Here is a 109862-nt window from a genome sequence, read left to right on the forward strand (position 1 = left end):
TTCCATCCTGAGACCGAATTCCTACGACGCTTTCTCCGCAGGAGACCGGAGGTTCGAAATACGACCAGTGCGCCTGGCCTGACCCGAGAGAGGCTTCGGGCAGCCGAGGACGACACCTACGGCCTGTTCGTCGACTTCCGTTGGCCCAAGAACGTCGGGAAGCCATATTGCCCTCGCTGTGGCTGCCTGGCGCCGTACGGCGTCGTCGTTCTGATGCTCGGAGCCGGAATGCCGCGCCGAATTTTCGGTTTTCGCCGACCGCAAGCTTTCATTCAAGAAGATCATCATGGCAATCTGGGAGGAATCACGGCCGCCAAGGGCATGGCGGCGCTCCATCTGAGCCGCAAGGTCAACGTCCAGTACAAGAGTATCCATCCGGCGAAGGCCGCGGCACTTATGATTTCGGCTCGTCTGCCATGATGCGTTCGAATCTTGTCGCGATCGCATTGCTCGTCGACAAGGAACTGCCGAACACCTCCTTCCCAGGTGCGGATATCGGCGAGGAACTCCTTCAAGCTTTCGATGCCCCGGTCGGTGAAGGTCGTGATGCCCTCTTCGCTGCCGTCATGGGCATGGATCATCTCACCATAGTCGATGTTGTCGGAGTTGCTGGCGACCTCCTGGATGAGTTCGAGGTTCTCGCCAATCAGCGTGGCGACGTAGTTGATCGTGTAGACATGCGTCGGGCGCGCCATCAGGCCGCCATCTGCCGGGCGCTTCCGGCGGGCCAGTTCCACGGCAGCAGTTCCGGCAGCCGTGATACGGGAATGCCAGGCATGCGGGCGAGCACGTCCGCCAACCAGGCCTGCGGATCGATATCGTTCGTCTTTGCCGTGACGATTAGGGAATACATGAAGGCAGCACGCTCGCCTCCGCGCTGGGAACCGGCGAATAGCCATGCCTTTCTTCCGAGAGCAATGCCCCGTTCATTCTGCCCATGTCGGCGATGAAGTCGAGGTTCACTATCGCTGGCATCCATATTTTGGCCAGAAGGTTTCCATTCGTCGCGTCGAAGAACGAGCGACAGGCCGGTTTTTGAAGGTTCTGGGGCCGACAGGTGTCGTCATCGCGATCTCAGGGTGGATGATCGATCCCGTGGTCTGCCGCGGCATGACCATGGGAACGCCACGCGTCGATCTTGCGACGCTAATCGAATTGAACAGGCTGGTCTCTGGCGGCAGCAAAGCGGCACCCTTCCGAAGTGGACGTAGAATCACTCAGGAGGACCATGATGAGATCCCGCAATACGCTGGTGCCGGCGTCGGGCCGGCAGCTCGACCTGATATTCGAGGAGCTCAACGATGACCATCACTGATTTGATTCCGACAGCGCTGCTCGCGCGCAAGGCCGTCGTTTATGTGCGGCAATCCACTCAGTCGCAGGTTATAACCAATCTGGAAAGCCAGCGACGGCAGTATGATCTTGTTGACATTGCGCGACACCACGGCTTCAGCCACGTCGAGGTGATCGACGACGACCTCGGGCGCTCTGCCAGCGGAACCGTCGCCCGTCCGGGCTTCGATCGTCTCGTCGCCCTACTGTGCGCCGGCAAAGTTGGTGCCGTTTTCTGCTTCGATGCTTCACGGCTTGCGCGCAACGGTCGGGACTGGCATCACCTGCTCGAACTGTGCGGCCTGGTCGAAGCCCGCGTCATTGACCATGACGGCGTCTACAATCCATGTCGACCCAACGATCGGCTGCTGCTGGGAATGAAGGGCAGTATCAGCGAGTTCGAACTGGGCGTGCTGAGAGCCCGGATGCTCGATGCCGCCAGGTCGAAGGCGCGCCGTGGCGAACTGCGACTTTCTGTTCCGTTCGGCTACATTTGGCATCGGGAGGCCGGGCTTGGGCTCGATCCTGATCTGCGTCTGCAAGAGGTAATTCGATCCATCTTCGCCCGCTTCCACGACCTTGGAAGCGCGCGTCAGGTGCTGCTGTCGATGACGAAAGATCACATTCACTTCCCTCGGCCGTCGGATGAAGGGCGCATGACCAACTTCGTATGGATGCCAGTACGTTATCGCAATGTGATCGGCATCCTCAAAAACCCCTTCTACGCCGGCGTTTACGTCTATGGGAAGAGCGAGAAGCGGACTGCCATCGTCGATGGATGGGCTCGGCGCAGTTACGGGCACGGCAAGCCCGTCGGTACCTGGGAGGTGATGATCCGGGACCATCACGAAGGTTACATTAGTTGGGGCGAATACGAGCGTAACCAACAGCAACTGGCCCTCAATAATTATGGCCGATCGGGTGGGACTAAATCGGGCCGCGGCGGCAAAGCATTATTATCAGGTCTCCTGACCTGCGGACGGTCTGGACGGCGACTGAGTGTTGCCTATACGGGAAATCCACAAAATCCTGTCTATCGCTGCTATAAACAGAACCTGATGATGGGCTTGCCCCGTTGCATGACGTTCGGCGGCTCGAAGGTCGATGCGGCGGTTGCGCGCGAGTTGTTGCGCGCGGTAGAACCATTAGCGATCGAGGCGACTTTTAAAGCAGAGCGGATGCACCGGGAGCGACAGGAAGACCAGCGCCACATTCACGATCTGGAGCTACAACAGGCCCGCTACGAGGCTAGCCTCGCCGAGCGCCGCTATGCGGCATGCGATCCCGACAACCGCCTGATAGCTGCACAGCTTGAGAAGAATTGGGAAACGGCGCTACGCCGCGTCCGTGATCTGGAAGTGCGCGGCCTACCGAAAGTCCTTCAACCATCGAAGTTGACCCAGGCACTTTCGCAAACCTCGCCGACAATCTGCAGGCGGCCTGGGAGTCGCCGGATGTCACCATGCGCGTGCGCCAGCAACTGCTACGTACATTGATCGCCGACATTGTTGTCGATGTCGTGATGAGGTGCGCGACGTGGTGCTGACCATCCATTGGAAAGGCGGTCAGCATTCGGAGCTCAAGGTTCGCAAGCCCCAGACGGTTGAACACGGGTGCGCCACAACGGAAGATGCTTTGGCAGTGATGCGGAGCATGGCAGGACGCTGGTCCGATGAACATATCGCCGCGTCGCTCAATCGAATGGGAATGCCCACGGGGCAAGGAAAAACCTGGACTGCACACCGGGTCGCTTCAGTAAGGCGGGTCCGGGCCATTCACGCGTACAAATCAGCCGATAAAGAGGGCGAATGGCTGACCATGACAGAGGCGGCGGCGGTTTTGGGCGTGACCAACCACCGAATACGCCACCTGATCAAGACGAACGTGTTGTCTGCCGAGCAGGTGGTTCCCGGCGCGCCGTATCAAATCCGGGCCAGCAATCTGACTTCGGCAACCGTCCAAGCCGCGATAGCCCGAAAGGGCCGCCCGTGTCGCATTGCTGACACCGAGACGCTTCCAATGTTTACAGATACTTAAAGAGGGAGTGCACAATGACTCAGGTCCGGCAACGCCGCGCAGGGCTCGTTCGGCGGCATTGTTCGTCAGACACAGTCTGCCGTCGTCGAGGAACCGGGCGAAGGCTTCCCAGCGACCCTCCTTCTCGAACATGTAGTTGATCGCCTTGGCGACGGGGTTGTGCTTCGACATTTGCCCGCGCTGGGCCATGAGCCAATCGTGCAGTTCTTCGACGAGCGGGCGAGCATGTTGCAGCCTCGCTGCGAGCCTATCCTCGGCAGGCATTCCGTTTATGCCGCGCTCGATGTCGAAGAGCGCGTCGATGCGGGCAACGGCCTCAAGCGCGACGGGCGATATCTCGTGGGCAGGTTTGCCCTTGCGCACGTTGCCGGCGATGTCAGCGAGTTCGAAGAATTTGCGCCGCGCGTGGCTCCAGCAAAGTGCGCTGATCACCAGCGCGGGGCGGCGGTCGGCACGATAGAGGTCGTTGTAGCCGCCATAGGCATCGGCTTGCAGGGTGCCGTGCCATCCGGCGAGATGCGTGTTGGGGTGGGTCTTCTCGCGATCGGGAGAGAAGTGGAAGAGTGCGGCGGGAGGCGCGCCGCCCGCGAAAGGGCGGTCATCGCGGACGTAAGTCCAGAGCCTCGCCTGCTTTGTTGCTCCCCTGGCCAGAAGCGGCACGGTGGTGTCGTCACCATGCAGCCGCTCGGCGGCCAGAACATGGGCACGGATCAGGTCATGGATCGGCTGCAGGGCCGTCGTGCAGGCTCCGACCTGATCGGCCAGTGTGGAGAGACTGAGAGCGACGCCTTCCCTGGCGTAGCGCTCAGCCTGGCGGTTCAATGGCTGATGTTGGCCGAACTTCTCGAACAGGATCGTCGCCAGCAGGTGCGGTCCTGCCCATCCCCGCATGTCGCATGGAAAGGGGCCGGTGGCTGGCTGATCTTCTCGCAGTCCCGGCAGGTGAACTTCTCGCGCACCGTCTGGATCACCTTCCACTGGCGCGGAATGATCTCCAGCGTCTCGGTGATGTCTTCGCCCATCTTCACGATGCGGTGCGAGCCGCAGCAGGTGCAGGTCGACGGGGCATCGATGACCAGGCGCTCGCGCGGCAGGTGCTCGGGAAACGGCTTGCGGGCCGGCCGGCGGCGTTCGAAAGCGGAGACATTTGTGATTCTCGTCGCCACGCGTTCCGCAGCGATCTCGTCTTCGGTGGCGTCGGCTTCAAGTTCTTCGAGCTGCAATTCCATTTGCTCGATCAGCCGGGCGCGGCGCTCCGAGCTCTGGCCGTACTGCTCGCGACGTATCTTGGCGATCTCGAGCTTGAGATGCCGGATCATCGCCTCAGACGTCGTCACGACCGCGCGCACCTGTGCGAGGTCGGCCTCGGCAGAGGCGGCACGCGCTTCCGATGCCGCAAGCGCGGCGCGCAGTCTGGCTATCTCCGAAGCAGCATCATCCATGGCCGAAAGCTACCATGCCGCATGCCGAAAGCCCAACAAAAACAGAGGAATGCAGGCGGTCAGCCTGCCTTCGAAGGCCGCTGCGTCCAGCGCGGGTTGCGCCAGTCGATCCCTTCCAGGAGATAGCCGAGCTGCGCCGACGATACAGGCACGGCGGAGCCATTCTGGCTGACCGGCCAGATGAACTTTCCAGCTTCCAGCCGCTTCAGGTAAAGCGACATGCCGACGCCGTCATGCCAGAGGACCTTGATCAGGACACCCTTGCGACCCCGGAAGCAGAAGACTTCGCCGCCATGAGGATCGCGGCCAAGACCTTGCTGAACCTTCAGCGCCAGGCTGTTCATGCCGCAACGCATGTCCGTCACCCCGCCCGCGATCCACACCTTTACCCCCGCGGGAAACGCGATCATGACCCATCCACGACGGGCAACAGGCGGGCAAGAATGGTCGGATCAAGCGAGGCTGGGATCGTCAGCCCTCGGCCATTCGGCAGGCCGATCTCGATCGTCATGTCGTCTTCAAATCGCGGCCGTGAGGCTACCTCGCAAGATGCCGCCGCCGGTGGCGAAATCGTAAGTGGCACGAAGCCCGTTGTAGCGGAACTGCTCAGAAGACCACTACGGTATTCCCGACGCCAACGGGTCAACAATGACCGTGACAATCCATATCGCCGCGCCGTCACCGAGCCTTTCCGAAAGCCTTGTAGACTTTCCTCGACGATCCGAACCTTCTCTTCGTCCGACCAATCCCGTCGGCGACCAAGATCGTCGACGGACAAGACCTCAATGGGGGAAATGATTGTAGCGCATGACATAAGGCATGGACTTAAAGCCAATCAGCAAGTCAGGACAGACGGCCTTCGCCGGATGGGTACGTACAAGACCGCCTACTTCCTGCTGCAGAAGCTCCGGGAGGCAGCCGACCTTCGCCGTGATGCGATCAAGCTGCACGGTACGGTGCAGATCGACGGCAAGTATGTGGGCGGCGTCCTCCGCAAGGTGACAAGAAGGAAGAGCGCAAGGACGGGCGCAAGAAGGAAAATCAGAACGGCAAGCGTATGTGAGTTCTGGCGCTGAGGGAGGCCAACCGCCATGCACCGAACAGAACGGTGACGCGGGTGATCCTGGACGAGAACGGCAAGGATGCATGGGCGGCCGTCGCCAAGCATGTGGAGCCGAAGGCGCTCCTGATCGCTGACGAACACAAGGCGCAACCAGGGCTTTGAAAGAAAGCGCTGTATAGATCCACCTGCTCCGCCCTTTTAGTCCGCTAGCAAAAGGCGGTAGGGGACCGACTTTTCGAAGCGGTTTCCTGCCGGCCGACAAGGGCTACGGCAGCGCTGAAATCCTCGCCAAGCCGGTCGAGTGTAAGGCTTCGGCAACATCGCGCCGAAGAACAACTGGAAGGCTCAGTCGTCTTCTCACGCTGGGTCTATCGGCAGCGTAACCTCGTGAAACGTCAAAAGCATCGGTTCGATCGTAATTGACGCAAAGCTGACAGTCGTGTGCGATCGCGCACATTGACAGGCTGGCATGATGCAAGCGCCGACGTGCATTGTGACCTCAACCCAAATCACTCCAATGCTGGGTTGGCCTTCGGACGGATCGCTCGCAAGGTTGACGCTGTTCAAATACTAGGCGGAGTGGCACAATCCGCGACTCCCGACACACGGTGAGCACCGGAAGACGCCTTCTGTCGCCATTGAAACATTCACTAACAATGATCTGGTGGCACACCAATTGCTTGTAGGAGCCCAGATCTCTGCCAGCAATGGTTCCGGTCCAAGCTCCAGTGGCTACTATCGACGATGACCAACACCTTTAGATGTAAGGCCCATCTTCGCCCATGTCGTACCGTACGAACGGAGCTCGTCAGCGATCATCACGCGCGGCGGCGTGCAGCCGATCCAAAGAGCTTTGTCACCAGCCACTGCTCAGCGCGGGAGCCTCTTCAGCTTTGGACCAAGACGTTGAGAGCGATGCCATTCTGGCCGACAGCGCCGCCGGAGCCAATGTTCTTCGCGCGCGATCGAAGTAACCGACGTTCAGATGTCAGGTCGCCACGAATGAGACTGCTTCAAGGGATTCCAGTGGGAGATCGCCTTGCCGAGTTAAGGCTCCCACTGGCACACGGTTTCATTGGTCACGCCGGTGCCGCATGTTGGCCGCCGCAATCCGCTAAACTTAACGGTGCCTTAGAACCTGAAGAGACACAGCGAAATCGGCCTTTTGTTTGGCACCGGTTGGACTAGGCCCGTTTTCGTTTTCGTCTCAAAAGTGGAGATGCGATATGATTTCGAATCACCAAGCCGACGTGGTTGGCGATAGCGACAAGCTCATCGAGCAAGCGCTGCGAGCTGCCATGGATACTGCTCTAAGTCCGGCTGCGCCGGCTCACCTGCGTGGAGCGCTGGACGCGGCAGTGTTTCCAGGGGGCTCCCGGATGCGCCCCAAGCTCTGCTTGAAAGTCTCCTATGTGTGCGGCGAAAAAGATCCTGAGCTGGCGACAAGAGCCGCGGCAGCAATTGAATTGCTGCACTGTGCCTCGTTGGTGCATGACGACTTGCCTTGCTTCGATAACGCGGCGCTACGCCGCGGCAGACCAACGGTGCACCGGCTTTTCGGAGAGCCTATCGCCGTTTTGACCGGCGATGCCTTGATTGTGATGGCTTTCAAATACCTCAGCTTGCAGGCTGCGCTAACACCTGAGTTGGGCGCGCGCATGATCGAGGTGGTTGCGGAGGCGGTCGGCCCCAGTCACGGACTGATCGCCGGACAGTCGATGGAGGCAATGACGCACGTCCCAATCGACCGCTATCACCATTACAAGACCGGCTCCCTCTTTGTCGCGGCGGCCACTTGCGGTGCCCTGGCAAGTGGTGCAGATCCGGCCCCATGGTCTAAGGTGGGGGAATTGCTCGGGCACGCGTATCAGATCGCCGACGACATCGCAGATACAGTCGGCCGCGCAGAAGTGCTTGGCAAATTGCCTGCCGTGGACACGCAGCTGAATCGACCTAGTATCGTTCGCGGCCAAGGATTGGACAGCGCAGCCGCCAGATTTTATGCGTATCTCGAACAGATAGGTGACACCATTCCTGCCAGCCCTCAAAAACGGTCCTTCGTTGACTGGCTTAATCATGCACTTTGCAAAGGCGTGGCTGGACCGGGAAAAGCCGGTCTGATTCAACAAACGGCGCTGGATTGCGCGCCTTTGTAAGCCCGAGTTACGGTACGCATAACCTAGCCGGCGGCATCATTACCGCTTCATCGTCAACAGCTGCTTCATGAACATTTCGTTCCCTGCATCGAACCGCTGGGCCAAGGTGGATTAGAGGTCTAGCTTTAGCGTTAGCGGTTTTTGCAACCAGCTTGGAGGGCCGGCCGACAGAGCGGGCGACGCCGGCATCATCCGACTGGCGGATGCGCGGAGGGCAACAAGTGCGCGGAGGGCAACAAGCGCGCCTGGCGCAACGTCGCCAGATCAGGTGAGCCGGTGCAAAAGCAGGCGACGGCCAACTGGCGGATGACGACCTCGAAATGCGCAACGACCGCTTCGGTCGATACCGTAGCCGCCGGCAGCACGCCGGCTGCCTGCCCGGCAATGTCCGCACCCAGGCGAATGGCCTTGGCCACGTCGACGCCGTCGCGGATCCCGCCGGACGCGATAAGCTTCACCGTTGGCAGTGCCCGACGGACCGCCTGCAAGCTGGCCGGTGTCGGGATCCCCCAATCGGCAAACGCCATCGCCACTGCACGGCCGGCGGCATCGCGGGCGCGCTCGCCCTCCACCGCGGCCCAACTGGTGCCGCCGGCTCCGGCGACATCAATCACCTCAACACCCGCCTCGACGAGCGCGCAGGCCACCGAGGCGGACAGGCCCCACCCGACTTCTTTGGCCACGATAGGCACGCCCACGCTACGCGCGGCGCGAGCCACCTGCGCCAGTACGCCGTGCCAGTCGCGGTCGCCATCCGGCTGTAGCACTTCCTGCAGCGGATTGAGATGGACGATCAGCCCATCAGCCTCCAGCGCATCGACAGCCCGGCGCGCCAGATCAAGGCCGTCGGCCTCGCGCAGTTGCGCAGCGCCGATATTGGCCAGCAAGGGAATGTCAGGCGCCAGGCGGCGTAGGGCGCGCGTCAGCCCCTGGGAATTGCGCGATTGGAGGCTCACGCGCTGCGAACCGACGCACATGGCGATCCCCAAGGCTTGCGCCGCCTCGCTCAGGTGCCGATTGATGGCCTTTGCGCGTGGCATTCCGCCGGTCATGGAACTGATCAGCAGCGGCGCACGTATGGGCTTGCCTAACAGCGATGTGCGCAGTTCGATCTGCGTCAGGTCCAGCTCGGGCAGTGCGCAGTGTTCGAACCGGATTTGCTCCCAGCCGGCAGCGACCGTGGCTGGCGCCGTTCGCCGATCCAGCACGAGGTCCAGATGGTCGTCCTTGCGCCGGGTCAGGGCGTCGTCGCACCCGCTCGCTCGATCCGCCGTATTGGGCGTTGGCGTTGCGTCGGATCGGACCGAGGGCGCCGCGCGCACGCCGCCGCCTCCCGCGCGTTCACGCCGGCGCACGCTGGCCTCCCCCGCCGCATCGTTGCCGTAGCGGCTGATCGAGGTCTGGTAGTACTTCGCGCGAATGACCGCCATGGCCTCGATTAACGGTCCCCATGGTGCAGGAAAGCGTTCTTTCACCATCACTCGGTGCAGCATGCGCGCATGGCCGACCAGCTCGTCGTTGAGGAAATCCTCCACAGGCATAGCCGGATAACGCTGCAGGAGCAGGATGGCAGCGTTGTCGGCTTCTCCCGCCGCCCTATCCTTGGCGCATCCATGCAGATCGTTCTGCAGGCGCCCTATCGTGGAGATGAGCCGCAGCACCTGGCGAAACGCCGGACGCGCGCGCAGGGTCGCCATGTCCAGCCCCCATAGCAACGACAGGCAACAGAACACGTTCGCGTAGGCGATCGAATCGATGGAATTGTGCAAGTATTCGGCGTACGACCAGCGTTCAGCCCCCGCCGCCTGCGCGGGTCCGGCGCGCAGCGCCGCGCAGTAGCACCGGGTATCGTTTAGAAGCTCAGTATAGTCGCGCCTATCGTAGGCGAGCGCGGCCAGGGAAGCGCGCAGCACAGCGCAGCCCTCGAAACCGGGGACCGCGCATGGCACGCCCTGCCCCAGCGCCTGCTCCACCGCGGCCAGCTGCTCCGGCGCGATCAGGCCAAGGTCGTTGCAATCGTCGAGCCAAAACAGTAGCGCCAACTCGCGATAAAACGCCACGATCAGCTTTTCGTCCTGCGGATCTCGGCCGGTGCGGGCGCTGATATCGTGCAAGCTCGGTTGGATACACTGCAGGATGTACTGTCCGCCCCTAACTGCTTCTACGGCATGCTCGTCGGCGAATCCGGTCAGGGAACGCCCCCACTCCAGTACTTGCTGCAGCGCGCTTTCCGTCGGGATCATTGCGCCATTCCTCCTGCTCCCTCGGTCGGGATGCGCCGCCCCCAACGAAGAGCCAGCCACAAGCCGGCGAGTTCGATCACGCGCACGACCCGGGTCGGGCAATACAATTCCTTGCCGATCCACAGCGGCGTCTGCGGCAATTCATGCGCCTCATGGCGAGCGAGCATCCACTCCAGCGCGTGCGCGACCGCCAGCGCGATGCGGGCGCGCCCTGTCGGCTCTTCGCGCCCATCCATCACGTGCAACGCGAACAGCGCATAGGCGGTTTCCTCAAATGTTGACGCGCGACCCGCGCCCCAGCCGCCGTCGTCGCGCTGCGCCTGCAACAGCGCCGCCAGCGCGCGCTCGTCGCGCCACTGGGGCGCGCCTTGCGCGAGCGCAGCGATTGCATGCGCGGTGGGATACAGCCACGAAACATGCCATTTGTCATTGTCCCATAGACCGTCCGCGTTGCGATTGGCCTCAAGGTAAGCGCTGGTACCGGCGGTGGGCTTTCCCAACAGTCTGAACGCATGCAGGGCGTGGATGTTGGTCGACACCGAGGCATTGCGCTCGCCGGGGAAGGTAACGAACAGCCCGCCGATTTCGAAGTGGCGCAACGCGTTGGCAGCCGGGTTGCGTCCTGCTAGGTGCAGGATGCACAACGCAACAGCAGTGTCGTCCGCATCGGCCGCGAAGTGCAAGGCCGGACCCAGACCGCGCACGCCCAGACAGGCATCGAGCTGCGCGACGATCACGCGCACCGCCTCGGCGAGCGCGGGATGCGAAAACAACCCGGCCAGATGCAGAGTGTACAGCGACCAGCATGGCTCGAACACGTTGATCGGCCAGACGCTGGGAACGACACCTTCGATGCCGCTGCGCGCCGCGCGCGATGCGGCCTGAAGATACCTGTCGGCACGCTCGACCTGTGGCGCGCTCGCCTGTGTGAGGGCGTGCGCACGCCACGCGGCGGTTGCCGCCGGGCTGATGCCGATGCTGCCGTCGTCGTCCAGGCATGCCGTGGTCGGCGACGTCCCCCAGGCTTCCCAGGAGTGCAACAACGGATGGCCGCTCGGCAGCGGTCCCACCGTCCCCAACTTAACCAGGCACGCTTGCCGCAACGGCAACAGCGCCGGGTAGCGCGGAAACACCACGTCGCCCACCAAGGATGTGGCCTCGCCGGAGATCTGCGGCAGGATCAGCTCCGCGCCTACCGGCGCGTCTTCCGGCACCGCATCCGCGTAGGGATCCGGCTGGCGCTCGAGGAACCGCGTTGCAGCCTGAACTGCGTCCGCAGCGCCGGGAAGAGGATCGGCACGCCGCAATGCAAGCAACGCCGCCCACGTGGGTACATGGCGGAACAGTGGGAAGTCAGCACTTCCCCACCCGCCATCGGCCTGTTGCTGCGCCATGAGCCACGCGTATCCGTTCTGCCGACCGGTGACGTTGCCGCTGAACTGCAAAACGCGCGCCGTGTCGTAAACGGACGGACTCACGCTGCCGCCATCGCGCGTCTCGTTCAGCAAGTGGCGCAATTCAGAAAGGATCTGTTCGGACAGCGCACTCATGCGGGATGTTCCCTCTGCAGGCAGTTGACGAGAAGCGCGGCGAAGCGCACCTATGCTGGCGGCGGTCCGCGGTGGGCAACCGCTCCGATCTGCGCCGTGGAATCGAACACAATGTAGCATCTAGCGGTGCCGCCGGCCGATCGCAGCGGTACGGCGGCGCCTCCGTGCGGACCGGCGCCAATGCGCACGGCGCGTGCTTGAACAGATACCCTTTTGGCCCGCTGCACGGCCTGCGCCAACCGCTCCGCACGCGGGCGCAGCGAGGTGATGGCTTCCTCGGCCTCTGGCCATAGGCCCGGCACTGACTGGGGCGCTGCATGCAGCTTCGTGATCGGCACGCCGGTTGCTTTCTTCTCCGCCGCATGCTTGCCGGGGGCTTGCCCAGCGTCGCGTCATCCGCTGGCGTGTCATCCTCGACCACCTACAATACAAGGCCGAAACAGGCGCGATAGCGATCCAGTGCGCGGTACAGAGTAAAGCGCGGCATCCTCCGCGACGGCGCATAGCGCGCCAATGCCTATGGACGCGCGCACCGGCAGTCCGCCGCACGCCTGCGCGCCCGATCCGCCGAACGGGGAAACGCCAGTTCGGTCGTCGTTTAGCGTGGAACCCTTCTGCATGTTGTTCATCTCCTTCTACCTGACAGAGAATGCCGCGGCGAGCGGCGAGCCGCCGCGGTGCTGCCGGCGTCGCACCGCGCGCGCGCGCCGAGTGCAGCAATGCCGCCCATCGTCGTCGCCGCTGCCTCTTGACACGGGGCAGAGGATCCCAGCTCACGAGAATCCGATGCGGACTGTCATGGACGGATGTGCGGTCGGGTAATAGCGCCGGCCTTTTTCGACGCCGCTCATCAATCGCGGCCGCACCCCGGCCTCCTGCATGGTCAATGCCAAGGCGATGCTGAACTGCACCAGCTCCAGCCATACAAGGTGATAGCCCATGCAGACGTGTGGGCCGGCACCGAACTGCAGCATGTCCACCGGCCGGATCGGCTCCGTGCGTTGCAGCCACCGCCCCAGACGGAACTGATCGGGCGCTTCGTGCAGCAGCGGCGAGGTCGAGAAATGCAGTAGTGGGATGCACAAATGAGTGCCCGAAGGAATGCGCCGCTGGCCGAGTTGTAATTCCTGCATCGCGCGACGCGGTACGAGCGAGGAAGCCGGATGCATTCGTAGCGTCTCCCGAAACAGCGCCTCTGCGACCGGACATTGCGCCAGGTCCTCGTGCCCGGTCGGCACCGCGCCCACGCGTTGCGCCTCTTCGACCAGGGCGTCCCACAGCTCTGGATGCTGCGCCAGCTCGATCACCATCCAGGCTATCGTCGAGGCGGAGGTCTCGTGGCCGGCAAGCAGCAGCAAGCGGATATTGGCGACCAGGACGTCATCGGAGAGCGCGCCATCGCTGCAATCGAAGGCGCTCACCATGTCGTTGATCAACCCGGTGCGCGCGGCGCGCGCGCGCGCGTCCCGGATGAACTGGCGCGACTGCGCGTCGATCCAATCGCGGGCGGCGCGGCCGCGTCGCAAGGGCATCCCCGGCAGGTCGATCGGGGGCGCGACCATCAATTGTAGCAGTTGCCGATACTTGCGATGCCACTCCGACAGGTCTTGGGCGGGGATGCCCATGAGACTGAAGGTGAGTTTGAGCATCAGGTTGCGGGTGTCTGGCAGGATAGCGACTTCACCGCGGTCGCGCCACGCCTTGACCTGAGCCCTAATAATTGGTTCGAACAGCTCGCCAATGCCGGCCTCGGTCAGACCCCTCGGCAGAAACGCCGCTTTTATCCCATCGCGCGCCTGCCGGTGCGCGCTACCGTCCAAAGTGACCAACGTTCCGCCAAGGATGTCGGGCGCCATCTCTTCGATCAGTGCCGAGGACACTTCCTTGTGCCGGAGCAATGCGAGCGCATCTGGATCCAGGCATGTCATCAGGTGTCCGGCCGGGCCGAAGTCCAGCCAGAAGTGGCTGCCTAGGGTCCTTTCCGCGCGCCGCAGCAGGCGCGGCAGATCGCAGACGATGGCGGGAAGATGCCCGACCAGGGAGAAAGCGCCAGGCATGACCGGGATGTCGTCCCGTAGCCGGCGCCAGCGGTTCAGCGGGTTGAGCAGCATGTCCATCACCAATGCGACGCTGCGGCTGCTTCGGCGGCGTCACCGGCCGGCCGAGCCGCGCTGTTGCCACCGTCGGCGTAGGTTGGAACATGCGCCAACATGCCGCCGTCGATACACACCACCTGGCCGGTGATGAACGCAGCCTCCTCCGAGAGCAGGAACGCGACCAGCGCGGCTACGTCCTCGGGGCGGCCGACGTGCGGCAGGAGCTGGTGCCGGTGTAGATGCCGTTGCATGCACTCGTCCAGCTTGGCGAAGAGACGTTCGGTCATGACAAGACCTGGCGCAACCGCGTTGCAGCGGATCTTCGCGTGTCCGTATTGGGTGGCAAGCGAGGCCGACAGCATGTTCATTGCGGCCTTCGACGCGGCGTATGACGTCAGTGCGGTGTCGCCGCTGAGCCCTTGGCACGATGACATGTTCACGATCGCGCCACCACCACGGCCGATCATTTGTGGGATGGCCTGCCGGCAGCAAAGGAGCGTGCCGCGCAAATTGGTCGCCATGGTCTGGTCCCAGACCGCCACGTCCAGGTCGAGGATCGCGCGGTCGTGCGGAGTCAAATGCATGGCGCTCGCATTGTTCACAAGCACGTCGACCCCACCGAAGCGCCGCTTCGCCGTTTTGAACAGCTCTGCCACCGCCTGCGCATCTGCGATGTCCATGGCCACGGCCAGCGCTTGGCCCGCTTCGGCTGCGATCTGTGCGGTGCAGGCGATGGCAGCGGGGCCATCAATGTCGGCCACCACCACTCTGCCGCCCTCGCGCGCGATGGCGAGGGCGCATGCCTTGCCGATCCCGGCGCCGGCGCCGGTCACCACGGCCACCTTGCCTTTAAATCGTTCCATCATGTTCTCCTGGATTGCGTAGGTCTTTCGCTGCATGTCGCTCAGCGTCTGCCGGAGAGGGCGTAGGGCCGGGGTTGGTGCAATGGTCATCGCCGGCTTCGCTTTCGATCACCCGAATGGCCGCGACCGGGCACTGGCTGGCTGCTAGGCGCACGGCGGCGTGCAGCGCCTGCGGGACCGTCGCCATGCACACTTCCGCCACGCCGTCCGGCTCGCGCTGACGAAAGGTGCCCGGCAGCGTCAACACGCACTGACCAGTGGTTCCGCACAGGTCCTGGTCGACCACGACGCGAACCTCAGCCGCCGCCTGCGCGTGCAGCCGCACCGGCAGCGCGCGGAACGTCCTAAGGAACGCTGAGGGCTCCCGGGTCGGCTGCTCGGCCAAGGCCAACGTGGGGAAGCGAGCCTGGATCTGCGGCAGGCTCTCGGCCAGTTGCACCCTGGCGAGTTGAGCACCTAGGCAGAAGTGGATGCCGTGGCCGAAGCTCAGCATAATCTTTCCGTCGCTCGACATGCCAGGCCTGGTGCCGTAGAACCGCACCGGATCGAAGCGGTCGGGATCAGCGAAAGCGTCCGGGTCGCGATTGCCGGCCGCGATCAGCACGCGCACGTCCGCGTCCTTCGGGATCACCACGCCATGCAGTTCGATGTCGCGCTGGGCGATACGCGGAATGGAGCTGAACATGGCGGGCGCCTCGCAGCGCAGTACTTCTTCTACAAATGCCTCCACCCCTGCGGCGTCTCCCTGCAGCCAGTGCCGCTCCTCGGGGTAGGCCAGCATCGCCAGCACCGCATGGTCGATAGTCGCAGCAGTGGTGGCGAAGCCGCCCAGCAACATGCCCCACAGCATGCTGATCAACTCCGCGTCCGAGAGCGTATCGGCGTCGTCGGTGTGTGCGCCGACCAGTGTCGACACGATGTCGCGGCGGGGATCGGCGCGCTTGCGCAGTATGAGGTCGCCGAAATAGGCCTTCACCCTGGCGCTGGCCACGTCCGCCGCGGCGAGCTGTGGATCGCTGGCGTGCGGGCTCAGGCCTTCTAGAATGGCGCTGACGATCGCTGAGAGCTCGAAAACGTCGTCTTGGGGCATGCCGAACAATTCAGCGAAGACAAGCATGGGCAAGGCCAGTGCGAATTCCCGATGCAGGTCCACCGCCTCTCCTCGCTCCAGTGCGGGCGCCATGCCATCCAGGCGAGCTGCGACGATGCGCGCGATGCTCGGCCGCAGGTTGTCGATCTGGCCCACGGTGAAATCGCGCGAAATCAGCCGGCGCAGACGCGTATGCGTCGGTGGTTCCTTCATGGCTAGCGTAGACGCCAGCAGATTGAGCGACAGGCTGCTCGCCGCACGCGGGAAATAGCGCGCCAGTTCGGATGGCGCCGGCCCCCGAAACGCATCGCCCGTAGCCTTGAACGCCCAGTAGATGTCGGCGTGGCGGCTCAACAGAAAGAGGCCCGACGCCGCGCGGTGCACCGGATCGTGCCCTCGCAACCACCGCATGAACGGGTACGGGTCTTGGATGCATGCTGGCGACGCCAGCTCGGCGAAGGCGTCGTGGCATGCTGCCGTGGTGTCTTGCACGTCCATCTTGATTACCTGTCGAGTGGCTGATCTGACCGGTGCGCGCCAGGCGCCGCCAAATGAGAAGATTGCGATGCCGGGGGGCGTCCGCACCAGAGCACCGGCATCTCCTCGAACCCGCCGGTGATGATCTCCTTGCGCAACTTCAGTTCTTCGGGCGCCACGGCCAGGCGCAACGCGGGAAAGCGCTGGAAGATCGAACCGAATATGGCCTTCAGTTCCAGCCTCGCCAGCGCCGCCCCGATGCAATTGTGCTGCCCGTAGGAGAACGCCAGGTGGGGATTTGCGTCGCGTCCGATGTCGAAGACTTCCGGGTCTTTGAAATGGCACGGATCAAACGAGGTCGCCGGCAGGCCGACCAGTACTTTGCTCTCCGCGGGTATATGCACGCCCGCGATGGTAACGTCGGTCCGGGGATAGCGCATGATGCCGTCCCACCCCGCGCCAGGCGAATACATGCGCAGTATTTCTTCCACCGCCTTGTCAACCAGGGAAGGATCGCGGACCAGGCGTTCGCGCTGTTGCGGATGGCGAAACATGGCCAGCAGGCCGAATTCGATCTGCGCGACGGTGCTCTCGTGCCCCGCCACCAGCACGCCCGCCGCGAGGCCGATCGCCTCTTCCTCGGTCGCTTTGCCCTGGTCGACCGCGGCTAGCAGATCCGTCAGCAGGTTATCGCCCGGATCCTGTCGCTTGCCCCGTATTTTGCCGTGGATGTAGGCGCGGAGCTCTTCCCAGGCCAGGCCGGACGCGCTGCGCGGGCCGCTTTCATGCTGGTGCGTCATCACCTCGTCGGAGAGCCCTGCGAAAAAGGCGTGTTCCTCGAAGGGCACGCCCATCAGCGCGCTGATTACCTTGGCCGGAAGCGGAAAGGAGAGATGGCGTCGCAAGTCTGCGGGCTGGGGCTGAACCGCCAGCGTATCGAACAACTGCACGGTGATCGCCTCGACCTGCTGCGTAAGCAGCTTCACCCTGCTGTTGCTGAAGGCCGGCGCCACGATCGTGCGTAACCGAGCATGCTCGTCCCCTTCGTGCGAGACCAGCCATCCCGGCGAACCGAGAATGACCGAATCGGGGGTGAAATCCGCCGGAGGCATTCCCGCGGGCAGGAATGCCGCGTCAGACAGCACCGCCTTGGCCTCGTCATAGCCTGTCACCCACCAGCATTCGTGCCCGGACGGAAGGCGCACGCGGTGGATCGGACCTTTGGCGCGTAGCGCTAACATCTCGGGCGAGGGCTCGATGTGATCGACCCGCCACATCGGCAGCGTCGGCAAGGATTGTTCGGACATGGTGACGCTTCACTCTTTAAGCCCGGAAGGGGCGGAAGATGATGGGCAGACTGCGGGCAGCAAATGAGTTAAGGCAACGTGTAGACCACGCCCTCTGCGGCGATTGCCAGCGCCAGATCCTCCGGCCGCACGAACGGCGGGGGGAAGACACTTCCCAATTCCAGGCGCGCCAGCGCAGCGCCCAGGCACAGATGCGGCCCCTGGCCGAGCGGCAGGTGCGGGTTTTGCAGCCGGTTGAAATCGAACATGTCGGTATCGCCATAGGTCGGCCGACCGTAGGAATTGGCGCAGCAGGTTCGACCGCACCCGCCCACCGACCCGTCCGCAAACAGAACTTCCAGTCCAGTCCCACACCCCCGGCTTCCCGCCTGGCTCAAGGTCTGCCGCTTTGGCTGTACCGCTCGCGACGTGGGCGATTGTTGTGGGTCGCAAACGAAGAACTCTAGATCGCATCTAACACTCCTCACATTTTCCCGGCACACACAACCGAGCCACTATCATTGCCCAGCAAACCATCGGAACTCACGAGACGCGAACAGCGATGCGCCGCCCGAAGACCATCGCGCTGCGATTGGCGACATACCGTGACCAGAGCAAATCGCGTGCCGAAGTGAATTCGTGGGTTCAGCAGGCATTTCGTAGCAGCGCGTAGTGTCAAGCTCCCGCCATTCAGTCTCAATGCCGACAACCGCGGAGTACATGTCTGACAAAAGACTGCTCTAAGCCGGTCTGCGTCCGATAGTCGGCGACCTGCATGGGATGCCCTCGCGGCGGGCTTTCGTGCAACAATCCGCGCCATCTTCGACGTCGAAGTTGCCCCGCCAGTTTTCGTCCGATGGGCGGGAACGTCGTCGACTGCGCCGAGGCCGCCGCGTTAAAAGCGCCGGCTCTGGGCAAATCAGACTGGACCCGCCTCGACCCTCCGGTAGTAAAGTTTGCGGAGCTTATTTCCGCCAAATGCAAGTTCTGAGCTTGTAGTCATCTCGTTGACGTTGTTCTTAATGTTTCCACCCCCGCGCTTACCGAGACGGTCGAGCTTCTCGATCGGCGTAGGTAGAAAAGGCAACGGGAAACGCTCAAACTTCGAAGCATGTTCTCTTCCGGAAACATGTCATCTAATCAGGAGCGGCGGTCGGCAACAGTCGCCTGAGTCGGAGGTGCTTTCTAAACCAGACGATGCCCAATCCAGAAGCCTCCTGCCGAAGATGAAGCAATCGGGAGACCAATGCAGCATCTCATGGACCGCCGCACCGTGGTGAAGAAAGCGGTCCTCGGTTGCTGGAGGTTGTTGAGTAGTTCCATGACATCGAATTGAGCTTTAGCCTGATGAATTGGGTCAATACCTACACCGCTAACTAAGGGGTGCGCCGTTTACGCCTTAGGTCAAGCTGGGGGACGTTGGACTGCTCTGACCTGCCCCTGCGAATTTCCTCCAGAATTGATTAGAGTCCGGCCCATCAAAGGACGGACGAATGAAGAAGCAGAGATTTACCGAAGAGCAGATAATTGCGGTGCTGAAGGAGCAGGAGGCTGGTGCGAAGGCGGCCGACCTTTGCCGCAAGCACGGATTTCAGAAGCGACGTTTTACAACTGGAAAGCCAAATACGGCGGCCTGGAAGTCTCCGAGGCCAAGCGGCTGAAGGCGCTTGAAGATGAGAATGCCAGGCTGAAGAAGCTGCTCGCCGAGCAGATGTTGGACGCAGCAGCACTCCGCGAGCTTCTTTCAAAAAAATGGTAGGGCCTGTCGCGAAGCGTGACGCCGTCACGCATCTGAAGACCGTCATGGGTCTTTCGGAACGGCGGGCCTGCCAGATCATATCCGCCGACCGCAAGACGATCCGCTATCAGTCGAACCGACCGCCGGAAACCGAGTTGCGAGCGAAGCTGCGCGACCTCGCCAATGAGCGGCGGCGTTTCGGCTACCGGCGACTGTTCGTCCTGCTTCGGCGGGAGGGAGAACCGTCCGGGGTCAATCGCATCTATCGCCTTTATCGGGAGGAGGGTCTCTCTGTCCGCAAGCGCAAAGCCAGACGCCGTGCTGTCCGCACGCGTGCTCCGATTTCTGGTCGAAGCTAAGGCCAATGCCCGATGGTCGCTAGACTTCGTGCACGACCAGTTCGCTTGCGGAAGGAGGTTTCGCGTGCTCAACATCGTCGATGACGTAACGCGCGAATGCCTGGCGGCGATCCCGGACACGTCGATCTCCGGCCGCCGTGTCGCCAGAGAACTGACGACGCTGATCGAACGACGCGGCAAGCCGGGGATGATCGTCTCCGACAACGGCACTGAACTCACCTCGAATGCGATCCTCGCGTGGTCGAAGGATCACAAAGTCGACTGGCACTACATCGCGCCGGGAAAGCCGATGCAGAACGGCTATGCCGAGAGCTTCATGTATAGACGGCCCCGCGGGCGCAAGAGGCTTTCTGCAAGTTTAGGTCATCATTCGGGTGCGTTCATGTATTCGGCCTTTGTCTGCGACCGAGACCATGGTCGCTGGCCCTGATGGAGTACGCGGATCGAGGCCTCATCAACGGGTCGCGCTTGAATGCGGCGCCTAAAGCTCTCCGGGTTTGCTCGATCCCCAGCTCCGCTGGATGACCATCTGTTGCTTCTGCACCTTACGCCGGTTCGCTGAGGTTTCCTGTCTATGCTGTCTTGACGCGTGCCTCCCTGAACATCTCTCCACTTGTCATCATCGCCCAGATGATCCGAGCAAGTTTGTTAGCCACGGCGACGGCCACAATCATAGGACGTCGTCGTTGTAGTAAAGCTTCGATCCAAGCTCCCCCGACCTTCGCTCGAGCTTTCGGATACCGAACTATATTCCTGGCGCCGATTACGAGCAGATGACGCAGGTAGGCATCTCCTTGTTTCGTAATCCCTCCCAATCGAGTGGTGCCGCCACTGGAGTTTTGACGCGGCGTCAGGCCCAGCCAAGCTGCAAACTCTCGACCGGAGCGGAACATCCTAGCGTCCGGAATGGTGGCGGCGATGGCCGTAGACGTGATTGGGCCGACCCCTGGGATCGACGAAAGCAGATTTGAGACCGGATCTGAACGACCGATTTCCGCTAGCTTCGTCTCAATCCCGTCGATCTGCTTGTTCAACTCGCCAACAGATCCGATCAAGCTGGTCAACGCATACCGAGCATGTTCTGGCAACGAGGCCGCAACTTCCTCTATCATCGGCATTATGGTCTCGATGCGTTGTCGACCTTGGCCGAAGATGATTCCGAATTCGGCGAGATGAGCGCGGATCGCACATACCGTCATGGTCCGTTGCCGTACCAGCAGACCTCTAGCTCGATGTAGCATCAGGAAGCTCTGGTTAGCCTCAGACTTTACCGGAACGAAGCGCATATCGGGTCGCCGAACAGCCTCACAGATGGCTGCAGCGTCCGCGGCGTCATTCTTCGCGCCGCGCCGTACAAACGGCTTCACATACGAAGGCGGTATCAACCTAACCTCGTGACCGAGCTTCATCAGCTCCCGAGCCCAGTAGTGCGCCGTGGCACAAGCTTCGACACCAACAACGCATGGCCTTGCACGCTGAAAGAACTTGATCATCTCGCTTCGCCGGAGCGCCGCGGTTTTGATCACTGAACCGTCGGCATCCACCGCATGGACGTGAAAGTTATGTTTGGCCAGATCAAGGCCTATCGTGCTGGCGATCATATCAGTGGCTCCTGTTTGAGTTGGCGCATCATCATACGACCAACCGGTTCGGAGCGGGGCCGTCTTCCCCATCAATGGTCGGATGCGCGACGAACTGCTCAATGAAAGCCTGTTCTTTGGCCTCAATCATGCCCGAAGCGCCATTGCCGAATGGGCGGACGATCACAATAATTTCCGGCCGCACTAATCGCTCGGATATCAGACCCCGGCAGATTATGCCGGGACCATCGCCGCAACCGGCTCCAACGCTGCGCAAGATGAAGGCTTCGCGTTTCCGCCGGTTGCTCACACCGCGCCACTTGGCGTATTCAAAACCGCCGAGGCTCTAATCGCCGCCGGATGAAAATTCAGTGGCAGGTCAGCTCAGTTTCATCGCGATCATGTTTTTGTGGCTGGTTTGCCTGCCGAGTTCCTGAATGTATCGACCTGTCGCTCTCGCGCGTGGGCCGGAAGGACATAAATAGCAGGCTCAAGAAATAAACGACCTGAAGGAAAACCGAAGCCGCTAGTGTTACGGCGAACGCTTTGAAGATGGAAAGCGACGCGGCGTAGGCCGAAACAGCGCTGGTGCACGTGACCAGTAGCATGATGCAAAAAAAAGTTCTAAAGGACAAGGCCTTGCTCCCGTTCGTTCGTCCAATACTTGAACTGCGTCGACGCTGACGTTTCGCCCGATTCGTCCACGCTATGAACGTGCATGACTTCGCCGTGAGTGCCATAGGTTGCCAAAAGTTGGGTCAGCGCGAATACGCCAAAGTGACGACTTCTTCTTTCGCGGCTTCCGACTCGGCAAATCCTGTTCGCCAGACTCCGAAGGCCGCCGCCATAGCGAGCAACAAGGCGGCGCCAGTATCTCTCCGGGATACGCAATAAAATCTGCCGCTTCCTATCTATTGCATTTTTGTACGTTCTCCGCTGAGGTCGCGATCGGCTTGTTTGGTGAGACACCTTGGTCATGCACCAAGGTCGCTAATCAGGCAAAATAGATTGATTGGATGCCATCATCCGCGTTTTGAATAACGCTAAAAACGCGGCACCGAAAACGCCTGGGGACCGAGCGCGAACTCGCGACCGCGGCTTTCAGCACACTTTAAGTCAGCCAACAGTGAGCGCGGCTGTTGCCCCGGTTGCGCTAGCCAAATGTCGTGATGCTCGGATGGAACTCGCCGATTGCAAATTTTCTTTCTGCTTTATACGTCGTAAGGGGTGCCTTGATAGAAGCTCCACTCGTTAGCTTCGAGTTCAGGCTCTCGCGTCTGCAGCATGGGAAATGATTTCTAATTCTGCCGGGTATTCGTACAACGTACAGATCTCGTCAAACTTGGAACACGCACCCGTTTGCATAGTTTGCCCAAGGTCGGGATCCCGTTCCGCAAATTTGGGACAAATTCGAGCCATACGTGCGGCGACGCCGATGGCCGCCGCGTTCGATTGCTGAACCCGCTTAGTCGACTCGCGGCTGCCGGTATGGTCTAACATCGTCGCGTTCATGTTTGGCCCGGAGTTGGTATGGGGGCTGGCCGGAATAAAAACACGCCCATTAAAATATCTCAATAGAATCAACTGGCTGGGCGACATCGGAGCGACGCGTCCGGAGCCTGGCTTGAATTGAACCGAACCGAATTGGCGCAGGACCATTTACACAGCACGCTGAAATCTGCATATTGCCGCGCGTTGTCGCTATCCCAAGTTGATGCACGAGTCGCTTTCGCTCCCGTCAAAAGCAGCTGGGCACGAGCTCTTTTCAAGAATTTAGAAGGCAAGGATATGGAAAATTTTGTGTATCTGTTGGAGCCAGAAAGTGCGATCTTTCGCGCCGCTGAGCTCCCTGATCGCAACAGCATTGCATCGATCGCCGGTTTAATTGGCAGTGATCTTATTCAGATGATCCGCTTCGACGACATGCACTCGCTATTTGTTGGCGAAGAAGCTTTGCGAGTTGGGTTAACCGCCTTTACGATCTTTGACGGGTACCCGATCCCTCTTGCCGGGCAGATAGCGCTTTTGGGAGGCGATGGTAGTAAACCTTATCGTTCGCCGTCAATAACGATGACGGAAGCCGCGCGACGTTTTGAATGTTGCCGGCCGGTGCTTGATCCTGTGTTTGTTCCGATGGACCGAGTGGCGAACAAGGGCCTCATCGTTGCGGGCGCACTGGAAGGCCTGCAAGTGCGTATTGATCGCCGCTCCCCGGTGCTCCTATGAGCGCAATGACGAATGATAGGATCCAGGAGAATGAACTCTATCGCGCCGATTCGCTGAGAGTCCGCGAGCGTGGCGACATGGGCTCGAGAAACGGAAAGCTGACGCCTCAAAGCGGCGTTTACTACGTTGCCGAAGGCCTCCCGTTCAACTGGACAAAGGTCAACACTGAAGGTCGGAAGACGTTCAGTGCCGGTCTCCAACTACTCTGAGGACTATCGAAGAGACATATGATAACTCTATCGGCGGCTAACACGTCGTTGCGCAGCAATTGATCTTTGATCTTCCCTCAGATTGACACTCAGACTGCTCGATCGGCGCCGCAGATTGAAAGCCTGCGTTTGTCCGTTTGGCGATAACTGGGAGGCGGGATCGCCTCCCCGCTGCACGGGCGATCGAGTGATTGAAAAGCCGGCTTCAACTGTCACTTGCTCAAGCTGGCACAACCTTTGAATGCTCGCCTTGCGGGGATCAAAGCAGCCAACTGAATTCGATTATTGGAGAAAGCGACGAAGCGCATGCCAAATGTGCATCACATCGGGGTCTCGACGGTGGCGGTGCCAGCTGCGGACGCCGCACGTCAAACCGGCATAGCCGTCGACCACTGCGACGATTGCCAAACACGCTATTTCAGCCGACCATGCCAGATGGGTCTCAAGTTATATTTTGATGACTATGTGCTCTTCCGCGTTTTTTCGCGCGCACTTGAAGAAATTGAGATGGGGATTGCCACCGCGACCGAGGCAACCGGCCTTTCGCTTAGGGAGCTGCGGGATATACCAGCCCGCAGTTTCCCGGCAAGGCTTATCCGCGCTTTTGCCCTGCAAGAGGCGAGTGATTGCGTGCCTGATGCGGAGGAGCAACTGTTGCGCGATATGCTCCTAGGGCATGTGCGGCCAGGCGACCCTGAGGGCGTGCGTTTTGCTAAGATCATTGCGCGACGTTCCATGCGCGAAGACCACCTCTGGCGGGATCTCGGCTTGCTTGACAAAGCCGAACTTAGGAGATTGCTGTTCGCGCATTTTCCGGCGCTGGTGGCAGGCAACACCAACAACATGAGGTGGAAGAAGTATTTTTACCGCAAGATTTGCGAAGCTGAAGGCTTTTCCCTTTGTAGCGCTCCCAGCTGCAAGGAATGCGGCGATTTTAATGAATGCTTTCTCCCTGAGGAAAGCGGAAGTCTTTCTGGAGCGGCAGAGTTCGTCGGGCGCGAGATCTTGAAAACGTGAAGGCCACAGATGCAACTTGGCGGGCTTGTCCGGCGACGTTGAACCGATACGGGGGATTAATGCTCCCGATATTACGACTGTGCGGGCACGCGCAAATGCCACTTTCCTAAAGATGAGCGGTGATGTCGTCGTCGGATAATGATCATCGGTCAATTCTGATAGCACCTACTAAAATTGCCTTAAGCTCTTCGCCGTATTCGACTACGCGATCCACAATTTGTCGGAGCTGAGCGTATGGCCGGAAAAAAGCGTCCGCGACTAGCGCTTTAACTTGATAGCTTGCTCACGATCTTTGCTGTAGCCTTCGAGCATTTCCTCAGAATTTGGCCCGCTGACGATCGAAACCGGCTCCGTTGTCAATCTCGCCAATGGCGGAACAATCCGGGCCTGCAAGACTTCAGCTGCCAAGCTGTCGGCATTCCTCCTATTTGTTCGTGGAGACAGCATAACAGCGAGCTTGTTGTAAGCGACAATCTCTACTGTGCCTTCATATGCGTTCTGCTGATCATCCGGCCTTAATTCCGACGCGCGGTGCGAAGCCGATTGGCCGTCAATGCGGTGCCGATCTGTTTGGCTCTACGACTTGCCACACTACTTCTGTCCCTCGCCTGAGATGTAAGGATACGGACGAGATTTGTTGATCTTTGACGCAAGCGATTTCCAACCGACAAGACCTCGCAGCCGCTTCATCCAGTTTGGCGGTTTCGAGACAAGAGTTTGTCGATCCCGCCTTCGAAAGTTTGGAATTAAATAGCTGAAGATCAGCAAAACAACTGTTTTATATGCTGCTGCCCACATGGCACGGGTTTTGAAGATTGCCATGCGAGGCGGCGCGAGCTGCCTGCCTTTTACTCAGCGATGGATGGAACGAAAGAAGGAAGGCGATATGTCAGATTTGCGTCAAATCGCATTTTACGGCAAAGGGGGGATCGGCAAGTCCACCACCTCCCAAAATACGCTCGCAGCGCTTGTCGACCTCGGGCAGAAGATCCTGATCGTCGGATGCGACCCGAAAGCCGACTCCACCCGGCTGATCCTGAACGCCAAAGCACAGGACACGGTTCTGCATCTGGCAGCGCAGGAAGGTTCGGTGGAAGACCTTGAGCTCGAGGACGTGCTCAAGGCCGGCTACAAAGGCATCAAGTGCGTGGAGTCCGGCGGTCCGGAACCGGGCGTCGGCTGCGCCGGGCGCGGCGTCATCACCTCGATCAATTTCCTTGAAGAGAACGGTGCATATGACGATGTCGACTACGTCTCCTATGACGTGCTCGGCGATGTGGTGTGCGGTGGCTTTGCGATGCCGATCCGTGAGAACAAGGCCCAGGAGATCTACATCGTGATGTCCGGCGAGATGATGGCGCTCTATGCCGCCAACAACATCGCCAAGGGCATCCTGAAATATGCCCATTCCGGCGGCGTGCGGCTCGGCGGCCTGATCTGTAACGAGCGCCAGACGGACCGCGAGCTCGACCTCTCCGAGGCGCTGGCTGCCAGGCTCAATTCCAAGCTCATCCACTTTGTGCCGCGTGACAACATCGTCCAGCACGCCGAGCTCAGGAAGATGACGGTGATCCAGTACGCGCCGGACTCCAAGCAGGCCGGGGAATATCGGGCGCTAGCCGAGAAGATCCATGCCAATTCGGGCCAAGGGACCATTCCGACCCCGATTACCATGGAAGAGCTCGAAGACATGCTGCTCGACTTCGGCATCATGAAGAGCGACGAGCAGATGCTGGCCGAACTACAGGCCAAGGAGTCAGCGGTGGTTGCGGCTCAATAACTGCCGCTGTCGACAGGACGCGCTGGCCCTTGCGCCAGCGCGTCCTTCCAAGAAAGCCGCTTCGGCGACGACGACCTAACCCGAACCTTGAAAGGGGGCAGGGGCCCATGAGCCTTGATTACGAGAATGACAGCGTTTTGCATGAACAGCTCATTGCGGAAGTGTTAGCGCAATATCCAGACAAGGCGGCGAAGCGCCGCAAGAAGCACCTCAGCGTCGCAACGAGCGGCGACGAGCCTGGCGATGAGCCGAAGGCCCTTTCCGAATGCGACGTCAAATCGAACATCAAGTCCATTCCGGGCGTGGCATGTGCCCAATAGGACCAAGCTTTCGAAGGAAAAAAACGTGTCAAATATTGTATGTGAACGTGACACGGACTGCAGGCGAAAGTCTTTGCGCGCACCGTCGTCGATTTTCGTTCCGAACACAAATAGCGGGGTGCAGTTGCCTTGGTATACTATCTACCCAACAATACAGGAGTTTTCTTCAGAAATCGGCGCCCACACTTATGAGCAATGGCTGAGAAGCCAGGGAACTGATGACGCTGTCTCGCTCTATCTCCACATTCCATTCTGCCGCTCGATGTGCTGGTATTGTGGTTTTCCGACTAGCATCACTCGTCGGGACACTTTGATAACCAATTATCTAGCAATGCTGCGCGAGGAAATCCGCCTGGTCGCCGAGCAAGTGCCGCAGGCACTCTCAGTGGGTGACGTGCACTTTGGCGGCGGATCCCCGACCATTATGCCATCGGCAGACTTCCTGTCGCTAATGGAACTCCTGCGCGGCCGTTTTGCGATTGAGCGAGGTGCAACCATTGCCGTTGAGGTCGACCCGCGCACGTTCACCACCGATATGGCCGAAGCCCTAGAAAGGACCGGTGTGAATCGCGCAAGCGTCGGTGTGCAGAGCTTCGATCCCGTCGTACAAAAAGCGATCAACCGGATTCAGAGCGAGGCGCAAGTGATGACCGCCGTCGAAAACCTCCGCCTGTATGGGGTCAGGCGTATCAATTTCGACTTGATGTTCGGTTTGCCGAACCAAACCGTCCAGTCCTGTCTCGAGAGCGCTATGTTAGCTATTGCGATGCGTCCCGACCGCCTCGCGGTTTTCGGTTATTCCCACGTTCCATCTTTTCGAAAAAATCAGCGCTTGATTGACACAGCAGCACTGCCCGATATAGCCGCGCGAGCTGAGCAGGCCTCAGCCATGGCCGATACGTTAGTTGCAGCAGGCTATCTGCAAATTGGTCTCGACCATTTTGCTTTGCCGGATGACGAGCTTGCAATAGCACAGAGAGCTGGTCGTCTGCGCCGAAATTCGCTTGGTTACTCTGCCGAAACCTGCTCAACTGTCATCGGTTTGGGCGCGTCCGCCATTGGTCGTTGCGGCGACGGTTACGTTCAAAACGATCTCACGCAAAGCTGTTATAACCGGCACATAGCATCCGGCCGCTTGGCGATCTCAAGGGGCTACCGTTTAACTACCGAGGATCGCGTAAGAGCTGCAATCATCGAACAGCTCATGTGCTACTTGGAGGCGGACATATCAGCAATCTGTACGGCTCAGGGATTTGATCAGACCCATCTAGTGAGTTCAGCTAAGCAGCTAGAGATTCTGGCTGAGGATGGGATCGTTGAGTTTGACAACGGTTTAGTCCGTGTGCGGCACGAACGTCGCTCTGCCCTTCGCCATGTCGCTGCCGCGTTCGATGCTTATCTTGGCCGCCAGCCGATCTAGACTGGCAAACGGAGGGCCTTGGAGTGATCACATAATCGAGCTCGAGTTCGTCGAGATGTTAGGCAGGAGGCAAGCCCCCAATTGCTCGATTTTAAATCGATCGCTGAATTCGCAGTCCATGGCATGTGTCGGTCTCGATCGCGTCACAGTTCAGCTCTCGCCACTGGCAAAGAAATCCGCCGTCAAATATCGTGAAAGGTCTGGCGCAGCACGGCTTCACCGGCTCGGTTGAGCGCGCCAACTTGAAGCAGGCGACACCTTCGTTCAAAACGGACCAGACGCCCGGACAGTTCAGCTTGACGCCACCAATGCGGCTTCGATTGCGCAGGCGGCGGAGACGCGCATCCAGGAAACCTGCGGCAGGCTCGATGTCCACGGTGGCGATCGAGCGCGGTTAAATGCCTAGAACATGGCCTAAACACTCTTGTCGTTGATCTCGACGAAATGGGACCGTGTTCGGACCCCAATTATTTGTCCTTGCCGTACACAGGTGATGCTGCCGCTGGCTCCACTACATGCCCGGGGCGACAGGTTGTTGCACTGCGACAGGTCACCGTTCAAACCGCTCCAGCATTGTTCTCAACTGCGCGTTTTGCAGCCTTAGCTTTCTGGCTAGTTGCCTCCTGAGCACCCTGATGTCTTCGTCGAGGCTCATCTGGTCCGCAGTGTGAACTGCCGGGGCAGCGTTTGCAATCGCGGCTGATGCCTTCTTACGCGGGGCGACCTCGAGAGTTCGCTCGAGCCTCGTAGCATCGTGCCCAGCGGCGATGTCGGTACTAAGCCCGCCGAATGGAGGTGGATCGGCCGCCTCAACGTTTTTGGCATCTTGGCCTTCTACCTGATCGTGGCCACCGATTCCAACTTCCTTAGAAACGACAAACTCGGTGGAAATTGCAGGAGAATGGCCGTGACGGGGAGGCCCCTCGCTTGCCGGTCGAACGGCGCTTATCAGGCTCTTCTCGGCAGGCGTTTCGGTCGGACCGGCAATGGCCAATGTGTCCGGCGTAACCTTCTGGTCCGAACCGTTTTCTCGCTTTTGTTCGCGACCCGGTGAGATCAGTCGGGCAAGAAGTTTCCAGGGAGACGCCATCTATCCGACCTCGCGTTTTATCCCGCAAGCAGGCAGTGAGTTTGGGGTCCGGCAACAGCATTACCGTTGCCGAATTGTTTGTCTCGATAAGAATGTAGATACGGTCGCTTATTGACCGGCTGCTTATATCAATCGAGCTTGAGCCGTTTGCGCAGATCTTCATTTTCAGCGCGAAGTTTTTCAGCAAGAAGCTTGCGCAGCCGCTGATTTTCCTCTTCCAACTGCAAAAGGTCTGCCATTTCATCGCTCGCCGTCATCGGGGCAGCCGGCGCTGCCTGCACAGCCTTTGGAGCACGGTGCACAGGTGCGCGTTTGGCGCTCGCCGTGGCTTCGATAGCCTTTGTCTTGCGCCCTCTCCTCTTCACACCACCGTCCCCGGCCAGCGCAGCTGCCGGCTCTGCCGTAGCGTCAGCTAACGCGGTCTCGAGTGCCGCGACTTTTTTGGCGCGCGGTTTGCGCTGTTTCTTCGGCGCATTAGGCGTTTCGACAACGGTCTGTCCATCGACCTTGGTTGTCGTATTAGTCTCGTCGGCCATGCTCATCTCCTGTGTATCTGATGCAGTTGTCGACGGCCCGAGAGGCGCTGTCAACAACTGCTCGGCCTGATCTTGTTCCGGCAAAGACATTTCGCTGTCGGGTTTGCCACTCTGAGAGCTACCTGACAGAAAAGGCAATGCCTCTTCCTCTAGATCGCGCGCGACTGACTTTAGATCCACATTGCCCCAGATCGAGTTCGATCTGGCATCAAGTTTTCGCCTGCCGTTCTTGTACTCGACGGCAAAACTGCGTTGCACTTTTTTCAATATAAGAGGCCTTGGAGAATCCACGGGGTGGCTGATGTTATGCTGGAACAGCACGAATAGCGCCTACCGGACTACCAGTCTATACCCACGGTCTAGCCTGAGGCCAATTTTTTAGCGCCGCGTTATTTTTTGGAGTTACCGCGGCCTCTGCCGATTTATCGTCCCGGTCCCTAAGTGGTGAAGGAGCCGCGCACCAACCCAGGCTTCTCCTTCGTCGGCTGGCGCTGAACGCCTTCAAGAGTTCTCCAATGCGTCTCCATGTAGTTTCAACGGTTCGTTCGTCTGCCTTTCTGACGAGTGTCTTGAGCTTTGCGAACATCATCTCGATGGGATTGAGGTCGGGGCTGTAGGGCGGCAGGAAAAAGAGATGTGCACCGACATCTCGGATCGCATCGCGGGCCGGCTTTCCCTTGTGGCTTCCCAGATTGTCGAGGATGACGATGTCACCGGATTTGAGTGTCGGGACCAGACATTGGCGAACCCATGCGGTAAAAGCGATGCCATTGATGGGACCATCGAGGACGAAGGGGGCAACGATGCTATCGCGGCGTAAGCCGGCCAGGAAGGTCAGTGTCTTCCAATGACCATGAGGGACTTTTGCAATGAGGGGCTCTCCCCGCTGACACCAGCCGCAGGTGCGCGTCATGTTGGTCTTGACCCAAGTCTCGTCGATGAAGACGAGACGGTCCGGATCAGGCCGGTGCTGATGGGTCTTCCATCGCATCCGGAACCGGGCCACCTTCGGGCGGTCTTGCTCGCTTGCCACCATCGTTTTTTTTGAAGGTCTTGCCTTCGCTGCGCAGAAAGCGCCAGACGGTGTCGTGAGACACGTTGATCCCCGCAGCCTTCAGGTCCGCCGACAGTGCGCGCACCGTCCAGTCGGACTTGACTTGTAGCCGCTGACGCACTGCATCGGCGGCCGCACCCCTCAGTGTCGGTTTGACATAGCCGCCGATCTTCGCCGGCACCAGGCCTTTACCTGAACGATCGAGTTGTCCGATCCGCACCGCTGTCGCAGCCGATATGCCAAACCGCTCCGCTGCGGCGCGAACCGTAATGCCATCACTCAACGCTGTCGCAATGCGCGTTCGCAAATCCAGAGAAAGAGGTCGCACCATCATTGCCGGCCTCCACACCAGCAATGACCTTGAATCACAAAATTGAAGGCAAGGGAATCTCCGCACGATTCCGATTAGCGCTGACAGACTCTAGCAAGGAGCGGCAAACCAACCCCTAATATGGGACGGGTTCACCACATCCGAGCCGTGGCGCCAGATTGCCCTCCGGTGATACCTCAACGTCTTTATTTTTGCGGCAGAACATTCTCACTGCCCCTTTCCACCTGATCGATCACGAGCAGCTTTACCGGCTCGGTGCCGTTGTTCGCCCCTTTATGCCATATCCCCCGGGACTCGACGACAAAATCCCCTGCCGTGAAAATGCTTTCTTTCCCAGATTCTGTATTGGTGACCGTGATTTCCCCGGAAAGCACATAGCCATAGCGCTGATAGCGATGCTGATGAATTGGTAACGTCGCACCGGGCGCAATCTCATAAATCGAAGCGATGACCTCGACGTCCTTCCGTGGAACGATGATGGGCTGACCGGCAATCGTACGATCGGTCCTTAAGATAAGCGTAGCCGCGACCGCTTTGTTTTCGAACGCGTTCGCGGGACACGCCAGAGCAAAGAGCGCCGTGGCGATTGAGATGACCTTCATTTGCTTTTCTCCTGATGCACGTCGGATCTTCCTGAAGGGTGTTTGCTACCGAGTTCGGCCAGTTGCAGAGCGAAAACCTGCATCGTCTCACCGGCGCCGACACGGGTTCATTTGTTCCCAGACTATGATGACTATCTTAAGAGCTCTGCGGGTCTTTTCCAGACACTGCATCGCAATACCCCTCCTGGCGTGGTTGCGAGTAGCGTCAAGACATCAGGCGCCGACGCAACAGCGCTGCCGACAGGAAGAACGACAAAATCGCGTAGATGCAAAGCGCGCCTATATGCAGGCCCATGCTGCTCGCGGGACGCCCAAGCATTGCCGGGCGTATGAGGTCGATCGCATGCGCTAGAGGCAAGAACTGCGCTACCTGCTGAAAGGTCGGGGGCAGTTGCGTGATTGGAAACACCGCGCCGCACAAGAACAGCATTGGTGTGAGGACGAGCGTCTGGTAAAAAATGAAATACTCGTAACTGGGCGCAAGTGCCGTGACTACCATCGCCAAGCTCGCGAATGCAAATCCAGTGAGCATGATAACTGGCAACACATAGAGGACTGACGGCCACGTCGCATAGCCTAGCACGGTGGCGACAATTATGATTCCCGTACCGGCAAGAAATGCCTTGCTCGCTGCCCATGCCAACTCACCCAGGATGATGTCCCCGAGTGTCATTTGTGTGTAGAGCATGGCTTCCCAGGTGCGTTGGGCGTGCATTCGCGTAAAAGCCGCGTAAATCGTTTCGAACGTCGCAGAGGTCATCGCGCTTGTCGCCACCATGCCGCCCGCCAAGAACGCAACGTAGGTTGTGCCGTCAACGCGACCCACAATAATTCCGAGACCAAGGCCGAGGCCAAACAGGTAGATCATAGGATCGGCCAGACTTCCAACAATTGACGCAAGTGCTACTTTCTTCCATGCCAGATAGTTGCGTCGCCATATCGCAATCCAGTTAAAAGCGTTGGCGGGCAGAGCCGCGGCACAACCTTCACCCATCGTTCACTTCTCCATCTCGCGCCCGGTCAACCGCAAAAACACATCCTCAAGATTCGGCGGACGCTGCAGAATACGCAAGCCCGCGCGCTCCCGTAACCGCACACGCACCTGCTCCGGGTCGGACACATAGCAAAAAAGGGTCTCGCCGCTAATTTCGATGCGATCGGCATATGGCCCGACCAGCGATTCCAATTCATGCGGATCGCCGCCGTAGATCTCAATGACTTCGCACCCGATCAGTTCATCGATCAGGTCATGCGGACGCCCTTCGGCAATGCTGCGACCTCTTTCGAGTACGCAGAGTCGATCGCATAACCGTTCGGCCTCTTCCATGAAATGGGTGGTCAAGATGATCGTTTTGCCGCGCGTAAGCAGGGAACGCAGGCGCTCCCAGATCAGGTGGCGCGCGTGTGGGTCGAGACCGGTGGTCGGCTCGTCCATGACAAGTAGCTGCGGGTCATTGATCAACGCACGCGCTAGCGTCAGGCGCCGCTTCATGCCGCCTGAAAGTTCAGACACACGCGCATTCACCTTGCTCTCTAGGCGTGCAAACTCAAGGAGCGACGGCATGACCGCTTCTACTCTGCGTGTATTCATGCCGAAGTAGCGGCCGTAGACCAGCAGATTCTCGCGCACAGTGAATTCGGGCTCAAGGTTGTCGAATTGCGGCACCACGCCGATACCCTTGCGCGCCAAACGAGCCTGGGCAGGTACCGGCACGCCGAGCACAGTAATCTTCCCCGCATCAGGGGATGCCATGCCAAGGATCATACGTGCGATCGTGCTCTTGCCCGCGCCGTTCGGTCCAAGCAGCCCGAAGCATTCCCCCGGGGAAACACGGAACGATAGCGCGTTGACCACGGCCTTGTCGCCATATGTCTTGCTTACGTCGGAAAAATCTATTGCGGGCATGAACATGCCCTCATCTGACCGTCGGGCGCCGTTGACTGGCATTTCTTCGGTTGGGTGGGTTCTTCCTGGTCTATCGCACCGTATGTGTTCATTGCGTCCTCATTAAAGGGCTGCAGCAGCATCCGGGAAAACGCCTCGTCCGTGGTAATTGGCAATCGTGTTGCAGAGCAGCCGAATGTCCCTGAGCTTTTTATATTCGACGAGTACCTCGGCGACTTCGTGGAGAGAGTGCCTGGAATGGTCTGCAATCGTGCAGATTCATCGAGATGGACAACAGCCGGAATTCTCTCCTGGCGTCCCATCCGCGTCTGATGCTTAAACAACATATCGCAATCCCGAGTTCGAGGGCTGACTATATAGGGCGCACCGTCCACCAGGCAGATCGGCGCCACGAGGCGGAGCCACGGGCGCGGGGGCCGCGCGGCACGTATCACGAGGATAAGTCTTGTAAGGAAATGCCCTGTCATTGGAACGAGTCCGGAGCCCTCGACGGATTCGAGAGAACTTTCAGCATTGCATCCCAGCCATCGATGATGATTTGATCAATAACGCGTGGATCCGGACCGTGTTGCGCCAAGCGGCGCCAATCGCGTCGAGATTGTCGACAGTTTCATATCGCGGGTTGTTGCCCCGCTTCTCCTGCTCGACGCAGAAGGCGAGCCACCCACCCTCGACAAGCGCGTCCGCTCCGTCACGGGTCAATTTAATACCACAGACGCGCATAGTGTCTCCATGTCTGAACGTCGAGGGTTGGGGCCGTTAGGAGGCCGGATTTCGGAAACAGGCGAGTAAGCAATCTTCGTTGACCGACTCACCCCGACACTCAAGCCGCTCTACCTCGAGCAAAGTTTCGTTCAGCATGCCGAGGACCGTCTCAGCACCAGCAACGTGGCCCCAGCGACGACAATTGGCGTCGCGCGCCGATCCGAAAACCAGATATCCATCTGGCGCAAGCATCCGCACTAAATTCTGAACAGCCCCTCTCATCTCGGCTATTCCTCCAATGTAGTAGAGCACTTCCGCCACAACGATCAAATCAAACCTCTCGTCAGGTGAAAACTGTTGAACATCAGAGACTATCCAGCTGATGTGCGGATAATCCCTCATGCGTCGACGCGATCTTTCTATAGCGTGAGGCACAACATCGATCACGGTGAGCCGTTTGCAGTGGGGGGCTAGCTGCACCGTAAATGCGCCGGCAGCGCATCCCACTTCGAGCGCATTTGAGATGGATCCCTGGGCAAGCGCCAAGCGGAGCATTTGCGTGTGACGCTCACGCTCGAATGGATTGGCGTCGAGTCCCCATGGATCGGGTGCAGCCAGTTCCCGATTCAGCAATTGATAATTGTCGCTCTGTGTCAACTCGTTCACCTCGGTAAATAGATCTTACTCGTCGCTGCACATGCAGTCAGACGTCGTTCGCGCGGCAGGATCGCGGGCGGGGTTGAGCCTTCGAGGCGCTGTCGCATGTCCAGAACATTCTGTAGTGCGCGCATCAGTCGCCGGATGTTGATTCGAGTTGCCAGCAGAGCTGCGCGACAGCCAGTCGCTATTGCTCAGCGTGCACAGCGCGTAGGCTTTCAAGGGAAGTAGCAGAAAAATATTGATGAATGCATGCAGAGAGAACCCGAGAAACCGTAGTTGGCGGGCCCGAAGCGCGACAACGCTGCAGTGGATCATCGTCATGGCCACAATCATCAGGGCTGCCAACCAAGGCACGGTGCCCGTCAATGCAAGCTGTGCGAGCCCCGTCAGCACCGATAGTGCCAGAAGCAGCGGTCCGAGGTTCTGTCCGACAACGTCGAGCGTAAGGAAACGATTGAGGTTGGGCAGCAGGCGCAGCCCAAGCAACGTGTCCCGGTACGTGCTCCGCGCCCAGCGTAGTTGTTGGCGCAGATACGGTCCTAGCTTGTTCGGAACGACTGTCGCTGCGATGGCGCTCGGCACGTACTCCGTTCGAAAGCCTGCCTTCAGCATGAGAATGGTGAGATGCCGATCCTCACCGAAATCGCTTGGCTTTCCCCGAAAATACTGTGATTCGTACTGGTCAAGCAGCGAAGCGAGCGCAGAGCGACGGTAGATAGCACATGGACCGCAGCAGCACATAACGGCTCCGAAGCGAGCTTGTGCCGCACGCTCCTCGTTGCAAGCCAGCCAGTACTCCATATCGATCAAACGGGTCAGCCAACTATCGTTTCGGTTGCGGGCCGTCAACTGTCCCATGGCCGCGCCGACAGCCGGATCTTGCATTTTAGGCACGAGCTTCCTGATGACGTCAGATGCGAGGATCGTGTCGGAGTCGACGTTTAACACCATATCTCCAGCAGAGCGGCGTATCGCGGCGATCTGTGCCTTCCGTTTACCGACATTCTGGGGAAGCAGGAGAATATTGAATCTGGGGTCTCGTGCGAAGGCCTCGTGCACAGGTCGCAAAGCCTCGCGATTTTCGGAACCGTCATCAACTAGGTAAACCTGCAGCCTTCCCCCGTATTCCTGACCCGCAATAGAAGCCAGGCACTCCGAAAGCGTGCGGGGATCCTCGTTGAAGCTTGGCACGATGACATCTACGCTGGGCAGCTCGTCAAAGCCGTCCAAGCCCTGGGACACCAATGAAACATCGGTCGGCAGAGAATAAACGGCCTGCATGCTTTTATAAGCAGTCGAGAGAAGTGTATAAAGCGAGACGGCGACAGTGCTGGTTGTGTCAAGCATATCCATCGGATCTTCAGAACTCCCGAGTAAGCGAGCGGAATACAAAGCCGCGATCATGTAAAGCTGGAATTATCCTAGATAACGCCATAATAGTCTGGTGGCGCAGACTGCGGTCAGTTCCTTGCTGCATTTCACTGGAGGGACAACCGTCGTGCAAGAGCACGATTGACCCCGGTCGGACAGACTGCAGCACATCATTGACAATGGCGTCGGCCCCGGGAAGAGACCAGTCTCGTGGATCTACCGACCAGTGCACGGCAGTGAGTTCCGCATTCGCCGAAGCCTTGAGCACTTCTTCGGTCCAGATGCCGTAAGGAGCCCGGATGTGCCGTACCACCGCCTGAGGCGCCGCCATTTTTATGACTCTGTTTGTCTCGAGTATCTGACGTTGCACCTCGTCGGGTTCGCAGTCAGACAGGTCTGGATGCGTCATTGTGTGGTTGGCGACTTCATGCCCCTCTGCAATCATTCGCTGGATCAATTTCGATTGATCGGCCAGGAACTCGCCGATGACGAAGAATGTTGCCGGCACCCGGTGTTCAGCCAGAATATCGAGAATCTCCGGTGTACAAAATGGATGCGGACCGTCGTCGAACGTCAAATAAACGCTGTTACGACCAGTGCCGTCATCGCGCTCACCGTGCACTTCGCACGAGCAATCGAGGTGCGTCATTGCTCTCGTCCTTTCCGGTAAATTATCCTTGTGGGCCATTCGGAGACCGGCCACCAAAGGGTAGGATGATGACGCCGCGCGTGGACGCAGGTCGAAACGCGCGCGTGGCAGCGTGTAGCGTACGCCGTTTCCCCTAAATAGCGGTCACCAGGCCGCCTCGTCTGAATCTGTCAATACCGCGGCTCGTTGCGGACTGTACCGAGTGCGATTGGTGGTGAACCCCCGAGCTGTCGACGATTGCAAGGTGATGCAATGGGCTGATCGACCGCTTATGCAAGCATTACATTCCAAAGCCACACATTTGACCCCTCTACACCACTGGGCGCGCCATCGACGACTTGATTTCCGTCAAGATGCTCGTCTAATGGATCACGCCATTCAATTCGTAAAATCGATTGTTTGGATGATACCCATTCACAGCATAGATAAAATTCGAGCTCCACGGTTCCTAAACGGACCGAGCCTGTTGTCGTGACTGGCGGGGGACTTGCGTCGTCGCTCCCTGGAAGAACTTATCACGGCTCGGCATTGGCGGCTTTCTAACCTACTCTGGGTAAAGCTCTGGAGCAGATTGAAACCTTCCGGAAGCCTGAAAGCGCCGGATAGGATCGCTCGGCTATGGCTGTCAAACGACTCGAGGAACTAGTCCCACTTGCCGAATTGAAGAACTCACCCCATCGCCCGGATGGTGACCACCGTCGAGAGGTGAAAGCAGGCGGTCCAATAATGCTGTGAGACCACGCGACCATTTGAGGTGATCAGGATCGAGCCGTTGTCGTAGCGCGGGACACCATTTGGAAAACACCCGGGCCCGATGGGCCTCCAAGTGCAGGTAACCGAGCTCGTAGTGGAACAAGCCCTCAATCGAGCGTGTTTACCGCCCCGATGAACAAATTTTCCGGGAACGTGAACCGAGCTTCTTAAGCCCAGGACGATACTGATGCCAACACGGTAGTTTGTGATGCCTGTTAATGTGGCGGTGCGACCAAGCTGCCGAACGCCAGATATTTCAGAGCCTCAACCTTAGACCGGAAATTCCGGCTCGTATTCACGCCATCGATCAGGAGCACTTCAAGGGGCGCAGTATCATCGGTGTGCACGTACGGCACGGCAATGGCGAAGATATAATGGACCATGCGACCTTCTCGCCCGATGCGATACGGTAATTCGCTTTCCGCCGGCCAGCGCCTTCACGCGCTATGCCCGTCTCTTCGTGCCACGTGTTATTGAGTTCGACTTGAAAAATCCGACTCGCTTGATCTTGACTGATGAATCGTCCGAGCATGAGCTGGCTTGATGGACCGGCACTCCGCTGAACAAATTCTCGGCGCCCTCGCAGGATTGAGGAGAGGTGTTCACTGGATCGCGATGTGGGCGCAGCACCCGACGAGACAAGGTCGGGGCGCATCTTCTCCTAGCGTCTCGCGCGTCCAAAGGCTTGCCGAATCATTGTTGTGAAGGGTAGCTATTGGGCGCCTTCGGTGAATGGAAACGGCACCGCGCGCTCGACCCGCATCATTGGCATAGCAAGCTCGCACTTTGGCGATTCCGATGGGACGAGGACGTTCGCGCGCCACAGCTTCGTCGGCGCCTTAGCCGACGCCCTGCCTGATGCGAGGGCGTTCGTCGGGCTTGGTCGACAGATCGCCATCAAGCTGATGTTCGTGCTCTATGCGGTCGTGGGCGTGGCCGGTGCCGTTCTTTATTCCCGCATCCCGACACGTCTGGCAAACCGCGCGACCACAGAAGCCGCCGCCGCGCTAGGTCCTTAGCGCGCATCGTCCTTGCAACTCGCAACTCACTCAGCCTCGACGCATTCGCAGGCGTGATAACGCCGGCTGCGAAAAACAGAAGATGCACTGTTGTAGTCTCCGGCTCCCGCCGCTGCTTGGATGACGGCTTGCGCCAGTCGTTGACAAAACTCAATTGGCCAGCCATCATTCCCGTTGCCCGGCCATTTGTAATGATTAAGTCTGAGGTGGTGCCATGCCTCGCATGATCAGGTTCATGCTCACGCGGTTGGCGACGGGGTTCGCAATTGGATCCGCCGTGGGCTTCTTCGTTCGGCAAAATGGATTTGCCGCGGCAGGCACGCTTGAGGATTATCTCGCGCAGGGCCTGTTCATCTACCTCTTCGCAAGCACCATCAGCATGGGTTACCTCGCGACGGCCCTGCTCCTCGAAGAATAGCGCCAGACGCTCTCCGTCGCATGTTGGTGCTCGTTGCGCCCGTTCGTCTGCACTTCCCTATAAGCCCGCCAGTCCAATGGTATCCGCATGTGTCGTCAGCGCCACCGTTGATGCGGACAAGGCCTGAAGCAAGCGATGAAGACAGTCGAGATGACAAAAACAATCCGTCCTGGTGCATTTTTGCGCCTGGCCATAACGGAGCAAGCGATCGCCATATTGACGGTTGTTGAATTCCGGCGCGGTTATCGCCCTGCCCCGAGGTCAGCACGCCTTCCGCAGCAGATCGACGCTGTCGACCACGACGACCCTGCCTCTGACTTCGACCCCTGCAGGACCGAGGGCAGCGAAAGCCCGCGAAAGGGCTTCGGGCGCAACCCCGAGTTTGCCGGCCAGAATTCTCTTCCGGTAAGGCAGGCGAAAGGTGGCCTGCGATGCTGAGGCCGGGCAGCGGCTGACGAGGTAATTCGCAACACGCTGTGCAGCCGTGTGCAGCCGGTCTCCCGCTATGCAATCCATGGCACCGAGCAGATGCCGGGCCATGATGCGCATGACGTTGCGACGCATGACGGGGTCCCGGTCGGCAAGCGCCCGCAACTCCACAAGGTCGAACAACGCGACCTCTGCGCCGTCGGCGGACCATGCGCTGTAGGTGTAGGAGCCGCCTCCCGACAGGAGATATTCACCGAACGTCTCGCCCGGTTCGCAGATGCAGATATCTGCCTGGCGCCCCGCGGATTCCGACTTCGAAAGTCGCACGAAGCCGCGCATCACGCAATAGACGAACGACGCCTGCTGGCCCTCGGCGATGATCCGCTCGTCCGGTGCGAAGCTCTGGAACTGAGCCGTGTCGGCCAGTTCTTCTATCCTTGCTTTGTCCAGGCCGTGAAACAGGTCAGATCGCAAAAGTATGGGATGTCTCGATAGCATCGATCTTCCTTTCGTTTCGGCCGTGAGCGGTTCAAGGTCTTTTGCAATCGGTTTCGTCCTCGACGAGGATTCGCCAAGCTGCTCCTTCAAGGTCGTCGTACTGTCGGTTCGTCAGCGACCAGAGGAACGCCAGGAGACCCATTCCCCCCATCAGCATTGCGATCGGCATCAGATAGATCAGCATGTTCATGTGGTTTCAACTTCCGCACGTCCGCCGGCAAGCGGCTCGCTCCATAGGCCGAAGGCATTTAATCGCAGCGCATTCGTCACGACGACGATCGACGAAGTCGACATGGCCACCGCCGCTATCAGCGGCGTTGCCCCGCCGGCGATTGCGATCGGTACCGCAAGCACGTTGTAACCGATGGCGAGAGCAAAGTTCTGGCGAATGAGGCTGGCGGATCTTCGTGCAACGGCGATTGCCTCAGGAACGGCATCGAGACGATCGTTGAAGAAGATAAGGTCGGCGGCTTGCCTGCCGACGTCGGATGCGGTTGCGGGCGCCATCGAGACCTGCGCGGCGGCCAGCGCCGGTGCGTCGTTGATCCCGTCGCCGACCATGAGCACGCGATAGCCCTCGGCGCCCAGCCTCTGGAGTTCCTCGACCTTCTGTTTCGGCCCCAGGTCGCCCAGAGCTTTGCCGATACCGAGAGCCCGCGCTGTGTTGTCGACGACGGCCTGCCTGTCTCCGGATACTATCAGCGTTTCTATACCGGCTGCAGCGAGCTGGCGGAAAGCCTCCGCGGCGCCCGGACGAAGCGTGTCGTCAAACAGGAAACGGGCGAGATCGACGCCGTTTTTCGACAGGACCACCTCCGAAAACGGAGTATCGCCCGCGGGCGTGAGCCCGGTTCCGCAGGCAAAGGCCCGGTTGCCGAGCCGATAGAAGTCCGCTCCTTTCCAGGCTTCCAGCCCCCCGCCGGCGATTTCCGTGACCCTGTCGAAGGCGAAGGGGTAAGAGATGTCTATGTCCCGCACCAGACCCTGGGAAAGCGGATGCCGTGAATGCGCCGCCATTGCGCAAACGATGGCTCTATTGCCCGCGATCGAGTCGATTCGGACGAGGCGGGGCCGGCCCATCGTCAGGGTGCCGGTCTTGTCGAAGGCCACGATGTCCGCGTCGGCCAGTCTTTCGAGCGCCGAACCGTCCTTCACCACGATGCCCCTGCGGAAAAGTTCTCCGGCGGCGACCACCTGGACCACCGGTACAGCAAGGCCCAATGCGCAGGGGCATGTGATGATCAGCACCGCGACCGCGACCAGCATGGCCTGTTTCCAATCGCCCCCAAGCAAGCCCCAGGCGAGAAAGGAGGCCAGCGCCAACAGGTGCACGGCGGGAGAATAAAGTGCTGCGGCGCGATCGGCGACCCGGCGATAACGAGCCCTGCCGCCCTCGGCCGCTTCCATCAGGCCGATGATCTCGGAAAGAAGCGAATCCCTTGCCACTTTGGTCGCCCGCAGGACGAGCGAACCGGTCAGGTTCATCGCACCCGAATTCAGCGCGCTGCCTGCGGCGACGGCGACCGTGCTGCTTTCACCGGTGACGATGGAGAGGTCAACATCGCTCTCGCCGCTGACGATCATGCCATCGACGGGAATGCGTCGGCCGGCGGCAATCGCGATGTTATCCCCGACGGCGATCTCTTCGACCGGGATGTAGTGCCGCGACCCGTCCGGCATCATCAGCTGCGCCCCGCGCGGCGCCAGTCTGGCAAGCCCGTTGATCGCGGCGCGGGCTTTTTCCCGCATTACATGATCGAGGGTTCTGCCGATCAGCAGGAAGAACAGCAGAGACACCGACGCGTCGAACCAGGCATGTTCGCCATGGTGCATGGTTTCCCATAGGGAGACCGCATAGGACAGCGTCACTGCAAGCGAGATCGGAACATCCATGTTGGTGCGCCTACGCTTGAGCCCGCTCCAGGCCGATTTGAAGAAGAAGCGTCCACCATAAACCAGCGCCGGCGCCGCGATCATCGCCGAGATCCAGTGAAACATGTCGCGCGTGGCCGCATCGGCGCCCGACCATACCGACACCGAGAGCATCATGATGTTGGCGGCCGCAAAGCCGGAAACTCCAATCGCCAGCAGTAGCTGGTTCCGGATCCTGTCGGTTTCGGGTGCTGTCGACGTGATGAGATGGGCGCGGTATCCGGCCAAGGTGATCGCGGCGAGGATTTCGGAGGGATCGGTCGCCTTCGCCTCGATCTCTTCCTGATAGACGCAGGTGACACGCCTGGCGGTGAGATTGACCCGGGCTTTCCTGACGAACGCAAGCGCCGACAGCGCTTTTTCGAGGGTCAATATGCAGCCGCCACAGTGGACGTCGGGCACGCTGAGGTCGACCTGGCGTAACCCAGCCCCGAGCGGGTGGCTTGCAAGGCATACCTCCTCGGCGCTGGCGGATGTCGCGCTGAGGCCGAGAACGCTTTCCGCATCCATCGAGCAGCAGGTCATTGGCGGAACTCCGTGGTGTCGAAGCGTTTGGCCTCATGCATGACGACCGCCCCGTTCATTCTCGATATGGCCTCGACGATCCAGTCGCCGGCGACAACCTGGTGATCGGCTTCGAACCGCCCTTCGCCCGTCTTCCGGAGGGTCACGCGGAAATCCTCATGATCGCCGACGGGCCGTTTGAAGTTCAGCGTGACATCATCGATGATCGCAGGCGTGCCGGCCTTGTCGTGGATGTCGTAACGGATTTGGCTGCCCTTAACGACGAGCGCGCCCTCGACGCCGGAGGCGGCCATTGCCTTCATCGCTGCCGCCCTGGTGTTGAATTCCTGGCTGGCCACATAGGTGTTTTCCACGACGATGCCACTCCAGCTGGACGCAGCATAGAAGGCCATGGTGGCGTTTACGGCGATCACTACGGCGAAGAATGCCGAGGTGGCAAGCAGCACGTGCAAGCCGGTAAAGCCCTGAGTAGAAGTCTTCATTTCACGTCTCCCGGCGCGTTGAACGCCGCGCGATAGCTCGCCCGGTCGGCTTGACCTGCGTCTTGACCTATATCTTCGATGACGAAGAGGAATTCGTTGATCTCTGCCCCGTCTGGGGCGCGCGTGACGAAGACCTTGAGCGTCGTGGCGGCGTCGGGTTCGACGTGAGCGGTGAAGCTGCGGGCATCCTGCCTGCCGAACTCGGGAATGCGCATTGTGCCCCCCTCCAGCCCGACGAGGGTGATGGTCACGTCCCGCGGCTTCGGCACCATGTTGAGGACACGCAGCGTGTAGCCGTTTCGGATGGAGCCGTCGCTTTCCAGAACATATTGAGGGTTCCGGTCGTGGATAACGTTGAGCCTGAGCCGATCGCGGAAGGTGAGATGGACGACCATGGCGATGCCGATCGATGCCCAGACGACACCGTAGAAGACGATTCTTCGGCGGAAGATGATGCGCCAGTCGAAATTCCGGACAGCTGGCATGAAGCTTCCGTCGTCGTTTCGGACATTGGAGGGCTGGATGGCTGTCCGTCCTCCGTCAGTAGCAAGCGACATGTTGCTCGAATATTCCTTGAGCGTCGCATAGGCGATCAGGCCGTGTGGCTTTCCGAGCTTGTCCATGACGCCGCCACAGGCGTCGATGCAGAGGGCGCATGTGATGCATTCCATCTGCTGGCCGTCGCGGATGTCGATCCCCATCGGGCAGACGGCGACGCAGGCATTGCAGTCCACGCAATCGCCCACCGGCAGACCCTGAGCCTTCTTGCCATGGCGCGACCGCTGCTCGCCCCGCCAGTCGTTGTAGGTGACAACAAGCGAATTCTCATCAAGCATCGCGCCCTGAATGCGCGGCCACGGACACATATAGGTGCATGTCTGTTCGCGCATGAGGCCGCCAAGCACATAGGTCGTCGCGGTCAGGGTGGCGATCGTGGCATACGCCGCGGCAGGAGCGCTGCCGTCAAACAGTGAAGCCGCCAGGCTCGGCGCGTCGGCAAAATAGAAGATCCATGCTCCGCCCGTGGCGACGGCGATCAGCAGCCAGATCGCGTGCTTGATCACCCGCTTCCTGAGCTTGTCGAAAGTGAAGGGGTCGGCATCGAGCTTCATCCGAGCGTTTCGGTCGCCTTCGACAGCGCGTTCGACGACGAGAAAGAGATCGACCCAGACGGTCTGCGGACAGGCATAGCCACACCAGGCGCGGCCGACAGCGGCGGTGAGGAGAAAGAGGCCGAAGCCCGCCATGACGAGCAGGCCCGCCACATAGTAGAATTCCTGCGGCCAGATCTCGATGAAGAAAAAGAAGAAGCGCCGCGAGGCGAGGTCGACGAGGATTGCCTGATTGGGCGCATAGGGACCGCGGTCCCAGCGAATCCACGGCGCGAGGTAATAGGTGCCAAGCGTGAGCAGCATCAAGACCCATTTGAACCGGCGAAAGGGCCCTTCGGCTCGTTTCGGAAAGATCTTCTTGCGCGGCGCATAGAGAGGCTGGCGGTTGCGCCGGGCGTTGACCGGTTCGACGCGAACGTGGTCAACGTCATTTAGATTAGGGCGGGTATAGAGATTCATAGGACCTGTCCGATTTTCACCACTCTTTTCCCAGCCGTGGCGCATCCGTTCCTTGATGCAGATCAAGAACGACCGTGCAGAAGCGAAAAGGCCACGCCCCAGAGTAAGGGCGTGGCCGGAGGACAGCGGCGGAGAAACCGCTGGGACGTCCTCCACAGGAGCTGAAACTATCGGCTCGTCTGCTTGTGGTCTTTGAGGCAGATCAAACTCACCATCGAATTGCCGATTTTTGCCGGGTCGTCCTGCTCCGAAGACGCAGGCATCTGTTGGGCGCGGGCTGAGACACGCGATCGGATAACAGCACGCGGCGCGCCGTAGAGACGGAGGATCGGATTGCGGTCGTGGGCTGTCATGTCTTTTCTCCTTACATGCCGCCGCCGAGCGCATGAACGAAAATAGTAAGCTCGTTGACCGTTGTGTCCCCCAGGCGCGCTGCCCAGGCAGGCATTACGCCATGTTTGGGAGAGGCAACCTGACGAAGGATGGCGTCTTCACCCCGCGACTTCAGCCAGATTGCGTCGGCGAGATCCGGCGCACCCATTTCCACCTTTCCTTTGGCGTCCTCGCCGTGACATGGGGCGCAATTGTCTAAGAAAACCTGTTTTCCGGCCGCCGCCAGACCGACATCCGAGGGCGTATTGGTCAGCCCCCAGACAAAGGCGGCGACCTGCTTCATCTGGATGGGCTCCAGAACACCGGCAAAGGGCGGCATTTCGGAGGAATGGCTATCCGTATCGCCGTCGAAGCGGATGCCATGAGAGATCGTGGCCTGGATGGCATTCAGATCCCCGCCCCACAGCCAGTCGTCGTCGTTGAGATTCGGAAACCCCGGACCGCCGCTCGCTCCCGATCCATGGCAGGGCGCGCAGTTCACCTTGAAAGCGGATGCGCCGCCAGCGATCGCGAATTTACGAAGAGCAGGATCCGCGTCGATCTCCTCCACTGTCTTGGCAGCGATCAGGTCATGGAACTCCGTCTGCGATGACTTAGCGAGATTGAGGTCCTGCTGCAGCTCGGCGCGCGTTGAATAACCGAGATAGCCGTTAGTGGCGGAAGTGATCATCGGGATGGCCGGGTAAGCGATGGCGTAGCCGATCGCCCAGAGGATCGTCACGTAGAAGGTCCAGATCCACCAGCGCGGCATGGGATTGTTGAGCTCTTGGATGCCGTCCCATTCATGACCCGTCGTTTCGACGCCGCTCAGTTCATCGATATGCTTTTGCGACATCTCAATCGTCCTTCAAGGGAATATCGGCGGCATCTTTGGCCGTCTGCTTGCTACCTGGGCGAAGGGTGAGCATGACCGCGCCGACGAAGAATGCGGCCATTGCCAGGAGGCCCCAGCTGTCGGAGAAGTGTCTCATTGCAGTGTAAGTTTCCATGGATCACCTCACCGGTAGCCGGTCGCGTCGTCATAGGTCGAGAAATTAACCAGCGTTCCGAGCATCTGCAGGTAGGACACCAGCGCGTCCATCTCGGTCAGCCGGGTTGGATCGCCGTCGAGATCGCCGACATTCGCATTTGGGTAGCGCTTGAGTAGAGCCGCCGTGTCCGCGTTCGGATCGGCCTGGGCTCTCATGTCGGCCTCGGCATTCGCCAGCATGTCGTCGCTGTAAGGCACGCCCACGTCCTCATTGGCCTTGAGGTCCTCTCCGATACTCCTGACCGTCACCTCCTTCTCTTCGAGGAAGGCGTAGCTCGGCATGATTGATTCCGGCACCACGGCCCGCGGATTTGCGAGATGCTGGACGTGCCATTCGTTCGAGTAACGCCCCCCGACGCGGGCCAGATCGGGCCCTGTCCGCTTGGATCCCCATTGGAACGGGTGGTCGTACATCGATTCCGCGGCGAGCGAATAATGGCCGTAACGTTCGACCTCATCACGGAACGGCCGGATCATCTGGCTGTGGCAGAGATAGCAGCCTTCACGGATGTAGATGTTCCGTCCGGCGAGCTCTAGCGGCGTGTAGGGCCGCATGCCTTCCACTTTTTCGATCGTGTTCTGCAGGTAGAACAGCGGTGCGATTTCAACGATGCCGCCAATGCTGACGACCAGCAGCGAGCCGACCAGAAGAAGCGTCGCGTTCTTCTCGAGGGTCTTATGTTTATCAAGTAACGATGCCATGTCTCACCTCACTCGGCAGGCTGTGCCTGGGGCACCAAACTGGTCGGGATTGGCGCTTCGTCGCGCAGGTGGCCGCGGATCGTCATGAACACGTTCCAGGCCATGACGAGGCCACCCGCTAGGTAGAGTGCTCCGCCGACGGCACGCAGCACGTAATAGGGGATCATCGCCGCGACCGTTTCAGCGAAGGAATAGACGAGGAAGCCCTGGGAATTGTATTCTCGCCACATCAGCCCCTGCTGGATGCCCGCGACCCAGAGCACCGCGGCGTAGATCACGATCCCGAGCGTCGCGACCCAGAAGTGCCAGTTGACCATCCGCAGGCTGTAGAGGCGCTCGCGCCCCCACAGTTTCGGCGTCAGGTAGTATATCGCCCCGAAGGTGATCATACCCACCCAGCCAAGTGCTCCGGAATGCACGTGACCGATCGTCCATTCGGTATAGTGGCTGAGCGAATTGACCGCCTTTATCGACATCATCGGGCCTTCGAAGGTCGACATCCCATAAAATGCGATGGCGACGATCATCATCCGGATGATCGGGTCGGTGCGAATTTTGTCCCAGGCGCCCGAAAGGGTCATCAAACCGTTGATCATGCCGCCCCAGGAGGGCATCCAGAGCATGACGGAGAAGACCATTCCGAGCGTCTGCGCCCAGTCAGGCAGCGCCGTGTAATGCAGATGATGCGGGCCGGCCCAGATATACATGAAGATCAGGGCCCAGAAGTGGATGATCGACAGCCGGTAGGAATAAACCGGCCGGTTGGCCTGCTTCGGCACAAAATAGTACATCATCCCCAGGAAGCCGGCGGTGAGGAAGAAGCCGACGGCGTTGTGGCCGTACCACCATTGGGTGAGTGCATCCTGGACGCCGGAGAAGAGAGAATAGCTCTTGGAGCCGAGGAACGACGCCGGAACAGCGAGGTTGTTGACCACATGCAGCATCGCAATGGTGACTATGAAGCTGAGATAGAACCAGTTTGCCACGTAGATATGCGGCTCTTTGCGCTTCAGGATCGTTCCGAGATAGACGGCCAGATAGGCGACCCAGACGATGGTAAGCCACAGGTCGACGTACCATTCGGGCTCGGCATATTCGCGCGACTGATTGATGCCGATCACGTAGCCGGTCGCAGCCATCACGATGAACAGCTGGTAGCCCCAGAAGACGAACCAGGCGAGTGTTCCTCCGAAGAGACGCGCGCGACAGGTGCGTTGCACCACATAGAAGGATGTCATGATCAGCGCGTTGCCGCCGAAGGCGAAGATCACCGCCGATGTGTGAACCGGCCGCAATCTTCCGAAATTCCAATAGGGCGCGATGTTGAGGTCGGGAAAGGCGAGCTGCAGCGCGATGATCACGCCGACGAGGAAGCCGACGACGCCCCAGAACACCGTAGCGATCAGGCCGTAGCGGATTACCTCGTCGCAATAGCCCGTAAGCTCTGTTTTGCGCTGTTGGCCCGTCGGCGAAAACTCTGCGTTTCTGACAAGCAGCAGCGTTCCCGCAACCAGGCAGAGGCAAAGTATACCCATATGGACTGCAAACAGATGATCGTGCGCGAATGCGGCCGCGAGCAGCGCCAGAAACGCTGCGACCGCGATCACCATCGTTTCTGTCGTGTAATTCATGATGTCGTCTCCAGTGCGCAGACGACCGCCTCGCGGCCGGCTTTCTCGGATTTCGAGGCAGGACTGTCACGAAGACGGGAACGGCTCCTTGATCTACATCAACAAGCGGACTGGAAGCGGTGGACGAACCGACGTTGTTACACTCTGTTGCAAACTTCCCCCTTTGGCACCGCCCGCTTACTCCCGTGTGACGCAGCTGCTTTCTACCGCACCCACTGCCACAAGGGGCGATGAAGATGCTGTGCAGAACAACCACGCGTTCGACAATGGCGCGAAGGGGCGCGAAGCCATACATGCCGGCCAATCCCTCTCTTCGCTGTTCGTAGGCTCGGCGGCCGAGGCCGTCGCAGCCGGTAAGGCGATTTGGTGGGAGGGTGATAAGCAACCATCTTGTCCAGGTGGAAGAAGGTGTCGTGCGCCTGCTTCGTATCATCGGCGAAAGATCGTCGGGTGATAATCGCTCTTCAATTCGCCGGCGATCTCAACGGCGCGTCGCTGCAAAACGATTTCCTATTTACGGCTGAGGCCGTCACGAAATGCAAGATCCGCCGGATATCGCACATGAGTTTCCACGGGGAAGTCGCTCGGTCTAATGCGCTCGCTCGACCTAGCTCTCGTTGCTCTGGCAGGAGGCGGCCGCTTCGCATGAACAGATGGTGCTGTTGCCGAAGAAGAACGCCGAGGAGCGCCCCTGCAGCTTCATCGTGAAGCTTGCATTCCGGCGCAACCCGCGTCCGCCAAGGTCCGTTGCGCGTTTCCATGAATCGTCAAGACATTGCGGATCATCTCGGCCTGACCATTGAGACCCTGGCCCACACCGTTACGAAACTTGCGTCGCGCAACATCGTTATTCCCGAGGGCAGGCACGACCTGCGGAACGTCAATCTTGCCCGCTGGTACGGTTATCGGGCGACACTGATGATTTTTCCGAGGATTTCTGTCAGAGGGTAAACCTCAACACACGCGACAAGCCGCGGGATCGACATTCATGCCCTCCGCGAACTTCTCGACGCGATATGAGCTCAGTCACGGCAATCCTAAGCTGTTCAGCAGCGCCGACGTTCGCCGAGCGTGCTTGTCCTTCGGTGATTCCTACATCGCTTGCAGGCTGCCATGTCCCTCGCAAGGGCGCTGGGCAAGCAGGCAAAAATTGGGACCTTCTGCCTTTTTTCCCCGAATTTGACGGGCGTCAAAGAGCCCAATTCCGGCATCTGCTAAGACACATTCATGAGGCTGATTGGGTCTCGCAGAAAAGGAGCTTGCAAATGCGGTTAAAATTCGGTCTGATCGCTGCAGCGGCAGCCTTGATTGTTTCGGCAGCGCCGTTGATGGCGGCCGACCACCAGGTTCGGATGCTCAACAAAGGCACGGAAGGCGCGATGGTGTTCGAGCCTGGCTTCCTGAAGATCGCCCCCGGCGACACCGTCACCTTCATCCCCACCGACAAGGGCCACAACGTCGAAACCTTCAAAGGCCTCATTCCGGATGGCGTTGCCGACTTCAAGTCAAAGCCGAATGAGCTATATCGCGCGAAATTCGATGTTCCAGGCGTCTATGTCCTGAAATGCACCCCACATTCCGGCATGGGCATGGTTGCCCTGATCCAGGTGGGTGACAGTCCGCCCAATCTCGAAGCGATCAAGACTGCAAAGGTGCCGAACATGGTGCGCAAGCGGCTCGATGCCGACCTCACAAACATCACCCAGTGAGACACAGCAGGTGCGGATGACCGCGCAGCCCATGACGATGGCTTTCGTGGCAGCTGTTTGCCTCGCCAGGAGCAGCTGATGCTCAGTGAGCATCGAGCAGAGCCAGGCGCTGTCAGGCAAGACGTCCAAGGCAGTGGTCGGACACGGTTGTCGGCAAAGCCGATGCCGAAACCTGGTGGGACCGTCGAGAAAGTGAATGTGGCCTGTGAAAAGAGCTATGATCTGCACGGCAGACCTGTGAAGGAACGCGTGGGCAAGATCACTAGCCCGGCGGCAATCTCGCTGACGACGAATATAACGAGGTCGTTTTTTTGCGCGGCAGTCGCGAAGGAGATGCCAGCCAAAACCCGGGGTCTCGTTCTGGTTACCCAAGAATTGCACGGAAGGCGCCGTCGAACGTTTGATCGAAATCCCCGCGGCAGGCAAGTCCTACAACTAGGAGACCCCTGCCTCGTCCTTCGACGTGCTCGAACAACCGCGTTCGTGAGAGGGCGAGAGCCGTCGATCATGGCGCTCGGTAGCTCACCTCGCGAAAAGGCTCCTTCAGGCGCCTGCGCGGCCGCCATAATCGCGATGGGCACAACTCTGCGGACCGACGCTTGCCCACGCCACCTTAAAGGTTCGACGTCAGTCGCCAACGATACCCTGGGCCGGGGCCTGCCGAGATCGAGCTGTATTTGAATGAGCCGAAAAGCTCGACGATAACGACCTCGACGTCCAGGCGGTGATACGGGCGCCCATCTACTTGTGACAGGGCGGCCCGATGACCGTATTTGTGAGTGCGCCCGCCCTGCTTCACACGAACTAGCGACGTCGATCCTCCTCGACGTGCCGTTGTCGACGGGACTCCTGGGAAGATAACTGCAGGGTCCTCGATCGAGAAACGGGAACTCGATGTCTTCTCGCGCGGCCTTTGATGCGTTTCGTGTCGCCGGAACCGATGCACACTTCCGGCGACAAGTACTAGGCTGCCTTGCTGTGCGTGTGCCCGTGCGAGCTAAAATAGGCGTCGAATGCCGCCGCGACTGCACGGACCATGAAGCGCGCCTCCTCGCATACGACAATCCGCTCACCGCTGATCGTCACGACGCCGTCGGCCATGAGCTCGCCGAGACGGTCGTTGCGCTCGACAAGGAAGCCGGTGTCGAAACCCGATCCGCTGCTCAACTGGCCGAGATCGGCTTCGAAATCGCACATCAGCCTCTCGATGACCCTCGCCCGAAGCTTGTCCTCCTCGCTGAGAAGATATCCCTTGGCGGTCGGCAGCACCCCGAAGGCAATTCGCTCGGCATAGAGGCCGAGAGGCACGTGGTTCTGCATATAGCCGGCCGGCAGCCGCCCGATCGCAGATGCGCCGAGGCCGATCAGGCTATCGCAATCATCCGTGGTATAGCCCTGGAAGTTTCTCCTCAGCGTTCTGTTGCGCGCGGCGAGCGCCAACTGATCGTTCGGCAGTGCAAAATGATCGAGCCCAATGCGCAGATATCCGGCCTTCTGGAGCTCCTCGGCGATCACTTCCGCCTGCTCGTTCCGCTGTTTTGCGTCCGGCAGCGATGCTTCGTCGATCAGGCGCTGATGTTTCTTAAAAGCGGGTATGTGAGCGTAACCGAAAACGGCGAAACGTTCGGGACGCAGTTCTGCAGCCAGCCGGACCGTCTCGATGCAAGATTGGACAGTCTGTTTCGGAAGGCCATAAATTAGGTCGAAGTTGATGCTGCTGACGCCTGCTGAGCGCAACCCGGCGACCGCCCTTTCCGTCTGCTCAAAGGATTGCAGCCGCTTGATACCGGCCTGCACGATCGGATCGTAGCTCTGGACGCCGAGGCTTGCGCGGTCGACGCCGTTTTCGGCGAGCGCATCGATCATGGGGGCGACCAATGTGCGAGGGTCGATCTCGACTGCGACGCCGGCTTTCGCTTCAAACGTGAAGGCACTCCTGAGCTTTGCCATTAGAGCCGAAAATTCCTGCGGCTTCATGACCGACGGCGTGCCGCCGCCGAAATGCACGTACTTGACGGGCACGTCGTTTCCGGCCGCAAAAGAGACGAGCTCGATCTCTTCCTTCATCACGTCGAGATAGTCGGCGACCGGAGCGTCTTGCCGGGTGATGGTCGTGTGGCAGCCGCAGTACCAGCATATCGAACGGCAGAACGGGACGTGGAGATAAACCGAAACCGGGCCAGCCGCGGCGATATGGGCGAGATTGCCGGCATATTCATCCGGCCCCACGGCTGCAGAAAAAGCCGCCGCCGTCGGGTAACTCGTATAACGCGGAACCCGCGCATCGCCGTATTTGGCGATCAGATCATCAGACATTTTCGCATCCCTTTTCAAAACAGGATGCTTTATGACCTCCGGCCGCGCCGGCTTCCTTGTCCCAAATCAATGATGACGTCTCAGGCCAGAATCAGCCGGATCTTTGTCCGCTGTGAAAGTCAGCACTTTCGAACCCGCCTAACATCTCGTTCTGACATGGGTCGAGCCGCGGTCCCGGCTGTTCGAAGAGACGTGCCACAAGGAAATGAGCAAGAATGACTGATACGCAAAACGGGTGAAACAAATTGGTGTCCGCGTGCTGTCGCCGGTCGAGCCATCCCACGGTTTCGGCTCGCTCCATGCGCTGGCCCCCGGCGATAGTTTGTTGATCGCCAGTGGAACTGGTGCCGGCCTAACGGCGGGAATCTCGAGCGAAGCCTACCGAAACGCGGAAGTCGTGGTCGTTTTCCAATTCCACAGGCCCTCGCCGCGGCCGCCGACGTGATCGTCAAGGTGCGCCTCGATCAATGAGGTCGCCCTGCTGTCGCCTGAAAAGACGCTAATCGCTTTCTTCTATCCCGCAGCCAACAATGAGTTGCTCAAGCGGGCTCTGCATTCGGGCGCGAATATAAGCGCCATAGACATGGTCCCGCGCATCAGCCGTGCACAGAAGATGAATGGGAAAGATCGGGGTTACCGGGCGGTCATCGAAGCGAGTGCGAACTTCAGGTGTTTCTTCACCGGGCAGATCACCGCGCGGTATTTCTAGGGTCTCCTCAGTTTTACGTCGCCTTGAGGTCCGTCAGCACCTTGTCAAAAGCATCCTTGACCGGCTTTGAGATTTCCTCCACCGCCCTGCTTGAGAGCACCCGGACTTCCTTGGCGTGCTGCAAACTTGTCTCAACGCGCTTGCGGAAAAAGGTCGACTGCTGTTCGAGGATCTGCGACGGCGAATTCGCGCCCAGCAAAGCTTGCAAATGTGAGAAGCTGGCCTCGGCGTCGGCCTGCAGTGCAGCGATCGTCTTCCACCACAATTCGTTGCCGAATAGACTTGTCGTTTCGAGGATCGGAGGCAGCATTTTCTGTGTCGCTTCAGCGCCGGACGCAAGTTTCAAAAGAGCCTCTGTCACCTTCTTGTTCCCCTTTTCAACAGATGCGCCGAACTGATCTGGCACCTTGAGCGACGATGACCCCGGGTTTTCGATCGTTTCAAAGGATCTTTCGGAAATCTTGGTCATTGCATTTTCCTTCTCTTTGAGTTGGTTGCAAGCTGTGACATCGGGATTGACCCTTCCGCCGGCGGATGCATGGCCGCTTGGTAGAACGCGGATCCGATGACGAACGGTCAGGTGGCCTCCGTTCCGTTCGTTTCATGAACCGGCATCATGCAGACTGCTTTCTGCCGCTTGTAACCAGGGATCAGCAAACACCATGCCAACTGCTCCGACGCGCCAAGAAGATGATTTTCTTTTATCAATGGGCGGGTTGAGGGCAGGTTGATGTGTATTTGACGGAGAGACCGGCGAACAAAACGTTCCAATCACGACAAACCTGACAAAAGTGGCGGATGCCCGACATTTGCGAGAAATGTCGACGGTTGCGCTGGGGACAAGGGAATTAGCATGTAATTCAACCGCGCTCAGGATCGTCCTGTGTCGGATCGTATTGAGCCTGCGGGGTGGAAAGTGGCGTTGCGGTCCTCGCCGCAAGTGCCTCCGTCAGCTGCGCACTGGTGCTTACCTTGACGGTCAGCTTGCGCGAGACATTGCGTGCAATTGCAGTGCCTTCTTTGCACCGGCCGCCATTGATTAGAACCGCCGCATCCGCGGATCAGGCATGGGACACGAACGGCACGATCTGTGGCGATCCAATCGCGGGGCATCTGCCTTGGCAACCGGATAAGTTCATCGCCGAGGGCGACGAGACAGCGATCGCCACTTCGCGCTTTTAAAAAAGTCCTATTGAAAGAAGCGACGAACTAGCCACCATCGCAGCGCTAACTTTGTGGATGGAATGCCACACGAAGTAACTACGTTCGTTCGTTTGCGCAGACGACGAGCAGCAGGAGACAACAAACGATCTGAAGGTAACAGCGTTGACTTGTTCGCGAGATCACGCAGTAACCTTGTCTGCCGCGACATGGGTCTGACAGTTCTTCGGGCAGACGCGCGCGCAGGCGCCGCAACCAATGCAGCGGCCGGCCTCATCGACAACCATGATCATACGATTGAGCTCGCCATCGAAGTCTTCCTCCTCGTCGTCGCAGATGCCGAGGATTTCACCCGCTTCACCGACGCCATAGAGGTGCATGACTTCGCGAGAGCAGGCTTTGAAGCATCGGCCACAGCCGATGCAGGTTGTAGCATCGATGCAGGTCAGGTACTCCGGCACCCAGCTGGAGCCGTCGCGCGTGACGAAAGGGCCAGTCATCGTGAATTCTCCAATGCAGCGAGCTCTTCCTTCGCAGCGTTCAACTCGGCGAAGGCGTCGAACGTCTCTCCTGCAATGGTCTTGATTCTAGCCCAATTAATCGGAAGGTCCTCGGCAAGATCGTGCAACTCCATCTTCGCAGCGGCGGCGCGGGACTGCAGCTTGCGGACCTTCTTCAGCTGCTCCACAATGTCTGACATGATCTCTTTCCTCGAAAATTGATTTCATGATGCCCGCGCCACGTCGGGATAGGTTTCGATAACTTCAATAGCGTCATCGACCATTTTCGTGCCGGTCTCGGCGAGCTTGCCTAGCGTCTCAAAGCCGAACCGGTGGACATCGCGCAGGGTCTTCGACAGAACGACCAACCGTCCAGTCGTGAAAAGCAAGCGGCCGAAGCCCTCATGGCCGATCGTCATGATCGGCGATGCCAACAGGCCTGTGCACTCTTCGATCACAAGCCCCACGCAACTGTAAAAATTCTGTAGCCTCCACAGCACATCAGGATCCGGATCGCCTATGATCGGGATCTTACGGCGCTGCTCCTTGGTGAGGATGAAGTCGGCCAGCAGGTCAGCGTCCGATTTGCCTTCCCACGCCCCATGGGCATCCTGAGCGCGGATGAGCCTTATCAGGCATCTGAGAAAAGGGGTGGCGAGATCCCCATCTTCGTTGACAGCAGGGCCATTCGTACTTCCTGTCAATGTACCCATTTCTTAGTCCTCCTCATCGAAAGGCTTCTTTTCAATGGCGCCTGCTTCGGTCAGCGCCGTGAAGCTCGTGCGCCAGAGCGTTGGACCTGAGGAAGCCGATCCGCGGTTGTCCCAGGAATTGCCCTCACAGCCGAGAGGCCCATGGATCAGGTGCGCGACGTCGGTGATCGGCTGCAGCACGATCTTGGCGCCATCGAAAGCGCATCCGCCGGCTGCCGCCCCGGGGATCAGCGGCTTCGAACAGCCGTTTTTGCGCGCCTTGGAATCCTTGCTGCGGTTCTTCTCGCAGGCAGGCTCGTCGAAGACATCCTGGACTTTAGCATTGAGCAAGGGCATTGCGGTCTCCAAGTTCAGATGAAGGCGGCCGGCCTCACAAGGCCGACCGCCGCCGCTCCTAGCGGGTCAGGTCGTAAGAATAGTCCGTCACACCCGGCTCGCTCGTCTCGCGATCGAGCTTGTCGAAGATCTTGTCGAGGATCGTCGTCAGGACGCGCAGGCCGCCTTGGTAGCCCATGAGCGGGAAACGGTGGTGATGGTGCCGGTCGAATATCGGAAAGGTCAGCCGGATCAATGGGGTGCCGGTGTCGCGCTCGAGATACTTGCCATAGGAATTGCCGATCATAAGATCAACCGGCTCGGTAAAGAGCAGCGAGCGCAACGCCCACAGGTCCTTGCCCGCCCAGACCTGGGCATCCTTGCCGAAGGGCGAGGATGCGAGCAACGCCTTCATCTCGGCTTCCCAGGCCGACGTGCCGTTGGTAGCAAGGCAGTGGGTCGGCTCACCGCCGGTTTCCAAGACGAACCGGGCAACGGCGTAGACGAAGTCAGGATCGCCGTAGATCGCGTATTTCTTCCCGTGCAGCCAGGCTTGGCTATCTGCCATAGCGTCGACGAGACGGCCGCGTTCCAGGCCGATTGCCGGAGGAATTTCCTTGCCGGTAATCTCCGAGACCTTCATCAGGAATTCGTCGGTCGCCTGAACACCCAGCGGATAATGGAACGAAGCCGTAACCTGACCGACCTCCTTGCAATATTCCAGCGTTTTGCGCGTGTTATAGTGCTGCAGCGACAGGGTCGCTTCGGCATTCAACGCCGTTTTCAAGTCCTCGATCTTCGTGCCGCCGTCATACATGCGGTACGTACCGTCAGACGGCGTGTCGAACTGGTCGGAGGCATCCTGGATGAAGATGTAGGATACGCCCATCATGTCGAGCAGGCGCTTCAGTTCGCGGTTGTTGCCGACGCAGAAGCCGTCGAAGCCGGGAATGATGTTGATGGCTTGAGCAACCTCCTTCCGCTCGTTGCCTTTCCAGAAGTTCTCCAGAATGCCCTTGATCATGCCGTCATAGCCATCGACGTGGCTGCCGACGAAGGCAGGCGTGTGGGCGAAAGGAACATCGAAGTCGTGCGGGACCGACCCTTCGTTCTTTGCGTTTTCGATGAAGCCGTGGAGGTCGTCTCCAATGACTTCGGCCATGCAGGTGGTCGAGACGGCGATCATCTTCGGATCGTAGAGCTTGTATGTATTGGCGAGCCCGTCGACCATGTTCTTCAACCCGCCGAACACTGCCGCGTCCTCCGTCATCGAGGACGAGACCGCCGATGAAGGCTCCTTGAAGTGACGCGACAGATGCGAACGGTAATAAGCGACGCAGCCCTGGCTGCCATGGACGAAGGACATCGTTTGCTCAAAGCCTGCGGCTGCGAAGACGGCACCGAGCGGCTGGCAGGCTTTGGCCGGGTTCACGACCAGGGCTTCGCGGCCCAGGTTCTTTTCGCGATACTCCCAGGTCTTCGTGAAGTCGTTTTGATCGGCAACGACCTGATCCGGGTGGGGGCATTCGAAATTGGCTTTCTTCTCGGCGAGCATCTGCCTGTATTCCGGCTCGCGGAACAGGGGAGCATGGTCGAGAACTTTTTCCGCCGACTGCGGCATAGTAAGCACCTTTCTTTTCATCGCGCCGCACCGGTGGCGGCAATGGGATGTCATCTGTCACGAGTGCGGATCAAGTCCGATGGGAAGAGCCTGGCCTGCCCCTTCCCAAGACAGGCCAGGCTCTCATTCGGCCGCAACCGCCTCAGCTGGCGCGGCCTCTTTTTTCCAGGGGACGTCGTAGAGATCCCACACCGGATTATTGATGGCCAGATCCATGTCGCGGGCGAATATGGCGAAGCCGTCATAGCCGTGATACGGGCCGGAATAATCCCAGGAGTGCATCTGGCGGAAGGGGATGCCCATCTTCTGCACCGGATACTTCTCTTTAATGCCGGACCCAACAAGGTCGGGGCGGATGCCTTCGATGAACTTTTCCAGCTCGTAACCGGTCACGTCGTCATAGATCAGCGTACCCTTGTTCACATAATGGCCGGTGCGCTGATAGTCGTCGTTGTGGGCGAACTCGTAGCCGGTGCCGACGATCCGCATGCCGAGGTCCTCATAGGCCGTGATGACGTGGCGAGGACGCAGGCCGCCGACATAGAGCATCACCGTCTTGCCTTCGAGGCGCGGCCGGTACTTGTCGACGACAGCATCGACCAGGGGCCGGTACTTGGTGATGACAGCCTCGGTCTTGTCGACGATTTCCGGACCGAAGTGCTTGGCTATTTCGCGCAGGGAGGTTTCGATCTGGGACGGACCAAAGAAATTGTATTCCATCCACGGGATGCCGTATTTTTCCTCCATGTGCCGACAGATGTAGTTCATCGAGCGGTAGCAGTGGATGAGGTTCAGCTTGGCCTTTGGCGCGCGCTCGACCTCAGCGAGCGTGGCATCACCCGACCAGTTGCCGACCACGCGCAGCCCCACCTCCTCCAATAGAATGCGCGTAGCCCACGCGTCGCCACCGATATTGTAGTCGCCGACGACGTTGACATCGTAAGGGCCGGTCTCAAACTCGACTTCGTTCTTGTCGAAAACCCAGTCACGGATGGCGTCGTTGGCGATGTGGTGGCCGAGCGATTGCGAGACGCCGCGGAAGCCCTCGCAGCGTACCGGCACGATCGTCTTTTCGTGCTCCTTGGCCTTCTTGCGCGACACCGCCTCAATGTCGTCGCCAATCAGCCCGATCGGGCATTCCGACTGCACGCTGATGCCGTTGTTGAGGGGGAAAAGCTCCTCGATCTCGTCGATGACCTGTTCAAGCTTCTTGTCGCCGCCGAACACGATGTCCTTTTCCTGGAAGTCTGAGGTGAACTGCAGCGTCACGAACGTGTCGATGCCCGTCAGGCCGACGTAGTAGTTGCGGCGTTGCGACCAGGAATAATGACCGCAACCGACCGGCCCGTGCGAGATGTGGACCATGTCCTTGACCGGCCCCCATACCACGCCTTTGGAACCGGCATAGGCGCAGCCGCGGATCGTCATCACGCCCGGAATGGACTTGATGTTCGATTTGACGTCGCATTCGGAAAGGGCCTTCGGCTCATCGCCAGGCTCGTCGCCGCTCGTTGCGACGCTGAGGTGCTTCTTGCGGCGCTTCGCCGCCTTGTCTGGATATTGCGCTAATACTTCCGCAATGAGCTGTTCATGCAAAACGCTGTCATTCTCGTAATCAAGGCTCATGGGCCCCTGCCCCCTTTCAAGGTTCGGGTTAGGTCGTCGTCGCCGAAGCGGCTTTCTTGGAAGGACGCGCTGGCGCAAGGGCCAGCGCGTCCTGTCGACAGCGGCAGTTATTGAGCCGCAACCACCGCTGACTCCTTGGCCTGTAGTTCGGCCAGCATCTGCTCGTCGCTCTTCATGATGCCGAAGTCGAGCAGCATGTCTTCGAGCTCTTCCATGGTAATCGGGGTCGGAATGGTCCCTTGGCCCGAATTGGCATGGATCTTCTCGGCTAGCGCCCGATATTCCCCGGCCTGCTTGGAGTCCGGCGCGTACTGGATCACCGTCATCTTCCTGAGCTCGGCGTGCTGGACGATGTTGTCACGCGGCACAAAGTGGATGAGCTTGGAATTGAGCCTGGCAGCCAGCGCCTCGGAGAGGTCGAGCTCGCGGTCCGTCTGGCGCTCGTTACAGATCAGGCCGCCGAGCCGCACGCCGCCGGAATGGGCATATTTCAGGATGCCCTTGGCGATGTTGTTGGCGGCATAGAGCGCCATCATCTCGCCGGACATCACGATGTAGATCTCCTGGGCCTTGTTCTCACGGATCGGCATCGCAAAGCCACCGCACACCACATCGCCGAGCACGTCATAGGAGACGTAGTCGACATCGTCATATGCACCGTTCTCTTCAAGGAAATTGATCGAGGTGATGACGCCGCGCCCGGCGCAGCCGACGCCCGGTTCCGGACCGCCGGACTCCACGCACTTGATGCCTTTGTAGCCGGCCTTGAGCACGTCCTCGAGCTCAAGGTCTTCCACCGAACCTTCCTGCGCTGCCAGATGCAGAACCGTGTCCTGTGCTTTGGCGTTCAGGATCAGCCGGGTGGAGTCGGCTTTCGGGTCGCATCCGACGATCAGGATCTTCTGCCCGAGGTCGACAAGCGCTGCGAGCGTATTTTGGGAGGTGGTGGACTTGCCGATCCCCCCTTTGCCGTAAAATGCGATTTGACGCAAATCTGACATATCGCCTTCCTTCTTTCGTTCCATCCATCGCTGAGTAAAAGGCAGGCAGCTCGCGCCGCCTCGCATGGCAATCTTCAAAACCCGTGCCATGTGGGCCGATCGAGCCAAAGGAAAGATCCTTTTGTTGGGTTTCAGAAAGTTACTCCGAACCACCACAGGAAACTGCCAAACAAACCTAATGTCGCCGATCAGACAAAGCCGACAGACGGTGTCGTGATGGCATCACTTGCACCGCTAGAGCAAATCCTGCTCAATCTGGGTCATATCCAGCGGCCTTAAGGTAGTTTGCGCATTCTGCCGCAGTGAAGCGAGGTATCAAGGCCCCGACCGCATCCCATAGAGCATCGATCTTTCGCTCGGCTCGGCCTCGCAACATGGCTTTCAGCTTCGAGAATGCGTTCTCGATTGGATTGAAGTCCGGACTATAGGGCGGCAGGAACATGAGCTTGGCGCCGGCACGTTCGATGGCATCGCGGACACCGGCTATCTTGTGTGCAGGCAGGTTATCCATAATGACGACGTCGCCGATCTCCAGGGGCGGCACCAGCACCTGTTCGACATACGCAAGGAAGACGTTGCCGTTCATCGCGCCATCGTAGACGAATGGGGCGGTCATTCCGCTGAGGCGCAACGCACCGGTGAAAGTCGTTGTTTTCCAATGGCCGTGCGGCACGCCGGCACGGCAAACGCTCACCTCGCAATGCACGTCCGCGCAGACCGTGACATCTTGGTCGAGAGGCCGGTTTCGTCGATGAAGATCAGTTTCTCCGGATCGAGGTCCAATTGACCATCGAACCAGGCGCGCCGGCGCTTCAGGACGTCCGGTCGGTCCTGCTCCAGTGCGTGTGCGGTCTTTTTTTAAAGGTCCACCCACGGCCTCGAAGCCAGGCGCCAAGTGCGCTGCGGCTGATCTTCACCTGCCGCTCGACGGACTGTCAGTACCGGAGCAATACTCCTCATTAGTGCCGTTTGAATCTTCCCCAGGTGCTGCGGCCGCCGGTCTTCCGGGGCGCGCCCCGGAAGACCGGCGGCGCGTCATCGCCGATACTCCTTCCGATGGTCGGAAGGGGGATATTGGTGATCAAGCTGAGGGAGACGATCATGATCCTGGATCTGCATCAGCAGGGGCTGACGGTGTCGGCTATTTCCAGAGAAACTGGCATCGATCGCAAGACGGTGCGCAAATACATTGAGCGAGGACTTGAGGCTCCGGCCTATGGTCCAAGAAAGCCTCGGGCGACGGTCATCGACCCGTTCGCTTCTTACTTGCGGGAGCGGGTCAAATCCTATCCCGGTCTGACCGGCAGTCGATTGTTTCGAGAACTGCGTGAACGAGGCTATACCGGCGGCTACACGGCTGTGACGGATTTTCTCCGCGATGTACGCCCCGTTGCAAGTCAGGGCTTTGAAGTTCGTTTCGAGACGCCGCCTGGTGAGCAGGCCCAGGTCGATTTCGCCCAGTTCCATGTCGTCTTCACCGACGAACCGATGACGCCGAGGATCGTCTGGCTGTTCTCGATGGTGCTGGGTCATAGCCGCCTCATCTGGGCACGCTTCGTCATGCATCAGAACCTGCCGACCGTCCTGCGGTGTCATATAGCGGCCTTCGAGGCCATTGGTGGCGCTCCAAGAGAGGTGCTTTACGACCGGATGAAGACGGCCGTTATCGGCGAAGGCCAGACAGAAGGCATCGTCTATAACCGTGCCCTGATCGACCTGGCACGCCACTACGGTTTCCACCCGAAGGCCTGCAAACCTTATCGGGCCAAGACGAAGGGCAAGGTCGAGAGACCCTTTCGCTATATCCGCGAAGACTTCTTCCTCGCCCGTTCGTTTCGCAACCTCGATGATCTGAACGCCCAGCTCCGGCACTGGCTGGATACCGTCGCCAATCCAAGGAAGCATGCCACGACCCTGCGTGTCGTCAATGAAGCCTTCGCCGAGGAGCGGAAGCACCTGCGACCGTTACCGCTGGCTCCGTTCAAATCCGTTCTGAAGCTGGAGCGCCGGGTATCGCGGGAGGGAATGGTCAGCGTCGGCGGCAACACCTATAGCGTTCCGGATGCTACGCGAAGCCGAACGGTGGAAGTCCATTCTCTCGCTGACGAGGTCCGCATCTTCGAGAACGGCGTGCTGATCGCAGCCCATCCCGTCCTGGAGGGCCGCAAACAGCGCCGAGTTCATCCTGAGCATCGACGAACACTCGCGCCGCAACATCGGTCCAGGACGCGCGACGACGCCATTGTCGTCAAGCCCGCCGGCGACACCGTGCTTCAGAGATCTCTCGCCTTCTACGATGCCGTCGGCAAAGTCCTGGCACAGGAGAATCGCCCATGAGCGCGGCCCTCGATGCCATTCCGTCCATGATCGATCGTATCCGTCATGATCTCGTCGGCCTGAAGATGCCACGTGCACTCGAAGCTCTCGACCACGTCGTTCGACGCCTCGAGCACGGTGAGCTTTCCGCGCTGGAAGCCATTGATATCCTTCTCTCCGAGGAACTCACCTTACGCGAGAACAGCCGGATCAAGACCGCACTGCGAATGGGCAGGCTTGCGACGATCAAGACGCTCGCCGGCTTCGACTTCACCTTCCAGCCTTCGCTTGATCGAGATCGGATACTCACCTTGGCGCAGCTCGGCTTCGTCGATCGTCACGAGGCCGTTCATTTCCTTGGTCCGCCGGGAACAGGCAAAAGCCATCTCGCCACAGCGCTCGGCGTCGAAGCCGTGAAGGCCGGAAAGAGTGTGTATTTTACGACGCTCGCCGATCTGATCGGCTCACTTGCCCGCTCCGAGCGGGAAGGCAGATTGCAGGAGCGCATTCGCTTCTTCTGCAGGCCCAGCCTGCTGATCGTCGACGAGATCGGCTACCTGCCCGTCGTCCAGGGCGGCGGCAATCTGTTCTTCCAGCTCGTCAACGCGCGATATGAACGTGGCGCGATGATCCTGACGTCAAACCGCGGCTTTGCAGAATGGGGCGACGTCTTCGGAGATCCCGTCGTCGCAACGGCGCTGCTCGACAGATTGCTTCATCATGCCGTGGTCGTGCAGATCGAAGGATCAAGCTATCGGCTGCGGCAGCATGCCGAGCTGATGCCGGAGCATGTCCGATCCAAAGCCCTGATCGCACCGCCGGCGTTCGCTCCACCTCAAAAGCCACGTGGACGTCCGCCAAAAAATCCCCAAATCTCCGTGGCGTCCACATCGGCATAAATGGGGAATTTTACTTCGGCACTTCTGAGGAAAATTCACGCGGCATTGACACGGACAAGCGCTCAACCATCTCATCGAGCGTCACATCCCTACGCTCGTTGATCAACGCGACAACGAATTCCTCGTGTGCATCCACTGCCGAAGGTCGTCTCCAGCTCTGTGGCAGAGCAGTTAACTCACCCTCTTTCGCTCTTCAATCCAGCGGATCGCCGTCGAAATCCCAACTCCGAAACGAGCCGCAGCCTGTCGAGCCGACATGCCCGCCGCAGACGCTTTCAAAACCCGTATTAGGAGATCATCGCTCAGGGCCTGTCCCATCATCCACCTCTCCGCTGTGGATGTTGAATCAGCTTCGGTCGCTCTCGTCACCTCACAATCGATTCATCAATCGCAGGACATGTCTAGGTCGACCGCGCGCCAGCGCGACCGCGACCATCAGCAGGACAAAGAGCTTTGAAAACAGGAGACAATCGCACATCCCTGTAGCCAAGAGAGAAATGGCGTATCGCACGGGAGACGCTGCGAGCGCCCAGGTGATAGAGCTTCGCCTTGTGGCTGAACAAGCCAACTTCGATCGCGCAGGCCCGCCGCGCCCGACAGCTGGCCAAAAACAGCGCCAGGAGCTACGACTGGGGCCACGCACGTGAGTATGTCGAGGGCATGTCGCGCATGCTGCAGCAGGACAAACCGGATGGCCACGTCTTGGCGACCGGCGAGACGACGAGTGTCGGCCAATTTCTCGAGCGGGCTTTTGCCGACGTGAACATTACTTTGGAATGGAAGGCGTCCGGCGTCGACTGGCTACGACTCCGCGTCCGGTGCCTGCCTTGTTGAAGTCGATCCTCGATACCTCCGCCCGACGGAAGTTGATCTTCTGCCGGTGATCCGACCAAGGCCCGCCAGAAGCTGGGCTGGCAACACAAGGCCCCGGTTCAGGAGCTCGTCGCCGAGATGGTGCGCGAGGATGTCAAGCACTGGAAGGCCCTGAACAGCCGGGAAGAGCTCTGAGTGTACGACTTGTCCAACAAGAAGATCTGGGTTGTCGGCCATCGCAGTATGGTCGGCAGTGCGCTTGTGCGCAGGCTCCGATGCCGTGCTCTGCGGCAGTGGCGTCAGTTAGCGGGTCGAACGAGGAGCGCGGATCGTGAACCCGCGAGCGCGCAAAAATACGGCATTAGCCGATGATGTTCATACTTCCACCAGGTGCCCGGATTGCGGTACCGAGGCTTCGGGGCATATGTTCCTGATGGTCCTGCTTGTCTCGAATATCTCACGCTTGACGTCTAAGCGTTCGCAGATCGAAAGGTGCGGGATGTGTCATCGTGTGGGTCGGTCCGTCATCGAGGGTTAAATAGACGCACCGATCACTGGGCCGCCACCGTCTCTTCGGATAACTTCAGCTATGGGACCATGCTCTTTCATAGCTCAGGGCCATTCCGCTCGATCAAGGTCCCCGATGGCCAATCACTCATTGAGCATCCTATTGGGAATACTACCAAAATTACGTTTTCACAGCGCGTCGGCGGGAGGTTGAGATAAACATCGGCAAGGGTGGATCGCACGCGTACCCCTTCCAAAACCGTCGCAAGACCATTTCGGCAGAGCCTGAGAACAAGGTTGCGCAACGCCTGCCGAACACCGCCGAACGCAAACCGAACGCCAAGTTGCTGCAGCACTGGGTAAACAATGCGCATCGAATTAATGCCGTACCCCTCAAGATCTGGACGCACGCCCCACAATCCAAGCTCGCATACGAGTAGATCGACCTCGCCAACCCGAACGAAACGACGCAACAACCCCATGTGAGCGGCCACACCGTGCGCATCATAGCCTATTACGCGAAGCTCGGGCCTAGCTCCTGACCAACTACGAGCACCTTCGAATGGAAGGGCGTTGTAAGCTCCAGTTGGCCCATAGGTCTTCCGAAAGAAATCTGCGAGCTCCGTGTGGTCAGAGAGCTCCAACTCGTTTTCCCAGCACACTTTCCACCGCACCTGAGGGCTCATACCTAAACCTCCACTTAATACTCTGTCCAGGCGTCGACAGAGCAACTACTTGATACGCACTCGTTGGGGCGCTTCTAATGGCACTGGTATAAGCTGGTGAAATCATTTGTTTGGATGGAACTCATCCGTCCAATGGATGCGTTCCAATCAATCGGCCTGCCATCGGCTGCCGACGCCAGATGAAGCGGCTGCTCCAACTTCTTCGTGAACATGCCGCCTTGTCCATCATGCTGGATCATCTTGATCAGGCATCCAGGACATTGAACTGAAAAGTTGACCATGACTGAGAGGCTCGCTACTCAGGCAGAAGCAAGCCAAAGACGTTTTCGGCGATAATCAGGCAAATTGTCGAGATCACATTAGAACCCTCGGCGGAACCGGGCTGGTCTATCCCGGCGTCGAAAGTCGTCGAACGACCCGACCTGGCGGAGGGGTTTTTTCGGAATGTTCGGTTTGCGACAGTCTGATTCCACACAAAATGGGACGCGGCGATAGGCAGCAGCATTCTCCTGTTGAATCTGAAAGGGGTTCCCCTCGCAAAACGCCCTGGTTCGCTTTGGCTATCGCAGCCCATGGACCGGCACGCTGGGTATCGGCGAAGATTGCCAGAGGACATACTTGCCTGGCGATCCCGACCTCGGGAGAAGATGATGGGTACAGGAATGGATTCCTAGATCAGTGCGTTTCCGGTGCAAGCTTTTAGGACCCCGGACACAGCAAACGCCTCCCAGGACTGGCGAGGCGGCCGCGAGATCGCAATTTTCTCCTAGATAACGGTATGAGGTGATCGTCATACCCTGGTCACCGGTTGCCGATCGTCACGCACATGGTCTGGTACAGAGCCGGCGGCGCCGATGAGCCCCCGAGGAAATACTTAGTGACTGGCACGGTTGTTGCGTCGTCTCACGAAAGACAGCCGTTAACGAGAGGTCACGATGATGGATGTATGCTCGATGGGGATGGTGTTGTGCGGTGGGTACCTTCTTGCTGCATCCGCAGGCAGACTCGGCGGCGCTGAGAATGTCTTATCTGACTCGCCTTTGTCCGCGGCTGATGTATCGAGTTTCGAGACTTTCATAGTTCGCAGCCCACCGACATCACTCAATCTGGATCCATTTTATGCCAAATATGCTGACGCAGCGGGCATACCTATTATTTCGTCAAACAAGGTTCCAGACACGGCACTATTGATCTCACGTGACATTGTCCTCTACATGTTGTCAGAACGCCGTGATGTCCGCGATGCTTTAATCCAGGCTGGAGCGCGGGTGGGCGTCATGGCAATTGACGAGACGACGACTGATATTCCCGAGCAGCGGGATTGGAAGAAGCCTCTTCCCGATGATCCACGTCTCACCCCTGACGAGCGGCGGGATTACGCCAACACGATCGGCAAGATGACTGCCCGAGACTACTGGGCACAAAGGGCGCGCGGCATGGGCGGGCTCTACACGACGGGAGCTGTGGAGAATTTGATGGGCGTGCCGGGCACGCGGTATTACGGCGGGAACATTCTTGTTCACGAATTCTCACATAATATTTTCAACGCGCTGCGCACGGTAGATCCTGATCTCGTTGCACGAGTTGAACGTGCCTATTCGCACGCCTACGAGAAAGGCCTCTGGGCGTGTTCCTATATGGAGAACAACGTCGATGAGTATTGGGCCGAGGGCACGCGATTTTGGTTCAATACGAACTTGGCTTACAGCCGAGGCAATCTCACCATTGCCACATCAGAAGATTTCGAGGCTCACGATCCAAGCCTCTATAATATCATGGCCGAAGTCTACCGCCATGACCACCACATTCTGGCGGATGTCTATTACCGGCATTCGGCGAAGTCGCAGTAATGTCCTTTGGTATTGACTGCCGGCCTCATGCTGCAATCCCGCTGGAGACCCGAACTATCGCTGATCGTCCGTAATTTGTCAGAGCCAGCCATAAATTTGAGTTTCCGTTCAATTGAAGCGCCCATGTTGTTCCCACGGGTGCATACCAAGTACTTCGTGGCCGCTGGAATTGGCTCCTTGTGCAACATCGAGACCAAATGACCTGCCACTGAATTTTCATCCGGCGGCGATTAGAGCCTCGGCGGTCTTTGAAACGCTCCCAAACGTTGGACCACCGGATGCTAGAGTTTTCCGGCTTCATTCAGGGAGGCGGGCTGGTTGCGCCTCCCGAATTCACCAACGAGATCGGCACCTTGTTGCCGATCGCACCATGAGGTCTTTCCTCATTGTAGTATCTACGCCAATCCTCCATCTTTTCGCGGGCATCCGCAAGGGTCAGGAACCAATGCTGGTTCAGGCATTCTGCACGGAAGCGGCCATTGAACGCTTCGATGAAAGCATTATCAGTCGGCTTGCCGGGGCGTGAGAAGTCCAACGTCACACCCTTGGAATAGGCCCACAGGTCCAAGTCGCGCGACACGAACTCGGTCCCTTGGTCGACACGGATCGTTTTCGGATAGCCGGCTTTTTGGCACACCCGTTCAAGGGTTTGCACAACGTCTTCGCCTCTATAGCTATGACGTGGATCAAGCACCGGCACGTAGCGCGAGAAGGTGTCGACCACCGTCAGCACGCGCAGTTTCTTACCCGTTGCGAGTTGGTCGTGAACGAAGTCCATCGCCCAGACGTCGTTGGGTCCGACGGCCATGTGCCGATCCTCGCGAAGCTTGGCTTTTACCCCCCGCTTCGGTGTCTTGTTCCGCAACTGTAGCCCCAAGTCCCTGTAAATGCGGTAGGTTCGCTTGATGTTGGTGCCCCAACCCTCGCGTTCCAACAGCACATGCACGCGGCGATAGCCGTACCGCACACGGATCTCGCAGATCTCGCGAATACGACGTTCCAGACCGGCCTGATCAGCACGGCGAGAGGTATAGTGGTGAGTTGATCGATCGAAGTTCAACGCTCCACAAGCACGTCGGATCGAGATCGCCCAATCGCAGCACATGCCTTTCACCATCTCCCGCTTCCGAGCAGGCCTTAGAGCTTTCGGCGGATGACATCCTGCAACATCTCGCGGTCCAGCGTCAGATCCGCGACGATCTTCTTCAGGCGCGAATTCTCGTCCTCGAGCTGTTTCAGCCTCTTCATCTCCGGTGGCAGCATGCCCGCGTATTTTTTCTTCCAGTTGAAATAAGTCGCCTGGCTGATCCCCGCCTTCCTGCAGATTTCAGCAACCGACACGCCTTCATCACCTTGCTTCAGAATGAACGCCTTCTGAGCGTCCGAAAACTGCGACGCTTTCATCGTCTTCTGGTCCCTTTCCCAGCCAGGAAAATGCACCGGAAAACTCTAACCAAAACTGGTCCAGTTTGAAGGGTTCAGATCAGCATCAGCCGCAACTTTCTACCAGCGCCGTCGCTTATCCGATCCGACGACCATGTCTATTTTGTGGGGGAGAACGGTGTTGCCGGTGGTCATGTTGGCGATCGGTGCTTGTACGTTCGCAGGCCTGTCCACGTTTCAAAGCATATATGCCGAAACGCGCGGACTCTCACCGAATGTCTTCTTTCTGACATTCACCGTCACGACTGTCACATTGCGATTCTCCGTCGCGGGTATGATCGGTAAGTTGCCGCTTGGGCGCCTAGCACTCACCCTCTTCGTGACGACACTGATTGGGATCGGACTTTTGGTTTTGAACCCGGGAAGCGAGCTGCTGTACGTCGTCGCCACCGTTCTCTTTGCGATAGGCTACGGTCTCACTTATTCGACCTTGAATGCGATGGTGGTGAACCTCGCTGGCGAACGTGGTCTGTCAATCTCAACGGCCTCCCAAGTCTTTACACTCGCTTATTTTCGTGGGTTCGTTCGAATTCCCGTATCTCGGTGGCACATTAATTGCTGTTTATGGCATCGACGTTGCCATGCTCGTGATGGCGGGTCTGGTCGCTCTCAACATCGCAATCGCCAGTCAGACATTGTGGAGGGCGGTGTAGGAGACAGACGTCCTTCGATAATGATTTCCGTATCGCTGCCCACGTGCCCGCCCAACCAAAGGAAGTGTGTTTATGCAAGTGCTGGATCTCATCGGTATAGGCATCGGACCCTTTAATCTTAGTCTTGCAGCACTCGCGTGTCCGACGCCGCTGCGCACTGCCTTTTTCGAAAAGGAAAGCGGCTTCGATTGGCATCCTGGGCTGCTGCTGCCCAACAGTCGCCTGCAGGTATCTCCGCTGAAGGACTGTGTGACACTTGCAGATCCGACCAGTCCGTTTTCGTTTCTCAACTACCTCGCGGTGCATGGACGGCTGTACAGCTTCGTAAACCGGTGCGACGCGACCACGTCGCGAAGAGAGTTCACACAGTATTTCCAATGGGTTGCGCATCAGTTGCCACAACTCCGGTTTGGGGAGGAGGTTACCGACGTAACCAGATTAGACGAGGGTTACCGCGTGACGACGACTCGAGATCACTACCATGCACGCTCAGTTGCGATTGGCGTCGGTGTCGTTGCAACAATTCCCGAATGCGCCAAACCTTGGCTGGGCGAGAAGGTCTACCATGTGGCGAGCTATCTGGATCGGCCACAAATCGACATCGGTGAACGCGTATTAGTCGTTGGTGGGGGGCAGAGCGGTGCGGAGGTTGTTGAACACCTATTGGGCAGTCCGGGTATCGGTAAAATTACATGGGTGACGTCACGCGGGAACCTGTTCACGAGGGATGACAGCTCTTTTATCAACGTGTCATACACGCCGTCTTACAGCCAGCGCTTTCATTCGCTGCCACTTAAAAAACGTCGCACTATTGTCGACGACGAAAAACTCACCAGTGACGGCATTTCAGCAGAATTGAGCAACCGCATTTACGAAACTATCTATCACCGCAGCGCGACTGGCAATATTGACGATGTCATTCAACTGCTACCCGCAGTCGTCATGAAGGAGTTGTCTCCTCATGCGGACGGTTGGCACGCGCTGTTGGCTTCGCACGGCACCTGTCAGCGACCGACTGTAGTGGCTGATCGGGTCGTACTCGCCACCGGTTTCGAGCCTCGCCCGCTAGCGTTTATCGATCGCCTATTGGCTTCCGCTTCTATGGAAGGCGGTCTGCCGGTCGTGAAGGACGATTACTCCGTTCAATTCGAGGACAACGCCGCCGGCCAGGTATATCTGCAAAACCGATCCCCAGTCCAAAGTGGCTTGCAGAGTGTGAATCTATCGCTCGTCGCCTACCGAAACGGTCGCATCATCAATAGCCTGCTTCGGCGTGAATACTATCTGAACGTCCCAGATCGGCCGATCCTTGGGTGCCTAGGTTTACTTCCCGCTCAAGAGACACAAAACGCAAGATAACACTCCAGTGCAGTGCAGCTCGGGGCGCCTGCTCACGACGCAGCTTTACCAGGCGGCTTTAAATCTAAAAAGGAGTTACACATGTTAACCAAAGAACAAAAATCAACATGGGATGACGTTGGATACATTAGGATTGAGTCATTTCTCGATCTAGAAAGCCGAGATAAACTTTCAGCTCTTGTGGCTGATGTTTCGTGCTGGGAGACAAGTGAAGACAAATGGCTGATATGGTTCGAAAAAACAACTGACGGTAGGAGGATCATTTCGAAGGTCGAGAACTTCCTCGAATTTAACGCCCCCCTGCGTGATTTACTGCTGGCTGACCACCGTATCGAGTCGATCGTCGAAGAGTTACTGGGGGAAGATGCCCGCATGCTCAAAGAGTTGCTGATCTTTAAGTACTCCGACAGCGGCGGCTATCGCCCGCATCAGGACATCTACCATATCCCACATAAGCTACCAGACCGGATGGTGCACGCGATTGTTGCAATAGGCATCGACGATTCCGGCCCAGACAACGGAGGGCTTTTCTTCAGCCCCGGGAACCACAAAAAGGGCGTGTTCCCAATGGACGCCGGCGGCGTAATGTACCCCGAGGTCGCGGACAGGCTGGCCTGGGAGCCCGTAACGTGGAAGGCCGGTGACATTTTCATCTTTGACGACTATGCCCCACATTACTCAAAGCCCAACAAAAGTGAAAATTCTCGAAGGGTGATTTATCTCGTGTTCCAGCGTGCCTCAACTGGTGGGCCAACGAGGGCCGAATACAACAAACTGAAACGCGCCTACAACCCTCCCGAGGGCAAGGTCTCCAACATCGACGAGCTCAAGCCGCCGAACGGCATTTTCTATCGCGATTGAAGGCAGAGGACAGAGGCAAACATGTATACGAAACAGATCGACCGCTCAATCATGCGCCAGGAGTATGGCGTTCTGGTGTGCCGGTTACTTGAGCATCTACCGCAGGCAGTCGCAACGGCTTTCGGCACATCGATTGTGGAGGTGGTACCTGGCGATGCGGTCGATCTTCATTCGCACCCAGAGCACGAACTCTGGGTATTGATCTCGGGCAGCGGCGTGTTTCAATCCGATGGAGAAACCTCCGCAGTCAGTGGGGACACGATGGTCTATATAGCGCCGCACCAAAAACACGCGATCAAAAATAGCAGCCCTCAAACCAGCTTAAAGTTCCTTTCGATATGGTGGGATTGAATTGAGAGCAAACCAACATACTTTTTTTGCCTGCTCGGCGCCGCCGTGCCCGAACGGCAAGCTGCATCTTGGGCATATAGGTGGCGTGTACCTTCTCGCCGACGTGTTCGTACGCTACCACCGCATGGTAGGCAACGCGGCCTATCACGTGACAGGTGCGGACGAACATGGCACTTACACGCTGGTGAAAGCCCGAAAGCTTGGCAGGCCGGTTGATGACGTCGCACACATGCACATTGAAGAAATTCTGCAGTGTCTGCGGTCAGTTGATATTGAACCGGACGTATTTGTAAGGACTTCAAGCGAAGACCACAAAGACCGCAGCTTGGCGATCTACGACCAACTAAGAGCGTCCGGCTACGTTGAGCTGCGCGACGGAGAGCAACTGTATTGCGGGACGTGCGAAGAGTTCGCCGCAGACTCACTCGCGGTCGGAGAGTGTCCAGCTTGTAACGCGCCAACAGATAGTAACCTTTGCGAAGATTGCGGCTCGGCGCTGCAACACAATCTACTACGCAACCCGATTCACACGACATGCGGCCAGAGCCTTATCTTGCGCCCGATTCGACAGGTTCATTTTGAGCTTGAAAAATTTGCTCCGGGGCTCGATCACGCCATTGAGGCGAGCGGATGGCCGGAATCCATAAAGCGCAAAGAACTTGACTGGCTACGGTCAAAACTGATGGCATTGCCGATGTCGCGGCATTTCGACCGTGGTGTGACTTTGAACTCCCCGGTGGAGGTGGCAGGCCAAACTTTAATGACTTGGTTTGAAGGATTGTGGTGCTATGAGACAGGAATCGAACGCCTCTGCAAGCAAAATGGCGCAGATCTCGATGACACTATGCGCAACGCGAGCACGAGACTCGTATTCTTCATGGGTCAGGATAACCGGTTTTATTACACGATCGGCGTTACTGCTAGTTTGTTCTCGCGCGGTTATGCGATTCCATACAACCATGCAATTCAGGACTTTTATAAGCTCGAAGGGGCGAAATTTTCTACTAGCCGTGACCACGCTGTGTGGGCTGACGAGGTGGCAGCAGATATCGACACGAACGTGCTGCGCTACTATTTGGCTAGCATCGCCAAGCCATTTGGCGCAAACGACAACGATTTTCTGATCGAGGGGCTGCTTCAGACCGCGGCTAGAATTCGTGCTTTCGAAACGGCTTTGCGCAAGTACGCCGGATGTAACGAGACGCTGACGGCCGACAAGCTGACAGTCGAGCAGAACCACAATGTTAAACGATATTCCGAAGCGGTGCAGGACTTGCGCGTCTGGGATGCCATGGACGCCATAGACGCCTTTTTCGACGTTGCGTCTTTTTCAAGGGCAGATACCTCAGTCAGCGCAGCGGAAGTTTCCGTATTTCTAAGCCTTCTTAATCCTGTGACCCCGATGCTTGCGGCGCGGTATGGTGCTTTCTTTTTCGGAGCCGGATGGCGGCCGGGGCTCGATGGCGGCACTATCCGGCCAAGCACCGGCTTACGCAAACCGGTTGATTTCCCATTGTTTAGCGACCCGATTCCGGAAGCCTTCATAGAGGCTTATGAAAGACGATTTAGGCAAGTCCGGCCGAATTCTTAGCTTTTAATGACGGCAACCGCTTTGACGATCCCGAGGCGAGTAACGCGGACGCCGACCGGATGACGGCATCTCGATAGCGGAGAACGCAAGGCGGCAGTCGGGCGACCTACTTCGTTCCGAAAGGCCCACGACGGCTTTCTGGCGTGCGACGGCGTCGCGCTTGGCGGCGGGCCTTTCTATTTTTTTAAGGAGCTCGGGAAGTGGGGCCGTATCCAGGATCTGCTCGGCGAGCAGTCTCTTCAGTGTGGCGTTCTCTTCCTCAAGCGCCTTCAGGCGCGTTGATCTTTTCATCACAAATTACTGGCTGAACTGCCCCCACTTTCGACCGGACACTCAGCATAAGCAGGAAGGCTCAAGCACAGGCTTGAGGATAAGCTTATGTCTAACGAGTTTCGACAGGTTGACTTGATGATCGGTGACGTCCGGCGGCGACGCTGGACAACGGAACGCAAACTGCAGATCATCGAGGAAAGCTATGCCGCCGGGGAGACCGTTTCCTCCGCGGCGCGGCGGCATGGAGTTGCGCCAAATCTTCTGTATCGCTGGCGTAGGCTCCTGAGCGAGGGAGGTGCGGTGGCCGTGGATTCTGACGAGCCAGTGATCGGCAATTCCGAGGTGAAGAAGCTGGAAGATCGAGTGCGCGAGCTTGAGCGCATCCTCGGGCGCAAGACGTTGGAGAACGAGATTCTCCGCGAAGCTCTTTCTAAAGCCCACTCAAAAAAACCGATATCGCGGCCGATCTTGTTGCCGAAGGACGGTTCCCGATGAAGACCGTGGCTGACGTCCTGGGCGTATCGCGGTCCAATCTCGTGGAGCGCCTTAAAGGCAAGTGCAAGCCGCGTGGATCATACCTCAAAGCGGACGATGCCGAGCTGCTGCCTGCCATTCGTAAACTCGTGGATGCTCGGCCGACCTATGGCTATCGGCGGATCGCTGCCCTTCTCAACAGGCAGCGGCGAGCTGCTGATCTGCCCGTCGTCAATCGCAAGCGAGTTCATCGCATCATGGCCAATCACGCTATGATCCTTGAGAAACACACGGCGGTGCGAATAGGCCGTGTCCACGACGGCAAGGTCATGGTGATGCGGTCTAACCTGCGCTGGTGCTCGGATGGCCTTGAGTTCACTTGCTGGAATGGCGAGGTGGTCCGTCTCGCGTTCATCATCGATGCGTTTGACCGGGAAATTATCTCATGGGCAGCCGTCGCCAATGCCGGGATATCCGGCTGCGACATTCGAGACATGATGTTGGAGGCCGTCGAAAAGCGCTTCGGCGCAACCAGCGCCCCGCATGCAATAGAACATCTATCTGATAACGGCAGTGCATACACCGCGCGGGAGACCAGGCTGTTTGCCCAAGCCCTCAACCTGATCCCATGCTTCACGCCCGTTGCCAGCCCACAATCGAACGGCATGTCTGAAGCCTTCGTCAAAACCTTGAAGCGGGACTATATACGCATCTCACCCATTCCGGACGCCGATACAGCTCTCCGGAAGATCGACGGATGGATCGAAGACTATAATGAAATCCATCCACACTCAGCGCTGAAAATGGCCTCCCCAAGGGAGTTCATCAAAGCATTGTCTCAATAGCTGATCTGTCCGGCGAAATGGGGGGCACTCCACTGGCACGCCACCAATATCTTGAACATGCTTCCAAACAGAAGGAGCCCGCCAGTCGATAGCCAGCGTACGGCAAAGCCTCTCCGGTATCGCGATATGATGAACCTACTTCCGCCCATCCGTTCACTAGCATTTCATGTCGCTCGGTGACGCCGCTCCACATCGCCTATTGCTAAGGTGCCATTCGATATTTAAAGTGGATTATCTGCAACTATAACGTCTATCGTAACTATGCGGCCTACTTAATTGATCACCAAACTAACCTAAGCCTTTTCGACGAACCTTCATTGGATCTATGCTGGAAGGTTCTGTACTGGAAAAATCGATTGTTTGGATATAAAATATCCGTTGTTTGGATGTGACTAAAGATGCGTTTCAAGGGCCTTGATCTAAACCTGCTCGTTGCATTGGATGCGCTCACGACCGAGCGCAACCTAACGGCTGCCGCACGTAGTATCAATCTAAGTCAACCAGCAATGAGTGCCGCCATTGGTAGGCTTCGGGACTATTTCCGCGACGAATTGTTTACAATGAATGGTCGAGAACTTCGGCTGACGCCCCGTGCCGAAGGACTTGCCTCGGCAGTGCGTGAAACTCTCTTGCAGGTACAATGCTCAATCATCTCTTGGGAGCCGTTTAACCCGTCGAAGTCTGACAGATGCTTTAGAATAGTTCTGTCCGATTTCATGATGCTGATATACTTCAATAAAATCATTGAGCGAGTTGCTCGAGAAGCGCCCGCAGTCAGCTTTGAGTTGCTGCCTTTGGATAGTGATCCGTACGAGATGCTTAGCCGCGGTGACGTCGACTTCCTCATCGTGCCTGAATTTTTTCTCTCGGGCGCACACCCGAGCGCAAAACTGTTCACAGAGAAGTTTGTATGTGTAGCCTGTTCGACAAATGTGGACCTACCTTCAGCGCTGACGATCGAGCAATATGTCTCCACGGGACACGTCGCTGCCGCGTTTGGGCGCTTTTTGAAGCCATCGGTCGAGGGCTGGTTCTTGCTCGAGAATGGTATTCAGAGGCGGGTGGAGGTCGTCGTGCAAGGGTTTAGCTTAATACCACCAGTCCTGCGTGGCACGAACCGCATAGCTAACCTACCGCTTCGCTTAGTCGAGCATTACGAAAGTACTTTCCCTTTGCGGATCATCAACCTTCCGTTACCGCTCCCCGTCTTCACAGAAGCTGTTCAATGGCCAGCGCTCCATAATGCCGATCCAGGGAGCATCTGGTTCAGGGAGATATTGGTTGAGGAAGCTTCCCGTATGATGTCCTCCAACGCACCTAAAATACATGGGTTGCTACAACAATCCGGTTCCTGACCAAGGTTCCTGCTTGAGTAAGATCCGCCCGAGCCCGAATAAGTTCAACAGCCACCAAAGAGGCTTTTCAAAGGTATCCATCCGGGGAAGGCCCGCTGACCTTGCCCCCAAGTTTTATCCAGTTTTGAGTTCGCTCCGACGGTTTTGGGTTGCTGTATTTGCGGCGGTAGCGGCGGGTTGCGGTGCGGAGCAATTGTGGTCCCCCAGCACCCTTCGATTTGCCGCCGAAGGTGCTAGACAGCACGTCGCGCAATCGTCCGAAGGGCGGCCGATCGGCGACGGGCGTAGCGCTCAGCTTCGTCGATAAAATGGCCTGCGGGTCACTCACAGGTGGTGCCGTCTTCAGCTAATCGGCCGCGTCGCGGGTCGTCGCTCCCAATGCAGCCCAGCTTCCTAGGTTTCAGGATGGTCACGGCAATCGCGCTGCCTCCTGAACCATTATATCTCGCATCCAGATATTTGCCGGATCTTTGTCGTGAAGTACCGGCCATTGGACTGCCTCGGTGAATGTCGGCAGCGCTATCGGGGGCGCAGTCATCCGCAATGGTATCGTGTCCTCAAAAAGCCCAACTAGTCGTAACGGAACGGTTGCGATGCGATCGGTGCCCATTAGGGCGGCGGGGATCATGCTAAAGCTTGAAACAACGACTTCGACCCGCCTCTTGAGGCCATGCTCCTGCAAGAAGCAATCTTCTATGGTAGGCTGCTGCGTCCGACCGAACCTAACTACCGCGTGCCCCATTGAAGAATACTCCTCGGCAGTAAGGGCTTCCTCAAGTTGTTTGTTATTACTGCAGCCGACGCAAGTCAGTCGTTCCTGAAATAGATCTATCTTAGGGTGCGCGCTCGACATGAATAGCGGTGGGCTAATAAGGAAGTCTACGTCGCCGCGTCGCAAAAGCTCGTCTGGATTGTCAGTAAGAGGCAGCAAGTCAAAACTAATGCCGGGTGCTTCCCGCGCAAGACGCTCCAGTATCTTCTGAAAAAGAACAACTGTAACGAAATCGCATAAGCTTACTCGGAAATGACGATCTGATTGATCAGGAGTAAATTTATCCCAGGGTATGATATTGAGCCGAATATGCTGTAAAGCCTCACGAATCGCAGGCGCGAGGTCTTCCGCACGCGGAGTTGGAACGAACTCACGACCACGCATCGTAAATAGTTCATCGCGGAAATAGGAGCGGAGCCGGCGGACAGCTGCACTCATTGCGGGCTGGCTCAGATTAATGCTACGTGCCGCCGCAGTAAGGTTGCGCTCAATCATTAGTGCATCGAGCGCGACAAGGAGATTTAGATCGAGGCCCTTAAATCGCATATCTTTTAACTATCCAATAGTGCAGCCCATTCCACAATGGCTGTTCCTACGGCGATGGCTGAATTCGCCTTGACGCTCCTCAATCGATTTGAGGGCGCGGCCACAGAGACTTAATCTCTGTGATCGGAAAGCAACCTGAGGCCAGTCCAGATTAAGCCATAACTCCAGAGTGAACGCTCGTTGCAGTGTAATAGGAAGCCTCCAATGGCAAATCACCAAACGCCAGCTGGCAAAGAAGATAATTAGCACCTGCTTCCTCGACATGATCGAGAAGATCTTGCCTAACTGAAGCAGCAGTACCAACTACGCACAACTGACAGTCTACTGCTGCATCAAAATCCGGCGGGAGGTTCTGAGGAGTCTGTATCCCGTTAATCTCGTACAGAAACCTAAAGCTCCGAAGCCACCGTTGATAAGCCGGGGCCGCGAGCGAAATGGCATGCTTCGTCGTGCTGCCGGCCACCACCATTCGGACCAACCCAAGGAACGGCGCCCGTTTCCTGCCCCCGGCGGTACGTCTCTCGTGTGCTCGGTAGGCATCAGTGATCTGGCGAACAGCAGAAGCAGGGCCCCCGCAGGCAAGATTTGTATCGTTCTCAGCCGCCCAGCGCGCAACCTCAGGACGACTGGTTGTAATCCATGTCGGAGGCTGAGGACGTTGGTGTGGCCGCAACATCAACGGGACTTTGTCTAGTTCAAAGTGGTCGCCTTTGTAGGAAAGAGCCTGAGCTCCTTCCTTCATCGCTTGGATGACGATCTCGCTGGCTTCGAGATAGCGCGATGTCGCCACCTCCTCATCAATACCGAAAAAGCTCCATTCGATTGGTAAGGAGCCGCGCCCCATGCCCAACTCGAGCCTGCCACCGCTCAGATGATCCAGCATGCAAATTTCTTCAAACGCACGTAACGGATGATAAAGGTTCAACAGCATAACCAAAGGACCGAGACGAAGATGCTGCGTGCGCTGAGCTACGCTTGCTAGAAATAGATTCGGCGAAGGTCCTCTGCCGTGGGGAGTACAGTGGTGCTCTGCGACGTGATATCCATAAAAGCCAAGGCGATCGCAGACCTCTGCCAACTTCATCCGATCTTCATACTGGCGCCCAATCTCCCTTCCGTCTTCGTCCAAATGGTCGAAGATACCAACCATCAGCTTTGCGGGAAGAGAGTTTGTCATTTAAATGTCTCCAAGTTTGGCGGCGAATTTTCGGTGACCAAGACCGGAGGGTGGCCCCGATGTCTTTCGCCAGGAATCATCGAAAAGCTGCTGGTTCTAAAAAACGATGCTGACGCCGATGAGCTAATCATAATGCTCACGTTGAAATGACATTGAATCATTCGTATTCATGTATGACTTCGCGGTGGGTAACACCCCATCTCGCATACCCACAGCTCCGTTCACTTTTGAGAAGCCAAGGATTGGCAAGATCGGATAGTGGTTGTTCAGCTTTTGTGGCGACCCAAATGTGTTAAAGCTGGTATTCGGTTTAATGCGACGAGGCTCCTGCAGTAGGCGAAGAAAGGACCCAGAGCTATGTCTCGGCGCTTGATTGGCAGACGAGAGCGCCTTCTGCAGTTCCACGTTGGCCATGTTCGTCTCCATTTACCGGCCAGGTCTGTGACCTTGCCCTCGGCTGCTCTCGGTGGAGCAACATCATGGGGTCCCCAATTCATAATCGAGGTGTTTAATAACATCCCATGGCTTCGTAAAATTGATTGTTTGTATGGCATTGATCCACCAGGTGAATAACCAGGAATCTTCACCGTCAAAGGGTTGCTGATCGAACTAGCATACGGTCGACCCAGGCGAGATCACGGCCCCTTCCGAAGGTGGAAGGATCAGGAGCCAGTGCGGTTTTGGCCGCAGCGCAACAGCGCCGATACCAGAAATAGATGTGACGCAGTTGGCTTCCGCGTCTTTCGTGCACGCTGTTGTATGTCCTTAACATTCCCCATCTTAACTTCATAGGATCACAGGTTTTACGATAGGGAAATTGCTCTCAACCCTTCAAACTGGACCAATTTTGGTTAGAGTTTTCCGGTGCATTTTCCTGGCTGGGAAAAGGAACGGAACACGATGAAGGCATCGCAGTTTTCGGACGCTCAGAAGCCGTTCATTTTGAAGCAGGGTGATGAGGGCGTCTCGATCGCGGAGATTTGTCGCAAGGCGGGGATCAGTCAGACGACTTACTTCAACTGGAAGAAAAAGTACGCCGGCATGTTGCCGCCAGAGATGAAGAGGCGCAAGCAGCTTGAGGACGGGAATTCGCGATTGAAGAAGATCGTCGCGGATCTGACGTTGGACCGTGAGATGCTGCAGGACGCCATCCGCCGAAAGCTCTAAGGCCTGAGGGGTAGCGGGAGGTGGTGTCATGTGCCGCGATTGGGCGATCTCGATCCGGCGTGCCTGTGGCGCGTTGAACTTCGATCGGTCGACCGATCACTACATCTCTCGCCGCGCCGAGGCCGGTCTAGACCTGTGAGCGCGGGTGCGCTACGGCTATCGTCGCGTGCATGTGCTTTTGGAACGCGAGGGTTGGGGCACCAACATCAAGCGAACCTATCGCATTTACAGGGACTTGGGACTGCAGCTGCGGAATAAGACTCGGAAGCGCCGTTTTAAGGCGAAACTTCGCGAGGATCGGCAAATGGCTGTCGGACCAAATGACGTGTGGGCGATGGACTTCGTGCACGACCAGCTCGCAACCGGAAAGAAACTGCGGGTCCTGACGGTGGTCGCCACCTTCTCACGCTATGTTCCCGCGCTTGATCCGCCTCACAGCTATCGAGGTGAAGATGTCGTGCAGACGTTGGGACGGGTGTGACGATTTTCGTTATAGTGCGCACTATGAGTCCGATTACGCAACATACGTATTGAACCCTCATTCTCTAATCGAGGCGCCGTTACGTGGAACCGCATTTCCTTTCCCGAAGAAATAACCTACCTCACGGCATCTCTATGAAAGGTGACGAGGCGTTAGGTTTGACTGGCCCGTCCACGCGTCTGTAACGGCTGCCCGATCTTCCAAAGCATGCTTGTGTCGATCTCAAGCTCGACTCCAACCTTGCCCGCACCTGTGACTACGGTAGGATAAGAAAAAAGGGCGGTGTCGATCAGTACAGCGATCTTCTGGAGACCGAATGGTGATACGCTTCCTGACGGGTAGCCGAAGAGATCGAGTACCTGTTCTTTCTGAGCAAGCTCGGCTCGTTTCCATCCATACGTGCCAGCAACCGCTTTCATGTCAATCTTTGAAGGTGATGGCAGCAAAACGGCACAAAGGTGGCGCGCAGGATGAGACCGGCGCATCACATCGTTCGCTTTCTGCTCGGCAATAATCATCGTCTTTGCAACGCGCCCCACGGGAACGCCGATAGCGGAGGCTAAATCGGAAGGAGATGTAATAGGGGTGGCGAACTCACTATAGCGCCACAATCGTACCGTCGACGCTCCGATCTGGTGCAGTTCAGCAAGTACGTTCGGATGAACGTCCAACATAGTCGTTTCCTTCCGGTTCACCTGGTAGGACGATCGAGGATAGCTGTTTCAGCGACTGCGAGTACAGCCCTCTTGCGAGTAAGTTTCAGGCGGTTCGCTCCAAAAGCTGCCTAATGCGGCGGCGACCCTCGTTCCCAAAAATACTGAAGTAAGCCTCCAGGCACTTATCGCTATCGAGCATGAAAGGAGCATCATATTTGGTGATATGCCGAATAGCCAAGGCTGGAACCGTTGTGTCGAGCGGTCGAAACATCCTGTTGTGCAAACCGGGCTCCGGGCAACCTGGATAAAATTCACCGATCATGAAACCTTCCTGAATGAAGTCGGGCTTCAGCCGTTTTTGCAGTTGACCAATCCTGATGATCTCTCCTTCATCCTGTATTCCAGGAAGGGCAATGATAATGGCCTTATAGATCCAGTCGCCCGTTCGATCGTTGAAGGACTTTACGGGTTTCATCTGGCTGAAGACGGCGAGCATACGCGCCAAATCGTTTTCGATTTCGTCAACTGCAACAGCTTGCGACGCGGCAACCCGTAAAAGCCCCTTCGTCAGAGCCTCGGGAACGAAAGGGCAAACGCTCCCGTCCCGACCTAAATGAGGATGTGGATTGGAGAGGAATTCTGAGGCATACCGAGCAAATTTCTGAAGAGCTGCGTTTGCATACTCATCATAGGCGTTGTATCCCGCATCAATATTCTTTTCCAGAATTTCGCCCACTGTCATCAATGGACCAATCGTCCCGAAAGGTTGGCTGTAATCTTTCCAAATCTCTTTATTCATTTCGGATCCCTGGTTCGAAAAGCCACGTGCAAAACGGAAGGTCGGGCTCTTGCATGCCAGCTCGGGCGGCGGGCGAGCTGGTCGGGGGCCAATCAAGAGACCGACCTTCCATCGGAAGCGAAGCTCCCGAATTTTTGGTAGCACTCGTAGTTACACTTGTGTAACTGTTTTTTTAAATGGATGTGAAAACAAGAGCGGGGGCTCGTGCACGATGAAGGTTAGTCTCACGACCGCCCGCAAATTCTTATATTCGTCGTAGTTATGAAGACATACATATGATAAATGTCGCCGCGATGGGATCCGGTAACAGGCTTTGGGTGAAAACAGAACGACCCATTGCGCAGAGGCGTGGCCGTGGCGAAGACAACACGAAGAGAAATATATACGCCAGAACAGATCGACGTCGGCGTAAAGCATAAGCTTGAGAAAATTGACTCGTTTTTGTCAGATCTCTTTAGCGAAAATTCCGAAGAAAAACTATTCCTGAGGAATATTCTTGGATTGATGCTTAAAGTATATCATATGGACGCCAATAACAAACCCATGACGAAGATGCAGGCGTGTCGCTATCTGCCTTTCAAAAACCAGACTGTTTGCCAAAAGTATGTCGAGGCAGCGCATTTGCGTGGGTTCATCGACATCACTCGGGATAAAACGGACAAGCGGCGTCTGATTGTTGTTCCAAAGGAGCCGTTGGTTGTCTATGTCAATGAATATATAGCTGACTTCCTTGATGACTGCCGTAGAGCGATTGACAGTGCCGCTCAAGTAGCTACGCTTCCTGAGGAAGGGATGGCAACGGCAAGTTCTTCATCTATTGATAAATCGCCAGCGTCTTCTGGGGCACCTGTGGGTTCCTCTCAAAAGAGAGTCGATCGAAAAGCCAGGAAATTTTAGCGAGTTTTATTGTGGGAAAGCAAAAGTAAGAAGCCGGTCTCGCGCGCGTTTATCCTTTCATCAATCAAATGTTTCCTCCGTAAACAAGCTTCATCGAGGTAACCCGCTTCGCTTAACCGGCCTGACGGCCGGTGCAGGCGCTGCTAGGGGGAGCGGCTGTATCGTCGTTTCGGCCAAGAAACTGCGCGGGAAGTTCGGCGGCATCCTCAGCCTTATCACCTTGGCATTTACGCTATCTTTTTAGGCGAGGCGGAAACCGCTGACGCGGTCCTCCATCTCTTGGTCGAGACAGTGTGACCTGCCACTGAATTTTCATCCGGCGTCTGACCTGCCACTGAGAATTTCTGAAACGCTCCCAAACGTTGGACCACCGGATGCTAGAGTTTTCCGGCTTCATTCAGGGAGGCGGGCTGGTTGCGCCTCCCGAATTCACCAACGAGATCGGCACCTTGTTGCCGATCGCACCATGAGGTCTTTCCTCATTGTAGTATCTACGCCAATCCTCCATCTTTTCGCGGGCATCCGCAAGGGTCAGGAACCAATGCTGGTTCAGGCATTCTGCACGGAAGCGGCCATTGAACGCTTCGATGAAAGCATTATCAGTCGGCTTGCCGGGGCGTGAGAAGTCCAACGTCACACCCTTGGAATAGGCCCACAGGTCCAAGTCGCGCGACACGAACTCGGTCCCTTGGTCGACACGGATCGTTTTCGGATAGCCGGCTTTTTGGCACACCCGTTCAAGGGTTTGCACAACGTCTTCGCCTCTATAGCTATGACGTGGATCAAGCACCGGCACGTAGCGCGAGAAGGTGTCGACCACCGTCAGCACGCGCAGTTTCTTACCCGTTGCGAGTTGGTCGTGAACGAAGTCCATCGCCCAGACGTCGTTGGGTCCGACGGCCATGTGCCGATCCTCGCGAAGCTTGGCTTTTACCCCCGCTTCGGTGTCTTGTTCCGCAACTGTAGCCCCAAGTCCCTGTAAATGCGGTAGGTTCGCTTGATGTTGGTGCCCCAACCCTCGCGTTCCAACAGCACATGCACGCGGCGATAGCCGTACCGCACACGGATCTCGCAGATCTCGCGAATACGACGTTCCAGACCGGCCTGATCAGCACGGCGAGAGGTATAGTGGTGAGTTGATCGATCGAAGTTCAACGCTCCACAAGCACGTCGGATCGAGATCGCCCAATCGCAGCACATGCCTTTCACCATCTCCCGCTTCCGAGCAGGCCTTAGAGCTTTCGGCGGATGACATCCTGCAACATCTCGCGGTCCAGCGTCAGATCCGCGACGATCTTCTTCAGGCGCGAATTCTCGTCCTCGAGCTGTTTCAGCCTCTTCATCTCCGGTGGCAGCATGCCCGCGTATTTTTTCTTCCAGTTGAAATAAGTCGCCTGGCTGATCCCCGCCTTCCTGCAGATTTCAGCAACCGACACGCCTTCATCACCTTGCTTCAGAATGAACGCCTTCTGAGCGTCCGAAAACTGCGACGCTTTCATCGTCTTCTGGTCCCTTTCCCAGCCAGGAAAATGCACCGGAAAACTCTAACCAAAACTGGTCCAGTTTGAAGGGTTCAGATCAAAGTGCACAAGATGGTGGCGAATGGGAACGTAGGGTCGTCGCCTCGATCGCCAAGAAATTGAAAAGGGGCCAGCGAGGAGCGCCTTTTGGCTCGCATCGCCGGGTCCGCGATCAAGGCCCTCGACGGAGCGGTGCCGAAATTGCCGAACAGGCGATACTTTCGGCTCTGGTCCGCAAATACAAGACTGGCGGTTCCTAAGCAGCGAGCCCAGGCGGTGCCACGTTCCTCCTACGGCATTTCATTATCCACGCATGTTACCGAGGCTGCTGAGCCTGCTCGAATTCCGGAACAATGCAGCACATCGGGTCCGCCATCGCGGCGCTGGAATGGCTCAAGCGTCTGATCGACGAGGACGACAGACGGATCGACCCGTATCGATCCGAGACCTGGCTGTAGGCCTGAAGGCCTAGCATCCTGCCGTATTTCACGTTTACCAGGGCGTCGCCTTGCGCTGTGGCGGCAAATAATAGGCCGTCGCTCGAAGCCGGAGTGCCCATGGATCGGTAACCCCGCCTGCGCCTCGACCACCCTGGCTAGCGCCCGGTCGTAGGCTTCGCTCTCGACATGCCACTGTCGAACACGGATTAACACCCACAAGGTGTGGGTGTCTGTGGCATCGGCCATCATGCGCAGGCCAAAGCTAGTCTCTTCTGCGAGGATGACGTTCATCGCAGGGCGCTCCTGTACGCAGATGACTGAATGCTTCGCAGAAGCCAGTCGCAGCATCCACGTCTGGACGTCGCCTTCGCAATCGAGCCGCCCGGAATCGTAACAGCCCGAGCTGGCGCGGCCAAGCTCGCGTAACCGGATGTCGAGGTGAGCTTGAGATTTGCCAGCTATCCTCCTGTCGCAACGGCCCCGCGAGACGATCGCTGTCGGCCACAGCCTGGGCCGGAACAAGTGCAGGTCTGAGATCGCCATAGCGTCGGGACCCGCCCAAGCATTGCCCAATAGGTCTCGTGTTTCTTTTCGCATCCGGTGGATCTTTTACTTGACACATCCGGCCATAGCATCTGCCAATAGGGACAAGGCCCGCGGCACCAAGCGGCGCATCCGCGCCCACTATCGTGCGGAGGGCCACTAACAATTCACCAGGTTTCAGAGTGAATCAGCAGCAACAAAAATCGACGGCAAACTCGATGGGGGCTACGCGGATGGGGGCGCGCTTACTGAGCGCCGAGTCTCAACTGTACCGTCGCCACCGAACTTTGGAGCTGTCGATCCTGTTCAGGACGTTCATTCAGAACCCTACTCGGTTTGTCGTGCTTGCGACAGCGTGATGTGCGGTTTGGCACGTCTCGGCGCTCTAGGGCAGCCATTGAATAACATACAGAACAGTTTTCTGATGCTTTTCGCTCCTTCTGCATTGGCACGAATCTTGAACCTTTTTGTTGCGCGCCGCTAGGAGCTCCCAACGGGGGCCTTGGCATCTTCTCAATCCAGCTCTGAACGGAGACACCAATGATGAACAACATGGCAGCCTATCGTGTAACCGAATTAACCCCTCAAGAAGCAGCTGAAACCTCCGGAGGTTGGTATTTTTGGGTTTACTTGTTTTTGCGACGTTACGGACACTTGTTTGGTTGATAAGCGAGCTGGCTCTCGATGGCTCCTAGTGACTACAGACTAGCAGTTCCCCTTTCTGCTGAAACGGCCAGCTGCACCGCAGAAAGCATACTGGCGCGACGATCAGGACGATCCTTGAGCATTTATAGGGCGATCTTGCTCTTCGTCGCCGCGGCATTTGGCTCACTGCCACTCGTTACCATTCCGGTCTCCATGCAGAGTGTCGGTACTATTCGCCCGATCGTGGAGAAGACGCCCCTGATAGCGCCCGTCTCCGGACGCATCTCCCGTGTCCTTGCCTTTGAGAACGATGTCGTTGCTAAGGGGAAGGAAATAATCGCCTTTGACGATCATGTAATCGAGGAAAAGCTCAGCGGGGTTTTAGCCGACATTCATGCCAAGAGCGATCTTGCCCATGACTTCCAAACGCTGATTTCTTCCGGCGCAAGGCTCAGCGTCTCGCCCCCCTCCAAACCGAATCCGCGACGGCTGAAAGGGTGCATTTTCTCAACTTGCTGCGCGAGAACCAAAATGCGCGCAGTAACGCCGCGGCGGAACTCGACCGCGCAAAGCGACTTGTCTCGGCTGCTGCGGCGCCGGCGAAGACCGTTGACGAGAAGGCTTTCGCTCTCCAAAATATCGAGGTCCAAGGCGAGATCCTCGTGCGACGCAAAACCGCTGATTGGAACCAGAAGCTCCTTGATGCTAACCTGCGCTTAAAGGAACTCACGGCCACCTTGCATCAGCTCGAGCACGAACGGGACCTGCACCGCATCCGCGCCCCAGTATCGGGTGCTCTCGAGCAGTTCTCCGGCCTCGCGCACGGAAGCTACGTGCAGAGCGGGCAAACCGTTGGTTGGATCTCGCCGAACGACGATCTGGTGGCGGAAATCTACGTCTCCCCCAACGACATTGGCTTTGTGCAGCCTGGTCAGCCGGTGCGGCTCCAAGTGGATGCCTTTAACTACAACCAATGGGGTGTCATCAAAGCAAGGGTGGTCGAGGTGGCGCAGGACTTCACTCTGCATGACGGGAACCCGGTCTTCAAGGTCCAGTGCGCGCTCTCTCGCAGCGAACTCGCGCTGAAAAGCGGGGCCATCGGCCACCTGAAGAAAGGCATGACCGTGCGGGCTCGCTTTCTGTTGGCCAATCGCACTCTCCTGCAACTGCTCTACGACGAGGCAGACGATTGGCTCAACCCGATGCTGGCGGGGCGCTAATATTGTCCCAACAGCCAGCGAGCCTCCATGTCGAGTAAGGCCATTAAGTTCAAACAGCGTGACATCACGGATTGCGGCGCCGCCAGCCTCGCATCTGTCGCAGCCTTCTATGGCTACAAGTTGCCATTGGCGCGCATCCGCCAGTATGCGTCGACCGACCGCTCCGGTACGAGTGTGCTGGGGCTCACGGAAGCGGCGCAGAAGCTGGGCTTCATCGCGAAAGGCGTCAAAGGTGGCTTCGACAGCCTGTACAAGATCCCCAAGCCCGCTATCGCGCACGTCGTCAAGGAGGACCTGCACCATTTCGTAGTGGTCCATGCGATCGACGCCAAGTGGGTCATCGTCATGGACCCGGCCTTGGGCGAAATCTGCAAAGTGCCGCATCAGGAATTCATGGAGCAATGGACCGGCGTTCTGGTTTTGCTGGTTCCGGCAGACACATTCAATCGTCGAGACGAGACCACGTCGCCCCTCGCCCGATTCGCCCGCCTACTCGCGCCACACCGCACGGTGATGGCGCAGGCTCTCGTCGGCGCTCTTGTGACGACCGTCCTCAGTCTCTCGACGGCGATCTACGTTCAGAAGATCGTTGATCACGTGATCCCAGCGGGAAACCGCAACCTGCTCAACTTGATGAGCATCGCAATGCTGCTGATCCTAGCGATACAGATCCTGATCAACCTCCTAAGAGGCCGACTCGTCCTGCAGACGGGGCAGAAGATCGACGTATGCTTGATCCTCGGCTATTACAATCACATCCTGGCCCTGCCCCAGAAGTTCTTCGATAGCATGCGCATGGGAGAAATCGTGTCGCGCATGAACGACGCTGTGAAAATCAGGAGCTTCCTGAACGACGTTTCGATAAACATGTTTGTTGACATTTTAATGATACTGTTCTCGTTCGGAATGATGTTCATCTATTCCTGGAATATTGCTTTGATCGTGGCGCTCGCCATTCCAATGTACATCCTGGTATATTGGGCCATCAATCGGATGAATCGAAATCTCCAACGAGTCATCATGGAAAATGACGCCAAACTCGAGGCGCAACTGGTAGAATCACTCGGAGCTGTCTCCACCATTAAGACTTCCGGCGTCGAGAGCTTCGCAAACTTCAAAATGGAGACCCGCTTCGTAAAGATGCTGCATTCCGTCTACAGCTCCGGGCTGATCTCAATCTGCGGCGACAACGCCTCGACGTTGCTGTCGGTCCTGTTCACCATCGTGCTGATGTGGTTTGGAACCACGCTTGCGCTCGAACAGGCCGTCACGCCCGGCGAATTGCTGTCCTGCTATACGTTGCTTGGCTATATCACCCGGCCGGTCGCCCGCCTGATCCAGACCAACCGGATCGTTCAAGACGCGTTTATCGCGGCGGATAGACTTTTCGAGATCTTTGAACTGGAGTCGGCAAGCAGCAGCGGCATCGATGCTACGAAGACCGATCTCGGAGATATTCGCCTGGAGAACGTCACATTCCGCTATGGCGCGCAGGCGGAGGTTTTCAGCGATCTAAGCGTCTCCTTTCGCCAAGGAGAGTTGACGGCCGTCGTGGGTGAGAGCGGCTCGGGCAAAAGCACCCTTGCGGCTCTGCTGCAGAATGTCTACCAGCTTGAGGATGGATGCATTCGGATCGGCCAATATGCCCTCCAGGATTTCTCGAGCGCATCACTGCACAAGGTCATGGCTGCAGTACCGCAATCGATAGACGTCTTCTCCGGTTCCGTGATCGAGAACATCGCCCTGGGCGAGTTCGAACCGGAGTTCGATAAGATCGTACGCATCTGTGATCGAATAGGACTGCGGGAGTGCATCGAGCGCTGGCCCGGGCGGTTCCAGGCCCATCTGGGCGAGAACGGGGTTCGCCTCTCCGGAGGTGAGAAGCAGCGCCTCGCATTGGCTCGGGCCCTGTACCGGGATCCCGACGTTCTAATCCTTGACGAAGCGACCTCCTCTCTGGACTCGGCAGCCGAAGAATTTGTGCTGCGGGTTGTTGAGGATCTGTCTCGCGCTGGGAAGACCATCATAGTCATCACTCATCGGTTGAGCACCGTTCGTGGGGCGGACAATATTGTGGTCCTGGACAAGGGGCGGGTCATTGAGGAGGGAAAGCACGCTGACCTAGTGAGAACTGATGGCCCTTACGCTCGATTATGGCGGGCGCCAAGGTCGTGATCCGTGTAGGCCCTGTCGGCTCGAGGATTGAAAACGGTTGTGAACGTCACGGTTAAGCAGCATGGCAACATTGTCGGCTGTGAACTTGAAGCGGCGGTGATCGGAACGTGGGCGATGGACTTCGTTCACGACCAACTCGCAACGGGTAAGAAACTGCGCGTGCTGACGGTGGTCGACACCTTCTCGCGCTACGTGCCGGTGCTTGATCCACGTCATAGCTATAGAGGCGAAGACGTTGTGCAAACCCTTGAACGGGTGTGCCAAAAAGCCGGCTATCCGAAAACGATCCGTGTCGACCAAGGGACCGAGTTCGTGTCGCGCGACTTGGACCTGCGGGCCTATTCCAAGGGTGTGACGTTGGACTTCTCACGCCCCGGCAAGCCGACTGATAATGCTTTCATCGAAGCGTTCAATGGCCGCTTCCGTGCAGAATGCCTGAACCAGCATTGGTTCCTGACCCTTGCGGATGCCCGCGAAAAGATGGAGGATTGGCGTAGATACTACAATGAGGAAAGACCTCATGGTGCGATCGGCAACAAGGTGCCGATCTCGTTGGTGAATTCGGGAGGCGCAACCAGCCCGCCTCCCTGAATGAAGCCGGAAAACTCTAGCATCCGGTGGTCCAACGTTTGGGAGCGGTTCAAGACCGCCGAGGCTCTAATCGCCGCCGGATGAAAATTCAGTGGCAGGTCATTTGAAGGCCAACCACCTACCTTCCTGCCGAACACTGGCAGACCAGAAAACAAGGGGCGCAGCCAATACACGTCGCTTGATCAGTGCTTGTGAGATACGCCGGAGCCAAAGAGGAGCCGTAGTGAGTAGTGAACGCACTGTCATGCAGGTTCCTCCATGTCGCCCCCCCCCCGCGCCAAGAACGCTAGGGCACACCCCCGGATTGCTTGATTGCTGGGCAGATTAGCGAAGAATTCCGCCCTATATGAGCCGTTTCAACCGCACTTAAACGCGCGCTACATCTGAATAGGTCTTAATTGTTGTTAAGCCATTATCGACCAGGCCAGTTCCCGCCTCGGCGAGCTTTTGGAGGTTGTCGAAGCCAAATCGATGTACGTCGCGGAGCGTCTTCGAGAGTACTACGAGCCGCCCCGCCGTGAGTAATATCCGACCGAATCCCTCATGGTTCACAGTCAACACCGGTGACGCCATCAGTCCGGACTGCTCCTCTATAGCAAGTGCTACGGCGGCATAGAAGATCTCAAGCCGCCACTGCACCTCTAGGTCAGGTCCCCCGATGAGAGGAATCGCCCTACGCTGCTGCCTCGTCACGATGAAATCACAGAGCAAATCGGTGTCCGATTTCTCTTGCCACAATTCAAAGGTGTCTTGAGCACGCATCAGACGCAAGAGGCACTTAATGAAAGGCGTGGCGAGAGCATCTTTCTCATCTAATCGAGCATTGTTGGGGACAGGGGTGACGTTTGACATCAGTTAAAATCCTCCTGAGTGTTGGATGCGGTTTGACTAAGGGCCACACCCGCTTCCGGTAACACCATCCCTTAAAATGGTGCGGCAGATGGGACCTGTGGCGACGCAACTTGGCCCGGACGAATGACATGGCCCCTCGAAACGGGGCGGCCGCAACAACAACGGCAAGCGGCGGGCAACGCTGGCGGGCTTGACGAAAAGCGCTTCACAAGCGAGATTCCCGTCGCGATAGTCCAGTGGCGGTAGGTTTCGCCGCGAACTCCACCCTCAACCAACCTATTCGCCGCCAGGTGTAAAACCGTGTCTCGGGCTTTCGAATTGAGGATCAGGCGGGGGGTGGAATCAGCTTTTCGAGGTCGACAAGGACAGTGAGAGTATCTTGAGAGGCCGTGTACTTGCCGATACCCCCTTTTCCGTGCGAACTGATGCAGACCTGCCATGTATTTTCCCTTCAAGGTTCAAATCGACTTCGACCGGACGCCACACGTTCCACCAGGCGATTGCCCGCCGCGTAGTTCTGGGAGTTCAAGACTCATGCCAGTCTCCTCCGCTGAGGTTCGGAACACGGCATCTGTATTGTTTCCAGCTTCTTAGCTAGCCCATGAAGAATTGATCGAGGACAACGTTGTCGTGAACCGGACAAGACGCGGTGGGGATCGAAGAAATGGCATCCCGGTGCAGCGGCGGAACCTATTCTCCGGCCACGTCAGCAACAAATGACACCCGCCGAAGCCGCTCCGCTCTCAATTCGCGGATTGGGCGCAATGTCCGGCCGCTTGCCGAGGTGCAGCCGGTCGATCTTCTTTGCTTGGCGATCACAGCGCCTCCCAGTGATGGACTCCGAGACCCGCATGCATCACTGGCTGGAGCTCCCTTCCTCGACAGTTAGCGCCGTCATTTGGGGGAATGCCGCGGGCAAATGGAATGCGGCATAGGCCCCCGCGACGCCGGCGACAGCTCAACAACGCTCTGAATTTCCACAGTGAACGGCTGTTAGACGTAGCCGGCAAAGGGGAAGCTCACGAAGATCAGATGGCCCTTCAGGGCCGGGTCCTGGTCCGATGCCCACCGGATCGACCGGCCGCAAGGTTTTAGGACCGTTTCAACAACCAGCCCCTGGGCGCCTCGGCGGCGTGTATCTTAAGTTGCCGGCGTGCGTCGGCCGCGTTCACTCTCTATCCGCACCAGAACACGGCACCCGGGGGATCATGCTGCCGGCACGACCTAGCTGGCCGGTACCGTCGGCGCCGGCAAGAGGATGACTGTGGCAGCGGCCGTCATGGAGCAGTGCTGCCTCGGTGTGACCGCTGAGGCGATACTCGGTAACCGATGTTCTGCTCCCACGTTGCTCTGGCAGCCCTGATCTGTGATCGCCTATCCATGGACGAGCAACAGGAGTTTCTCCATGGAGACTACAATTGAGTTTCTCACGACCAAGAAGTCTGGACGTGATATGCATCGGCATTGGCCGGACGAAGTCAAGGCGCAGATCGTTTCGGAAAGTCTTCGGCCAGGCGCGATGGTCAATGAGGTCGCAGAGCGCCACGGCTTGAAGCCGAACCACCTGTCCACATGGAGAACGATGGCACGGCAGGGCAAGCTGGTTCTGCCTGCACCCGAGGATGCGGTGGAGTTCGCTGCGGTGATCGTTGATCCACCCGTTTCGGAGCCGCCGATCAAGAAAGCCAGCCGTCCCGAGATCATCGTCGGTGCTGTCACGATACGTTTGGAAGAAGGCGCGTCCGCCACCCGGATCGCCGCTGTCGCACGTGCCCTTGCGGTTCCGGCATGATCTTTCCATCGAACCGCGTCCGGATCATGGTGGCGACCAAGCCGGTCGACTTCCGCAAGGGGCATGACGGATTGGCGGCGCTTGTCAAAAACGAGCTGCACAAGGACCCATTTACGGGGACCGTCTTCGTATTTCGGTCACGCAAGGTGGACCGGTTGAAGCTAATCTACTGGGATGGCAGCGGTCTGGTGATGGCTTACAAGCGGCTGGAGGAGCACACGTTCACTTGGCCAGATATCCGGGACGGCTTGATGACCCTGGGACCTGCCCAGTTCGAAGCGTTGTTTGCGGGGCTCGACTGGCGTCGGGTCCGTTCCATTGAGGCGAGAGCTGTCAGTACCGGAGCAATACTCCTCATTAGTGCCGTTTGAATCTTCCCCAGGTGCTGCGGCCGCCGGTCTTCCGGGGCGCGCCCCGGAAGACCGGCGGCGCGTCATCGCCGATACTCCTTCCGATGGTCGGAAGGGGGATATTGGTGATCAAGCTGAGGGAGACGATCATGATCCTGGATCTGCATCAGCAGGGGCTGACGGTGTCGGCTATTTCCAGAGAAACTGGCATCGATCGCAAGACGGTGCGCAAATACATTGAGCGAGGACTTGAGGCTCCGGCCTATGGTCCAAGAAAGCCTCGGGCGACGGTCATCGACCCGTTCGCTTCTTACTTGCGGGAGCGGGTCAAATCCTATCCCGGTCTGACCGGCAGTCGATTGTTTCGAGAACTGCGTGAACGAGGCTATACCGGCGGCTACACGGCTGTGACGGATTTTCTCCGCGATGTACGCCCCGTTGCAAGTCAGGGCTTTGAAGTTCGTTTCGAGACGCCGCCTGGTGAGCAGGCCCAGGTCGATTTCGCCCAGTTCCATGTCGTCTTCACCGACGAACCGATGACGCCGAGGATCGTCTGGCTGTTCTCGATGGTGCTGGGTCATAGCCGCCTCATCTGGGCACGCTTCGTCATGCATCAGAACCTGCCGACCGTCCTGCGGTGTCATATAGCGGCCTTCGAGGCCATTGGTGGCGCTCCAAGAGAGGTGCTTTACGACCGGATGAAGACGGCCGTTATCGGCGAAGGCCAGACAGAAGGCATCGTCTATAACCGTGCCCTGATCGACCTGGCACGCCACTACGGTTTCCACCCGAAGGCCTGCAAACCTTATCGGGCCAAGACGAAGGGCAAGGTCGAGAGACCCTTTCGCTATATCCGCGAAGACTTCTTCCTCGCCCGTTCGTTTCGCAACCTCGATGATCTGAACGCCCAGCTCCGGCACTGGCTGGATACCGTCGCCAATCCAAGGAAGCATGCCACGACCCTGCGTGTCGTCAATGAAGCCTTCGCCGAGGAGCGGAAGCACCTGCGACCGTTACCGCTGGCTCCGTTCAAATCCGTTCTGAAGCTGGAGCGCCGGGTATCGCGGGAGGGAATGGTCAGCGTCGGCGGCAACACCTATAGCGTTCCGGATGCTACGCGAAGCCGAACGGTGGAAGTCCATTCTCTCGCTGACGAGGTCCGCATCTTCGAGAACGGCGTGCTGATCGCAGCCCATCCCGTCCTGGAGGGCCGCAAACAGCGCCGAGTTCATCCTGAGCATCGACGAACACTCGCGCCGCAACATCGGTCCAGGACGCGCGACGACGCCATTGTCGTCAAGCCCGCCGGCGACACCGTGCTTCAGAGATCTCTCGCCTTCTACGATGCCGTCGGCAAAGTCCTGGCACAGGAGAATCGCCCATGAGCGCGGCCCTCGATGCCATTCCGTCCATGATCGATCGTATCCGTCATGATCTCGTCGGCCTGAAGATGCCACGTGCACTCGAAGCTCTCGACCACGTCGTTCGACGCCTCGAGCACGGTGAGCTTTCCGCGCTGGAAGCCATTGATATCCTTCTCTCCGAGGAACTCACCTTACGCGAGAACAGCCGGATCAAGACCGCACTGCGAATGGGCAGGCTTGCGACGATCAAGACGCTCGCCGGCTTCGACTTCACCTTCCAGCCTTCGCTTGATCGAGATCGGATACTCACCTTGGCGCAGCTCGGCTTCGTCGATCGTCACGAGGCCGTTCATTTCCTTGGTCCGCCGGGAACAGGCAAAAGCCATCTCGCCACAGCGCTCGGCGTCGAAGCCGTGAAGGCCGGAAAGAGTGTGTATTTTACGACGCTCGCCGATCTGATCGGCTCACTTGCCCGCTCCGAGCGGGAAGGCAGATTGCAGGAGCGCATTCGCTTCTTCTGCAGGCCCAGCCTGCTGATCGTCGACGAGATCGGCTACCTGCCCGTCGTCCAGGGCGGCGGCAATCTGTTCTTCCAGCTCGTCAACGCGCGATATGAACGTGGCGCGATGATCCTGACGTCAAACCGCGGCTTTGCAGAATGGGGCGACGTCTTCGGAGATCCCGTCGTCGCAACGGCGCTGCTCGACAGATTGCTTCATCATGCCGTGGTCGTGCAGATCGAAGGATCAAGCTATCGGCTGCGGCAGCATGCCGAGCTGATGCCGGAGCATGTCCGATCCAAAGCCCTGATCGCACCGCCGGCGTTCGCTCCACCTCAAAAGCCACGTGGACGTCCGCCAAAAAATCCCCAAATCTCCGTGGCGTCCACATCGGCATAAATGGGGAATTTTACTTCGGCACTTCTGAGGAAAATTCACGCGGCATTGACAAGAGCGCCTAACGCCATCGAATAGGTGCGTCACGATGACTCGGGCGGCAAATTTTGACGGAGAGCGGAGCCGCAATTTGATAGCCTTCCACCATGTTGGACGCCGCCGATTTGCCGGACGATATTGCTGCCCTGAAGGCGATGCTGATCGCGGCGCAAGCGCGTGAAGTCCGCAAGGATGATCGGATCGAACGGCTGGAGAAGTTGGTCGCCGCTTTCAAGCAGGTAGCCTTTGGCCGCAAATCCGAGAAGGCCGATCCCGAGCAGTTCGATCTCGCACTGGAGGACTTGGAAACGGCCATTGCGGCCGTCCATGCCGAAGACGAGGCCGATAGCCCTTCGGGTAATCCGCACCCCAAACCACGCGCTGCCAATCGCGGCTCTCTTCCCGCCCACCTTCCTCGTGTCGAGGAGATTATCGAGCCGGAAAGCCTGATCTGCCCCTGTGGCGGCGGCCTGCATTGCATCGGCGAGGACGTGTCCGAGCGGCTGGATGTCGTTCCGGCGCAGTACCATGTCATCGTCACCCGCCGTCCCAAATATGCCTGCCGTTCCTGCTCCGACGGCGTCTCCCAGGTTCCGGCACCTGCTCGACTGATCCACGCCGGATTGCCGACTGAGGCGACTATCGCGCATGTCCTGGTGTCGAAGTACGCCGATCATCTGCCGCTCTACCGCCAGGCCCAGATTATGAGCCGACAGGGCATCGATCTCGACCGCTCCACGCTCGCCGATTGGGTCGGCCGGGCAGCGTTCGAACTGCGTCCGGTCTTCGACGCTCTGATCGCAGACCTGAAGCGGTCGACGAAGCTGTTCATGGACGAGACCCGAGCACCGGTTCTCGATCCCGGCTCCCGCAAAACCAAAACCGGATACTTCTGGGCGTTGGCCCGCGATGACCGACCTTGGGGCGGAGGTGCGCCGCCAGGTGTCGCCTTCACCTATGCACCCAGTCGCGGCGGGCTACATGCCGAACGAATATTGCAAGGGTTCACTGGCATCCTTCAGGTGGATGGCTACGCTGGATATAACCGGCTGATTGCCCCGGATCGCGTCGGCCCGGACATCCGGCTTGCCTATTGTTGGGCCCATGCCCGTCGCAAGCTGGTCGAGATCACGCGCACCGGGTCAGCGCCAATTGCCGAGGAAGGCGTGAGGCGGATCGGCGAACTCTATCGGATCGAGGCGGAGCTGCGCGGCCTTCCCGCCGAAGCTCGGCTTGCAGGAAGGCAGGAGCGATCCGCGCCTTTGATAGCCGACATGCGGTCCTGGCTCACTCAGCATCGTGTCGCTGGTAAGTCGCCGCTTGGCGAAGCGCTTGCCTACATCGCAAAATACTGGGATGGCCTTTGCCGCTTCCTGGCCGATGGCCGCATCGAGATCGACAACAACAGCGTCGAGAGAACAATTCGGCCGATTGCCCTTAACCGCAAGAACGCGCTTTTTGCCGGGCATGATGCCGGAGCGGAGAACTGGGCAACCATCGCCTCACTCATCGAGACGTGCAAGCTCAACGCCGTTGATCCGTTTGCATATTTGACCAACACGCTCACCGCCATTGTCAACGGCCATAAGCAGCGTCAGATCGAGAGTATCCTACCGTGGAATCATCCGGCTGGGTAATATGTGCCAAAGGCTTCCATCGCCCTTTGCGGACTTCTCGGGACCCGCTAAACGTGCCGCTAGAACAGCGAGGGCGCGATGGTCAGAGGCAGAAAGCAGAAACGAGGCGATATCGTTAGGATCGACATTGGAAACGGAAAGCGATTTCACGCCGTTGCCCTAACACATCCGCTGTTCGCTTTTCTCGACGGTGTTTTCGAAAGTGAAGAACCGGTTCAAGACGTGCGAGATCGAGCGGTTCTCTTCAAGCTATGGGTGATGGACAGCGCTGCGAAGTCCGGGCGATGGCCCATCGTTGGAAAGGTTGATCCACCCACGGTGTCCGCGTTGGACGGCGCGGTGTTTTTCAAGCAGGACCGAATTTCGGGCAGAATTTCAGCGTATGATGCCATCGAGAATGCCGAGTCTCCGCTCAGCTTTGAAGAGGCGGACCGCCTAGAATGCGCTGCTGTTTGGAGCCCTGAGCATGTCGAAGACAGGCTTCGTGATCATCTGAACGGCATCTCGAACAAGTGGTGGGCATCAATGCGGCCCCGAAAATAGCGCTGATCGACCTTGTCGGAACGCCCTATGTTGCGGCGAAGCGCCGTCGCACCTTCACGACGGCAGTCTTCGAAACGGCGAAAGCTTCAAGGTGGGAGCGAGACAGCGCTTACGATACTCGCTGTTTCCGGTCATTGCTTAGCACAGGCCGGAAAAGCGTTTCTGGTACCTTAGCGAACGCTCGCGATTTTAGCAGGGACAACGGGACCTGGCGGCAAGCGGACCCCAAACAAGTGCGAAGCAAACCGAATCTTTGGCAACCTCAAAGAGGGTGGAGTCGATACCCTGGGGGTCAAGCGCCCGCGTCGTCGCGGAGCATTGGGCGCGGAGGGGTTTGCGGATTCTCGATACGTGATTGGCACATCAGTCGGACCTCAGCTGATCTTCGTGCAAAAGGATCCTTTAAAAATGGGCCCCTTAACGCGTGCCTTGGCATGCTTGCTTGCTGACGAAGTTTAGGTTGAGAATTGAACACCGCTAGTTATTCGCAGGATTGCTCGGCAAACGAACGAGGCGGGGTGGCGTTCCAAGCATGAGCTGGGACAGATAGGGAATGTCGCGCACGCTCCAGCGAACTGCTAGTGCTACGGCAATGATCATCGTCCCGAGAATTCCCGCCGCGCCAGACCTCATTGTGGGAGCCCATTGTTCTCCGTAATGTATCAAATCCATGAGACGGAATACCGTAGCCTGCACCAGGTACAACACGAGCGTGCTCTGCCCCACTTCCACGGCGATAAAGCGAACCACCCGGTTCGAGCGTCCAATTTTCCAGGATTGAAGCAGAATCTCGATCATCACTGCAGAGGCCACTGTCGAGCCAAAAAACATCAGAAGGATATCTTTTGCCGACTGCAGATCCTGGATTAAGGCGAGATTGTTGTAGACATAGGTGTCCTCGCGCCACGCCATGAAGCACAAGCTAGCCGCGATAGAGGCGGACATCATCAGGAGTGGCTTATGATACCGCATTATGCTCGTCCACCAATCTCTCGACTGCGCAAATGAAAATCCCATGCAGAAAAAGGGATAGGTGTACTTTATGAGAGGGAATATAGAAAACGTCACGGGGGCAACTGCGACCAGTATGGATGAGACAAGCAAAGAGCGTGCCGACCCGGAGTTGAAGATCGAAATAAGTTTGACCAAAAGAAAAGAAGCAAACGCAGCCCAGATGAACCAGTATGTGCCGACGAAATCGTGCATGAATTGCAACAGGTTGCCAGGTGCGTCCGGCGGCCGGGGAAACATGAGCAATTTGACTGCCTCCAAAAGGGTGAACCAGAACAGCGTCGGCACCAGGAGCTGCAGCGCGCGATCACCGATGGCTTGCCTGAACGATTTGCCTAGTAGCCCTGATCTAGAGAGATATCCGCTTATCGCCATAAAGAGAGGCATGTGAAACATGTAGATCGATTTGAAGCATGCCGAATCCCAGAAGCCATCACCCTCGTAAAAGATATATTGTATCAGGTGACCGAAAATCACCAAGACAATGAGTATTCCTTTGGCGAAGTCTAAAGCTAGATCGCGATCGTCGGCCTCTGGCGCCTCAGGCACTGTCTTTCCACCTACAATTCTTGCTCGCATTCTCAACATCTCACGATGCCTAGGGGAGCCTTTGAAAGCGGCATTTTCCAACCTCTCGTTCATCATGCAGGCTAATCCAGCTTCCGATCAGCGCTCCGACTTCGGCATGCTGAACGACGGCCAACGGTCATACAATTTGCCTGGGTTCCAAGTTCACAGGGCGACCGTGGCGACTTAGGCCCAGTAGCCGTTTTCGGCGTGTCCATTGGCTGTTTTTCGCCGCAACGTACGCCCCGCCTAAACTCGCTGCCGCGCAACTGCTTGGGCTGCCACGTCGTCGAAATCTTCTAACGGACATTTGCGCGTATGCAAGTAGCGCTGCTTGACTCTGCACTCGGCTATTGTTGCGATTGCATATGATTCTCCATGCCAAACTTGCGCGACACCGTATCAAAAGAACATATTGCCGATTCAATGGCTCCTAGCCGCTGTGGGTATCGTCTATCACCTACCGGCGCTTGGGTGTGGATCGGCACCCCAGCGCAACCCCCCAGACGCTGGAGATTTGCTCCATTAGATCCGCCGCCCAACGTGTCCTATATGGCAGCCTCACCATTGTAAAATTCATGCTCCTAATGACACGCATCTGCGGTATGGATGAGTATCGCGGACCCTTGACAACCTTGAGCGGAAGGTCGGTGAGTATCGCGATACACGAGGCTTTGGCCGCGATCGCCGCCGTTTTGGATCGCCGCCAATGATAGCTGGACGTTGGGCTGCCATTGTCGATCCGTATGCGACGTTTGTCGATACGTCAGAGACGACCGTGGTCCCAATCCGTAGGAAGATCGCAGTAAGCGTCAAGATATGCGGGATGCAACGGCCAGTGTCTGGGGATGCGCTCCCCTGTCAAGGTCGAGACCCCCTCCTCGATCAGTGGCTTTCCCTTTTTGGGATACCTCTCCTTCGGTGGCGAAAGAATGAAACCGGGCTGGATATGTCGCTGGTCATTTCGCGCGATTCAAATTGGCGCAGACTTTGCGGCTCGCTTGACGCGACGATCCCCCTGAGCTGAAGAAGGCCGGCCGCAATAGCGCCGAGCATTGGCGCACATATATAAAGCCAGAGTTGAGAGAGTGCCGCCCCTCCTGCGAAAAGTGCTGGGCCGATCGATCGTGCTGGATTCACAGAAGAACCCGAAACGGTGATACCGCCAAGGTGGATCGCAACTAAGGCAAGTCCAATCGCCAATCGTGCAACAGCGCCGCGTCCAGCCGTGCATTTGAGGAATACAGTTACGAACAGGAACGTGGCGATAAACTCGAATAGGAACGCAGCTCTCCATCCGTAGACTACCCAGCCGGTTTGGGCGAAACCTTCTAGGGTGATATCGTAACCGCCGACCTTGTTCATAGCGATAAGGTAGAGCGTGCCTGCCGCCGCGATAGCTCCTGCACATTGGGCGGAGACATACGCGAGAAAGTCCCACACTCTCAATCGGCGCGACACGAGGAAACCCAGGCTGACCGCCGGATTGAGATGCGCGCCCGAGACTGGGCCAATCGTGTAGGCCATTGCAACCACGGTCGTCCCGAAGGCTAAAGCGACACCCAACAGGCCCACCTCTTGACGCATATAAAGCAATGTGCCGCAGCCGAGGAAGACAAGTGTGAAGGTCCCGAAGAATTCGCAAACATACTTTTTCATTTTTCACTCCATTGATTAGACCCCACGTACTTTTCGGTGTCATCCTCGTGCCGCCAAGCGTTCCGCATGCACCGAACCAATCATCGTGTCAGGTCCCGAAAACCTCCGTAGTTGACTTCAATTGCGTCCTTGTCCGACGAGATCGGCATCAGAGCCTATGGTCAACCAGCGTCACCGATCACCAGCAAACGTCGTACCAAATGAAATATGTTGCGCATCACAGCGATCGCTCTGATGACGTTCGGTCTTATGTTCGAAAGTGCCGTGAACAGGATAGGCAGGCGAACCGTACCGAGACGTATGGACCCGAGCTGGGCTACGAACAAATCGCCAAGCAGCCCATCCTCAAATTATCGAAACAACGACCCTCTTCATGGCTCCAAGCGGAAGGTGGTGCAAAGCAGGAACCAGGACAAGGGTTGATAAGACCGCCAGGGACGTTCACGAGAAGTCGAGTAACGCCCCTTAGCCACGAACAGGCACATGATCCTTGGCGCGATTTGAAGTCCGCGTGAATTCCCTTGTCCCCAGCGCAACCGTCGACATTTTTCGCAAATGTCGGGCATTCGCCACTTTTGTCAGATTTGTCGTGACTGGAACGTTTTGTTCGCCGGTCTCTCCGCCAAATACACATCAACCTGCCCTCAACCCGCCCATCGATAAACGAAAATCATCTTCTTGGCGCGTCGGAGCAGTTGGCATGGTGTTTGCTGATCCCTGGTTACAAGCGGCAGAAAGCAGTCTGCATGATGCCGGTTCATGAAACGAACGGAACGGAGGCCACCTGACCGTTCGTCATCGGATCCGCGTTCTACCAAAGCGGCCATGCATAGTCCGCCGGCGGAAGGGGTCAATCCCGATGTCACAGCTTGCAACCAACTCAAAGAGAAGGAAAATGCAATGACCAAGATTTCCGAAAGATCATTTGAAACGGTCGAAAACCCGGGGTCATCGCCGCTCAAGGTGCCAGATCAGTTCGGCGCATCCGTTGAAAAGGGGAACAAGCAGGTGACAGAGGCTCTTTTGAAATTTGCGTCCGGCGCTGAAGCGACACAGAAAATGCTGCCTCCGATCCTCGAAACGACAAGTCTATTCGGCAACGAATTGTGGTGGAAGACGATCGCTGCACTGCAAGCCGACGCCGAGGCCGGCTTCTCACATTTGCAAGCTTTGCTGGGCGCGAATTCGCCGTCGCAGATCCTCGAACAGCAGTCGGCCTTTTTCCGCAAGCGGGTTGAGACAAGTTTGCAGCACGCCAAGGAAGTCCGGGAGCTCTCAAGCAGGGCGGTGGAGGAAATCTCAAAGCCGGTCAAGGATGCTTTTGACAAGGTCCTGACGAACCCCAAAGCGACGTAAAGTTGACTCGGCACTAAGATCAGGGCTGGACGAATCATGATCGGAGCCGCTTTCGAGGAGACAACATTATGCGGCCGACTGATGTTTCATCTGTTCGCGGCGCTGGCGAATTCCGGCGTGATCTGGTCAGAGAGCGGACCCGTGCCGGCCCGGAGGAACGTGGTAGGCGCGGCGGCGGCCGCCGCTGATAAGCTTGCCAGGGCCTCATCTGGTGGCTGGCCACAAAGTGCGCGAGGCCATCGCACCTTACGAGGCTCTTAGATGGTTACATGTGGGGGATAGTAAAATGATTGTAGCTGTTCCAAATAGCGGGGCGTCACGGATTAACCAATCCGGTGTAGAAGCATTACGAGAATTTCCTAACTTTCCGATAGGCGGGATCTTGTTCAAGGATATAGCGCCTATGCTGGCTGGTAGAGGTGCATTGGGCGAAGTCGTTTCTACCGTCGCAAGCCAAGTGTCGGGAACAGAAATCGATGCCATTTTGGCGGTTGATGCGCGTGGTTTCATCTTGGGCGCCTCATTGGCTGATAGGCTCGGTTGCGGTTTCATCATGGTAAGGAAACCCGGTAAACTGCCGGGGGACGTCCTCTCATTTGAATACAGCTGTGAATACTGCTCCGGAACCCTGGAGGTAACTGCCGGCCTCATCGGTGACGGCCTGCGATGCCTGATTGCTGATGACCTTCTAGCGACGGGTGGCACTGCTCGGGCGACTGGGAATTTTGTCAAGTCCCAAGGCGGAGAGATCGCCGGATACGCATTCATACTCGAAATCGAAGTTTTGAAAGGCAGGCGTCAATTGGACGACGCACCAGTGATCAGTGCGATGACGTGCTAGCGCAGCAACATAGACGTAAGGAGGCAAGCGCATGAATACCCCTGATTGGCTTTCGACACCGCAGGACGTGCATGTAGCCAGTCAGACGCTACAGGCCCTCGTCACAAGTGAACTTTCGAAACGAGTCGTCTCGGAAAACGAAATTAAAACGATCTATCTGTTTCTAACCCGCAAGTGCAATTTGGGATGCCACCACTGTTATATCGCAGGCGTCGGGCCCAAGGCCAAGGGCATTGATTTCAACCTGGAGGCGATCCAAGGACTGATCGAGCAAGCACTACCCAATGGGCTGCGCAAGGTTAAGGTTTCCGGGGGTGAACCGATGGTTCACAAGGAATTCATGGCAGTCATGGAATATCTCGCATCCTGTGGGCTGAAGGAGCTGGTTTTCGAGACGAATGGAACCCTCTTTGACGAGTTCACGATCGAGCAGCTAAGTAGGCTCCCCAATTTGACGGTCTTCATCAGCCTCGACCATTTCGACCCAGAGGCGCACGACGCTTTCAGAGCAAAATCGGGTGCGTTCGCCAAGACTGCGATTGTCCTGCAGCGGCTTGGAAAAACTGACATCTCTACGGTGGTAACGACGACTGCCTATCGCAACAACTATGACAAGGTGATTTCGATTATAGATTTGGTGCTCGGCTGGGGCATCAAGAAGCATCGGACGCTGCTCAACATACATCCGATGGGCAACGCGCGCAGCCATGAGGACAATGCGATAAGCTTGGAGGAATGCAAGCTACTGATAGGCGATCTTTTGAAATCTCCCCATTTTGAGAGTGGCGCTGCATACATGACTCTGCCGCCGGCTCTGATGCCTCTCAAGTATCTGAACGGCGTGCATACTTGCGGTTGGGGCGACAACGTACTGGGCATACTGTCGAACGGACAAGTTTCGATGTGCAGTGCCTCCTACGATGATCCGGAAATGATCGCCGGCAATGCCTTCGAAATGCCCTTGATGGAAATCTGGCGCAACAGCCCGTTCTTCCATGAGCTACGCGAGGTGGTGAGTGGCGAGGTTAAGGGCGTCTGCGGCAACTGCGTGTTTTATCCAGTCTGTCGCGGCGTCTGCAAGATGAGTAGCTGGTCGCACTATGGTGAAAAGGACGCGCCCTATCCGCTGTGCCAGGAACTTTACAATAACGGAGGTTTTCCGGAGTACGCCCTGGTGGACCCGACGAAAGATTCCACCTACCGCCGCGGAGTTATAGCGAAAGAGCGTCGGCCCGCCGCCGAAGCTCCTGTCTATAACTTCTCGGAGGAAATCGCGGCTGCTGCGCAACACACTCACTAACGCAGGAGGCGCGACGTAATAATTGCTGTGTCGACGACGTAATTTAACCAGGTCAACAAAAATAACGTGGAGGATTGAGGATGAGCAGAGCTTTCCGAGGTGCGGCGGGTGTGGCGCACACACTTGCGAACAACGCGATACGATCCGGCAACAAAGCAGCCGCCCAGCAAGCCCAGGTGATTTCTCGTCTCGCGGAAGGACTCGCCCGGCTGCAGGCGGGTTTGGATGACCAAGCTCAGCAATTGACGGCTGGCCTTGTAAAATTAGAGCAATCGCTAAAGGTGTCACGCAGATCGCAACGGTCGAAATCCGGCTCACTCGCTGCTAACGGCGAACTACAAGACTACTACGTTGATATAACCGCCTCGAAGAAATTTGGCAAAGCCAATTGGCCGCGCGCCGCCGATTCAGGTCTTGTAGGACGCCGCATTGGGCGAGGACCGGTTAGGATGACTGGTTCCGACACACAATCGGCAAAGGCGGTTACCGCCGCATTCGCCAAACTTCTCTCGGCTCAGGCACAATTGCTGCAGATACGCAGTGAAGTGGAAGACCTCAAGAAGGTTCAGAGGTAGCGGCAATGGCTAGTTCCCGACTGTTTGGCTACGCCGTTGACGAAGAGGATGGCAAGCTGGTAATCGTGATTGACGGATTGCTTGCCGAAAGTTGCATCCGGCAAATTCGGGACAGCGCCCAGACGGGCCGCGGTGGTGAACTCTTGTCGCGATTGCTGCCGGTAAGTTCGGTTTACAAGCTTATGTCTGGACAAGAGGAACGCGCTGAAGAAACGCTCAGCCTTGAACAGTTGCTTGGACAAAACGTCGACCAGAGTTTCGCTTCCTTCGAACAACAGTTCGCCGACCTGAGGCAGACACTAGCCGAATTCGGCAGCCCGGAAAGTTCGAAATAAATCACGCAGCCGTATCAGGAGTCTCCGCGATGCTTCGGTTGTCACCAGAAGACTCTATTTTGCTGATCACCTGCCGGGCCTACCTACGACCCGAGGATGAAGAGCGTTTGGTCCGTCTCTGCAAGGAGCCTGTCAACTGGCCCTATGTGGTATGGCGCGCCGAGCATAATCGGACGGTGCCGCTGCTTGAGAATCACTTGCGCCGCCTCGATTTGTTGACACTATTGCCTACTGAGGCGGCGCATTACGTTCAGTGCTGGACTGTCATGTCAAAGGTCAGGTCCGCACTCGAATTTCGCAATCTGCCAGAAATCATGGATGCGCTGGATCGGGCCGGCATCGCCTGGTTCCTGGTGAAGGGACCAGATCTCGCGCTTCTCCACTATCCCGATCCACTCCTACGGCCGATGACCGATCTCGACATCATGGTCAAGCCCGCTGACGCGCAGCGCGTGCAGCGGCTCATGTTCGATCTCGGCTACCGGCACGGTATTTTCGACCCTTCAAATGGCAACTGGCATCCGGAACGAAAGGAACTCGATGACGAAACCTTCCGCGAAAGCTATTCCTTGCCGGTGTTTGTAAGGATAGAATCCGTTGAATCTCCGTTCCCTGGTCCCGCGGTGCCACGCCAGCTGCGCTACCGCCACGTAAAGGGATACATCGATTCCGCGAAGAAGCTGCACATGCCCATCTTCATTGATATGCATGTAAATCTCTCCGTCGGCATCGATGTCGAAGACATATGGTCAGGCGTGCGTCTTGCAAACGGTCTAGGCCGCATATTGCAGGTCCAATCCGCGACTGGCGCCGTCTGGTTCCTTTCGGCCAGGCTTTATCACGAGGCCTTCCTTTATAATTCGCTTCGACTATTGATGTTCGGCGATCTTCATGCGGTTCTACACAAAGAAATGGCGAATATTAGCTGGGCGGAGGTCGCTGCGATAGGTTACAAATACGAGATGAGGCCGGCGTTATATTTCGTCCTGACGCAGATGAAGCGCATCTGTGGGATAGACATACCGTCCGAGTTCCTAGAGCTCATTCGACCTGATCAAACCGAGGTACCACTTCAACATGATTGGGGCGACGTGTTGCCCAAACTGCTGTCTATTCCCACTGTTAACGATCTTGAGCTGGCGTAAATATGGCGCCCGAGTCACCATATCGTACAGATCCTGCGGCGAACGACCTTCGTATCGCAGCAACCGAAACCTCTGCAAAGTTTGCGTCAACAGTCCATCGGGCCCTCACGCGGTCAGGAATAACGATCCTAAACACGCAGGTGTTCAGCAATGGCCAGATGGCTGTCACTCCGCGCGACGGCGCGCTTGGCGGAAATGTGGTGGTCGTGCAAACATTTCCTGACAGCGTTCATGATCGTCTTTTCGAGTTGTTCCTAGCGCTTGGTGCCGTGCGGGCGCGGGGTCCCCGCACGATTACCGCTGTTCTTCCCTACCTCCCATATTCGCGTTCGGATCGCCCTGCCTTCGACGGCGGACCTGTACCGGTGCGAATCCTTGCGGGGATTATCGAAACGCTCGGTATAGATCGGCTGATAACTTTCGAACTCCATGTTCCTCAGCTGTGCGCCGCATTTGCCTGTCCTGTCGTCAATCTTCAGTTCGCTCCCGCCCTAGTTCGCCATCTCGGTTCTGCGGCCGTCGATGGCGACATGGTCGTTTCACCGGACTTCGGCGGAGCGAAGCGAGCTGAGCACTTGGCGGCCCTGCTCGGCTGCCCATTCGCTGTCATGCGCAAGCACCGCAGAGACGATGATGACTTTCGGGAGAGCGTCGAGATTCTGGGGGACGTTGCTGGCCGGACGATCATCCTGATTGACGACGAAATCAACAGTGGTCAGACGGCTTTTTCAGCCGCCGCACATCTCAAAGCGGCAGGCGCTCGCAAGATAACCCTTGCCGCAGCCCATGCCATATTCACGCCGTCGCTGAACGAAAACTGGGGACGGTCTCAGATCGACCGCATCGTTGTGACCGACAGCGTCGGACGTACCGACAATTTCCCCGACAGTGTCGAAGTAGTCTCGATCGGCAACGAAATTGCAGGCGCGCTGCAGGCACGCTGAGAAGCATTACCTGAAATCTAGCATCACGCGATTAACACGTGGATCGAGCGCCTGCTCGAATGCCTCTTGGGCGTTTGACGAGGGCCAAAGATTGACCTGCAGCACGTCGAAGCGTGCGGCGTGTTCAACGATGGTTCGGATGGCATTTCTCACGTCGTCCGCGCTTTGGGCTATGGTGCCGATCAGTTCAATTTCCCGGTAATGCAGAAAGTTAGCGCCTACCGATAACAAATCGGACGTCGGAATCGATTGGTAGAGTACAATCCTGGCACCGCGTGACGCCGCAGCTATGGCCCCCTGAATGCCTCTGACACCGAAGCGCGTGCAAAAGATGCAGTCGAAGCCCCAGCCATCCGTTAATTTCTCGACGAGTTTCGGATCAGACAGAGAATGAACTGACCCCGTTGCATGGGCGCCGGTCGACATCACAGGCCCATGCGTTGCCACGTCGTCATCGAAAAGGTAAACGTCGCATCCTTTGGTTGTCAGAAGTATCGAATGGAGAAGGCCCATCGTGCCTCCGCCGATGACGGCCACAGTGTCTCCAGCCTTTGCACGCGCCCTATTTATGCCGCGTGCCACGCAGGCGACAGGTTCAACTAACGCGGCACGCTCGGGAGCCAAAAAGGAAGGTACGGAAAAAACCTGATAGGCGGGTACGCCCACAAAATTGGCCAATCCCCCCGGCCCCTGCGGCACCCCTCCTCTCGCTTTAGGATTTAAATATGCACAGTGGTTGTCCAGTCCGAGGCGGCAGGCACGACATTGGCCGCATCTGCGCATTAAAAGCACCGCAACGCGGTCTCCTACGCGCAGGCCATCCGGTACATCGTCCGGCAGAGACACGATCGTGCCTGACAACTCGTGCCCGCCCCAATAGGGGTAAGTCGGCTTGGCGCCCCGATAAACGCGTTGCTCCGGTGTGCAGAGTCCACACAACTCTATCCGCACACCGACTTCGGACGATACGGCGAGTGGAACCGACAATGTCCATTCTTCAACCTTGCGGGGGCAAGTAATTACGAGTCCACGAACCTCCATACGAGACCTCTCGCTCCCCGACACACCGACTATCCTAATATGTACACTTACTTGCATCCAGAATCTAGCCAACAACCACAGGCGGCAGTCAGAAAGCTGATGAAATCACGTGCCTTGCTGGCGGGCTTGCTTATGTCCTGGGTCTTGACAAGCTTCTCGGAGATATCGTCGGCGCAAACGGCAAAGGACGTTTCAAGCGGCAGAAGTGTTCCCTTGCGCAAGGAGCGACGAAACTATTGAAGGTAGAGTGGAGCGCTTGGGCCGCGTCAATGCCACCAGCCTCAAACACGAGCCGCGGTTTACCAGCCCGTTCTTCGATGCATCCTCATCTCTGCGAAGATGCCATGTCGCCTTCCCTCATCTGCCCGCGCGAACCCTCCTAAGAGCCTATCGCCACATCGTCCAAAGCTTCATCCTTCGTGGCGCACCGGTTCGAATCGAACAGACCAACAATCCGAGTCGCACCGAGAAGGATGACGGCAACTAGATCGGTAGTTGGGCGGCCGCAACATCAGAAAGGTCTCAGCGTTTGCTGGACGCGTGCCTGCGATGGCGGTGGTGGCAACGATCTTCTCTGGCTGCCCCAAGCGCGGGAGAGGCCATTCGACGCTAGCAAGAGTTCGCTCGAACCTGATATCCGTTACCGCAACGACTTCGCTGAGACCACCTCCCAGGCACCATTCTACGATGCCGGCGAACAAGGTCAGCGTTGCCTCGTGAACGGAACCATCTCCCCTCCCCTCCCCTCCACTCTTCGAGGTGTCGACGCAAAAGCGAGAACTCTAGACCATCAGGGGATTGGCGTTCAGGCGGCCCTTCGGGAGCAGAGACGGAAATACGTCTACCAGCATGGTCGGTCCCATCGCAGACAAATCGCGTGCACATCCTGCAAGTGGTCCAGCCGCGGTGACATCCAGGATGGCAGTCGGGGCGAGAGCGTCAACCCCATCTGCCTCGCACTCGTCGACTACTTCTACATCCCAAGTGCGAGTGGAAAAGATCCTCGCACGTAGCCTATGATCGTCCTGAAGCAGCTACGCTTCGTAGTAAATTTTTGGTGTCGAGATCGCGAATACCTGCATGAATTTCTCCGCCGCCGTTAGGCGCCGGGAACTCTGCACGAATTGGAATCGGGCGTCCGTTGTCGAATGCTTACGGTTTTGTGCGAGTGAGTCGCGGCAAGGGGATCACCGACTTTGCCGAGGTCTTCTGCTTTTCGTCTAAATCGCCGGGGCACATTTGTAGGATTCACAATAAAACACACCATGACCAATCGGTACCGCGGTCTTGCTAAGCTGCAGGATATAAACGGAAAAATCCATTTACTCTACGTTCCGGGTTTATCCACGTTAGCCTTTCGTTAACCTAAAACCCCTTGCTCAAAATGCAGAATCGGCTCTAATAGCTAGTGGCGGAACTTTAGCGGTTTCGCGAAAAGTTCCGCCACTTGCAGGAAATGGATTTTGAG

84 protein-coding genes and 24 pseudogenes are annotated in these 109862 nt (G+C 57.9%); 47 read left to right on the forward strand and 61 right to left on the reverse strand.

Annotation, left to right across the window (positions count from 1 at the left end; all coding sequences use genetic code 11):
- Positions 1-394: 394 nt before the first annotated feature.
- Both NE852_RS01625 and NE852_RS01630 read right to left on the reverse strand, forming a co-directional pair.
- Positions 395-695 (reverse strand): annotated as a pseudogene (locus NE852_RS01625) (hypothetical protein).
- Positions 695-925: pseudogene (locus tag NE852_RS01630) on the reverse strand (transposase domain-containing protein); the annotation flags it as partial. The pseudogenes NE852_RS01625 and NE852_RS01630, both read right to left, overlap by 1 nt.
- A gap of 376 nt (positions 926-1301) precedes the next feature.
- Here NE852_RS01630 and NE852_RS01635 point away from each other — a divergent pair.
- Positions 1302-2828 carry a recombinase family protein gene (locus tag NE852_RS01635; protein WP_258155596.1) on the forward strand — a complete coding sequence of 509 codons (1527 nt, stop codon included), beginning with the start codon at positions 1302-1304 and terminating at the stop codon, positions 2826-2828.
- A 292-nt stretch (positions 2829-3120) separates the two neighbouring features.
- Here NE852_RS01635 and NE852_RS01640 read toward each other — a convergent pair.
- The 3 genes and pseudogenes from NE852_RS01640 to NE852_RS01650 form a co-directional block, all read right to left on the reverse strand.
- Positions 3121-4811 (reverse strand): IS66 family transposase gene (locus tag NE852_RS01640; protein ID WP_258155598.1). Its coding sequence is split into 2 segments (ribosomal slippage): positions 3121-4259 and positions 4259-4811, totalling 1692 coding nucleotides; the frame shifts between segments, so codons are not numbered across the junction.
- Positions 4812-4870: 59 nt separating this feature from the next.
- On the reverse strand, positions 4871-5221 hold the full coding sequence (gene tnpB / locus NE852_RS01645; protein WP_008536529.1) for an IS66 family insertion sequence element accessory protein TnpB: 351 nt from the start codon (positions 5219-5221) through the stop codon (positions 4871-4873).
- Between the two features lie 242 nt (positions 5222-5463).
- Positions 5464-5625, reverse strand: a pseudogene (locus tag NE852_RS01650) (IS66 family insertion sequence element accessory protein TnpB); the annotation flags it as partial.
- On the opposite strand from NE852_RS01650, the gene NE852_RS01655 reads away from it, so the two are divergent.
- From NE852_RS01655 to NE852_RS01670, 4 genes and pseudogenes are all read left to right on the forward strand, one after another.
- Complete coding sequence (locus NE852_RS01655) at positions 5597-5887, forward strand: hypothetical protein (RefSeq protein ID WP_008536527.1); 291 nt, start codon at positions 5597-5599, stop codon at positions 5885-5887. The pseudogene NE852_RS01650 and the gene NE852_RS01655 sit on opposite strands and share 29 nt — an antisense overlap.
- 32 nt (positions 5888-5919) lie before the next feature.
- Positions 5920-6036, forward strand: coding sequence for a transposase (locus NE852_RS01660; RefSeq protein WP_008536526.1), 117 nt, complete (start codon positions 5920-5922; stop codon positions 6034-6036).
- Positions 6037-6122: 86 nt separating this feature from the next.
- Positions 6123-6270, forward strand: a pseudogene (locus tag NE852_RS32695) (IS5/IS1182 family transposase); the annotation flags it as partial.
- 830 nt (positions 6271-7100) lie between these two features.
- Positions 7101-8030, forward strand: a complete 930-nt coding sequence (locus NE852_RS01670) for a polyprenyl synthetase family protein (protein WP_008536525.1) — start codon at positions 7101-7103, stop codon at positions 8028-8030.
- A 188-nt stretch (positions 8031-8218) separates the two neighbouring features.
- On the opposite strand, the gene fni is transcribed toward NE852_RS01670, so the two are convergent.
- The 8 genes and pseudogenes from fni to NE852_RS01710 form a co-directional block, all read right to left on the reverse strand.
- On the reverse strand, positions 8219-9385 hold the full coding sequence (gene fni, locus NE852_RS01675) for a type 2 isopentenyl-diphosphate Delta-isomerase (protein ID WP_016737499.1): 1167 nt from the start codon (positions 9383-9385) through the stop codon (positions 8219-8221).
- Positions 9372-10273: pseudogene (locus NE852_RS01680) on the reverse strand (hypothetical protein). The gene fni and the pseudogene NE852_RS01680 overlap by 14 nt, the downstream one beginning before the upstream one ends.
- Positions 10270-11823 carry a hypothetical protein gene (locus NE852_RS01685; RefSeq protein WP_011053441.1) on the reverse strand — a complete coding sequence of 518 codons (1554 nt, stop codon included), beginning with the start codon at positions 11821-11823 and terminating at the stop codon, positions 10270-10272. The pseudogene NE852_RS01680 and the gene NE852_RS01685 overlap by 4 nt, the downstream one beginning before the upstream one ends.
- Before the next feature lie 773 nt (positions 11824-12596).
- The gene (locus tag NE852_RS01690; protein WP_258155599.1) at positions 12597-13940 is read right to left on the reverse strand and encodes a cytochrome P450; all 1344 of its coding nucleotides are present in this window, start codon (positions 13938-13940) and stop codon (positions 12597-12599) included.
- Positions 13940-14782 (reverse strand): SDR family oxidoreductase, encoded by an 843-nt coding sequence (locus NE852_RS01695; RefSeq protein ID WP_008536513.1) that lies wholly within the window; start codon positions 14780-14782, stop codon positions 13940-13942. Before NE852_RS01695 ends, NE852_RS01690 begins: the two co-directional genes overlap by 1 nt.
- Positions 14769-16370, reverse strand: a complete 1602-nt coding sequence (locus NE852_RS01700; protein ID WP_008536512.1) for a cytochrome P450 — start codon at positions 16368-16370, stop codon at positions 14769-14771. The genes NE852_RS01695 and NE852_RS01700 overlap by 14 nt, the downstream gene beginning before the upstream one ends.
- A 5-nt stretch (positions 16371-16375) precedes the next feature.
- Positions 16376-17656 (reverse strand): cytochrome P450, encoded by a 1281-nt coding sequence (locus NE852_RS01705; RefSeq protein WP_011053445.1) that lies wholly within the window; start codon positions 17654-17656, stop codon positions 16376-16378.
- 68 nt (positions 17657-17724) lie between these two features.
- Entirely contained in the window at positions 17725-17904 is a 180-nt protein-coding gene (locus NE852_RS01710) for a cytochrome P450 (RefSeq protein WP_008536508.1), read from the reverse strand.
- 1224 nt (positions 17905-19128) lie between these two features.
- On the opposite strand from NE852_RS01710, the pseudogene NE852_RS01715 reads away from it, so the two are divergent.
- A pseudogene (locus NE852_RS01715) lies at positions 19129-20048 on the forward strand (IS3 family transposase); the annotation flags it as partial.
- Between the two features lie 256 nt (positions 20049-20304).
- On the opposite strand, the gene NE852_RS01720 reads toward NE852_RS01715, so the two are convergent.
- Positions 20305-21333: an IS110 family transposase gene (locus NE852_RS01720; RefSeq protein WP_037175911.1), complete on the reverse strand. Its 1029-nt coding sequence runs from the start codon at positions 21331-21333 to the stop codon at positions 20305-20307.
- Between the two features lie 70 nt (positions 21334-21403).
- Between NE852_RS01720 and NE852_RS01725 the strand changes: the two are divergent.
- The 6 genes and pseudogenes from NE852_RS01725 to hemN (NE852_RS01750) form a co-directional block, all read left to right on the forward strand.
- Positions 21404-21676 (forward strand): annotated as a pseudogene (locus tag NE852_RS01725) (transposase); the annotation flags it as partial.
- Between the two features lie 1424 nt (positions 21677-23100).
- A complete protein-coding gene (locus tag NE852_RS01730) occupies positions 23101-23538 on the forward strand; it encodes a hypothetical protein (protein ID WP_008536498.1) in 438 nt (145 codons plus the stop codon).
- A gap of 515 nt (positions 23539-24053) precedes the next feature.
- A complete protein-coding gene (locus tag NE852_RS01735; RefSeq protein WP_008536495.1) occupies positions 24054-24764 on the forward strand; it encodes a nitrogen fixation protein NifQ in 711 nt (236 codons plus the stop codon).
- Positions 24765-25650: 886 nt separating this feature from the next.
- Positions 25651-26544, forward strand: coding sequence for a nitrogenase iron protein (gene nifH / locus NE852_RS01740; protein WP_004675840.1), 894 nt, complete (start codon positions 25651-25653; stop codon positions 26542-26544).
- Positions 26545-26651: 107 nt separating this feature from the next.
- Positions 26652-26849, forward strand: a pseudogene (locus tag NE852_RS01745) (hypothetical protein); the annotation flags it as partial.
- Between the two features lie 88 nt (positions 26850-26937).
- On the forward strand, positions 26938-28284 hold the full coding sequence (gene hemN, locus NE852_RS01750; RefSeq protein ID WP_128623694.1) for an oxygen-independent coproporphyrinogen III oxidase: 1347 nt from the start codon (positions 26938-26940) through the stop codon (positions 28282-28284).
- A 550-nt stretch (positions 28285-28834) separates the two neighbouring features.
- Here hemN (NE852_RS01750) and NE852_RS01755 read toward each other — a convergent pair.
- From NE852_RS01755 to nodB, 11 genes and pseudogenes are all read right to left on the reverse strand, one after another.
- Positions 28835-29374: a hypothetical protein gene (locus NE852_RS01755; protein WP_004679185.1), complete on the reverse strand. Its 540-nt coding sequence runs from the start codon at positions 29372-29374 to the stop codon at positions 28835-28837.
- Positions 29375-29502: 128 nt separating this feature from the next.
- Positions 29503-30177, reverse strand: a complete 675-nt coding sequence (locus NE852_RS01760) for a transcriptional regulator (protein ID WP_008536492.1) — start codon at positions 30175-30177, stop codon at positions 29503-29505.
- Positions 30178-30394: 217 nt separating this feature from the next.
- Positions 30395-31295: pseudogene (locus NE852_RS01765) on the reverse strand (IS630 family transposase); the annotation flags it as partial.
- A 185-nt stretch (positions 31296-31480) separates the two neighbouring features.
- Entirely contained in the window at positions 31481-31897 is a 417-nt protein-coding gene (locus tag NE852_RS01770) for a cupin domain-containing protein (protein ID WP_008536490.1), read from the reverse strand.
- Positions 31898-32102: 205 nt separating this feature from the next.
- Positions 32103-32891: an ABC transporter permease gene (locus NE852_RS01775; RefSeq protein ID WP_008536489.1), complete on the reverse strand. Its 789-nt coding sequence runs from the start codon at positions 32889-32891 to the stop codon at positions 32103-32105.
- A 3-nt stretch (positions 32892-32894) separates the two neighbouring features.
- A complete protein-coding gene (nodI, locus tag NE852_RS01780) occupies positions 32895-33809 on the reverse strand; it encodes a nodulation factor ABC transporter ATP-binding protein NodI (protein WP_008536487.1) in 915 nt (304 codons plus the stop codon).
- A gap of 102 nt (positions 33810-33911) precedes the next feature.
- Positions 33912-34213, reverse strand: a pseudogene (locus NE852_RS01785) (carbamoyltransferase C-terminal domain-containing protein); the annotation flags it as partial.
- Positions 34214-34310: 97 nt separating this feature from the next.
- Positions 34311-34526 (reverse strand): carbamoyltransferase N-terminal domain-containing protein, encoded by a 216-nt coding sequence (locus tag NE852_RS01790; RefSeq protein WP_008536485.1) that lies wholly within the window; start codon positions 34524-34526, stop codon positions 34311-34313.
- 36 nt (positions 34527-34562) lie between these two features.
- Entirely contained in the window at positions 34563-35174 is a 612-nt protein-coding gene (gene nodS, locus NE852_RS01795; protein ID WP_008536483.1) for a nodulation methyltransferase NodS, read from the reverse strand.
- Positions 35175-35189: 15 nt separating this feature from the next.
- Positions 35190-36521 (reverse strand): chitooligosaccharide synthase NodC, encoded by a 1332-nt coding sequence (nodC, locus tag NE852_RS01800; RefSeq protein ID WP_008536482.1) that lies wholly within the window; start codon positions 36519-36521, stop codon positions 35190-35192.
- 7 nt (positions 36522-36528) lie between these two features.
- Positions 36529-37188 (reverse strand): chitooligosaccharide deacetylase NodB, encoded by a 660-nt coding sequence (gene nodB, locus NE852_RS01805; protein ID WP_258155606.1) that lies wholly within the window; start codon positions 37186-37188, stop codon positions 36529-36531.
- An 848-nt stretch (positions 37189-38036) separates the two neighbouring features.
- Here nodB and NE852_RS01810 point away from each other — a divergent pair.
- The 3 genes and pseudogenes from NE852_RS01810 to NE852_RS01820 all read left to right on the forward strand — a co-directional run.
- A pseudogene (locus tag NE852_RS01810) lies at positions 38037-38485 on the forward strand (nodulation protein NodZ); the annotation flags it as partial.
- Between the two features lie 184 nt (positions 38486-38669).
- Entirely contained in the window at positions 38670-38960 is a 291-nt protein-coding gene (locus tag NE852_RS01815) for a hypothetical protein (RefSeq protein ID WP_245270891.1), read from the forward strand.
- Between the two features lie 214 nt (positions 38961-39174).
- Complete coding sequence (locus tag NE852_RS01820; protein ID WP_008536476.1) at positions 39175-39378, forward strand: hypothetical protein; 204 nt, start codon at positions 39175-39177, stop codon at positions 39376-39378.
- A gap of 261 nt (positions 39379-39639) precedes the next feature.
- Here NE852_RS01820 and NE852_RS01825 read toward each other — a convergent pair whose 3' ends face one another.
- From NE852_RS01825 to ccoN, 10 genes are all read right to left on the reverse strand, one after another.
- Positions 39640-40305, reverse strand: a complete 666-nt coding sequence (locus NE852_RS01825) for a Crp/Fnr family transcriptional regulator (RefSeq protein ID WP_008536475.1) — start codon at positions 40303-40305, stop codon at positions 39640-39642.
- A 31-nt stretch (positions 40306-40336) separates the two neighbouring features.
- A complete protein-coding gene (gene ccoS / locus NE852_RS01830; protein WP_008536474.1) occupies positions 40337-40495 on the reverse strand; it encodes a cbb3-type cytochrome oxidase assembly protein CcoS in 159 nt (52 codons plus the stop codon).
- Positions 40492-42762 carry a cation-translocating P-type ATPase gene (locus NE852_RS01835; RefSeq protein ID WP_008536473.1) on the reverse strand — a complete coding sequence of 757 codons (2271 nt, stop codon included), beginning with the start codon at positions 42760-42762 and terminating at the stop codon, positions 40492-40494. The genes ccoS and NE852_RS01835 overlap by 4 nt, the downstream gene beginning before the upstream one ends.
- Positions 42759-43244 carry a FixH family protein gene (locus NE852_RS01840; protein ID WP_008536472.1) on the reverse strand — a complete coding sequence of 162 codons (486 nt, stop codon included), beginning with the start codon at positions 43242-43244 and terminating at the stop codon, positions 42759-42761. The genes NE852_RS01835 and NE852_RS01840 overlap by 4 nt, the downstream gene beginning before the upstream one ends.
- On the reverse strand, positions 43241-44815 hold the full coding sequence (ccoG, locus tag NE852_RS01845; RefSeq protein ID WP_258155607.1) for a cytochrome c oxidase accessory protein CcoG: 1575 nt from the start codon (positions 44813-44815) through the stop codon (positions 43241-43243). The genes NE852_RS01840 and ccoG overlap by 4 nt, the downstream gene beginning before the upstream one ends.
- A 167-nt stretch (positions 44816-44982) precedes the next feature.
- Entirely contained in the window at positions 44983-45168 is a 186-nt protein-coding gene (locus NE852_RS01850; protein ID WP_008536470.1) for a hypothetical protein, read from the reverse strand.
- 11 nt (positions 45169-45179) lie between these two features.
- Positions 45180-46043: a cytochrome-c oxidase, cbb3-type subunit III gene (ccoP, locus tag NE852_RS01855; RefSeq protein ID WP_008536469.1), complete on the reverse strand. Its 864-nt coding sequence runs from the start codon at positions 46041-46043 to the stop codon at positions 45180-45182.
- A gap of 1 nt (position 46044) precedes the next feature.
- Positions 46045-46197, reverse strand: a complete 153-nt coding sequence (locus NE852_RS01860; RefSeq protein WP_004674411.1) for a cbb3-type cytochrome c oxidase subunit 3 — start codon at positions 46195-46197, stop codon at positions 46045-46047.
- Positions 46198-46205: 8 nt separating this feature from the next.
- Positions 46206-46940 carry a cytochrome-c oxidase, cbb3-type subunit II gene (gene ccoO, locus NE852_RS01865; protein WP_004674404.1) on the reverse strand — a complete coding sequence of 245 codons (735 nt, stop codon included), beginning with the start codon at positions 46938-46940 and terminating at the stop codon, positions 46206-46208.
- Positions 46941-46948: 8 nt separating this feature from the next.
- On the reverse strand, positions 46949-48571 hold the full coding sequence (ccoN, locus tag NE852_RS01870) for a cytochrome-c oxidase, cbb3-type subunit I (protein WP_258155611.1): 1623 nt from the start codon (positions 48569-48571) through the stop codon (positions 46949-46951).
- A gap of 241 nt (positions 48572-48812) precedes the next feature.
- On the opposite strand from ccoN, the pseudogene NE852_RS01875 reads away from it, so the two are divergent.
- A pseudogene (locus NE852_RS01875) lies at positions 48813-49530 on the forward strand (cyclic nucleotide-binding domain-containing protein); the annotation flags it as partial.
- A 306-nt stretch (positions 49531-49836) separates the two neighbouring features.
- Positions 49837-50280 (forward strand): pseudoazurin, encoded by a 444-nt coding sequence (locus tag NE852_RS01880; protein ID WP_004674399.1) that lies wholly within the window; start codon positions 49837-49839, stop codon positions 50278-50280.
- 963 nt (positions 50281-51243) lie between these two features.
- On the opposite strand, the gene hemN (NE852_RS01885) is transcribed toward NE852_RS01880, so the two are convergent.
- Positions 51244-52596: an oxygen-independent coproporphyrinogen III oxidase gene (gene hemN, locus NE852_RS01885; protein ID WP_008536465.1), complete on the reverse strand. Its 1353-nt coding sequence runs from the start codon at positions 52594-52596 to the stop codon at positions 51244-51246.
- A gap of 502 nt (positions 52597-53098) precedes the next feature.
- Between hemN (NE852_RS01885) and NE852_RS01890 the strand changes: the two genes are divergently transcribed.
- On the forward strand, positions 53099-53305 hold the full coding sequence (locus NE852_RS01890) for an NAD(P) transhydrogenase subunit alpha (protein ID WP_085994811.1): 207 nt from the start codon (positions 53099-53101) through the stop codon (positions 53303-53305).
- A gap of 13 nt (positions 53306-53318) precedes the next feature.
- On the opposite strand, the gene NE852_RS01895 is transcribed toward NE852_RS01890, so the two are convergent.
- The 9 genes and pseudogenes from NE852_RS01895 to NE852_RS01935 form a co-directional block, all read right to left on the reverse strand.
- Positions 53319-53774, reverse strand: coding sequence for a phasin (locus NE852_RS01895; protein WP_012489581.1), 456 nt, complete (start codon positions 53772-53774; stop codon positions 53319-53321).
- Positions 53775-54648: 874 nt separating this feature from the next.
- On the reverse strand, positions 54649-54966 hold the full coding sequence (gene fdxB / locus NE852_RS01900; RefSeq protein ID WP_004677870.1) for a ferredoxin III, nif-specific: 318 nt from the start codon (positions 54964-54966) through the stop codon (positions 54649-54651).
- Positions 54963-55166 carry a CCE_0567 family metalloprotein gene (locus NE852_RS01905; RefSeq protein ID WP_009991124.1) on the reverse strand — a complete coding sequence of 68 codons (204 nt, stop codon included), beginning with the start codon at positions 55164-55166 and terminating at the stop codon, positions 54963-54965. The genes fdxB and NE852_RS01905 overlap by 4 nt, the downstream gene beginning before the upstream one ends.
- 24 nt (positions 55167-55190) lie before the next feature.
- A complete protein-coding gene (locus NE852_RS01910) occupies positions 55191-55679 on the reverse strand; it encodes a NifX-associated nitrogen fixation protein (protein ID WP_004679071.1) in 489 nt (162 codons plus the stop codon).
- Positions 55680-55712: 33 nt separating this feature from the next.
- Positions 55713-56015 (reverse strand): annotated as a pseudogene (locus tag NE852_RS01915) (nitrogenase component 1); the annotation flags it as partial.
- Positions 56016-56073: 58 nt separating this feature from the next.
- On the reverse strand, positions 56074-57615 hold the full coding sequence (nifK, locus tag NE852_RS01920) for a nitrogenase molybdenum-iron protein subunit beta (RefSeq protein WP_004677342.1): 1542 nt from the start codon (positions 57613-57615) through the stop codon (positions 56074-56076).
- Between the two features lie 123 nt (positions 57616-57738).
- The gene (nifD, locus tag NE852_RS01925) at positions 57739-59241 is read right to left on the reverse strand and encodes a nitrogenase molybdenum-iron protein alpha chain (protein WP_010023084.1); all 1503 of its coding nucleotides are present in this window, start codon (positions 59239-59241) and stop codon (positions 57739-57741) included.
- 107 nt (positions 59242-59348) lie between these two features.
- The gene (gene nifH / locus NE852_RS01930; RefSeq protein WP_004675840.1) at positions 59349-60242 is read right to left on the reverse strand and encodes a nitrogenase iron protein; all 894 of its coding nucleotides are present in this window, start codon (positions 60240-60242) and stop codon (positions 59349-59351) included.
- A 250-nt stretch (positions 60243-60492) separates the two neighbouring features.
- Positions 60493-61174, reverse strand: a pseudogene (locus NE852_RS01935) (IS630 family transposase); the annotation flags it as partial.
- A gap of 145 nt (positions 61175-61319) precedes the next feature.
- On the opposite strand from NE852_RS01935, the gene istA (NE852_RS01940) reads away from it, so the two are divergent.
- On the forward strand, positions 61320-62579 hold the full coding sequence (gene istA / locus NE852_RS01940; RefSeq protein ID WP_037175809.1) for an IS21 family transposase: 1260 nt from the start codon (positions 61320-61322) through the stop codon (positions 62577-62579).
- Positions 62576-63457 carry an IS21-like element ISRel3 family helper ATPase IstB gene (istB, locus tag NE852_RS01945; protein ID WP_008536647.1) on the forward strand — a complete coding sequence of 294 codons (882 nt, stop codon included), beginning with the start codon at positions 62576-62578 and terminating at the stop codon, positions 63455-63457. Before istA (NE852_RS01940) ends, istB (NE852_RS01945) begins: the two co-directional genes overlap by 4 nt.
- A gap of 49 nt (positions 63458-63506) precedes the next feature.
- Here the strand turns inward: istB (NE852_RS01945) and NE852_RS01950 are convergent.
- Positions 63507-63775, reverse strand: a pseudogene (locus tag NE852_RS01950) (helix-turn-helix domain-containing protein); the annotation flags it as partial.
- 309 nt (positions 63776-64084) lie between these two features.
- Here NE852_RS01950 and NE852_RS01955 point away from each other — a divergent pair.
- Positions 64085-64465 (forward strand): annotated as a pseudogene (locus NE852_RS01955) (GDP-mannose 4,6-dehydratase); the annotation flags it as partial.
- 410 nt (positions 64466-64875) lie between these two features.
- Here NE852_RS01955 and nodA read toward each other — a convergent pair.
- On the reverse strand, positions 64876-65463 hold the full coding sequence (nodA, locus tag NE852_RS01960; RefSeq protein WP_004679687.1) for a nodulation N-acyltransferase NodA: 588 nt from the start codon (positions 65461-65463) through the stop codon (positions 64876-64878).
- Positions 65464-66398: 935 nt separating this feature from the next.
- Here nodA and NE852_RS01965 point away from each other — a divergent pair.
- Positions 66399-67313: a hypothetical protein gene (locus tag NE852_RS01965; RefSeq protein ID WP_010034735.1), complete on the forward strand. Its 915-nt coding sequence runs from the start codon at positions 66399-66401 to the stop codon at positions 67311-67313.
- Positions 67314-67614: 301 nt separating this feature from the next.
- On the opposite strand, the gene NE852_RS01970 is transcribed toward NE852_RS01965, so the two are convergent.
- Positions 67615-68717, reverse strand: a protein-coding gene (locus NE852_RS01970) for an IS3-like element ISRel21 family transposase (protein ID WP_085994809.1) whose coding sequence is annotated in 2 segments (ribosomal slippage) — positions 67615-68456 and positions 68456-68717 — 1104 coding nt in all. Because the reading frame shifts where the segments join, the coding sequence is not laid out codon by codon here.
- A 764-nt stretch (positions 68718-69481) separates the two neighbouring features.
- Here NE852_RS01970 and NE852_RS01975 point away from each other — a divergent pair.
- The 4 genes from NE852_RS01975 to NE852_RS01990 all read left to right on the forward strand — a co-directional run bounded on the left by NE852_RS01975 (position 69482) and on the right by NE852_RS01990 (position 73571).
- The gene (locus tag NE852_RS01975; RefSeq protein WP_004677776.1) at positions 69482-70768 is read left to right on the forward strand and encodes a lysine N(6)-hydroxylase/L-ornithine N(5)-oxygenase family protein; all 1287 of its coding nucleotides are present in this window, start codon (positions 69482-69484) and stop codon (positions 70766-70768) included.
- Between the two features lie 81 nt (positions 70769-70849).
- The gene (locus NE852_RS01980) at positions 70850-71629 is read left to right on the forward strand and encodes a phytanoyl-CoA dioxygenase family protein (RefSeq protein ID WP_004677773.1); all 780 of its coding nucleotides are present in this window, start codon (positions 70850-70852) and stop codon (positions 71627-71629) included.
- 21 nt (positions 71630-71650) lie between these two features.
- Positions 71651-71980, forward strand: a complete 330-nt coding sequence (locus tag NE852_RS01985; protein WP_004677772.1) for a cupin domain-containing protein — start codon at positions 71651-71653, stop codon at positions 71978-71980.
- 1 nt (position 71981) lies between these two features.
- Positions 71982-73571 (forward strand): class I tRNA ligase family protein, encoded by a 1590-nt coding sequence (locus NE852_RS01990; protein ID WP_011053481.1) that lies wholly within the window; start codon positions 71982-71984, stop codon positions 73569-73571.
- Between the two features lie 111 nt (positions 73572-73682).
- Here NE852_RS01990 and NE852_RS01995 read toward each other — a convergent pair.
- Positions 73683-73850 (reverse strand): annotated as a pseudogene (locus NE852_RS01995) (IS3 family transposase); the annotation flags it as partial.
- A 99-nt stretch (positions 73851-73949) separates the two neighbouring features.
- Here NE852_RS01995 and NE852_RS02000 point away from each other — a divergent pair.
- Positions 73950-75163, forward strand: a protein-coding gene (locus NE852_RS02000; protein WP_128623700.1) for an IS3 family transposase whose coding sequence is annotated in 2 segments (ribosomal slippage) — positions 73950-74286 and positions 74286-75163 — 1215 coding nt in all. Because the reading frame shifts where the segments join, the coding sequence is not laid out codon by codon here.
- A gap of 398 nt (positions 75164-75561) precedes the next feature.
- Positions 75562-76518, forward strand: a complete 957-nt coding sequence (gene nodD2 / locus NE852_RS02005) for a transcriptional regulator NodD2 (protein ID WP_004677768.1) — start codon at positions 75562-75564, stop codon at positions 76516-76518.
- A gap of 409 nt (positions 76519-76927) precedes the next feature.
- Here the strand turns inward: nodD2 and nodD3 are convergent, their stop codons facing one another.
- Together nodD3 and NE852_RS02015 are read right to left on the reverse strand one after the other, a co-directional pair.
- On the reverse strand, positions 76928-77836 hold the full coding sequence (gene nodD3, locus NE852_RS02010) for a transcriptional regulator NodD3 (RefSeq protein WP_004677763.1): 909 nt from the start codon (positions 77834-77836) through the stop codon (positions 76928-76930).
- Between the two features lie 151 nt (positions 77837-77987).
- A complete protein-coding gene (locus NE852_RS02015; protein WP_004677759.1) occupies positions 77988-79013 on the reverse strand; it encodes an LLM class flavin-dependent oxidoreductase in 1026 nt (341 codons plus the stop codon).
- Positions 79014-79913: 900 nt separating this feature from the next.
- Here NE852_RS02015 and NE852_RS02020 point away from each other — a divergent pair.
- Positions 79914-80658, forward strand: a pseudogene (locus NE852_RS02020) (transposase); the annotation flags it as partial.
- 155 nt (positions 80659-80813) lie between these two features.
- Here the strand turns inward: NE852_RS02020 and NE852_RS02025 are convergent.
- Positions 80814-81335 (reverse strand): aminoacyl-tRNA deacylase, encoded by a 522-nt coding sequence (locus NE852_RS02025; RefSeq protein ID WP_004677747.1) that lies wholly within the window; start codon positions 81333-81335, stop codon positions 80814-80816.
- Between the two features lie 85 nt (positions 81336-81420).
- Positions 81421-82116, reverse strand: a complete 696-nt coding sequence (locus NE852_RS02030; RefSeq protein ID WP_004677746.1) for a DUF6875 domain-containing protein — start codon at positions 82114-82116, stop codon at positions 81421-81423.
- Between the two features lie 354 nt (positions 82117-82470).
- Between NE852_RS02030 and NE852_RS02035 the strand changes: the two genes are divergently transcribed.
- Complete coding sequence (locus NE852_RS02035) at positions 82471-83013, forward strand: hypothetical protein (protein ID WP_037174784.1); 543 nt, start codon at positions 82471-82473, stop codon at positions 83011-83013.
- 397 nt (positions 83014-83410) lie between these two features.
- Here NE852_RS02035 and NE852_RS02040 read toward each other — a convergent pair.
- Positions 83411-84512, reverse strand: a pseudogene (locus tag NE852_RS02040) (IS3-like element ISRel21 family transposase).
- A 454-nt stretch (positions 84513-84966) separates the two neighbouring features.
- Positions 84967-85328 (reverse strand): annotated as a pseudogene (locus NE852_RS32700) (Tn3 family transposase); the annotation flags it as partial.
- 728 nt (positions 85329-86056) lie between these two features.
- On the opposite strand from NE852_RS32700, the gene NE852_RS02050 reads away from it, so the two are divergent.
- The 4 genes and pseudogenes from NE852_RS02050 to NE852_RS02065 form a co-directional block, all read left to right on the forward strand.
- Complete coding sequence (locus NE852_RS02050) at positions 86057-86182, forward strand: hypothetical protein (RefSeq protein ID WP_004676277.1); 126 nt, start codon at positions 86057-86059, stop codon at positions 86180-86182.
- Positions 86183-86296: 114 nt separating this feature from the next.
- A pseudogene (locus tag NE852_RS02055) lies at positions 86297-87381 on the forward strand (HlyD family secretion protein).
- Between the two features lie 27 nt (positions 87382-87408).
- Entirely contained in the window at positions 87409-89556 is a 2148-nt protein-coding gene (locus tag NE852_RS02060; RefSeq protein WP_004676279.1) for a peptidase domain-containing ABC transporter, read from the forward strand.
- A gap of 108 nt (positions 89557-89664) precedes the next feature.
- A pseudogene (locus NE852_RS02065) lies at positions 89665-90147 on the forward strand (IS3-like element ISRel21 family transposase); the annotation flags it as partial.
- A gap of 366 nt (positions 90148-90513) precedes the next feature.
- Here NE852_RS02065 and NE852_RS02070 read toward each other — a convergent pair.
- A complete protein-coding gene (locus NE852_RS02070; protein WP_004677039.1) occupies positions 90514-90999 on the reverse strand; it encodes a NifX-associated nitrogen fixation protein in 486 nt (161 codons plus the stop codon).
- Positions 91000-92404: 1405 nt separating this feature from the next.
- On the opposite strand from NE852_RS02070, the gene NE852_RS02080 reads away from it, so the two are divergent.
- The 6 genes from NE852_RS02080 to NE852_RS02105 all read left to right on the forward strand — a co-directional run bounded on the left by NE852_RS02080 (position 92405) and on the right by NE852_RS02105 (position 97620).
- Positions 92405-92791 carry a transposase gene (locus NE852_RS02080; RefSeq protein WP_037174792.1) on the forward strand — a complete coding sequence of 129 codons (387 nt, stop codon included), beginning with the start codon at positions 92405-92407 and terminating at the stop codon, positions 92789-92791.
- Entirely contained in the window at positions 92788-93162 is a 375-nt protein-coding gene (gene tnpB / locus NE852_RS02085; protein ID WP_258155625.1) for an IS66 family insertion sequence element accessory protein TnpB, read from the forward strand. Before NE852_RS02080 ends, tnpB (NE852_RS02085) begins: the two co-directional genes overlap by 4 nt.
- 104 nt (positions 93163-93266) lie before the next feature.
- Entirely contained in the window at positions 93267-94526 is a 1260-nt protein-coding gene (gene istA, locus NE852_RS02090; protein ID WP_037175809.1) for an IS21 family transposase, read from the forward strand.
- The gene (gene istB, locus NE852_RS02095) at positions 94523-95404 is read left to right on the forward strand and encodes an IS21-like element ISRel3 family helper ATPase IstB (RefSeq protein WP_008536647.1); all 882 of its coding nucleotides are present in this window, start codon (positions 94523-94525) and stop codon (positions 95402-95404) included. Before istA (NE852_RS02090) ends, istB (NE852_RS02095) begins: the two co-directional genes overlap by 4 nt.
- Positions 95405-95547: 143 nt before the next feature.
- Positions 95548-97077, forward strand: a complete 1530-nt coding sequence (locus tag NE852_RS02100; protein ID WP_008533971.1) for an IS66 family transposase — start codon at positions 95548-95550, stop codon at positions 97075-97077.
- A gap of 78 nt (positions 97078-97155) precedes the next feature.
- Positions 97156-97620 carry an Imm26 family immunity protein gene (locus tag NE852_RS02105; RefSeq protein WP_008533972.1) on the forward strand — a complete coding sequence of 155 codons (465 nt, stop codon included), beginning with the start codon at positions 97156-97158 and terminating at the stop codon, positions 97618-97620.
- Positions 97621-98097: 477 nt separating this feature from the next.
- Here NE852_RS02105 and nolL read toward each other — a convergent pair whose 3' ends face one another.
- Together nolL and NE852_RS02115 are read right to left on the reverse strand one after the other, a co-directional pair.
- On the reverse strand, positions 98098-99210 hold the full coding sequence (nolL, locus tag NE852_RS02110) for a nodulation factor fucose acetyltransferase NolL (RefSeq protein ID WP_308821659.1): 1113 nt from the start codon (positions 99208-99210) through the stop codon (positions 98098-98100).
- 873 nt (positions 99211-100083) lie between these two features.
- Positions 100084-100857: an aquaporin gene (locus NE852_RS02115; protein WP_004677031.1), complete on the reverse strand. Its 774-nt coding sequence runs from the start codon at positions 100855-100857 to the stop codon at positions 100084-100086.
- Positions 100858-101757: 900 nt separating this feature from the next.
- Here NE852_RS02115 and NE852_RS02120 point away from each other — a divergent pair.
- The 7 genes from NE852_RS02120 to NE852_RS02150 all read left to right on the forward strand — a co-directional run bounded on the left by NE852_RS02120 (position 101758) and on the right by NE852_RS02150 (position 107353).
- A complete protein-coding gene (locus tag NE852_RS02120) occupies positions 101758-102213 on the forward strand; it encodes a phasin (RefSeq protein WP_258155626.1) in 456 nt (151 codons plus the stop codon).
- A gap of 286 nt (positions 102214-102499) precedes the next feature.
- A complete protein-coding gene (locus NE852_RS02125) occupies positions 102500-103054 on the forward strand; it encodes an adenine phosphoribosyltransferase (RefSeq protein WP_004672710.1) in 555 nt (184 codons plus the stop codon).
- 31 nt (positions 103055-103085) lie between these two features.
- A complete protein-coding gene (locus tag NE852_RS02130; protein ID WP_004672712.1) occupies positions 103086-104354 on the forward strand; it encodes a radical SAM/SPASM domain-containing protein in 1269 nt (422 codons plus the stop codon).
- Positions 104355-104434: 80 nt separating this feature from the next.
- Positions 104435-104929 (forward strand): hypothetical protein, encoded by a 495-nt coding sequence (locus tag NE852_RS02135; RefSeq protein ID WP_004672713.1) that lies wholly within the window; start codon positions 104435-104437, stop codon positions 104927-104929.
- A gap of 5 nt (positions 104930-104934) precedes the next feature.
- Positions 104935-105264 carry a hypothetical protein gene (locus NE852_RS02140; protein WP_004672714.1) on the forward strand — a complete coding sequence of 110 codons (330 nt, stop codon included), beginning with the start codon at positions 104935-104937 and terminating at the stop codon, positions 105262-105264.
- Between the two features lie 29 nt (positions 105265-105293).
- Complete coding sequence (locus NE852_RS02145; protein WP_004672715.1) at positions 105294-106409, forward strand: nucleotidyltransferase family protein; 1116 nt, start codon at positions 105294-105296, stop codon at positions 106407-106409.
- A gap of 2 nt (positions 106410-106411) precedes the next feature.
- The gene (locus NE852_RS02150; protein WP_128623645.1) at positions 106412-107353 is read left to right on the forward strand and encodes a ribose-phosphate pyrophosphokinase; all 942 of its coding nucleotides are present in this window, start codon (positions 106412-106414) and stop codon (positions 107351-107353) included.
- 6 nt (positions 107354-107359) lie between these two features.
- Here NE852_RS02150 and NE852_RS02155 read toward each other — a convergent pair whose 3' ends face one another.
- The 3 genes and pseudogenes from NE852_RS02155 to NE852_RS02165 form a co-directional block, all read right to left on the reverse strand.
- Positions 107360-108031, reverse strand: a complete 672-nt coding sequence (locus tag NE852_RS02155) for a medium chain dehydrogenase/reductase family protein (RefSeq protein ID WP_237350518.1) — start codon at positions 108029-108031, stop codon at positions 107360-107362.
- 12 nt (positions 108032-108043) lie between these two features.
- A pseudogene (locus NE852_RS02160) lies at positions 108044-108451 on the reverse strand (alcohol dehydrogenase catalytic domain-containing protein); the annotation flags it as partial.
- Positions 108452-108804: 353 nt separating this feature from the next.
- A pseudogene (locus tag NE852_RS02165) lies at positions 108805-109428 on the reverse strand (acyl-homoserine-lactone synthase).
- Between the last annotated feature and the right edge of the window lie 434 nt (positions 109429-109862).

Origin of the sequence: Rhizobium sp. Pop5 (assembly GCF_024721175.1) — a bacterium.
GTDB lineage: Bacteria > Pseudomonadota > Alphaproteobacteria > Rhizobiales > Rhizobiaceae > Rhizobium.

Coding starts and splice junctions, on each gene's coding strand:
- NE852_RS01695 (WP_008536513.1), bottom strand. CDS start 14,782: ATGGAACGATTTAAAGGCAAGGTGGCCGTGGTGACCGGCGCCGGCGCC.
- NE852_RS02080 (WP_037174792.1), top strand. CDS start 92,405: ATGGAGACTACAATTGAGTTTCTCACGACCAAGAAGTCTGGACGTGAT.
- NE852_RS02150 (WP_128623645.1), top strand. CDS start 106,412: ATGGCGCCCGAGTCACCATATCGTACAGATCCTGCGGCGAACGACCTT.
- istB (WP_008536647.1), top strand. CDS start 62,576: ATGAGCGCGGCCCTCGATGCCATTCCGTCCATGATCGATCGTATCCGT.
- NE852_RS01850 (WP_008536470.1), bottom strand. CDS start 45,168: ATGACAGCCCACGACCGCAATCCGATCCTCCGTCTCTACGGCGCGCCG.
- NE852_RS02070 (WP_004677039.1), bottom strand. CDS start 90,999: ATGTCAAACGTCACCCCTGTCCCCAACAATGCTCGATTAGATGAGAAA.
- nifD (WP_010023084.1), bottom strand. CDS start 59,241: ATGAGCCTTGATTACGAGAATGACAGCGTTTTGCATGAACAGCTCATT.
- NE852_RS01690 (WP_258155599.1), bottom strand. CDS start 13,940: ATGGACATGCTGCTCAACCCGCTGAACCGCTGGCGCCGGCTACGGGAC.
- ccoS (WP_008536474.1), bottom strand. CDS start 40,495: ATGAACATGCTGATCTATCTGATGCCGATCGCAATGCTGATGGGGGGA.
- NE852_RS01770 (WP_008536490.1), bottom strand. CDS start 31,897: ATGAAGGTCATCTCAATCGCCACGGCGCTCTTTGCTCTGGCGTGTCCC.
- NE852_RS01755 (WP_004679185.1), bottom strand. CDS start 29,374: ATGGCGTCTCCCTGGAAACTTCTTGCCCGACTGATCTCACCGGGTCGC.
- NE852_RS01905 (WP_009991124.1), bottom strand. CDS start 55,166: ATGTCAGACATTGTGGAGCAGCTGAAGAAGGTCCGCAAGCTGCAGTCC.
- NE852_RS02140 (WP_004672714.1), top strand. CDS start 104,935: ATGGCTAGTTCCCGACTGTTTGGCTACGCCGTTGACGAAGAGGATGGC.
- ccoG (WP_258155607.1), bottom strand. CDS start 44,815: ATGAATCTCTATACCCGCCCTAATCTAAATGACGTTGACCACGTTCGC.
- NE852_RS02145 (WP_004672715.1), top strand. CDS start 105,294: ATGCTTCGGTTGTCACCAGAAGACTCTATTTTGCTGATCACCTGCCGG.
- fdxB (WP_004677870.1), bottom strand. CDS start 54,966: ATGACTGGCCCTTTCGTCACGCGCGACGGCTCCAGCTGGGTGCCGGAG.
- NE852_RS01720 (WP_037175911.1), bottom strand. CDS start 21,333: ATGATCGCCAGCACGATAGGCCTTGATCTGGCCAAACATAACTTTCAC.
- NE852_RS01670 (WP_008536525.1), top strand. CDS start 7,101: ATGATTTCGAATCACCAAGCCGACGTGGTTGGCGATAGCGACAAGCTC.
- nifH (WP_004675840.1), top strand. CDS start 25,651: ATGTCAGATTTGCGTCAAATCGCATTTTACGGCAAAGGGGGGATCGGC.
- NE852_RS01965 (WP_010034735.1), top strand. CDS start 66,399: ATGATGGATGTATGCTCGATGGGGATGGTGTTGTGCGGTGGGTACCTT.
- NE852_RS02125 (WP_004672710.1), top strand. CDS start 102,500: ATGATTGTAGCTGTTCCAAATAGCGGGGCGTCACGGATTAACCAATCC.
- NE852_RS01975 (WP_004677776.1), top strand. CDS start 69,482: ATGCAAGTGCTGGATCTCATCGGTATAGGCATCGGACCCTTTAATCTT.
- NE852_RS01700 (WP_008536512.1), bottom strand. CDS start 16,370: ATGGACGTGCAAGACACCACGGCAGCATGCCACGACGCCTTCGCCGAG.
- NE852_RS01895 (WP_012489581.1), bottom strand. CDS start 53,774: ATGACCAAGATTTCCGAAAGATCCTTTGAAACGATCGAAAACCCGGGG.
- NE852_RS01985 (WP_004677772.1), top strand. CDS start 71,651: ATGTATACGAAACAGATCGACCGCTCAATCATGCGCCAGGAGTATGGC.
- ccoP (WP_008536469.1), bottom strand. CDS start 46,043: ATGTCGCAAAAGCATATCGATGAACTGAGCGGCGTCGAAACGACGGGT.
- NE852_RS02060 (WP_004676279.1), top strand. CDS start 87,409: ATGTCGAGTAAGGCCATTAAGTTCAAACAGCGTGACATCACGGATTGC.
- NE852_RS01775 (WP_008536489.1), bottom strand. CDS start 32,891: ATGGGTGAAGGTTGTGCCGCGGCTCTGCCCGCCAACGCTTTTAACTGG.
- hemN (WP_008536465.1), bottom strand. CDS start 52,596: ATGTCTGATGATCTGATCGCCAAATACGGCGATGCGCGGGTTCCGCGT.
- NE852_RS01860 (WP_004674411.1), bottom strand. CDS start 46,197: ATGGAAACTTACACTGCAATGAGACACTTCTCCGACAGCTGGGGCCTC.
- NE852_RS02115 (WP_004677031.1), bottom strand. CDS start 100,857: ATGAAAAAGTATGTTTGCGAATTCTTCGGGACCTTCACACTTGTCTTC.
- ccoO (WP_004674404.1), bottom strand. CDS start 46,940: ATGGCATCGTTACTTGATAAACATAAGACCCTCGAGAAGAACGCGACG.
- nodB (WP_258155606.1), bottom strand. CDS start 37,188: ATGACGCACCTCGATTGCTCGTGCGAAGTGCACGGTGAGCGCGATGAC.
- tnpB (WP_008536529.1), bottom strand. CDS start 5,221: ATGATCGCGTTTCCCGCGGGGGTAAAGGTGTGGATCGCGGGCGGGGTG.
- NE852_RS01840 (WP_008536472.1), bottom strand. CDS start 43,244: ATGAAGACTTCTACTCAGGGCTTTACCGGCTTGCACGTGCTGCTTGCC.
- nodD2 (WP_004677768.1), top strand. CDS start 75,562: ATGCGTTTCAAGGGCCTTGATCTAAACCTGCTCGTTGCATTGGATGCG.
- NE852_RS02120 (WP_258155626.1), top strand. CDS start 101,758: ATGACCAAGATTTCCGAAAGATCATTTGAAACGGTCGAAAACCCGGGG.
- NE852_RS02050 (WP_004676277.1), top strand. CDS start 86,057: ATGATGAACAACATGGCAGCCTATCGTGTAACCGAATTAACCCCTCAA.
- NE852_RS02135 (WP_004672713.1), top strand. CDS start 104,435: ATGAGCAGAGCTTTCCGAGGTGCGGCGGGTGTGGCGCACACACTTGCG.
- NE852_RS02105 (WP_008533972.1), top strand. CDS start 97,156: ATGGTCAGAGGCAGAAAGCAGAAACGAGGCGATATCGTTAGGATCGAC.
- NE852_RS02100 (WP_008533971.1), top strand. CDS start 95,548: ATGTTGGACGCCGCCGATTTGCCGGACGATATTGCTGCCCTGAAGGCG.
- nifK (WP_004677342.1), bottom strand. CDS start 57,615: ATGCCGCAGTCGGCGGAAAAAGTTCTCGACCATGCTCCCCTGTTCCGC.
- NE852_RS01705 (WP_011053445.1), bottom strand. CDS start 17,656: ATGTCCGAACAATCCTTGCCGACGCTGCCGATGTGGCGGGTCGATCAC.
- nodA (WP_004679687.1), bottom strand. CDS start 65,463: ATGAGCCCTCAGGTGCGGTGGAAAGTGTGCTGGGAAAACGAGTTGGAG.
- NE852_RS01730 (WP_008536498.1), top strand. CDS start 23,101: ATGGAAAATTTTGTGTATCTGTTGGAGCCAGAAAGTGCGATCTTTCGC.
- NE852_RS01980 (WP_004677773.1), top strand. CDS start 70,850: ATGTTAACCAAAGAACAAAAATCAACATGGGATGACGTTGGATACATT.
- nodI (WP_008536487.1), bottom strand. CDS start 33,809: ATGTTCATGCCCGCAATAGATTTTTCCGACGTAAGCAAGACATATGGC.
- istB (WP_008536647.1), top strand. CDS start 94,523: ATGAGCGCGGCCCTCGATGCCATTCCGTCCATGATCGATCGTATCCGT.
- NE852_RS02130 (WP_004672712.1), top strand. CDS start 103,086: ATGAATACCCCTGATTGGCTTTCGACACCGCAGGACGTGCATGTAGCC.
- tnpB (WP_258155625.1), top strand. CDS start 92,788: ATGATCTTTCCATCGAACCGCGTCCGGATCATGGTGGCGACCAAGCCG.
- nifH (WP_004675840.1), bottom strand. CDS start 60,242: ATGTCAGATTTGCGTCAAATCGCATTTTACGGCAAAGGGGGGATCGGC.
- NE852_RS01880 (WP_004674399.1), top strand. CDS start 49,837: ATGCGGTTAAAATTCGGTCTGATCGCTGCAGCGGCAGCCTTGATTGTT.
- NE852_RS01655 (WP_008536527.1), top strand. CDS start 5,597: ATGGGGGAAATGATTGTAGCGCATGACATAAGGCATGGACTTAAAGCC.
- NE852_RS01710 (WP_008536508.1), bottom strand. CDS start 17,904: ATGTTCGATTTCAACCGGCTGCAAAACCCGCACCTGCCGCTCGGCCAG.
- NE852_RS02030 (WP_004677746.1), bottom strand. CDS start 82,116: ATGAATAAAGAGATTTGGAAAGATTACAGCCAACCTTTCGGGACGATT.
- nolL (WP_308821659.1), bottom strand. CDS start 99,210: ATGCGAGCAAGAATTGTAGGTGGAAAGACAGTGCCTGAGGCGCCAGAG.
- NE852_RS01825 (WP_008536475.1), bottom strand. CDS start 40,305: ATGCTATCGAGACATCCCATACTTTTGCGATCTGACCTGTTTCACGGC.
- NE852_RS01835 (WP_008536473.1), bottom strand. CDS start 42,762: ATGACCTGCTGCTCGATGGATGCGGAAAGCGTTCTCGGCCTCAGCGCG.
- NE852_RS01790 (WP_008536485.1), bottom strand. CDS start 34,526: ATGCGCGTCTGTGGTATTAAATTGACCCGTGACGGAGCGGACGCGCTT.
- NE852_RS01635 (WP_258155596.1), top strand. CDS start 1,302: ATGACCATCACTGATTTGATTCCGACAGCGCTGCTCGCGCGCAAGGCC.
- nodD3 (WP_004677763.1), bottom strand. CDS start 77,836: ATGCGATTTAAGGGCCTCGATCTAAATCTCCTTGTCGCGCTCGATGCA.
- ccoN (WP_258155611.1), bottom strand. CDS start 48,571: ATGAATTACACGACAGAAACGATGGTGATCGCGGTCGCAGCGTTTCTG.
- nodC (WP_008536482.1), bottom strand. CDS start 36,521: ATGGATATGCTTGACACAACCAGCACTGTCGCCGTCTCGCTTTATACA.
- NE852_RS02015 (WP_004677759.1), bottom strand. CDS start 79,013: ATGACAAACTCTCTTCCCGCAAAGCTGATGGTTGGTATCTTCGACCAT.
- NE852_RS01910 (WP_004679071.1), bottom strand. CDS start 55,679: ATGGGTACATTGACAGGAAGTACGAATGGCCCTGCTGTCAACGAAGAT.
- NE852_RS01820 (WP_008536476.1), top strand. CDS start 39,175: ATGCCTCGCATGATCAGGTTCATGCTCACGCGGTTGGCGACGGGGTTC.
- NE852_RS01735 (WP_008536495.1), top strand. CDS start 24,054: ATGCCAAATGTGCATCACATCGGGGTCTCGACGGTGGCGGTGCCAGCT.
- NE852_RS02025 (WP_004677747.1), bottom strand. CDS start 81,335: ATGTTGGACGTTCATCCGAACGTACTTGCTGAACTGCACCAGATCGGA.
- NE852_RS01685 (WP_011053441.1), bottom strand. CDS start 11,823: ATGAGTGCGCTGTCCGAACAGATCCTTTCTGAATTGCGCCACTTGCTG.